The 113,037-nt window shown below is 63.5% G+C and carries 103 protein-coding genes, 2 tRNA genes and 1 other RNA gene (1 of these 106 only partly in view); 57 read left to right on the top strand and 49 right to left on the bottom strand.

Annotation, left to right across the window (positions count from 1 at the left end; translation table 11 throughout):
* The 3 genes from CDPAHKCJ_RS05970 to CDPAHKCJ_RS05960 form a co-directional block, all read right to left on the bottom strand.
* Positions 1-543, bottom strand: partial view of an aminotransferase class I/II-fold pyridoxal phosphate-dependent enzyme gene (locus tag CDPAHKCJ_RS05970; RefSeq protein WP_166019068.1) — the beginning only. Its footprint begins 609 nt before the window's first position; only the first 543 of its 1,152 coding nucleotides appear in the window; the start codon lies at positions 541-543; its stop codon lies beyond the left edge, outside the window.
* Between the two features lie 85 nt (positions 544-628).
* Positions 629-1,156: a hypothetical protein gene (locus CDPAHKCJ_RS05965; protein ID WP_166019067.1), complete on the bottom strand. Its 528-nt coding sequence runs from the start codon at positions 1,154-1,156 to the stop codon at positions 629-631.
* Positions 1,153-2,091, bottom strand: a complete 939-nt coding sequence (locus CDPAHKCJ_RS05960; protein WP_240916685.1) for an alpha/beta hydrolase — start codon at positions 2,089-2,091, stop codon at positions 1,153-1,155. The genes CDPAHKCJ_RS05965 and CDPAHKCJ_RS05960 overlap by 4 nt, the downstream gene beginning before the upstream one ends.
* Before the next feature lie 462 nt (positions 2,092-2,553).
* On the opposite strand from CDPAHKCJ_RS05960, the gene CDPAHKCJ_RS05955 reads away from it, so the two are divergent.
* Both CDPAHKCJ_RS05955 and CDPAHKCJ_RS05950 read left to right on the top strand, forming a co-directional pair.
* Complete coding sequence (locus tag CDPAHKCJ_RS05955; protein WP_166019065.1) at positions 2,554-4,734, top strand: malate synthase G; 2,181 nt, start codon at positions 2,554-2,556, stop codon at positions 4,732-4,734.
* Positions 4,735-4,931: 197 nt separating this feature from the next.
* Positions 4,932-5,348 carry a PaaI family thioesterase gene (locus CDPAHKCJ_RS05950; protein ID WP_166019064.1) on the top strand — a complete coding sequence of 139 codons (417 nt, stop codon included), beginning with the start codon at positions 4,932-4,934 and terminating at the stop codon, positions 5,346-5,348.
* Between the two features lie 26 nt (positions 5,349-5,374).
* Here the strand turns inward: CDPAHKCJ_RS05950 and CDPAHKCJ_RS05945 are convergent, their stop codons facing one another.
* Positions 5,375-5,794, bottom strand: a complete 420-nt coding sequence (locus tag CDPAHKCJ_RS05945; protein WP_166019063.1) for a DUF423 domain-containing protein — start codon at positions 5,792-5,794, stop codon at positions 5,375-5,377.
* Between the two features lie 99 nt (positions 5,795-5,893).
* Here CDPAHKCJ_RS05945 and thiS point away from each other — a divergent pair, with 99 nt between their 5' ends.
* The 4 genes from thiS to CDPAHKCJ_RS05925 all read left to right on the top strand — a co-directional run bounded on the left by thiS (position 5,894) and on the right by CDPAHKCJ_RS05925 (position 8,944).
* Positions 5,894-6,094, top strand: coding sequence for a sulfur carrier protein ThiS (gene thiS, locus CDPAHKCJ_RS05940; protein WP_043336981.1), 201 nt, complete (start codon positions 5,894-5,896; stop codon positions 6,092-6,094).
* Between the two features lie 79 nt (positions 6,095-6,173).
* Positions 6,174-7,007: a thiazole synthase gene (locus CDPAHKCJ_RS05935; RefSeq protein ID WP_166019062.1), complete on the top strand. Its 834-nt coding sequence runs from the start codon at positions 6,174-6,176 to the stop codon at positions 7,005-7,007.
* 60 nt (positions 7,008-7,067) lie between these two features.
* On the top strand, positions 7,068-7,907 hold the full coding sequence (gene trmB, locus CDPAHKCJ_RS05930; RefSeq protein ID WP_166019061.1) for a tRNA (guanosine(46)-N7)-methyltransferase TrmB: 840 nt from the start codon (positions 7,068-7,070) through the stop codon (positions 7,905-7,907).
* Between the two features lie 128 nt (positions 7,908-8,035).
* Positions 8,036-8,944: a putative RNA methyltransferase gene (locus tag CDPAHKCJ_RS05925; protein WP_240916680.1), complete on the top strand. Its 909-nt coding sequence runs from the start codon at positions 8,036-8,038 to the stop codon at positions 8,942-8,944.
* A gap of 284 nt (positions 8,945-9,228) precedes the next feature.
* On the opposite strand, the gene CDPAHKCJ_RS05920 is transcribed toward CDPAHKCJ_RS05925, so the two are convergent.
* Positions 9,229-10,158, bottom strand: coding sequence for an AEC family transporter (locus CDPAHKCJ_RS05920; RefSeq protein ID WP_166019060.1), 930 nt, complete (start codon positions 10,156-10,158; stop codon positions 9,229-9,231).
* Positions 10,159-10,425: 267 nt separating this feature from the next.
* Here CDPAHKCJ_RS05920 and CDPAHKCJ_RS05915 point away from each other — a divergent pair, with 267 nt between their 5' ends.
* Positions 10,426-11,019: a hypothetical protein gene (locus CDPAHKCJ_RS05915; protein WP_200018388.1), complete on the top strand. Its 594-nt coding sequence runs from the start codon at positions 10,426-10,428 to the stop codon at positions 11,017-11,019.
* A 64-nt stretch (positions 11,020-11,083) separates the two neighbouring features.
* Entirely contained in the window at positions 11,084-11,797 is a 714-nt protein-coding gene (locus CDPAHKCJ_RS05910) for an SCO family protein (RefSeq protein ID WP_166019059.1), read from the top strand.
* Positions 11,798-12,336: 539 nt separating this feature from the next.
* Here the strand turns inward: CDPAHKCJ_RS05910 and CDPAHKCJ_RS05905 are convergent.
* Positions 12,337-13,044 (bottom strand): FKBP-type peptidyl-prolyl cis-trans isomerase, encoded by a 708-nt coding sequence (locus CDPAHKCJ_RS05905; RefSeq protein ID WP_166019058.1) that lies wholly within the window; start codon positions 13,042-13,044, stop codon positions 12,337-12,339.
* A gap of 139 nt (positions 13,045-13,183) precedes the next feature.
* Positions 13,184-13,789: a TIGR02444 family protein gene (locus CDPAHKCJ_RS05900; protein WP_166019057.1), complete on the bottom strand. Its 606-nt coding sequence runs from the start codon at positions 13,787-13,789 to the stop codon at positions 13,184-13,186.
* A gap of 159 nt (positions 13,790-13,948) precedes the next feature.
* Between CDPAHKCJ_RS05900 and CDPAHKCJ_RS05895 the strand changes: the two genes are divergently transcribed.
* Complete coding sequence (locus CDPAHKCJ_RS05895) at positions 13,949-15,883, top strand: ATP-binding cassette domain-containing protein (protein ID WP_166019056.1); 1,935 nt, start codon at positions 13,949-13,951, stop codon at positions 15,881-15,883.
* A 3-nt stretch (positions 15,884-15,886) separates the two neighbouring features.
* Positions 15,887-16,651, top strand: coding sequence for a pseudouridine synthase (locus tag CDPAHKCJ_RS05890; RefSeq protein WP_166019055.1), 765 nt, complete (start codon positions 15,887-15,889; stop codon positions 16,649-16,651).
* A gap of 121 nt (positions 16,652-16,772) precedes the next feature.
* Here the strand turns inward: CDPAHKCJ_RS05890 and CDPAHKCJ_RS05885 are convergent, their stop codons facing one another.
* Both CDPAHKCJ_RS05885 and CDPAHKCJ_RS05880 read right to left on the bottom strand, forming a co-directional pair.
* Positions 16,773-18,005, bottom strand: a complete 1,233-nt coding sequence (locus CDPAHKCJ_RS05885; protein WP_166019054.1) for a patatin-like phospholipase family protein — start codon at positions 18,003-18,005, stop codon at positions 16,773-16,775.
* Positions 18,006-18,327: 322 nt separating this feature from the next.
* The gene (locus CDPAHKCJ_RS05880; RefSeq protein ID WP_166019091.1) at positions 18,328-18,759 is read right to left on the bottom strand and encodes a YqaA family protein; all 432 of its coding nucleotides are present in this window, start codon (positions 18,757-18,759) and stop codon (positions 18,328-18,330) included.
* A gap of 143 nt (positions 18,760-18,902) precedes the next feature.
* Here CDPAHKCJ_RS05880 and thiD point away from each other — a divergent pair, with 143 nt between their 5' ends.
* Both thiD and CDPAHKCJ_RS05870 read left to right on the top strand, forming a co-directional pair.
* Entirely contained in the window at positions 18,903-19,703 is an 801-nt protein-coding gene (gene thiD / locus CDPAHKCJ_RS05875; protein ID WP_166019053.1) for a bifunctional hydroxymethylpyrimidine kinase/phosphomethylpyrimidine kinase, read from the top strand.
* A gap of 139 nt (positions 19,704-19,842) precedes the next feature.
* Entirely contained in the window at positions 19,843-20,517 is a 675-nt protein-coding gene (locus CDPAHKCJ_RS05870) for a chalcone isomerase family protein (protein WP_166019052.1), read from the top strand.
* 251 nt (positions 20,518-20,768) lie between these two features.
* On the opposite strand, the gene dctP is transcribed toward CDPAHKCJ_RS05870, so the two are convergent.
* Positions 20,769-21,860, bottom strand: a complete 1,092-nt coding sequence (gene dctP / locus CDPAHKCJ_RS05865) for a TRAP transporter substrate-binding protein DctP (RefSeq protein WP_233593379.1) — start codon at positions 21,858-21,860, stop codon at positions 20,769-20,771.
* A 470-nt stretch (positions 21,861-22,330) separates the two neighbouring features.
* Here dctP and CDPAHKCJ_RS05860 point away from each other — a divergent pair, with 470 nt between their 5' ends.
* From CDPAHKCJ_RS05860 to dtd, 3 genes are all read left to right on the top strand, one after another.
* Positions 22,331-22,993, top strand: a complete 663-nt coding sequence (locus tag CDPAHKCJ_RS05860; protein ID WP_166019051.1) for a TRAP transporter small permease — start codon at positions 22,331-22,333, stop codon at positions 22,991-22,993.
* Positions 22,994-23,071: 78 nt separating this feature from the next.
* On the top strand, positions 23,072-24,346 hold the full coding sequence (locus CDPAHKCJ_RS05855; RefSeq protein WP_166019050.1) for a TRAP transporter large permease: 1,275 nt from the start codon (positions 23,072-23,074) through the stop codon (positions 24,344-24,346).
* Between the two features lie 124 nt (positions 24,347-24,470).
* Entirely contained in the window at positions 24,471-24,920 is a 450-nt protein-coding gene (dtd, locus tag CDPAHKCJ_RS05850) for a D-aminoacyl-tRNA deacylase (RefSeq protein ID WP_166019049.1), read from the top strand.
* Positions 24,921-25,019: 99 nt separating this feature from the next.
* On the opposite strand, the gene CDPAHKCJ_RS05845 is transcribed toward dtd, so the two are convergent.
* The 6 genes from CDPAHKCJ_RS05845 to CDPAHKCJ_RS05820 form a co-directional block, all read right to left on the bottom strand.
* Positions 25,020-26,066, bottom strand: a complete 1,047-nt coding sequence (locus tag CDPAHKCJ_RS05845; protein ID WP_233593617.1) for a TRAP transporter substrate-binding protein — start codon at positions 26,064-26,066, stop codon at positions 25,020-25,022.
* Positions 26,067-26,328: 262 nt separating this feature from the next.
* Positions 26,329-27,735 (bottom strand): TRAP transporter large permease subunit, encoded by a 1,407-nt coding sequence (locus CDPAHKCJ_RS05840; RefSeq protein WP_166019047.1) that lies wholly within the window; start codon positions 27,733-27,735, stop codon positions 26,329-26,331.
* A complete protein-coding gene (locus tag CDPAHKCJ_RS05835) occupies positions 27,735-28,304 on the bottom strand; it encodes a TRAP transporter small permease subunit (protein ID WP_166019046.1) in 570 nt (189 codons plus the stop codon). Before CDPAHKCJ_RS05835 ends, CDPAHKCJ_RS05840 begins: the two co-directional genes overlap by 1 nt.
* 573 nt (positions 28,305-28,877) lie before the next feature.
* A complete protein-coding gene (locus CDPAHKCJ_RS05830) occupies positions 28,878-29,615 on the bottom strand; it encodes an endonuclease/exonuclease/phosphatase family protein (RefSeq protein ID WP_225996620.1) in 738 nt (245 codons plus the stop codon).
* Positions 29,616-29,707: 92 nt separating this feature from the next.
* Entirely contained in the window at positions 29,708-30,352 is a 645-nt protein-coding gene (locus CDPAHKCJ_RS05825) for a thiol:disulfide interchange protein DsbA/DsbL (RefSeq protein ID WP_043333328.1), read from the bottom strand.
* 250 nt (positions 30,353-30,602) lie between these two features.
* Complete coding sequence (locus CDPAHKCJ_RS05820) at positions 30,603-31,229, bottom strand: c-type cytochrome (protein ID WP_346773898.1); 627 nt, start codon at positions 31,227-31,229, stop codon at positions 30,603-30,605.
* Between the two features lie 430 nt (positions 31,230-31,659).
* On the opposite strand from CDPAHKCJ_RS05820, the gene yihA reads away from it, so the two are divergent.
* On the top strand, positions 31,660-32,349 hold the full coding sequence (gene yihA / locus CDPAHKCJ_RS05815; protein ID WP_166019044.1) for a ribosome biogenesis GTP-binding protein YihA/YsxC: 690 nt from the start codon (positions 31,660-31,662) through the stop codon (positions 32,347-32,349).
* 138 nt (positions 32,350-32,487) lie between these two features.
* Here yihA and CDPAHKCJ_RS05810 read toward each other — a convergent pair whose 3' ends face one another.
* The 8 genes from CDPAHKCJ_RS05810 to argH all read right to left on the bottom strand — a co-directional run bounded on the left by CDPAHKCJ_RS05810 (position 32,488) and on the right by argH (position 39,659).
* Complete coding sequence (locus CDPAHKCJ_RS05810; protein ID WP_166019043.1) at positions 32,488-32,898, bottom strand: hypothetical protein; 411 nt, start codon at positions 32,896-32,898, stop codon at positions 32,488-32,490.
* A 220-nt stretch (positions 32,899-33,118) separates the two neighbouring features.
* Positions 33,119-33,838: an HAD family hydrolase gene (locus CDPAHKCJ_RS05805; protein WP_166019042.1), complete on the bottom strand. Its 720-nt coding sequence runs from the start codon at positions 33,836-33,838 to the stop codon at positions 33,119-33,121.
* Complete coding sequence (locus CDPAHKCJ_RS05800) at positions 33,835-34,929, bottom strand: tyrosine recombinase XerC (protein ID WP_166019041.1); 1,095 nt, start codon at positions 34,927-34,929, stop codon at positions 33,835-33,837. The genes CDPAHKCJ_RS05805 and CDPAHKCJ_RS05800 overlap by 4 nt, the downstream gene beginning before the upstream one ends.
* A complete protein-coding gene (locus CDPAHKCJ_RS05795) occupies positions 34,926-35,717 on the bottom strand; it encodes a DUF484 family protein (RefSeq protein ID WP_166019040.1) in 792 nt (263 codons plus the stop codon). The genes CDPAHKCJ_RS05800 and CDPAHKCJ_RS05795 overlap by 4 nt, the downstream gene beginning before the upstream one ends.
* Positions 35,718-35,797: 80 nt before the next feature.
* On the bottom strand, positions 35,798-36,628 hold the full coding sequence (gene dapF / locus CDPAHKCJ_RS05790; RefSeq protein ID WP_166019039.1) for a diaminopimelate epimerase: 831 nt from the start codon (positions 36,626-36,628) through the stop codon (positions 35,798-35,800).
* A complete protein-coding gene (gene lysA, locus CDPAHKCJ_RS05785; protein WP_166019038.1) occupies positions 36,628-37,899 on the bottom strand; it encodes a diaminopimelate decarboxylase in 1,272 nt (423 codons plus the stop codon). The genes dapF and lysA overlap by 1 nt, the downstream gene beginning before the upstream one ends.
* A 60-nt stretch (positions 37,900-37,959) precedes the next feature.
* Entirely contained in the window at positions 37,960-38,184 is a 225-nt protein-coding gene (locus tag CDPAHKCJ_RS05780) for a lipoprotein (protein ID WP_233593380.1), read from the bottom strand.
* An 80-nt stretch (positions 38,185-38,264) separates the two neighbouring features.
* Entirely contained in the window at positions 38,265-39,659 is a 1,395-nt protein-coding gene (argH, locus tag CDPAHKCJ_RS05775; protein ID WP_166019037.1) for an argininosuccinate lyase, read from the bottom strand.
* A 274-nt stretch (positions 39,660-39,933) separates the two neighbouring features.
* Between argH and hemC the strand changes: the two genes are divergently transcribed.
* The 5 genes from hemC (at position 39,934) to CDPAHKCJ_RS05750 (ending at position 45,683) form a co-directional block, all read left to right on the top strand.
* Positions 39,934-40,881 (top strand): hydroxymethylbilane synthase, encoded by a 948-nt coding sequence (gene hemC, locus CDPAHKCJ_RS05770; RefSeq protein WP_043333340.1) that lies wholly within the window; start codon positions 39,934-39,936, stop codon positions 40,879-40,881.
* Positions 40,874-41,776: a uroporphyrinogen-III synthase gene (locus CDPAHKCJ_RS05765; RefSeq protein ID WP_346773897.1), complete on the top strand. Its 903-nt coding sequence runs from the start codon at positions 40,874-40,876 to the stop codon at positions 41,774-41,776. Before hemC ends, CDPAHKCJ_RS05765 begins: the two co-directional genes overlap by 8 nt.
* Positions 41,777-43,363, top strand: a complete 1,587-nt coding sequence (locus CDPAHKCJ_RS05760; protein WP_240916679.1) for a uroporphyrinogen-III C-methyltransferase — start codon at positions 41,777-41,779, stop codon at positions 43,361-43,363. It abuts the gene before it with no gap.
* Positions 43,360-44,583, top strand: a complete 1,224-nt coding sequence (locus CDPAHKCJ_RS05755; protein ID WP_043333341.1) for a heme biosynthesis HemY N-terminal domain-containing protein — start codon at positions 43,360-43,362, stop codon at positions 44,581-44,583. Before CDPAHKCJ_RS05760 ends, CDPAHKCJ_RS05755 begins: the two co-directional genes overlap by 4 nt.
* A 515-nt stretch (positions 44,584-45,098) precedes the next feature.
* The gene (locus CDPAHKCJ_RS05750; protein ID WP_166019036.1) at positions 45,099-45,683 is read left to right on the top strand and encodes a DUF2780 domain-containing protein; all 585 of its coding nucleotides are present in this window, start codon (positions 45,099-45,101) and stop codon (positions 45,681-45,683) included.
* A 139-nt stretch (positions 45,684-45,822) separates the two neighbouring features.
* Here the strand turns inward: CDPAHKCJ_RS05750 and ybiO are convergent, their stop codons facing one another.
* Positions 45,823-48,288: a mechanosensitive channel protein gene (gene ybiO, locus CDPAHKCJ_RS05745; protein ID WP_166019035.1), complete on the bottom strand. Its 2,466-nt coding sequence runs from the start codon at positions 48,286-48,288 to the stop codon at positions 45,823-45,825.
* A gap of 512 nt (positions 48,289-48,800) precedes the next feature.
* Between ybiO and CDPAHKCJ_RS05740 the strand changes: the two genes are divergently transcribed.
* The 4 genes from CDPAHKCJ_RS05740 (at position 48,801) to CDPAHKCJ_RS05725 (ending at position 53,119) form a co-directional block, all read left to right on the top strand.
* On the top strand, positions 48,801-49,766 hold the full coding sequence (locus CDPAHKCJ_RS05740) for an ABC transporter substrate-binding protein (protein ID WP_240916678.1): 966 nt from the start codon (positions 48,801-48,803) through the stop codon (positions 49,764-49,766).
* A gap of 176 nt (positions 49,767-49,942) precedes the next feature.
* Positions 49,943-50,911, top strand: a complete 969-nt coding sequence (locus CDPAHKCJ_RS05735) for an iron ABC transporter permease (protein ID WP_240916681.1) — start codon at positions 49,943-49,945, stop codon at positions 50,909-50,911.
* Between the two features lie 138 nt (positions 50,912-51,049).
* Positions 51,050-52,108, top strand: coding sequence for an iron ABC transporter permease (locus CDPAHKCJ_RS05730; protein WP_166019034.1), 1,059 nt, complete (start codon positions 51,050-51,052; stop codon positions 52,106-52,108).
* Positions 52,109-52,261: 153 nt separating this feature from the next.
* Positions 52,262-53,119 (top strand): ABC transporter ATP-binding protein, encoded by an 858-nt coding sequence (locus tag CDPAHKCJ_RS05725; protein ID WP_166019082.1) that lies wholly within the window; start codon positions 52,262-52,264, stop codon positions 53,117-53,119.
* 243 nt (positions 53,120-53,362) lie between these two features.
* Here the strand turns inward: CDPAHKCJ_RS05725 and ssrA are convergent.
* Together ssrA and smpB are read right to left on the bottom strand one after the other, a co-directional pair.
* Positions 53,363-53,717: a transfer-messenger RNA gene (gene ssrA / locus CDPAHKCJ_RS05720) on the bottom strand.
* A gap of 135 nt (positions 53,718-53,852) precedes the next feature.
* A complete protein-coding gene (gene smpB, locus CDPAHKCJ_RS05715) occupies positions 53,853-54,329 on the bottom strand; it encodes an SsrA-binding protein SmpB (protein WP_043333345.1) in 477 nt (158 codons plus the stop codon).
* A 162-nt stretch (positions 54,330-54,491) separates the two neighbouring features.
* On the opposite strand from smpB, the gene CDPAHKCJ_RS05710 reads away from it, so the two are divergent.
* Both CDPAHKCJ_RS05710 and CDPAHKCJ_RS05705 read left to right on the top strand, forming a co-directional pair.
* Positions 54,492-54,929, top strand: a complete 438-nt coding sequence (locus CDPAHKCJ_RS05710) for a type II toxin-antitoxin system RatA family toxin (RefSeq protein ID WP_043333347.1) — start codon at positions 54,492-54,494, stop codon at positions 54,927-54,929.
* Positions 54,930-54,998: 69 nt separating this feature from the next.
* Complete coding sequence (locus tag CDPAHKCJ_RS05705; RefSeq protein WP_166019033.1) at positions 54,999-55,310, top strand: RnfH family protein; 312 nt, start codon at positions 54,999-55,001, stop codon at positions 55,308-55,310.
* Between the two features lie 92 nt (positions 55,311-55,402).
* Here the strand turns inward: CDPAHKCJ_RS05705 and bamE are convergent, their stop codons facing one another.
* On the bottom strand, positions 55,403-55,831 hold the full coding sequence (bamE, locus tag CDPAHKCJ_RS05700) for an outer membrane protein assembly factor BamE (RefSeq protein WP_166019032.1): 429 nt from the start codon (positions 55,829-55,831) through the stop codon (positions 55,403-55,405).
* Between the two features lie 78 nt (positions 55,832-55,909).
* Here bamE and fur point away from each other — a divergent pair, with 78 nt between their 5' ends.
* Entirely contained in the window at positions 55,910-56,332 is a 423-nt protein-coding gene (fur, locus tag CDPAHKCJ_RS05695; RefSeq protein WP_043333352.1) for a ferric iron uptake transcriptional regulator, read from the top strand.
* A gap of 144 nt (positions 56,333-56,476) precedes the next feature.
* On the opposite strand, the gene recN is transcribed toward fur, so the two are convergent.
* Positions 56,477-58,147, bottom strand: a complete 1,671-nt coding sequence (gene recN / locus CDPAHKCJ_RS05690) for a DNA repair protein RecN (protein ID WP_166019031.1) — start codon at positions 58,145-58,147, stop codon at positions 56,477-56,479.
* 377 nt (positions 58,148-58,524) lie between these two features.
* Between recN and grpE the strand changes: the two genes are divergently transcribed.
* From grpE to dnaJ, 3 genes are all read left to right on the top strand, one after another.
* Positions 58,525-59,148: a nucleotide exchange factor GrpE gene (grpE, locus tag CDPAHKCJ_RS05685; protein ID WP_166019030.1), complete on the top strand. Its 624-nt coding sequence runs from the start codon at positions 58,525-58,527 to the stop codon at positions 59,146-59,148.
* A 204-nt stretch (positions 59,149-59,352) separates the two neighbouring features.
* Complete coding sequence (dnaK, locus tag CDPAHKCJ_RS05680) at positions 59,353-61,275, top strand: molecular chaperone DnaK (RefSeq protein ID WP_166019029.1); 1,923 nt, start codon at positions 59,353-59,355, stop codon at positions 61,273-61,275.
* A gap of 169 nt (positions 61,276-61,444) precedes the next feature.
* Positions 61,445-62,596, top strand: coding sequence for a molecular chaperone DnaJ (gene dnaJ / locus CDPAHKCJ_RS05675; protein WP_166019028.1), 1,152 nt, complete (start codon positions 61,445-61,447; stop codon positions 62,594-62,596).
* A 122-nt stretch (positions 62,597-62,718) separates the two neighbouring features.
* Here the strand turns inward: dnaJ and CDPAHKCJ_RS05670 are convergent, their stop codons facing one another.
* The gene (locus CDPAHKCJ_RS05670; protein WP_166019027.1) at positions 62,719-63,747 is read right to left on the bottom strand and encodes an esterase-like activity of phytase family protein; all 1,029 of its coding nucleotides are present in this window, start codon (positions 63,745-63,747) and stop codon (positions 62,719-62,721) included.
* Positions 63,748-63,958: 211 nt separating this feature from the next.
* Here CDPAHKCJ_RS05670 and dapB point away from each other — a divergent pair, with 211 nt between their 5' ends.
* From dapB to CDPAHKCJ_RS05645, 5 genes are all read left to right on the top strand, one after another.
* Positions 63,959-64,765 (top strand): 4-hydroxy-tetrahydrodipicolinate reductase, encoded by an 807-nt coding sequence (gene dapB / locus CDPAHKCJ_RS05665; RefSeq protein WP_166019026.1) that lies wholly within the window; start codon positions 63,959-63,961, stop codon positions 64,763-64,765.
* Between the two features lie 613 nt (positions 64,766-65,378).
* Entirely contained in the window at positions 65,379-66,524 is a 1,146-nt protein-coding gene (gene carA, locus CDPAHKCJ_RS05660) for a glutamine-hydrolyzing carbamoyl-phosphate synthase small subunit (RefSeq protein WP_200018429.1), read from the top strand.
* A gap of 67 nt (positions 66,525-66,591) precedes the next feature.
* On the top strand, positions 66,592-69,822 hold the full coding sequence (carB, locus tag CDPAHKCJ_RS05655; protein ID WP_166019024.1) for a carbamoyl-phosphate synthase large subunit: 3,231 nt from the start codon (positions 66,592-66,594) through the stop codon (positions 69,820-69,822).
* The gene (gene greA / locus CDPAHKCJ_RS05650) at positions 69,819-70,295 is read left to right on the top strand and encodes a transcription elongation factor GreA (RefSeq protein ID WP_043333374.1); all 477 of its coding nucleotides are present in this window, start codon (positions 69,819-69,821) and stop codon (positions 70,293-70,295) included. The genes carB and greA overlap by 4 nt, the downstream gene beginning before the upstream one ends.
* Before the next feature lie 125 nt (positions 70,296-70,420).
* Positions 70,421-70,873: a hypothetical protein gene (locus CDPAHKCJ_RS05645; RefSeq protein WP_166019023.1), complete on the top strand. Its 453-nt coding sequence runs from the start codon at positions 70,421-70,423 to the stop codon at positions 70,871-70,873.
* A gap of 106 nt (positions 70,874-70,979) precedes the next feature.
* Here the strand turns inward: CDPAHKCJ_RS05645 and yhbY are convergent, their stop codons facing one another.
* A complete protein-coding gene (yhbY, locus tag CDPAHKCJ_RS05640; protein ID WP_043333380.1) occupies positions 70,980-71,294 on the bottom strand; it encodes a ribosome assembly RNA-binding protein YhbY in 315 nt (104 codons plus the stop codon).
* Positions 71,295-71,573: 279 nt separating this feature from the next.
* On the opposite strand from yhbY, the gene rlmE reads away from it, so the two are divergent.
* From rlmE to pnp, 15 genes are all read left to right on the top strand, one after another.
* The gene (gene rlmE, locus CDPAHKCJ_RS05635) at positions 71,574-72,197 is read left to right on the top strand and encodes a 23S rRNA (uridine(2552)-2'-O)-methyltransferase RlmE (protein WP_346773896.1); all 624 of its coding nucleotides are present in this window, start codon (positions 71,574-71,576) and stop codon (positions 72,195-72,197) included.
* A 482-nt stretch (positions 72,198-72,679) separates the two neighbouring features.
* The gene (gene ftsH / locus CDPAHKCJ_RS05630; RefSeq protein ID WP_166019022.1) at positions 72,680-74,680 is read left to right on the top strand and encodes an ATP-dependent zinc metalloprotease FtsH; all 2,001 of its coding nucleotides are present in this window, start codon (positions 72,680-72,682) and stop codon (positions 74,678-74,680) included.
* Between the two features lie 479 nt (positions 74,681-75,159).
* On the top strand, positions 75,160-76,002 hold the full coding sequence (gene folP, locus CDPAHKCJ_RS05625; RefSeq protein ID WP_240916677.1) for a dihydropteroate synthase: 843 nt from the start codon (positions 75,160-75,162) through the stop codon (positions 76,000-76,002).
* Positions 75,999-77,348, top strand: a complete 1,350-nt coding sequence (glmM, locus tag CDPAHKCJ_RS05620; RefSeq protein ID WP_043333386.1) for a phosphoglucosamine mutase — start codon at positions 75,999-76,001, stop codon at positions 77,346-77,348. Before folP ends, glmM begins: the two co-directional genes overlap by 4 nt.
* A 215-nt stretch (positions 77,349-77,563) precedes the next feature.
* Positions 77,564-78,310 carry a triose-phosphate isomerase gene (gene tpiA / locus CDPAHKCJ_RS05615; RefSeq protein WP_166019021.1) on the top strand — a complete coding sequence of 249 codons (747 nt, stop codon included), beginning with the start codon at positions 77,564-77,566 and terminating at the stop codon, positions 78,308-78,310.
* A gap of 5 nt (positions 78,311-78,315) precedes the next feature.
* Positions 78,316-78,702: a preprotein translocase subunit SecG gene (gene secG, locus CDPAHKCJ_RS05610; RefSeq protein WP_043333391.1), complete on the top strand. Its 387-nt coding sequence runs from the start codon at positions 78,316-78,318 to the stop codon at positions 78,700-78,702.
* Between the two features lie 62 nt (positions 78,703-78,764).
* Positions 78,765-78,851, top strand: a tRNA-Leu gene (locus CDPAHKCJ_RS05605).
* Between the two features lie 103 nt (positions 78,852-78,954).
* Positions 78,955-79,031 (top strand) — tRNA-Met (locus CDPAHKCJ_RS05600).
* A 123-nt stretch (positions 79,032-79,154) separates the two neighbouring features.
* Positions 79,155-79,613, top strand: a complete 459-nt coding sequence (gene rimP, locus CDPAHKCJ_RS05595; RefSeq protein WP_043333393.1) for a ribosome maturation factor RimP — start codon at positions 79,155-79,157, stop codon at positions 79,611-79,613.
* Positions 79,614-79,689: 76 nt separating this feature from the next.
* Positions 79,690-81,183: a transcription termination factor NusA gene (gene nusA, locus CDPAHKCJ_RS05590; RefSeq protein WP_054556444.1), complete on the top strand. Its 1,494-nt coding sequence runs from the start codon at positions 79,690-79,692 to the stop codon at positions 81,181-81,183.
* Between the two features lie 28 nt (positions 81,184-81,211).
* The gene (infB, locus tag CDPAHKCJ_RS05585) at positions 81,212-83,656 is read left to right on the top strand and encodes a translation initiation factor IF-2 (RefSeq protein ID WP_166019020.1); all 2,445 of its coding nucleotides are present in this window, start codon (positions 81,212-81,214) and stop codon (positions 83,654-83,656) included.
* A gap of 27 nt (positions 83,657-83,683) precedes the next feature.
* Positions 83,684-84,109, top strand: coding sequence for a 30S ribosome-binding factor RbfA (gene rbfA / locus CDPAHKCJ_RS05580; protein WP_065392581.1), 426 nt, complete (start codon positions 83,684-83,686; stop codon positions 84,107-84,109).
* Positions 84,109-85,038 carry a tRNA pseudouridine(55) synthase TruB gene (truB, locus tag CDPAHKCJ_RS05575; RefSeq protein ID WP_166019019.1) on the top strand — a complete coding sequence of 310 codons (930 nt, stop codon included), beginning with the start codon at positions 84,109-84,111 and terminating at the stop codon, positions 85,036-85,038. Before rbfA ends, truB begins: the two co-directional genes overlap by 1 nt.
* A gap of 98 nt (positions 85,039-85,136) precedes the next feature.
* Positions 85,137-85,406, top strand: coding sequence for a 30S ribosomal protein S15 (gene rpsO, locus CDPAHKCJ_RS05570; RefSeq protein ID WP_024952154.1), 270 nt, complete (start codon positions 85,137-85,139; stop codon positions 85,404-85,406).
* Positions 85,407-85,654: 248 nt separating this feature from the next.
* Positions 85,655-87,796 (top strand): polyribonucleotide nucleotidyltransferase, encoded by a 2,142-nt coding sequence (gene pnp, locus CDPAHKCJ_RS05565; protein ID WP_166019018.1) that lies wholly within the window; start codon positions 85,655-85,657, stop codon positions 87,794-87,796.
* A 167-nt stretch (positions 87,797-87,963) separates the two neighbouring features.
* Here pnp and CDPAHKCJ_RS05560 read toward each other — a convergent pair whose 3' ends face one another.
* From CDPAHKCJ_RS05560 to dksA, 10 genes are all read right to left on the bottom strand, one after another.
* Positions 87,964-89,145 (bottom strand): acetyl-CoA C-acetyltransferase, encoded by a 1,182-nt coding sequence (locus tag CDPAHKCJ_RS05560; RefSeq protein WP_166019017.1) that lies wholly within the window; start codon positions 89,143-89,145, stop codon positions 87,964-87,966.
* A gap of 306 nt (positions 89,146-89,451) precedes the next feature.
* A complete protein-coding gene (panD, locus tag CDPAHKCJ_RS05555) occupies positions 89,452-89,832 on the bottom strand; it encodes an aspartate 1-decarboxylase (protein WP_043333409.1) in 381 nt (126 codons plus the stop codon).
* Positions 89,833-89,954: 122 nt separating this feature from the next.
* Positions 89,955-90,809, bottom strand: coding sequence for a pantoate--beta-alanine ligase (gene panC / locus CDPAHKCJ_RS05550; protein WP_153635065.1), 855 nt, complete (start codon positions 90,807-90,809; stop codon positions 89,955-89,957).
* The gene (panB, locus tag CDPAHKCJ_RS05545; RefSeq protein WP_166019016.1) at positions 90,809-91,600 is read right to left on the bottom strand and encodes a 3-methyl-2-oxobutanoate hydroxymethyltransferase; all 792 of its coding nucleotides are present in this window, start codon (positions 91,598-91,600) and stop codon (positions 90,809-90,811) included. Before panB ends, panC begins: the two co-directional genes overlap by 1 nt.
* Before the next feature lie 169 nt (positions 91,601-91,769).
* Positions 91,770-92,267 carry a 2-amino-4-hydroxy-6-hydroxymethyldihydropteridine diphosphokinase gene (gene folK, locus CDPAHKCJ_RS05540; RefSeq protein ID WP_166019015.1) on the bottom strand — a complete coding sequence of 166 codons (498 nt, stop codon included), beginning with the start codon at positions 92,265-92,267 and terminating at the stop codon, positions 91,770-91,772.
* Between the two features lie 46 nt (positions 92,268-92,313).
* Complete coding sequence (gene pcnB / locus CDPAHKCJ_RS05535) at positions 92,314-93,714, bottom strand: polynucleotide adenylyltransferase PcnB (protein ID WP_166019014.1); 1,401 nt, start codon at positions 93,712-93,714, stop codon at positions 92,314-92,316.
* A 129-nt stretch (positions 93,715-93,843) separates the two neighbouring features.
* Positions 93,844-94,350 (bottom strand): hypothetical protein, encoded by a 507-nt coding sequence (locus CDPAHKCJ_RS05530; protein ID WP_152965404.1) that lies wholly within the window; start codon positions 94,348-94,350, stop codon positions 93,844-93,846.
* 446 nt (positions 94,351-94,796) lie between these two features.
* Positions 94,797-96,404 (bottom strand): sigma-54 dependent transcriptional regulator, encoded by a 1,608-nt coding sequence (locus tag CDPAHKCJ_RS05520; protein ID WP_240916676.1) that lies wholly within the window; start codon positions 96,402-96,404, stop codon positions 94,797-94,799.
* 152 nt (positions 96,405-96,556) lie between these two features.
* Complete coding sequence (gluQRS, locus tag CDPAHKCJ_RS05515; protein ID WP_166019013.1) at positions 96,557-97,492, bottom strand: tRNA glutamyl-Q(34) synthetase GluQRS; 936 nt, start codon at positions 97,490-97,492, stop codon at positions 96,557-96,559.
* A 134-nt stretch (positions 97,493-97,626) separates the two neighbouring features.
* Positions 97,627-98,064, bottom strand: a complete 438-nt coding sequence (gene dksA / locus CDPAHKCJ_RS05510; protein WP_166019012.1) for an RNA polymerase-binding protein DksA — start codon at positions 98,062-98,064, stop codon at positions 97,627-97,629.
* Between the two features lie 275 nt (positions 98,065-98,339).
* Between dksA and CDPAHKCJ_RS05505 the strand changes: the two genes are divergently transcribed.
* Positions 98,340-99,524, top strand: coding sequence for an aminotransferase class I/II-fold pyridoxal phosphate-dependent enzyme (locus CDPAHKCJ_RS05505; RefSeq protein WP_166019011.1), 1,185 nt, complete (start codon positions 98,340-98,342; stop codon positions 99,522-99,524).
* The gene (gene sfsA / locus CDPAHKCJ_RS05500) at positions 99,524-100,366 is read left to right on the top strand and encodes a DNA/RNA nuclease SfsA (protein ID WP_166019079.1); all 843 of its coding nucleotides are present in this window, start codon (positions 99,524-99,526) and stop codon (positions 100,364-100,366) included. The genes CDPAHKCJ_RS05505 and sfsA overlap by 1 nt, the downstream gene beginning before the upstream one ends.
* Before the next feature lie 58 nt (positions 100,367-100,424).
* On the opposite strand, the gene CDPAHKCJ_RS05495 is transcribed toward sfsA, so the two are convergent.
* Positions 100,425-100,796, bottom strand: a complete 372-nt coding sequence (locus CDPAHKCJ_RS05495) for a Rieske (2Fe-2S) protein (protein WP_166019010.1) — start codon at positions 100,794-100,796, stop codon at positions 100,425-100,427.
* A 146-nt stretch (positions 100,797-100,942) separates the two neighbouring features.
* Here CDPAHKCJ_RS05495 and CDPAHKCJ_RS05490 point away from each other — a divergent pair, with 146 nt between their 5' ends.
* Positions 100,943-102,025 (top strand): ChaN family lipoprotein, encoded by a 1,083-nt coding sequence (locus CDPAHKCJ_RS05490; RefSeq protein ID WP_166019009.1) that lies wholly within the window; start codon positions 100,943-100,945, stop codon positions 102,023-102,025.
* 114 nt (positions 102,026-102,139) lie between these two features.
* Here the strand turns inward: CDPAHKCJ_RS05490 and CDPAHKCJ_RS05485 are convergent, their stop codons facing one another.
* The 6 genes from CDPAHKCJ_RS05485 to CDPAHKCJ_RS05460 all read right to left on the bottom strand — a co-directional run bounded on the left by CDPAHKCJ_RS05485 (position 102,140) and on the right by CDPAHKCJ_RS05460 (position 107,404).
* The gene (locus tag CDPAHKCJ_RS05485; protein ID WP_166019008.1) at positions 102,140-102,655 is read right to left on the bottom strand and encodes a hotdog domain-containing protein; all 516 of its coding nucleotides are present in this window, start codon (positions 102,653-102,655) and stop codon (positions 102,140-102,142) included.
* A 237-nt stretch (positions 102,656-102,892) separates the two neighbouring features.
* Positions 102,893-103,507, bottom strand: coding sequence for a methionine biosynthesis protein MetW (gene metW / locus CDPAHKCJ_RS05480; RefSeq protein ID WP_166019007.1), 615 nt, complete (start codon positions 103,505-103,507; stop codon positions 102,893-102,895).
* The gene (locus CDPAHKCJ_RS05475; RefSeq protein ID WP_166019006.1) at positions 103,500-104,693 is read right to left on the bottom strand and encodes a homoserine O-acetyltransferase; all 1,194 of its coding nucleotides are present in this window, start codon (positions 104,691-104,693) and stop codon (positions 103,500-103,502) included. Before CDPAHKCJ_RS05475 ends, metW begins: the two co-directional genes overlap by 8 nt.
* 297 nt (positions 104,694-104,990) lie before the next feature.
* Positions 104,991-105,572: a YggT family protein gene (locus CDPAHKCJ_RS05470; protein WP_043333437.1), complete on the bottom strand. Its 582-nt coding sequence runs from the start codon at positions 105,570-105,572 to the stop codon at positions 104,991-104,993.
* A 149-nt stretch (positions 105,573-105,721) separates the two neighbouring features.
* Positions 105,722-106,564 carry a pyrroline-5-carboxylate reductase gene (proC, locus tag CDPAHKCJ_RS05465; protein ID WP_166019005.1) on the bottom strand — a complete coding sequence of 281 codons (843 nt, stop codon included), beginning with the start codon at positions 106,562-106,564 and terminating at the stop codon, positions 105,722-105,724.
* Between the two features lie 87 nt (positions 106,565-106,651).
* Positions 106,652-107,404 (bottom strand): YggS family pyridoxal phosphate-dependent enzyme, encoded by a 753-nt coding sequence (locus CDPAHKCJ_RS05460; protein WP_166019004.1) that lies wholly within the window; start codon positions 107,402-107,404, stop codon positions 106,652-106,654.
* A 195-nt stretch (positions 107,405-107,599) separates the two neighbouring features.
* On the opposite strand from CDPAHKCJ_RS05460, the gene CDPAHKCJ_RS05455 reads away from it, so the two are divergent.
* Positions 107,600-108,631 (top strand): type IV pilus twitching motility protein PilT, encoded by a 1,032-nt coding sequence (locus CDPAHKCJ_RS05455; protein WP_166019003.1) that lies wholly within the window; start codon positions 107,600-107,602, stop codon positions 108,629-108,631.
* Positions 108,632-108,770: 139 nt separating this feature from the next.
* Complete coding sequence (locus CDPAHKCJ_RS05450; protein WP_166019002.1) at positions 108,771-109,925, top strand: PilT/PilU family type 4a pilus ATPase; 1,155 nt, start codon at positions 108,771-108,773, stop codon at positions 109,923-109,925.
* 106 nt (positions 109,926-110,031) lie between these two features.
* Here CDPAHKCJ_RS05450 and CDPAHKCJ_RS05445 read toward each other — a convergent pair whose 3' ends face one another.
* Positions 110,032-111,180 carry an anhydro-N-acetylmuramic acid kinase gene (locus CDPAHKCJ_RS05445; protein WP_166019001.1) on the bottom strand — a complete coding sequence of 383 codons (1,149 nt, stop codon included), beginning with the start codon at positions 111,178-111,180 and terminating at the stop codon, positions 110,032-110,034.
* A 155-nt stretch (positions 111,181-111,335) separates the two neighbouring features.
* Between CDPAHKCJ_RS05445 and tyrS the strand changes: the two genes are divergently transcribed.
* Complete coding sequence (tyrS, locus tag CDPAHKCJ_RS05440) at positions 111,336-112,544, top strand: tyrosine--tRNA ligase (protein WP_166019000.1); 1,209 nt, start codon at positions 111,336-111,338, stop codon at positions 112,542-112,544.
* Positions 112,545-113,037: the final 493 nt, after the last annotated feature.

Here is a 113,037-nt window from a genome sequence, read left to right as displayed (position 1 = left end):
GTCAGGGTTGGCGAGATAGACGACGCGGGCATCGTGTTGCCTTGCCGCAGCGAGCAGCGCCGCGAGGTCCGGTGCCAGTCGCGACGATGAGGTGTCATCAGCCGTGGCGAAGCTCTCGTCGTAGGGCACCTCGATGACCTCGGCACCCAGCCCGCGGGCAAAGTACGCCAGGGTCGGATAGGTGCCGGCGCTGGTGATCACGCACTCGCCCGCACAGACGGTGGCGCGCATCACCAGTGCCAGCAGGCTGTCGGCACCGGCGTCGACCAGCAGGTTCTCGTACGCGACTCCCAGACGCTCAGCCAGTTGCTGGCGCAGTTGCCAGGCATCGGCGTCGGCATAGCTGCGACTCAGGTCGGCCAGCGCAGTGCCCAGCGCGCCACCCAGCGTATGATGCGGCATGTCGAGCCCTTCGTTGGAGCCATACTGATATGGCAGCGCGTGTCCCAGTCTGCGTTCCAGCGCCTTGATGCCGGGGAACGGGTTCTGCGGCCCATCCTGATAGAGGTGGGCAAGAAAGCGACGGGGACTGGCGGTGGTCATGTTGGCTCCGGAAAAGCAGAAAACGATAAAGGGCGCATCAAGAATGGCGAGTGGCTCCGGCGCAGCAGGGCTCAGGGCTTGAAGCTCAGGGCTCAGGAGGATTGCGCGCCAGTGACTCGAGGGCTGCCTGGTCGAAGGCGCCGCTCAGTGTGAAGGTGCGCGTCTCATTGCGCTCGGCGCTGGCGCTGCGGACCAGCGTCAGCTGCAGCTGATACGGTTGCAGGGTGCGGTCTGACAAGGTCAGTGCGACGCCGCTGGCCTCGAGGGTGGTTTCGAGACGCCACTGGCGGCTATCGACGGCGGGGCGGTCAGTGCTCCAGTTGAGCACCTGAGGCCCGTTCTTGAGCGCCAGCAGTGCGCGGGTCAGCGCCTCGTTCAGCGCCCCCGGGTTGGCCTGCAGCGTGGCATCCACCTCGGGCGGCGCGAGCAGCAATACCTGTTGCTCGAGCGGGGGAGTCCAACGCTGCTCGGCGATCAGGCGCGCCGCGCTCTGGCCGAGACCATAGATGGGATCGCGTTCGGCACGTGGCACCTGGTCCAGGCTCATGCAGCCCGCCAGCGTGGAGAGTAGCAGGGCCGCGGCCAGCATGGGCAGGCGATGCATGGCCATCATGCCGTGCGCCCCTGCTGCGGCAGGTCTGACGGGCGCTGCGACAGGGCATCGAGGAAGGCGTCCAGCTCGGCGAACAGCTCCTGGCGTATCGGCTCGGCTTCATTGACCAGATGGTGCTGGGCCTCGGGATGGCGGTAGATGCGCGCATTGGGGAACTTGCTGGCCAGTACGCCGAGATTCCATTGCCAATCGACGGTGGTGTCCTGCTCGCCCTGCAGGATCAAGGTCGGCAGAGAGCAGGGTGGCAGGGCGCGCAGACGGGGAATCCATTCCCGCATCGCCGTCACCCACTTCACCGCGAGGCGATCAGCCTGCAGCGGATCATTGGTGCTGAGAAACTCGTAGAAGTCCACATCGTTGGTGTTCGCGCGGTACTTGCGCGGAATGGAATCGATGAAGGGGCGCGCCATGCTGTGCAACCAGCGTGACTGCGACCAGCCCCACGGCCGTACCAGCGGTGCGAGCAGGGCGATTCCCTGCCAACGCGATTCATCGCCGCGCATCAGGGCGTCGGTGGCCAGCACCGAACCGCCGGTGCTCTGGCCGATGCCGAACCACGGGTACGGCGCCAGGCTGTGGTCTTCCAGGTAATCCTGGAAGGCCTGCAGGCAGCCGACATAGTCGCCGAAGTCATCGATGGAGGCGGGCTCGCCGGATGACAGGCCGTGCCCCGGCAGGTCCCACAAGGCGACCTGCCAGCCGTTGCGCAGCAGGTGCGCCAGCAGATGACGATAGAGGGCGAGGTGATCGAAGTAGCCGTGGACCACGAAGACGGTGCCGCGCGGCTTGCGCGGTGTCCACAGCTGGGCCCACAGGCGAAAGCCCCCGGCCTCCAGGTGGCCGGCATGCACGGCGATGTCCTCGCTGCGCAGCGCATCGAGACCGTAATGGCCCAGGTAACGCTCCAGTGGACTGGACGTCTGGCCCGGCAGCATGTCAGGCAGGCGGATAAAGGGGCCGTGGTCGAGAAGTTCACTGAAATCGGGCATGGTCATCTCCATAATGCTGCCATGCTAGCGGCTGGCGCGGCTGCGAGCTACACAAAGAACAGTGTTTCTTCACTGTTTTCCCCGCCTGTCGCCGAGCAACAACAGCGACGCGGAATCAACGCTGGGCGGGTAATCGGGCTCCATGAGCTTGTTCATTGGTCATAGCAGTCCTTTCGCCGGCCTCGCCATCGGGTATGGTGATGGGATTCGTCCCCGCTCGGCAGGTATCAGCGTTTTCCTGCCCGGCGCCTCGATGGCTCACGCTTGTCTGGCAGTTGCGCGTCAGCAGTCGCGTCAAACGCCGCGCCAGTGAGTGCCATCTGGCGAAAATCCTTTTGAACACCACTGCTTGCAGTGTTGTCAGCCGTTGAGGGTTTCCAGCGATTCGTTTTCAGGGAGAGCAAACGCATGACCGACCGTATTCAACTTCAGCGCCTGGCCATCGACGCCAGCCTGCACCGCTTCATCGAGCAGGAAGCGCTGCCGGGCACAGGGATCGCGCCGGAGACCTTCTGGGCGGGTGTCGATTCACTGCTGCACGAACTGGCACCGCGCAACCGCGAACTGCTGGCGACCCGCGATCAGCTGCAGAGCGAGATCGATGCCTGGCACCGCGAGCATCCGGGCAAGGTAGACCTCGAGGCCTACAAGGCGTTTCTGCACAAGATCGGCTATCTGCTGCCGGAGCCGAACACGGTCGAAGCCAGCACCGCCTTCGTGGATAGCGAGATCTGCCAGCAGGCCGGGCCGCAGCTGGTGGTACCGGTGATGAATGCCCGCTACGCCCTGAATGCCGCCAACGCACGCTGGGGGTCTCTCTACGACGCGCTATACGGCACCGACGCGATCAGCGAGGAAGATGGCGCCGAGCGCGGCAAGGACTACAACCCGGCGCGTGGAGCCAAGGTCGTCGCCTATGCGCGCCAGGTACTGGATACCATCGCGCCGCTGGCTGGCGGCAGTCACCACGACAGCGAAGGCTACACGATTCGCGATGGCCATCTGCTGGTGCGTGCCGGAGGACGTGATCTCAGCCTCAAGTCGCCGGAACGCTTCCTCGGCTATCGCGGCGACGAAAGCGCGCCGAGCGCGATCATCTTCGCCCACAACGGCCTGCACGCCGAGCTGGTGATCGATGCCGAGCACCCCATCGGCAAGACCGATCCCGCCAACGTCAGTGACCTGATCATGGAGGCCGCGCTCTCCACCATCATGGACTGCGAGGACTCGGTGGCCGCCGTCGATGCCGAAGACAAGGTGACGGTCTATCGCAACTGGCTGGGCCTGATGAAGGGCGACCTGACCGAGACGCTGGAGAAGAATGGCCGCAGCATGACGCGCAAGCTGAATGCGGACCGCGAATACACCGGCGCCGATGGCACCACGCGCGTGCTGCATGGTCGCTCGCTGATGCTGATTCGCAACGTCGGCCATCTGATGACCAACCCGGCCATCCTGCTCGAGGACGGCAGCGAAGCACCGGAAGGCATCATGGATGCCATCTTCACCAGCCTGATCGCGCTGCACGACCTGAAGGGCGACAAGCAGGACCGCGGCGGCATCTGCAACTCGCGTACCGGCTCCGTCTACATCGTCAAGCCCAAGATGCATGGCCCGGAGGAAGTCGCCTTCGCCGATGAGCTGTTCGCGCGGGTCGAGCAGCTGCTGGGGCTGCCGGACTCCACGCTCAAGATGGGCATCATGGATGAGGAACGCCGCACCACTGTCAACCTCAAGGCCTGCATCGCGGCCGCCAGTTCCCGCGTGGCCTTCATCAACACCGGCTTCCTGGACCGCACCGGTGACGAGATGCACACCTCGATGGAAGCTGGCCCGATGCTGCGCAAGGGCGACATGAAGGGCGCCGCCTGGATTCAGGCCTACGAGAAATGGAACGTGGATGTCGGCCTGGAATGTGGCCTGCGGGGTCGTGCCCAGATCGGCAAGGGCATGTGGGCCATGCCCGACCTGATGGCCGCGATGCTGGAACAGAAGATCGGCCATCCGCGCGCCGGCGCCAATACTGCCTGGGTGCCGTCACCGACCGCCGCCGTGCTGCATGCGCTGCACTATCACCAGGTCTCGGTGAAGGATGTGCAGCATGATCTGCTCAGCCGCCCGCGTGCCAGCCTCGATGACCTGCTGACCATCCCGCTGGAGCTCGATCCCCAGTGGAGTGCCGAGGAGATCCAGGCCGAGCTGGACAACAATGCCCAGGGGATTCTCGGCTATGTGGTGCGCTGGATCGATCACGGCACCGGCTGCTCCAAGGTGCCGGACATCCACGATGTCGGCCTGATGGAAGACCGCGCCACGCTGCGCATCTCCAGCCAGCACATCGCCAACTGGCTGCATCACGGCATCGTCGACAGTGCCCAGGTGCAGGACACGCTGGAGCGCATGGCCGGCGTGGTGGACCGCCAGAATGCCGCGGACCCCAGCTATCAGGCGATGACGGATGACCTCGAGGGCTCCATCGCCTTCCAGGCCGCCTGCGAGCTGGTCTTCCAGGGTCGCGTGCAGCCGAGCGGCTACACCGAGCCGGTCCTGCATCGCCGTCGTCTCGAGAAAAAGCAGCAGGCGCGCTGATCACAGGGCGGCTGACAGCAGGAAACACTGAAGACAACAACGGCGACCCTGGGTCGCCGTTGTTGTCTGTCGCCGAGCAGGAATTGCCCAGCCACTATTTTGCCAGACGCATGTTTCCCGAGACCTCATTTGCCGCTAGCCTTGCCCCAGAAACCGCGTAACCGCGCGATCGGACCCAGTGTGTCGAGGAGAATGTCATGCCCGTGATGAGCGCCGCCGCCATCGAGGATTTCCTCGATGAAGTCTTCCCCCAGCGTCTGGGCACCATCGAGGCCGTCGGCGATCGCTGGGCGACTATGGGGTTGGCCATCGAGGATGAGCACCTGCGTCCCGGCAGCTGCGTGTCCGGACCGACGATGATGGCGCTGGCGGATGTCTGCCTGTATGTCGCGATTCTCGGCGAGATCGGCCCGGAGCCGATGGCCGTCACCAGTGATCTCAGCATCCACTTTCTGCGTCGCGCGCGCGGCGACCGCGACCTGATGGCCACCGCGCGTATTCGCAAGCTGGGCCGGCGGCTGGCTGTCGGCGAGATCGAGCTTTACAGCCACGGTGACACCGACCCGGTCGCCATCGTGACCGCGACCTATACCTTGCCGGACAGCGATGACTGACCTCGGCAGCGTCACGGGAAGGCGCGCTACAGCTTGTTGATGTCCTTCTCCTCGCTGCCGCGCTGACGCCAGCCGGTGACGGCCAGGCTCAGCCAGCCGGCGATCAGCAGCAGGCCGCCGATGGGCGTGATGATGCCCAGCTGGGTGCGCGCCGTGGTCGCCAGGGCATACAGCGACCCCGAGAACATCAGGATGCCGGCGGCCCACAGCCCCAGCGTCAGCATCTGGCCGCGCAGCGGCTGCACCGAGCGCCAGGCGAGTACCCCGACCGCCGCCAGCACGTGCCACATCTGATAGCGGACGCCGGTCTCGAACACGCGCATCATGTCCGCGCTCAGGGTGCCGCGCAGGCCATGGCTGGCGAAGGCACCCAGCGCGACGGTGGACATGCCGGCCAGTCCCATGGCCAGCCACCAGTGGCGGGAGTGGGAGTCGTTGTGACGCATAGACATTAATTCCTTGAGGGCAGATGGCGCGGCACGATGTGCCTACGCCTGCACACGTAAAGCCGCTACAATAGCGGCCTCTTTTCGCGGGAGGACAGCATGCAGATACAGCTCAACGGTGAAGACCACGTGGTGACGGACGACACGACGATTGCCGCTCTGGTCGAGAGTCTCGGTCTCCAGGGCCGCCGACTGGCAGTGGAACGCAATGAAGACATCGTGCCACGTAGCGCGCACGCCGACACCCGTCTGCATGCCGGTGACCGCATCGAGATCGTCCATGCCATCGGTGGTGGCTGATCCGTCCTGTTTCCAGGATTGACACTTTTCACTACTCGCTCGCGCTCAGCGCGTTCACGTCCAGCTCGATGAGGTCATCATGACAGACAGTTCTGCCCCGACATTGAACAACCCCGTCACCCAGGTCGCCGGCGACAGCCCGTTGATCGTCGCCGGTCGCGAGTTCTCCTCGCGCCTGCTGGTCGGTACCGGCAAGTACAAGGACATGGACGAGACACGTTCCGCCATCGAGACGTCTGGTGCGGAAGTGGTCACCTTTGCGGTTCGCCGTACCAACCTGGGCCAGAACGCTGACGAGCCGAACCTGCTCGACGTGCTGTCACCGAATCGCTACACCTTCCTGCCCAACACCGCCGGCTGCTACAACGCGCGTGACGCGGTGCGTACCTGCAAGCTGGCCCGTGAACTGCTGGATGGCCACAACCTGGTCAAGCTGGAAGTGCTGGGCGATCAGGACACCCTGTATCCCAATATCGTCGAGACGCTCAAGGCCGCTGAAGCGCTGGTCGCCGATGGCTTCGACGTGATGGTGTATACCTCCGACGACCCCATCGTCGCGCGCCAGCTCGAGGAAATCGGCTGCTGCGCCATCATGCCGCTGGGCTCGCTGATCGGTTCCGGCCTCGGCATTCTCAACCCGCACACCCTATCGCTGATCATCGAGCGCGCCAATGTGCCGGTGCTGGTCGATGCCGGTCTGGGTACGGCGTCAGAAGCCGCCTTCGCCATGGAACTGGGCTGTGATGGCGTGCTGATGAACAGCGCCATCGCCCACGCGCGCCAGCCGCTGTTGATGGCAGATGCCATGCGTCAGGCCGTGATTTCCGGCCGTGGTGCCTTCCTGGCCGGCCGCATGCCGACTCGCCTGACGGCACGTGCTTCTTCACCGGGCGCTGGCCTGATTACCGGCTGAGCCCTGAAACATTCGAATCCGATGCTCGCGCATCGTTCATGCAAAGACCAAGACGACCCCATGACTGACGAGACTTCCAAGCCGCAGGACGACACGTCCACTTCTGCTCCCGCTGACGACGCGCAGCAAGAGAGTGTGCAGAACGAGCGCGCGCAGCCCGAGAGCGTGCAGACCGAAAGCGCGCCAGCGACCCCTTCCGTTGCCGATGAAGCCGTCGCCCGCAAGCGTGGCATCAAGAGCTACGTGATTCGTGGTGGCCGTATGACCCAGGCCCAGACCCGTGGGCTGGAAGAGGTCTTCCCGCGCCTTGGCCTGCGTCACGAGCAGGGCGAGCTGGATCTCGAGGCGCTGTTCGGGCGTCGTGCGCCGCTGGTGATCGAAGTCGGCTTCGGCATGGGCAAGTCACTGTGTGAACAGGCACAGGCCAACCCGGACACCGACTTCATCGGCATCGAAGTGCACGCGCCGGGCGTCGGCAAGCTGCTGGATGATGCCGACAAGCTGGGCCTGACCAACCTGCGCGTCTATCGCCACGACGCGCTGGAAGTGCTGGCGGATTGCGTGCCGGCCGGTTGTGCCGACACTTTCCAGCTGTTCTTCCCGGACCCGTGGCCGAAGAAGAAGCACCACAAGCGTCGTATCGTTCAGCCGGCCTTCGTCGAGCTGGTGCGTCGTGTGCTCAAGCCGGGCGGCCACTTCCACATGGCCACCGACTGGGCCAATTACGCCGAAGCGATGGCGGAAGAAATGGCTGAAGCGCCGGGCTTTGCCAACACCGCTCCGGCGGAAAGTGCGCCCTACGTGCCGCGTCCGGACTTCCGTCCGCTGACCAAGTTCGAGCAGCGCGGCGAGCGTCTCGGCCACGGTGTGTGGGACCTGATCTTCGTCAAGCAGGACTGATCAGCGCCTCGTGCGCAGTGGCGGCGTCTTCATGACGCTGCATCGCGGCCGCCTTCGGGTGGCCGCTTGCGTGTGAGGCCCGCCGCTTTTGCCTTTCTCTTCCCACCTCATCCCGAGAGTTGCTGACCATGACGACGCCTACCGCTGACTCGGCTGATCGCCCGACCATGACCCCGCTGACGGCCCTGACCTGTCCGCTGGATGCCCAGCCGCTGGTACGTGATGGCCAGAGCTGGTGCTGTGCCGACGGGCATCGCTTCGATATCGCACGCCAGGGGCATGTCAATCTGCTGCCGGTGCAGCGCAAGCGCAGCCTGGACCCCGGCGACAGCAAGGCGATGGTGAGCGCCCGCCAGCGATTGTTCGCGCTGGGCGGCTATCAGCCCCTTGCATCAGCCTTGGCCGATTGTGTGCTGGCACTGATGGATCAGGAGGCGCCGCTGGCCGTGCTGGATGCCGGCTGCGGCGAAGGTTTCTATCTGCGTCAGCTGGCATGCGCTGCCGGTGAGCAGAATCTCTCGCTGACGGCGGCGGGGCTGGATATCTCGAAGCACGCGGTGCTGGCCGCGGCGAAGCAGTCACGTGATGCCGCCTGGCTGGTGGGCACCAACGCCGCTCTGCCGCTGGAGGATGCCTGTGTGGATGTCGTCATTTGCGCCTTCGGCTTCCCTGTCTGGCAGGAGTTCGCGCGTGTCCTCAAGCCCGGTGGCCACGTCGTGCTGCTGGAAGCGGGCGCCGATCACCTGCTGGCGTTGCGCAGGATTCTCTACCGCGAGCTGAAGCCCGCGCGTGGTGAAGCCGGATTGAGCGCTGCCGAGTCCGCTGGCTTCGCCATCAGTGGCGAGGTCGAGCATCTGCATGCGGGGCTGTCATTGACCAGCAATGAGCAGATTCGGGACCTGCTGACCATGACGCCGCACCTGTATCGTGCTGAGCGTGATGGCCTGGCACGTGCGGAAGCCATGACAGCGTTGGAGGTCGAATTGCATGCGGAGTTGAGGGTGTTCTCGCTCGAGGGTGTACAAGATAAATCTTAAATAGAAATTTTTCGCATTTGGCTTGCAAAAGCAAATGAGAATGATTATCTTGTCTGTGCGGTGTCCGGGCAGACATCGCAGGGCGCAAGCCCAGCCGTAGCGGCGGAGTCAGGCCCCCGCTACGGTGTTTCTCCTCATCAAGCTAGTCACGGTCTTGGGCATCCTCATCTGGGGATGCCCTTTTTCTTGTGCGCTGCGCACACTGCGAGCTCTCACGTCGCGTGGTCGTCAGATCGACAAGTCGACTAGAGGTCAGGTCGGCAAGAGCTCAGGTCGACAGGAGCTCAGTTCGCCAGCCACAGGGGCAGGGTCAGCATCGCCAGCAGCGTCTGGGCGGTGATCAACGCCGCCATCAGCTCGGCATTGCCACCCAGCTGGCGAGCCAGGATATAGGCGGAGGTCGCGGTGGGCAGTGCCGCGAACAGGATCGCCACATCGCGCGCCACTCCCTCAAGGCCGAACCACTGGCAGAGCACGACGACCAGTGCCGGCATCGCCAGCAGCTTCAGCAGGCTTGCCAGCCACGCCACGCTGCCACTGCTCACCAGCACACGCGGGCGCAGCGCCACGCCCACTGCGACCAGGCCGAGCGGCAAGGCGGCGCGTCCCAGCAGGCTGATGGCGTCACCACTCCAGCCCGGCAAGCCGATGCCGCTCAGGTTGAGGGCCGTGCCGGCCAGACACGCCAGCACCAGCGGATTGCGGGTCAGCGCCTTGAGCGAGCGCAGCAGGCCGCCTTCTCCCAGGGTGCCAGCGCCGATGAAGGCCATCACGCACAGCAGGTTGGCGGCAGGCACCATCAGCGCCAGCGCCACGGCCGCGACGGTCGCCCCGGCACTGCCATGCAGCGCTGCTGCTCCGGCCACGCCGACGTAGCTGTTGAAGCGGATGCTGCCCTGGAAGAGCGAGGTAAAGGAGGCGGCGTCGCCCATATGACGGCTCAGCCAGTCCGGCGCGTGGCGCCAGCTCAGCCATAGCGCGGCGGCGAACAGCAGCATCGCGCCCAGCATCACGCTGGCCAGCGCCACGACCGGCACGCTGGCCATGTCGGCGCGCGCCAGTGTGGACACCAGCATGGCAGGGAACAGCACGTAATAGATCAGGCGTTCCAGTTCGCTCCAGAAGCCTTCGCCGGGGAAGCGCTTCCACCCGAGCAGCGCCCCGGCGAGGATCAACAGGAAGAGGGGGCCGAGCGCCTGCTGTACACTTGCCATGCTGACTCCTTGTCGGGGCTGAGTGCGAATGCCTTGAGAGCGATGTGGTGTGCGCGTGACATGATGTCTCGCCTGCTGCCACGGCGAGGTGGGCTGGTAAGCTTGTCATGACTCGCTCAGCGCTGCACTTGGACTCAGGTCTTGTTCGCCGGTCGCGCGCTGTCATCATGCCGTGGCTGAGCGCAGACCATTCCCATCACGTCACTTTCTTTCCCATTCGGGGCGCCTTGCCTGTCGATGCGCTGCCGGACCGTTGCCGGAACTGCCATGTATCGCGTAGAAGAAGACAATGCCCGCCCGCGGCTGCTCAATCTGCTGATCATCGTCACGCTGATCACCATCGTGGTCTCGCTGTATTACCTGATCGACTATTACCTGGTACGCGACGGCAGCAACGGCAAGGTGACCTGGTTTGCGCCCAATCAGTCCTGCGAGCTCAATCATGCCCCCTGTACTGCCGAGCTGGGCCGCTTCGGGCGTATTACCCTGGCGCTGGACGGTGATATCAGTCCGCTGACACCGCTGGGCATTCGCGTGATGACGGAAGGCGTCGCGCCGGAGGGGGTCGAGGTGGACTTCATCGGCCGCCACATGGACATGGGCGTGAAGCGCAGCGTGCTGAGCACCACCGATGCCCAGAGCCTCGAGCGCCAGCATTGGCAGGGGGAAGGCCAGCTGGGGTTCTGCAGCAGCGCGACCATGGCGTGGCGTGCGCAGGTGATCGTGACCACCGAGCGTGGCCGGCTGGGCAGCTGGTTCGATTTCGATAGCCATCCTCAGGCCACCACGGCGGAGCAGCTCGAAAGCTCGGTCGATCAATTGTTTCGCAGTGATACCCGCCCGACGCATCAGGGCAGCTAGCCGTTGGCGCTGAGCCCGGCCGGCAGGGACGTCGTTTCAGGCATGAGGACACCGGGAGGCAGGGATGGGCGCAGAGCGAAAGTCACAGGACGAGCAGGCAGGCACTAGCCGACAAGAGAGCCATCAGCTGGACAAGGGCGTCAGACGCTGGTGGCTGCTGGGCGCCGTCGGCCTGGCGGCCGTGATCGGTGCCGGTGTCGCCTGGCAGCAGGCGCAGCAGGATCTGGCACCGGTCGCTGGCATGCAGGCCTGGGCCAGTCTGGGCGGCCCCATCCAGCTCGAATCGCAGCAGGGTGACTTCACGCTCGCGGAGGTGTCGATGGGCGAGGCCGCAGACGCGCAGGCCACGCCGGTCATCGCGCTCTATTTCGGCTATACCCAGTGTCCGGATGTCTGCCCGATGACGCTGGCGGCGCTGCGTCAGGTGATGTCTGAACTGCCACCGCAGGCGGCGGCGCGCGTGGTGCCGGTCATGGTCTCGCTGGACCCCGAGCGCGACACCCCTGCCCGGCTGGCCGAATACACCGGTCACTTCGGGCCGCGCTTTCAGGGCATCACCGGCAGTCAGGCGGCACTCACCGATGTGGCGCGGCGCTATGGCGTCAGCTATCGACGTGTCGAGGCACAGGACTCCGCGCTGGGTTACACCATCGATCATGGCGCCGCGCTCTATCTCGTCTCTGCCCAGGGGCGCATCTACGATCGCATTCCATTCACGCCGGGGCCGGCCGGTGTTCGCGCTGGCGTGACGCGTGTCCTGAGCGCGACCGCTGATTGAGCCTTGCGCGGCACTCGCTGAATGCGCCGCGTCTTGAGGCCTTTCTCGGGAGTGAAATACACATTGTCCACAAGTTGGCAAGCGCTCAAGGAAGATTTTGTGGATAATCATGACGCCTCGAACACGCAACGCAGGGCCGTCAAGAGCCGTTTTATAAAGTCTAGCAAAAACAATCTGTTACGCGATATCGACTAAAAATATCAAGTCAGTGGTTGCTTTGCGTTCAACCAGCATCACTGCCGCGACAGGCACCAGAAAGACTGGTTGTCAACCTGTGGTCAATAGCTTCCCCACAGATTTATCCACAGGCTGGCGGCGTCCGCACCGGGCCTTCTGGAGAGGAGAATCAGCGGACATCAGCCATTGCTGTAGTGATGGCATGCATCGTTGTCCTGTGCGCAGCTGACGTCTGGATGAGCTTGCCACTGGCCTTCATCCAGCCTTGCCAGAAACGCAAAGAGCCGCCCATCGGGCGGCTCTTTGCGTTTCTGCCGGCAGCAGTGCTCGCCGGTTACCAGCAGGGGAGGCTCACACCGCCATTACTGCTTGGCGTCGGCCTTGGTCACGTCGAGCAGCTCGACCTTGAAGGTCAGCGTCTCGTTCGGGCCGATCGGGCCGCCGGTGCCAGCCTTGCCATACGCAAGATCAGCCGGGACGTAGAGCATCCAGGTGTCGCCGACGCTCATTTCCTGCAGCGCTTCCTGCCAGCCCTTGATGACCTGGTTGACCTTGAAGCTGACCGGCTCGCCACGCTGATAGGAGCTGTCGAAGACGGTGCCGTCCAGCAGCTTGCCTTCGTAGTTTACCTTGACGGTATCTTCAGCGGACGGAGTCGCACCGTCACCGGATTCCAGCACCTTGTATTGCAGGCCGGAATCCAGTGTCTTCACACCGTCCTTCTTGGCGTTGTCGGCGAGGAACTTGTCACCTTCTGCCTTGTTGTCAGTCGCTTCCTGCTCGACCATCTTCTTCTGCTCTTCCATCTTCTTCTGCTGGAAGCGGGAAAGCGAATCCGCGATTTCCTGGTCGCTCATCTTCATGTCGCCCTTGGCGTAGACATCACGCACGGCTTGAGTGAAGGCGTCGAGATCCAGATCGGTGATGTCCTGGGAGAGGCTCTTGCCCAGAGTTGCACCGATGCCATAGCTGAGCTGTGCCTGCTCGTCGGCGAGGCTGTCATCGGCGGCAAAGCTGAACGGGGTGACCAGGAGGGCGCCGAGCGCGACGGCACTGACCAGCTGTTTCATGAAAACTCCTTCAGGATGGAATGGGCCTGAGACGGGCCCGAAACACGCAATTGGCACCGAGGCGGCATGGCCTGCCTCGGGCACTAGTGTTACTCCGACTCTACCAGCCGCGTACAAGTTCCGCATCTCGCTGGCGTTGTCAGGCGTCGGCGGGCACGCGGGCCAGTGCCAGCCGACGCAGGGCGCGAGCCGACGGGTGATCCCCCACGGTGAGCGTCATCGTGCCGCTCAACAGAACCAGGGATTGCTGAAAGGCCTGCAGCGGGTCCGCGACATGCGCGAAGGGCGCCCGCAGGCCGGTCGCGCCTTCGGCTGCCGACAGCGCAGGGCTCAGCTCTTCCAGCTGGGCGAGGGTCTCCTGCTCGGCGGATAGCTCGCAGGCCTTGAGCTGCTGATAGAGGCGTTCCAGGCGTTGCACCGCTGCCGGGTCCTGGGTCGCGGGCAGCGTCATCAGCTCCTGCCTCAACTGGCGGCGGCGCTCGCGCAGCATGCCGGTCATCCAGCCCTGCCAGTCGCGCACGTCTTCCAGCAGGCGAGTGGGTGAGGCGGCGAGGGCGATGCCGTGGGCGGACAGCCAGTGAATCCACAGCAGCTCGCAGACATCTAGGCCCGCCTCGTCCTGCAGCAGCAGGCAGGTGCTCATCATGTCCGGAACTGGCTGAGAGTTGCCCGCAGAGCCGACCTCGCCGGGCAGGGCATACAGAGACAGCGCGTAGTCCCACAATCCGATAGAATATGCGCCCATCAAGTCGGCCTCTTCGTGTGTCACGGATGATGTCTCTTCGTATATCACCGATGATGTCTCTTCACGTGTCGCGCTCAGCAGCTTGCTGCGTCGTAGCGTTCGTGTCGGTGGCGGTGAACGGGAGTCCGACGCCCCCCGTATTTTCTGATCGAGGTTGTCATGATTGCACTGCGCCAGCTCGCCCTGCAACGCGGCGGAGCACCGCTGATCGACGAAGCGGACCTGACGCTGCATGCCGGTCACAAGGCCGGTATCGTCGGCCCCAATGGCGCCGGCAAGTCGAGCCTGTTCGGCCTGATTCTCGGCGAGCTGACGCCCGACAGCGGCACGGTATCGCTGGCCGGTGGCGTGCGTGTCGCGCACATGGCGCAGGAAATCGATGCGCTGGAGCGCCCGATCGTCGACTACGTCATGGACGGGGACCACGCGCTGCGCGAGACCGAGCGCGCCCTGGCGGCCGCCGAAGAAAGCGGCGAGCACCAGCGTCAGGCCGAGTTGCACGCCCACTTCGACACTCTCGATGGCTATACCGCACGGGCACGTGCCGAGCAGCTGCTGGTCGGCCTCGGCTTCAGCCAGGCGCAGCTCGGTCAGCCGCTGGCGGCCTTCTCGGGTGGCTGGCGCATGCGGGCCAATCTGGCGCGCACCCTGTTCACGCCGTCCGACCTGCTGTTGCTGGATGAGCCGACCAACCACCTGGATCTCGATGCGCTGCTGTGGCTGGAGCAATGGCTGGCGCGTTATCCCGGCGCACTGCTGCTGATCTCCCACGACCGCGACTTCCTCGATGCGGTGTGTGATCACATCATCCACTTCGATCGCCGCAAGCTGGTGGTCTACAAGGGCAACTACAGCCGCTTCGAGCGCACGCGTTCCGAGCGGCTGGTGCGCGAGCAGGTCGAGCACGAGAAGACCATGGCGCGGCGCGCCGAGATCGAGGATTTCGTGCGTCGCTTCAAGGCCAAGGCTACCAAGGCACGTCAGGCCCAGAGTCGCATGAAGATGCTGGAGCGCATGGAGGAGACGGCGGCAGTGAAAGCCGACTCCCCGTTCCACTTCACCATCCCGTGCTCCGACAAGATCTCGCATCCGCTGCTGGGGCTGGACCGCGCGGTGATCGGCTATCCCGGTCAGCCGCCGCAGCTCTCGGGCGTGCGTTTCTCGCTGTTGCCCGGTCAGCGTATCGGTCTGCTCGGCCCCAACGGCGCGGGCAAGTCGACGTTGATCAAGGCACTCACCGGCGAGCTTGCGCTGGTCGAGGGCCAGCGGACCGCCGGTGAGCATCTGGCCATCGGCTACTTCGCCCAGCATCAGGTGGACGGGCTCGACCTGTCCTCGACGCCCTTCAATCATGTGCTGCGCCTGTCACCGTCGGCGGGCGAGCTGGAGATCCGCACCTTCCTCGGCAGCTTCGGCTTCCACGGCGATGAGGTCTACGCCACGGTGGAGTCGTTCTCCGGTGGCGAGAAGGCACGTCTGGCGCTGTCGCTGATCGCGTGGCAGAAGCCCAATCTGCTGCTGCTGGATGAGCCGACCAACCACCTGGACCTCGACATGCGCGAGGCGCTCACCGATGCGCTGGCGACCTTCGAGGGCACCGTGATTCTGGTCTCCCACGACCGCCACCTGCTGCGTGCCTGCGTCGACGAATTCTGGTGCATCGCCGATGGCCGCGTGACGCCCTTCGATGGCGATCTGGATGACTATCGTGCCTGGCTCAAGGCGCGGGTCGAGGGTGAGCGGCGTGAAGCGCGTGCTCAGAAGGATGCCGATGCCGGCACTGACAGCACGCGTACGCCGGACCGCAAGGAGGCGCGCCGTCAGGCGGCTGAACTGCGCGAGAAGCTGCGTCCGCTCAAGAAGGTCAGCGACAAGGCCGAGCAGAAGATGAGCAAGGCGCAGGGCGAGCTGGACAAGATCGAGGAAGCGCTGGGCGACGCCACGCTCTACGAGGCGGACCGCAAGGCGGAACTGACCAAATTGCTGGCCAGCCAGGGCGAGATCAAGAGTCGCCTCGATGAGGCCGAAGCCGAATGGTTCGATGCTCAGGAAGCGCTGGAAGAGATGGAAGCCCAGCTCAAGGCGGCGGACTAGGTCATGCGGCTGGACCGCTGGCTGACACGTCAGCCACAGCTCAACCGTCGTCATGCGCTCTCGGCGCTGGCGGCGGGACGCGTGCGGGTCAACGGCGCGACGATCAGCGACCCGCTGCATGAGGTCGGCCCCTTCGATGACATCCACCTGTCAGCGCCTGACACGACCGTCTGCCTGCAGGTCGCGCGGCGTCCGCGTCATATCCTGCTCAACAAGCCCGCCGGGGTCGTGACGGCCTGTCATGACCCCGAACACCTCACCGTGATCGATGTGCTGCGTGACTCTCTTGAGGCGCGCGGCGAGGACAGCGGCTGGCTGGCCGAGATTCACCACGTCGGGCGTCTCGACCGTGCGACGACCGGCGCCCTGCTGCTGACCAACGATGGCGAAGTCTCGGCGCGCATCAGCGATGCCGGGCTCGAGGGGCCCGCCAAGCGCTATCGCATGGGGCTGGAGCGTCCCCTGACGGAGGCCGAACAGGAAAGCGCCATCGCACAGGTTCGCCAGGGGGTGCTGCTCGAACATGATCCGCGCCCGACACTGCCGGCACAGCTTGCGTTTCTCACCGCAGACCAGGCGCGCCTGACGCTGCACGAGGGCCGCCATCATCACGTCAAGCGACTGTGGCGTAGCCTGGGCAATCGCGTGGTGTGGCTGCACCGTGAGTCGGTGGCAGGCTTGAGTCTCGAGGGGCTGGCGCCGGGGGAGTGGCGCGAGCTTACCCGCGAGGAGTGTTCACGGCTGGGGGCCGCGCAGCCTCGCGGGTGAGGCCATCCGGCGGATGGCGGCTTGCCGACACCGGGTCATCCACACCCGCCTGGCGCGCCGCCAGTGCGTGACGGCTGCGATGGGGTGTGGATGGATCGTTCTGGATCGTCGTCAGCGCTGCTCAGCTGCCGGTCGCCTGACTGGGCAGGTCCTCTGCCGTGATGCTCGCCTCGTCATCGTCGCTTGAGCTTGCCTCAGGCGTCGACAGGCTGACCAGCTCGCCCTCGGCGTTGCGCGTGAAGTTGCGCACGATGACCCCGATATCTTCCGGCAGCGGCGCAAACTGGCTGCAACGGCTCAGCACTTCCTGCATGTCCTGATAGCCACTGTCGCGACGCGAGTCGATGGTAGCGCGCGAGAAGTCGATATCCTTCAGTGAGGTCTCGCCCGGGCGCGCCGAGGCCAGCAGACGCACCACGTTGATCGAGGGCTGCTGGGTCATGGCGAGGATGCGCTGGATCTTCGGCGACTGACGCAGCTCCTCCGGCAGATAGTCGGCGAGATTCTCGATTCCCATGCGCAGCGCCTGATTCTCTTCCAGCAGGTTGAGGTGCTCGCCGGCACGACTGGAATACTGGATATCCTTCTCGCGCAGCTGCGCTTCCTGCAGGGTCTCCGGCACCTTGCCATCGGCACTCCACAGGTCGATCACGTAGCAGTTGACCACCGTCTCGCCATGCGGACGCTCCGACAGCACCCAGCTGACGGGCGTATTGGAGTACAGGCCGCCATCCCAATAGGCTTCGCCATCGACCCATACCGGCGGGAAGGCCGGTGGCAGGGCTCCGCTGGCCAGGATATGGCGATGGTCCAGCGCTTCATGCGAGGAGTCGAAGTAGCGCAGCGCGCCGCTGCCGATATTCACCGCTCCGACCGACAGGCGAACGTTCTCCGGGTGGCGGGCATCGAGACGCTCGAAGTCCACCAGCCGATTGAGCGTGTCGCCCAGTGGCTCGGTGTCGTAGAGGCTGGGCGGCTCGCCGAAGAAGCTCTGCCAGATCGGCACCGTCCACAGTGGGCGCGGGCGGAAGAAGCCCGGGATGCCCCACAGCATGGCGGAGGTACGCGCGACGCTGCGCTCCCACGGATGAAAGGCGGGGCCCATGCTGGCTGCGGGTTGGGCGATGCCATACCAGAATGACTCGAGGGCCTTGAGGCGCTCGCCCTCCGGATTGCCGGCGATCAGGGCACCATTGATGGCGCCGACCGAGGTGCCGACCACCCAGTCGGGCTGGATGCCGGCTTCGGCCAGCGCCTCGAAGATGCCGATCTGGTAGGCGCCGAGCGCGCCACCGCCTTGCAGCACCAGAATGTTGAGCGCATCGGCGCAGAAGTCGCAGGATGTATCACGCATGAAACCTTCTCCTCTCTAGCAGTGCAGCACTCCGCCGGGGAATGCCCGAGGTCAGGGGGACCGTCGCGAGCGTGACGCCAAGTGATGGGGGAGGCGTGGGCTCGTGGAGGCGGCGAAAGGGTGACGAGGTGCATATCAGGGGAATGAAGCACCTGATCAAGGCAATGCGGCACTGGTTCAAGGCACTGGAAGTGCTGTTATTGTGCAGTGCAGCATGGCGCCTGTCAGCATAGCACGCATCCTTGCCTTGCGTGGCTGCGATCTCATTCAAGCGACTGACTGAGGCGGCGGGGTTAGGACAGGAGCAGGAGTCTTGCAGCGGTCATTGGCACCAGGGCGTCAGCCACAGGTCGGCTGCCAGCAGCAACAGGGCATAGCGTCCGCCCTTGGCGATCATGATCAGGACGATGCTTTTCCACCACGCCAGCCGGAAGATGCCCGCCAGTACCGTCAGCGGGTCGCCGATCAGCGGGGCCCAGCTCAGCAGCAGGCTCCAGGCGCCGAAACGGCGATACCACAGGGTGCCGCGTGCCAATGCGCGCCGCGAGACCGGAAACCAGCGCCGTGTGTGCAAACGACGGGCGCCACGCCCCAGAGCGACGTTGATCAGGCTGCCGAGCGTGTTGCCCAGCGTCGCGGCAAGCCACAGCGCCCAGGGCGCGTGCCCCTGGCACCACAGCCCTGTGAAGGCCGCTTCCGATCCGCCGGGCAGCAGGGTGGCGCTGGCCAGCGAGATCACGGCGAGCGAGGTCAATCCCGGCAATGACAGTACGGCCACTTCATCCATATCACTTTCTTCTGTTTTTCACGGTGGCAGGGCGCTGGGGGTGGCTTTCTTCCCTCCTCAGCTCGGGTATGCTGTTGGCACGTCAAAGCCATATTTCGGGAGCTTCCTGCATGCATATTCCGTGCGTCCTGACGATAGCGGGCTCAGACCCCTCCGGGGGAGCCGGCATTCAGGCGGACCTCAAGACATTCTCTGCGCTGGGCGCCTACGGGGCCAGCGTGATCACGGCGCTGACGGCGCAGAATACCTGCGGCGTGCGCAGCGTGGAGGCGGTCTCGCGGGAATTCATCGCCGCACAGCTGGACGCCGTGCTGGATGATCTCGATATCCGTGCCGCCAAGATCGGCATGGTGGCCGATCCGCTGGTGGTGGAAATGCTCGCCGACCGCCTTCAGCAGCGCCGCCCGCGCTGGGTCGTGCTCGACCCGGTGCTGGTCGCCAAGAGTGGTGATGCGCTGGTCAATGATGCTGCCATCCAGTCGGTGGCCGAGCACCTGGTGCCGTTGGCCGACATCATCACGCCCAACCTGCATGAAGCCGCGGTCCTGCTGGGCGAGCGGCGCCTGATCGGGCGCTCTGACATGCCTGCGGTCGCCCGCGAGCTGCGTGCCAGAGGCGCGAAGGCGGTGTTGATCAAGGGCGGGGCGCTTGAGGGGCAGGCCTGCGATGATCTGCTGGTCAGCGATGCCGGCGAGCAATGGCTGTGTGCACCGCGCATCGAGACCGACAACCTGCACGGCACCGGCTGCTCGATGTCTTCCGCCATCACGGCGCGGCTGGCGAACGGTCTGCCGTTGCCGCAGGCGGTGGTCGAAGCGCGCGAATGGCTGCTGGGCGCGCTGCGCGCCTCCGACCAGCTCAACGTCGGCAAGGGCCGTGGGCCGGTGCACCATTTCCACGCCCTGTGGTGAGTCAGCGAGAGTCAGGCCCGTGAGAGCAAGCCACTGATAGCCGATTCCACAAGGGTGATGATCCTGCAGGAGCGATGACCTGCAGGAGAAAGGCCTCCGTGAGTTCCCCTCGATCCCTGCCAGCCAACGAGTAGATGCCATGCCTATATCGCTGTACCGCTTGCCCGTATCAGCTATCCGTGGCGCCGTTTGCTGCCTGAGCGCCGCCTGTCGTGCCATCAGCCTGCCGGTGGCGAGTGCGCCGCGCTGGCTGTCCGCGGGCGTGATGGGGGCGCTGCTGGCCACCACCAGCCCAGCGGCGCTCGCCGTCGAGATCAAGGGGGTGACATTCGCGGATCAGGTGACCACGCAGTCCGGCCAGCCGCTGACGCTGATCGGCAGTGGGCTTTTCACCTACTTGCTGTGGGACGCCTATGTCGGTGCCTATTACCAGGATGCGCGTCGTCCGCGCCCGGCACCGCTCAAGGATGTCTCGCGTCGCCTGGTGCTGGAGTATTTCCATGCCATCGATGCCGAGGACTTCGCCAAGGCAACCACCAAGGGCGTACGCAAGAACCTGTCCGCGACGGATCTTGCGACGATCGAGTCTGAACTGACGCGCTTCAATCGTGCCTATCGGGATGTCGTGCCGGGGGATCGCTATGCGTTGCAATGGCTGCCCGCCGGTGGGGGCAGAGGTACGCTGTCGCTGGTGCTGAACGAACAGGTCATCTTTGAAAGCGATTCACTGGCACTGGCCAATGCTCTGTTCGCGATCTGGCTTGGCGATGAACCGGCCCAGCAGGATTTCCGTACCCAGCTGCTGGGGCAGTAGCGCGCTTTCCATCTGGCCCCTCTAGCCCCTCTCTAGTCTATCTGGCGTATCTGTAGCGGTATCGCTATCGTCTTGCGCCTCTATCGCGCCTCAAGCGAGACACCACGAAAAACGCCCCTGCCGGGAGACCCGGCAGGGGCGTTTTTCATGCTCGTCTTTCTATCTTTTATCTTTCTATCTTTCTATCTTTCTATCAGCCTCTCCACCTATCTCCGCAATCTGTCTAGCGGGTCTGATGCACTTGCTCGGGCTTACTTGCCCTCGGCAGCCTTGATGTCGGCCTGCAGCGTGTCGAGGATCTTGCTGCCGCGCTCACCGGATTGTTCACGATAGACTTCCCAGCCTTTCTCGCCGACCGGGCGGAAGGCTTCGCGCTGCTCATCGGTCAGTGTGATGATCTCGATGTCGCTGTCTTGCTTGATCTTCTCCAGGCGGTCGGCGTTGTACTCCTCCTGCTTCTCGAAGATGTACGGGCGCATCTCGTTGGTGACCTTGTCGAGCATCTGCTGCTGCTCATCATCCAGACCGGAATAGAAGTCACTGGAGGCCACCAGCGTGGTGATGAACTGCGCCTGCTTGGCCTGGATCATGTAGTCCTGAACTTCGTAGAAGCTCATCTCCTGGATGGCGAACACCGGGTTCACCTGGCCGTCGATCTGGCCCAGCTGCAGGCCGGAGTAGACCTCGGAATAGGGCATCGGCGTCGGGTTGGCACCGTAGCCGCGATAGCTCTCGACCAGAATCGGCGAGGTCATGGTGCGGATCTTGAAGCCTTCCATGTCCTCGGGCGTCTTGATGGCACGGTTGCCGGTCCACACCATCCAGCCTTCCGGAATCACGCCCAGCAGCTGGAGGTTCTGCTCGGTATAGGCCTCGGACAGCATGTCGATGGCCTTGGAGCTGCCGAGCACCTCTTCATTGACGGCGTTGTCATCGGAGAACAGGAAGTGCAGCGTGAAGACGCCCGACTCAGGGATCACCGAGGCCAGGTGACCCGGTGAGGCAAAGGTCAGCTGGATGGCATCGCTCTGCACCAGTTCGGTGAGCTGCGAGGAGGTACCCAGTGCGCCGTAGGGGTAGATCTCGACATCGATGTCACCGCCGGAAGCCTCTTCGATACGCTTCTTGAATTCCTGGGCGTAGGCATCCTGCACGCTGCCAGAGACTTCCTCCAGCGCAAAGCGCCAGGTGTCAGCCTGCACACCCGCGGAGGCCAGTGCCGCCATACCCAGGCCGGCCGTCAGGGCGCCTCCCTTGATGAGCGCGGCAAGACGAGAAAGGGGAACAGGAGTCCTGGACGTCTCGCGATTCTGCTCGGGTGACGGGTTCCATTGCATCGTCATCTTGTTCTCCTTGTGTGATTTCCATCAGCGTCGGGCGGCTATGGGCGTACCCGGCGTGCAACTTGCATCATTTAGATAATATTGCCATTCTTAATATAATAAAAAAATCACCAAAATGGATAGTGTGATTAGAATTTATTATGAATAAGCTGAGCCTGTGCGCATGAGGCTCTGGTACTCGAGCTCTGGTATTCGAAGAACTGTCCTTCGCTCGCCAGAACTTCGCGCTCGGTCTTCACAATCGGCCTCCATGCACCAGACCGACATGCCGCACAGCGGCTGGATACTGATTTCAAGCACCGCTAATAAAGCTAGAACAAGAGTAGCCAAAGTGAAAATCACGGCGGCGCCGCGGAAAATTTCAATGGATCGTACCGGCAAATGCAGGATATCTGGCGCAAACCACTGCGCTCATGACATCTGGTAGAAGGCCTATCTGGCAGGATGCCACATCAACAGGAAGCCGCTTCATGAACTCGCCCCCCTCCAAGTCTCCCTCCGCTGACGAGACCCGCCCCGCCCCGGCCGAGACGAATGGCGCTCAGGCCCCCCTCGCACATCTGCCTGCGCCGCTGCGCCGTCTGGCCGCCTGGTTCGAACGTGGTGACCAGGGCCTGGCGCATCTCGAGCGCTGGTTGATCGCCCTGTGCGTGCTGGGCATGGCGACGGCCAGCATCGCCAACGTCATCGGGCGCAACGTCTTCAATTACAGCCTGCCGTTCACCGAAGAGCTGATGCAGATCCTGCAGCTGTGGCTGACCTTCCTCGGTATCAGTTACGGCGCGCGCGCCGGGCGCCACATCCGCGTGACGGCGCTGCTGGACTTCATGCCGCCGTGGTTGCGCAAGGTGCTGCTGATCGCCGGGCAGGTCATCACCTGTGCCTTGCTGGCCTACCTCGCCTGGCTGGCGGTGGATTATCTGCAGAGCCTGGCCAGGTCCGGGCGTGTCACGCCGTCGCTGCGCTGGTCACTGGCGGCGCTCTATGCCGTGGTCCCGCTGGGGCTGGCGCTCGGGGCTCTCCAGTATCTGATGGCGATTCTGCGCAATCTGCTGGCGCAGGGCGCCTGGTTGTCATGGCGTACGGCGGAGATGGACGAGAACGAGGAAGTCGACGGCAGCGGCGCGCTCTAGCCACTGCGCCTGGCATGTCTTCTCGATGCCGCGATAGACGATTGATCACACTTCATTGACCCAGGGACGGAAGCTGCGATGTGGATTCTGCTCGTGATGGTGGGGCTGCTGTTGCTTGGGGTACCCATGATGGTGCCATTGAGCGTCGGCACCTTTTTCTTGTTGTTCAGCGATTTTCCTTTCCTCAAGCCGGAGCTGGTGATCCAGCAGATGATCGGTGGCCTGCAGCCGGTGGTGCTGACGGCGGTGCCGATGTTCATTCTGGCGGCCGATATCATGCTCAAGGGCTCCACTGCCCAGCGCCTGCTGGATGTGGTCGAGCGCTTCGTCGGCCACTGGCGCGGCGGCCTGCCGGTGACCACCGCATTGGGCTGCACCCTGTTCGGCGCGGTGTCCGGCTCCACTCAGGCCACGGTGGTGGCGATGGGGCGCCCGCTGCGCCCACGGCTGCTGGAAGCCGGTTACAGTGACAAGTTCACCATCGCGTTGATCATCAATGCCTCCGATATCGCGCTGCTGATTCCGCCCTCGATCGGCATGATCATCTACGGCGTCGCGACCGGTACCTCGGTGGGTGACCTGTTCATCGCCGGTATCGGGCCGGGGCTGATGATCCTGGTGCTGTTCTCGCTCTACTGCATGTGGAAGTCTTGGAAGCTGGGCATCGCGCCGCAGCCCAAGGCGGACTGGCCCGCACGCCTCAAGGCCTTGAAGCGCGCCAGCCTGCCGGCGGGCTTCCCGGTGATCATCATCGGCGGCATCTACTCGGGCATGTTCTCGCCGACGGAGGCTGCCACGGTCTCGGTGATCTACGCGCTGATTCTCGAGATGCTGATCTATCGTGGCGTGACCCTGAAGGACCTGCCCAGTGTGGCCTTCTCCACGGGGCTGATCACCGCGGTGGTGTTCATCCTGGTGGCGGCGGGCGCGGGCTTCTCGTGGATGATCTCCTTCGCCAAGATTCCGGATGCCATTCTCGGCGGCTATATCCCCTACCTGTCGGAGCATGCGCTGGCGCTCTTGGCAGTGATCGCGGCGGCCTACTTCGTCGGCTGCATGTTCGTGGACCCCATCGTGGTGATCCTGATTCTGGCGCCGGTGTTCGCGCCGGCAGTCGATGCCGCCGGGCTGGACCCGGTGCTGGTCGGCACCCTGGTCACCCTGCAGGCGGCGATAGGCTCGGCGACTCCGCCCTTCGGCTGCGACATCTTCACTGCGGTGGCGGTATTTAGAAAACCGTACATGGAGGTCATCCGGGGGACGCCGCCCTTCATTGCCCTGCTGTTGCTGGCGACGGTGCTGTTGATGCTGTTCCCGCAGATCGCTCTGTTCCTGCCCAGCCTCGCCAACTAGCAGCTCCTCCCACATCCTCAAGTAACACTTGTCGCGCCCCGCAGGCTCAGACTGCGGGGCGTTCGCGTCTGGTATGCTCCCGAACACGAAATGTCATCATTCATCTCTTGAAGGAGCAAGCGGCATGCGAGCATTGATCCAGCGCGTCACACGGGCGGAAGTCGTGGTCGAGGACGAGAGCGTCGGCGCCATCGAGGGCGGTCTGCTGGTACTGGTGGGCGTCGAGAAGGGCGATGACGAAGCGCGTGCCGAAAAGCTGCTGCACAAGTTGCTGCATTACCGCGTCTTCGGTGACGAGAACGACAAGATGAATCTCAATGTCCAGCAGGTGGGCGGCAGTCTGCTGCTGGTCTCGCAGTTCACGCTGGCGGCGGACACCGGCAGCGGCATGCGCCCCAGTTTCTCCTCGGCGGCGCCACCGGCGGAGGGCGAACGACTGTTCTCCTATCTGGTCGACAAGGCGCGTGAGCGCGGGCGGGAACTCGGGGTGGGAATCGAGACCGGGCGCTTCGGCGCCAACATGCAGGTCTCGCTGCTCAATGACGGGCCGGTGACCTTCCTGCTCGAGAGCTGATCGCGTAGCCCCAAAAAAACCGCCCCCGAGGGGGCGGCTGCAAGCATTGGATGACAGGACTGTGCCGCCTCGCGGGAGCTCGGCACAGGTAGCGCAGTCTTACTCCACGCCTTCCGGATTGCGTGCGTTCAGGAAGGCCTGTTCGGAGACTTCGTGCCACTTCTCGACCTTGCCTTCGAAGGTGGTGTAGGACTCGTAGATGCGGCCGGCCAGCTCATTGGAGTCACCAAGCTTCTTGACCACTTCGCCGGACAGCTCACGTGCCTTGTCGAGCACGTCCTGCGGGTAGCGGCGCAGCTCGACCTTGTGCTCGTTGAGCAGTGTCTCGAGGGCATCGTTGTTGCGCGCGGTGTACTCGTCGAGCATGTCCTGGTTCACGTCACGTACCGCGGAACGCAGGATGGCCTGCAGGTCCTTGGGCAGCTCGGCCATGGCGTCGTCATTGACGATGGCTTCGAAGGTGACGGTCGGCTCGTGCCAGCCCGGATAGTAGTAGTACTTGGCGGCCTGATAGAGACCGAAGGCCAGGTCGTTGTACGGCCCGATCCACTCGGTGGCATCGATGGCTCCGGACTGCAGCGAGGTGAAGATCTCGCCGCCCGGCATGCTGACCGTCGCCACGCCCATCTGCTGCATGACATCGCCACCCAGACCCGGGATACGCATCTTCAGACCATCGAGATCGGCGACCGAGTTGATCTCCTTGTTGAACCAGCCGCCCATCTGCACGCCCGAGGCGCCACCGGCCATGACTTCGACGCCGAACTTGTCATAGACCTCGTTCCACAGTTCCAGGCCGCCACCGTAATGCAGCCAGGCGTTCATTTCCTGTGCGGTCATGCCGAAGGGTACGGCGGCGAAGAACTGGGCTTCCGGCGCCTTGCCTTTCCAGTAGTAGGAGGCCGAGTGACCGATCTGCGCGGTACCGGAAGAGACGGTATCGAGCACCTCGAAGCCCGGCACCAGCTGGCCCGCCCCGTACACCTTGATCTTGAGGCGACCATCGGACATCTCATCGACCAGGCGCGCGAGGCGTTCCGGCCCCTGGCCCACCCCCGGGAAGTTCTTCGGCCACGAGGTGACCATCTTCCAGGTGTAGGTATCGGCGGCATTGGCGACGGCCGGCAGGGTGCCCATGGCGGTCATGGTACCGACGGCGATGCCGAAGGCGAGTTTGTTGAGTTGCATGGCATGCTCCTTGAAGTGCCCGATTGTTGTTGTGCACCGGTCAGAGACCGGCGCTGGGCAAGAGGTGGGCCGCGAACGGCTCCCGTGCATCTGCATGAGCCGACTGGCGGCTCTCCCATCAGCTGGCGGGGCAGGCCCCGCCAATTCAGTTGCTGCTCTGTATTTATGCTTTCCGTGCACTATCCGTGTTCTGTTCTTGTTCTGTCTCGTCAGTGTTGGCCTAGAACTGCGCCGGCAGCCAGGTGGCCAGGCCCGGGAATGCAGCCAGGGCCCCCAGCATGCACAGCTGGATCAGGATGAACGGCACGACACCCTTGTAGATCTGCTTGGTGCTGACTTCCTTGGGTGCCACGCCGCGCAGGTAGAACAGCGCGAACCCGAAGGGTGGCGTCAGGAAGGAGGTCTGCAGGTTGATGGCGATCATGATGCCCAGCCAGATCGGGTCGAGGCCCATGGCCAGCAGCACCGGGCCGACGATCGGCACCACCACGAAGGTGATCTCGATGAAGTCGAGGATGAAGCCGAGCAGGAAGATCACCAGCATCACCACCAGGGTGGCACCGATGACGCCGCCGGGCATGTTCTCGAAGATCTCGGTGACGACCTCTTCGCCGCCGAAGCCGCGGAACACCAGCGAGAACAGTGCCGCACCGATCAGGATCAGGAACACCATCGAGGTGACGTTGGTGGTGGAGCGCACCACCTCGGTGAGGGTCTTCAGGCTCAGCTTGCGGTTGGCGAGGGCCAGCATCAGCGCGCCGAAGGCACCCACGGCCGAGGCTTCGGTCGGGGTCGCGAGACCGCCGAGAATCGAGCCGAGCACGCAGACGATCAGCACGATCGGTGGCACCAGGCCCTTCAGCAGTAGCCAGAAGACGCTGCCGGTATGGCCCAGCTCTTCCATCAGCGCATCACGATCGACGGCTGGCGCCTTCTCCGGCTTCAGCCAGGCGACGATGGCGATGTAGACGATATAGGCGAGCACCAGAATCAGGCCTGGAATCAGCGCGCCGATGAACAGGTCACCCACCGAGACGGTCTTCGGGCTCCAGATGCCCATCGACAGCTGGGCCTGTTGATAGGCGGAAGACAGCACGTCGCCCAGCAGAACCAGCGCGATGGATGGCGGGATGATCTGCCCCAGGGTGCCGGTGGCACAGATGGCGCCAGTGGCGAGTGACGGGTCATAGCCACGCTTGAGCATGGTCGGCAGTGACAGCAGGCCCATGGTGACGACGGTCGCGCCGACGATGCCGGTGGAGGCGGCCAGCAGCATGCCGACGATGGTGACGGAAATCCCCAGCCCGCCACGCAGCGAGCCGAACATCAACGCCATGGCGTCGAGCAGCGTCTCGGCGACCTTGGATTTCTCCAGCAGCACGCCCATCAACACGAACAGTGGCACGGCCAGCAATGTCTGGTTGGTCATGGTGCCGTAGAGGCGGTTGGGCATCGCGGACAGGAAGCTGGCATCGAATACGCCCTGGGTAATGCCCAGCGCATCCAGCCCCATGCCGAGTCCGGCAAAGGCAAGCGCGGTACCGGCCAGTGACAACGCCACCGGATAGCCCAGCATCAGGACAATACAGATACACACGAACAGCAGCAGTGGCATGATCTCGAGCATTACACCAGCTCCTCATCGTGGTCAGGGGTGTCATCGCTCGCATGCGGAGAGGGCAGGCGGCCCATCAGGAACAGCAGGTGGCGGCCGGCTTCCGCGACGCCTTGCAGCATCATCAGGATGGCGATGGCCGGAACCAGGGTCTTGAGCAGGTAGACGCCTGGCAGGCCGCCGGATTCGGGGGAGGCTTCCTTGATGCCCCAGGAATCGCCCACGTAACCGAGGCTGGAGAGCAGGATGAAGATCATTACCGGGAACAGCAGGAACAGGGTGCCGCCGAGATCGACCCACGACTTCCCGCGGTGCGACATGCGCTGATAGAAGATATCCACTCGCACATGGCCGTCGTGCTTGAGCGTGTAGCTGGCGGCGAGCAGGAAGACGGCCGCGTGCATGTACATCACGGATTCCTGCATTGGGATGCTGTTGATGTTGAAGGCGTAGCGCAGCATCACGATGGTGAATTCGACCAGCATCATGATGACGACCAGCCAGGACACGCAGCGTCCCAGCCCCTCGGTCATGCGGTCGAGCCCTGTGAGCCAGCCGGGGGTAGAGGCATTGGCAGACATGGAGTCCCCTTGGCCTGCGGGTAGCAGGTGATGATTGTTGGTGTTGTTGTTGCTTTGCCGACAGCGTCTGCTGTGTCTTTGCCAAGCGCTTGTGTTGCAAGCGATTGCTGGCAAGTTCGCCAATTCAGATGTTGCTCATGTTGTGGTCAGTCGCGGTGTGCAGCAAGCCGTGATGGCATCGCTTTGAACAACGCTATTCCACGCTTCATCCCTGTAAGTGACATCGCTCGGATGCGGCATGCCATCAGTCATCGCTAAGTCAACGATTAATCCACGTCATTGGCAGACAAAGAGTAGCGAGCGGCGCCGCAACAACAAATGGATCATTGGTCTGACAGGATATTTTTGCCTTTGCTTACAGTGAGATAGGCGAAGAAATGCCGGCAGTGATACATGAGAACGCTCAAGGAAGGACGCGGAAGGGTCGCTTTATGCGCATCAAGCCGAAGCTGGCGGAAGCGTGAGTCGGGAGAGCCAGACGGGAGAGCCAGTCGGTAGAGGGGGCGACATTCGGGGGAGCGATGTCAGAGTGTCAGGCATCAGAGATGCATGACTGAGAGAGGCGCCGGAAAGTCAGGCGAGCCCGATCGCCTTGCGGCATGCGGCTGGCAGATGGACTTCTACCGCAAGCGGCAGATGGTCGGAGAACAGGTGCGACAGCGTGGTCGGGTGGCTCAGACGCAGCGTCGAGGAGACCAGAATATGGTCGAGTCCACGGCGTGGTTGCCAGGCCGGGTAGCTGTTGATGGCCTTGCTGGGGCGGGAGTCGAGTGCCTCGCTGAACGCCTTGTGCTGACGAAGCTGGGCCAGCGTGCAATTGAGGTCGCCCATCACGATGACATGCTTGAGGGGCGCGATCAGCTCGCCGAGGTACTGCAGTTGACGATGCTGGATACGGGCACCGAGTGCCAGGTGAGTCACGAAGACATGCAGAGCGTGTTCGCCCTCGCCGAAGCGGGCATGGATGGCCCCGCGTCCCGGCAGGGTGCCGGGCAGGCTGTGCTCTTCGAGATGGCTGATAGGCAGGCGCGACAGCAGGCCGTTGCTGTGCTGAGCTAGGCGGCCCAGGTTGCGGTTGAGCTGCTGATAGCGATGCGGGAATTCGGCCGTCTCGGCCAGTGAATCGACCTGATTGACGTTGCCGGAGCGGAAACTGCCACCATCCACCTCCTGCAGCCCGACGATATCGTAGGGCGTGATGGCGGCGGCGATCAGCTCCAGCCGCTTGCGGCGCATCGGGTGTGGCAGCACATGCTGCCAACCGCGGGTGACATAGTGATGCCACGCCGCGGTATGGATACCGACCTGCATGTTGAAGGTCAGCAGACGCAGGGGAGGTGCCGTCTCGTCGAGTCCGGCACCTTCCGCGGCGCTGGCGGCCACTGGGTCAGCAGCCGCTACCATCAAGCGGCATCCTTGCTGCCGGCTTTCTCTTCACGCACCTGCTCGACCAGCTCGTCGGTGATCTTGAGCATGTTCTGCAGTGAGCCTGCCGTGCTCGGCGAGATGACATAGCGGCCATCGACGATCAGTGCCGGGACACCCATGATCTTGTAGGCGCGCATCTGGGCGTGAGCCTGGTTGACCTGGCTCTTCACGCCGAAGGAGGTCAGCGACTTCTTGGCGTCTTCTTCACTGACGCCGTAGTCGCTGTAGAACTTGGCGATATCATCCGGATCGGTCAGGCGCTGGTGGTCCTGATGGATGGCATCGAAGAAGGCCTTGTGGGTCTCGTCGAGGATGCCCAGGTCCTTGGCGGCATAGAAGGCATAGGCGTGCTTGACCCAGTCCTGCCCCATGGTGGCCGGCAGACGGTTGAAGGTCACGTCACTCGGCAGTTCGTCGACCCACGGCTCGAGGCTGGATTCCAGCTTGTAGCAGTGCGGGCAGCCGTACCAGAACGCTTCGACCACTTCGACATTGCCCGCCGGCGCGTCGGTCTTCACCGGCTCGTCGAGTACCTGATAGTCCTTGCCAGCTTCAGCGGCGAAAACGCTTGCTGACAGGCCAAGGCCCGCCACCAGAGTCAGTAGGGGTTTCCACTTCATGGAACATCTCCATCGGGTTGAGGCATGCCCGGGCATGATCCCCGGCAACATTAGTGATGCATCGAGTATGCGTGTCAGCCACCACTGCTGTCGAGACTGCCGGGCGGGACACGGCGGATCACTGTCGGGCCAGCCTAGCGTGACAAGGTTGACCGCTGGATGAACGCCGTTCGATCACGCCACCTGGGCGGCGTGCTGGTGCCGGTCGTCATCAAGTCAGTCATACGCGACACCCGGCTGATCAGATGCCTCAGCGCAGGCCGTGGAGATATTCGGCCACTTGCTGCATGTCGCTGTCACTCATGCGCGCGGCAATGCTGCTCATGATGGCGTTCGGGTCGTTGTCGCGGGTGCCGTCGCGGAAGGCCTTGAGCGCCGTCACGGTATAGGCGGGGTACTGCCCGGCCAGTGCCGGATAGCCTGCCGAGTCGATGCCTTCACCGCGCGGGCCATGACAGGCCGTGCAGGCCGCGATGCCGCGCTCCAGCGAGCCGGCGCGATACAGTACCTCGCCTGCACGGGCGGCTTCTGGCTCGGCCTGTCCGCGATTGGCAGGCTGCGCGGCGTAATGGGCCGCGATATCGGCGATGTCCTGATCGCTCAGGTTGTCGGCGATACCGGCCATCTGCGGCACCGAGCGGCGCCCATCCCGGATGTCGGCCGTCTGCTTGCGCAGGTAGTGGGCCTGCTGGCCAGCAAGATGGGGGAAGGCCGGCGTCGGCGAGATGCCCTGGGCGCCATGACAGGCAGCACAGACGGCAGCCTTGGCCTTGCCTGCCGCGGCATCGCCGACCAGTGACTCGGCGGCGGCCCCCGTCGGCAAGGTGGCGGCCAACGTCGTGGCAGCAAGTGCCAGCAGCAGACGCACGGGGCGCACGGGGCTCTGCCTTGGTCTCATCAGCTCATCCATTTCACTGGTCCCTGTTTCACGAAGAGGCCCGTTCGGGGCTTGTATCATCCGGCGTGGATGGTGACCTCTGTCATTTCCCCGGTGCCCGCGCCGTACTGCGCGCGGTGAGAAGTACACCCCACTCTCGCAGCCCGTGAGAGCAGGGTGGTACACTAGGCCTCATGATCGCCATGCTGACCTTGCAGGCAGTATAGCGAATCCCCTCAGGGCGCGTGAGCGTGCCTGTCGCCAGTCGTGTCATCGCAGCAATCCAGTGCATCTTCCCGCTGTCGTCGGCAAGGTGCAGCGCCGATGGCAGGGCATGCGGCACTCTTTTCGTTACACCGGTCGTTTCTTCTGCTCTCTCGTGATGTCGCGCGGGCGAGACGTCCGCCTTCAACAGGTATTCAGAACTCCCATGGCCGAATCATCTCCTTCGACCCCCAAGCTCCATTATCGTCAGGCGCGCTTCCTGATCAGTGCCGCGACTCTGGCCCAGTGCCCGACGGACGTGGGTGCCGAAGTGGCCTTCGCGGGTCGCTCCAATGCCGGCAAGTCCAGCGCCATCAATGCGTTGACCTCGCAGAAGGCGTTGGCCCGTACCTCCAAGACTCCCGGCCGCACCCAGCTGATCAACTATTTCACCATCGGTGAAACGGGCCGCCATCTGGTCGACCTGCCCGGCTATGGTTATGCCAAGGTGCCGGACAAGGTGAAGCGCGAGTGGCAGTCACATCTGTCCAACTACCTGCGCAACCGCCAGTCGCTGCGGGGTCTGGTGCTGCTGATGGATGTGCGCCATCCGCTGTCCGAATTCGACCAGATGATGCTGGGCTGGGCCGACGAGGCCAGGATGCCGGTGCATATCCTGCTGACCAAGGCGGACAAGCTGAAGCGCGGGCCTGCTGCGGCAAGCCTGCAGAAGGTACGTCACGCGCTCAAGGAGTGGGAAGACCTGGTCACCGTGCAGCTGTTCTCGTCGCTGAAGTATTCCGGTGTGGAGCAGGTGCATGCCAAGCTCGACGAGTGGCTGGCGGACCCGTCGGTGATGGACGGCGTGGAAGAGATGGCGGGCGATGAGGCACCGCAGGATCCCTTCGACGACTGAAGAGGCAAGGCGGTTTGGGCGAAGCCTCGAACTGCACCACCTTGCATGACGAAACGGCCACCCCTCGGGGTGGCCGTTTGCGTTACGACAGGCGCGCTGTCACTCACAGCTGCGCGTTTGCGCTTCCCCAGAGCCCACTCACATGAACAGGCTGCGCGGCGCGGTGGAAATGGGGTCAAGGCGGGTCAGAGAGCTCGTCTCCCTGGGCGTCGAGAGAATATGCGGGACCTTTGCCGCGGGCTCGACGACTTCCGGCATCGTCACGGCCTCGCCGGGGACGAGCAGGCTGCGCATGGCCTCCTGTGGGGAGACTGCCGGCGCCTCCTGCACGTCGGTTTGCAACGTCGAGAGGCTGGCACGTCCACCGTAGACCGCCACGATGACCAGCAGCGCCGATGCCAGCACGATGGCGACGCCTTTCAGCAGGGCGCGGCTGGTCTGCCGCGAGGGTGTCATGATCGGCGCGCGCTGCTCGCCTTCACCATGCAGGGGCGGCCTCCGGAGAGAGGAAGATGACACACGGTAGCGCGGGAGTGAGTGGGTGCTCATGCTGGCCTCTCCTGTTGACGTCGAGGTGGCAGGCATCTCCCAGCGCAGACTCAGTAACCCCAGACAGGGTTCAATGTCGACGGCGCTGGAAAACTTGTACATGAAATATGGTTGATGCGTCATTTTTGTACAAGTTTTAATTCACTCAGCCATCGGGCACACCAGATGCATCAGCCGCGCCACACCTTGAGCCTCAGCCGTGGGTCACTCACTCAGTCATTCAGTCATTCAGGCGTGCAATCAGCGCCGGCAGTTCGCGGACATGCGAGATGACATGTACGCCTGCCGGGACGGGGCCCGGGGCTCCCTGACCCTTGACGTCGATCCAGGCGGCCTGCATGCCCAGTCGCGCGGCAGGCAAGGCATCTTCCTTCCAGGAGTCACCGACATGCAGGGTGGTGGAGGGGCGGCTGCCCAGGCGTGCCATGGCGGCGAGGAAGGGGCGCGCATCCGGTTTGGGCGCCAGCCATTCGCCGGCGGCGATGCTGAACTCGAAATGATGGTCCAGCGCGAGGCGAGCCAGATCGACATTGCCGTTGGTGATGGCACCAAGGCGGTAATTGCGGGCGAGGGAGTCGAGCAGCTCGCTGGCTTCCGGGAAGGGCGTCAATTCGTGACGCAGCGCCAGGAAGCGCTCGATGGCGGCGCGCGACCAGTGGCCCGCCTGCTCATCATCATGCCCGGCATCGCGCAGCATGGCGTGCATGGCCTCGCGGCGCAGCCAGGTGAAGTCACCGCGGCGCAGCGGGTGCTCCAGCCCCAGCGCCATGCGGCGGCGGGTATATTCCTCGAGGGGGAAATCATTGGCATGCCCGATCTCGCCATCCAGCCAGGCGTAATGCTCGGCCTCGGCGCGCTCCATCACCGCGCGATTGGCCCAGAGGGTGTCATCGAGATCGAAGGTCAAGGCCGTCAGGCGAGGCGCATTGGCAGGCGTCACAGGGTGTCATCCTTGAGTGGAGCATCAATAGGGGAGGCAACGTCGGTGTCTGACGTTGGCGTCTCTGACCCGCGCTGGCGGCGGGCGCGAGGGTGGGCCTGATCATAGGCGCTGGCCAGTTGCTGCCAGTCGAGGCGCGTGTAGACCTGGGTGGTCGAGAGGTGGGCATGCCCCAGCAGCTCCTGCACGGCGCGCAGGTCGCCGCTGGATTCGAGCAGATGACTGGCGAAGGAGTGGCGCAGGCGGTGCGGATGCAGATGCTCGGGCAGGCCGCGTTCTTTCGCCTGCGTCACCAGCCTGAGTTGGACGCCACGCTGGCCGAGGCGCCGCCCCTGCTGGCCGACGAACAGTGCCGGCTCGTCCCGGGCGGCGAGCTGGCCACGCACCACCAGCCAGGCATCCAGCGCCTGGCGAGCGCGTGAGCCGATCGGCAGCTGGCGGGGCTTGTCGCCCTTGCCGCGCACGCGCAGGCGGCGGGTTTCCAGCATGTCGAGGTCGAGACTGACCAGCTCCGAGAGACGCAAGCCTGCGCCGTAGAGCAGTTCCAGCATTGCCTGATCGCGGATCGCCAGCGGTGTGCCGTCATGCGGGCAGTCGAGAAAGCGCGCCAGACTGTCGATATCCACCGGGCGTGGCAAGTGGTCGGGCAGGCGCGGGGTCTGCACCAGACCCGCCGGGTTGTGTGGCAGCACATCCTGCTCGACCAACCAGCTACAGAAACGGCTGATCGCCGCGCGCCGCCGCGCCAATGAGCGTGGCGCGAGGCCACGACTGCGCTCGGCACCCAGAAAACGCCTGAGCGTCGGTACGTCCAGCGTCTGCCAATCCTGCGGCAGGGGCGGCGCGTCCTTTGCATGAGCGGCACTGCTGTCCGCAGCGGGGCGCAGCATGAAGGCGGTCAACGCCTGCAGATCGCGCGCGTAGGCGCTGACGGTCGCGTGGCTGCTGTCGAGGGCAAGCTCGGCCAGAAATTCCCGGCAGGTCGCGGACAGCGCCTGCTCGGCGGCAACACGCTCGGCGCTCCTCGCTGCGGTGCCATCGGTGGATGTATCGATGACCGAGGTGCCGTGGACCGACTCGAGGCGGCTCATCGGCTGGCCTGGTCGTCACGGCTCGAGGAGCGCAGTGGCGCCGGGCCCGAGGCATCACGCCCCAGGCAGCGGGCCAGCACGTCACCGAGGTACTCGGGAAACAGGGTGTCGAGTCCGGCACGGAACTGCTCGGCGTCGGCACTCGCCACCACCAGATAGCCCAGGCACTCGCCACGGGTCAGGCGCACGATGACGGCGGAGCCGCGCGTGGCATCGGCCTGACTTGCATCGACGAGGTCTGCGCATTCGGCGCCGAGTGGCCATTGATGGTCGGGCAGCAGGGCTTCCCAGCGCGTGCGCGGCATGGCCAGGCAGCGGCTGGCGCGTCCCTCGAGCAGCCGCTCGAACTGCTCGCCGCGCGCATCATCGAGCGCCTGGCGCGGCGGCTGTGCCGAAGCACCGGCATCGCGCTGCCACAGACAGACGGCCGCGATATCGAACAGCTCGCTGAGACGCGTGGCCAGCGTTTCGGCCAGCGCATCATCGGACTCGGCATCGAGCAGATCCAGCACCAGCTGACGCAGACGCTGATAACGGCTCTCGTTGTCGCGTGCGGCGGTCAACAGCTCCTCGAGGCGCTCTTCTGCCTGATCGGTCCGCCCACGCAGATCATGCACCAGCCGCTCCAGCAACGAGATGCTGCCGCCGCGCGCTTCCGGGTGTGGCACCCGCATGCGTTGCAGCAACCCTTCACGCCCCTCGAAGAAATCGGGATGCGTGGCCAGCCATTCGGCCACCCGATCCGGGTCCAGCGTGCGCGGGCGACGTGACGCGGGTGACTCGGCCATGTGGGACTCCTTGCGGACGGTTGGCAGCGGGACGCTGTCGGCCATGTTTCCGGCAGCGTCACTCGGCTGGGGCTGGCGATCTACAGGATGATGCGGCCTTCGAAGACGGTCTCGGCGGGGCCGGTCATGAATACCGGCTGGCCGTCGCCACCCCATTCGATGCTCAGGGTGCCGCCGGGCAGCGTGACGTTGACCGGGCTTGCCAGCAGGCCACGGCGAATGCCGGAAGCGACCGCTGCACAGGCGCCGGTGCCACAGGCCAGCGTCTCGCCGACGCCGCGCTCGAAGACACGCAGGCGCGCTTCATGGGGCGTGACGACCTCGAGGAAGCCGGCATTGACGCGCTTGGCGAAGCGCGGATGCGCCTCGATCAGTGGGCCCAGCGTCAGCACAGGGGCCTGTTCGACACTCTCGACCAGCAGCACCGCGTGGGGGTTGCCCATCGAGACGACGCCGATTTCCAGCGTCTCGCCCTCGACATCCAGGGTGTGCACCGGCAGGTCAGCCTCGGCCTCGAAGGGCAGCGCGGCGGGGGCGAAGCGCGGCGCGCCCATGTCGACGCGCACACGACCATCTTCGGCCACGACCAGGGTCAGCGGGCCGCCGGCCGTCTCGACGCGAATCTCGCGCTTGGTGGTCAGGCGCTGTTCACGCACGAAGCGCGCGAAGCAGCGCGCCCCGTTGCCGCAGTTCTCGACTTCACTGCCATCGGCATTGTAGATGCGATAGCGGAAGTCCATGTCCGGGTCGCGGGGCGGCTCGACCACCAGCAGCTGGTCGAAGCCGATGCCGAAGTTGCGGTCCGCCAGACGGCGGATATCGGCATCGCGCAGGCGACTGCGTTGCGAGATCAGGTCAATGACCATGAAGTCATTGCCCAGTCCGTGCATCTTGGTGAAGTTCACCAGCATCAGGCATCACCTTCCGGCAGCAGTTGCTCACCGGTCCACAGTTCTTCGAGGCGCTCGCGACGACGCACCAGGTGCATCTTGGTGCCATCGACCATCACCTCGGCAGGACGGCAGCGGCTGTTGTAGCTCGAGGCCATCACGAAGCCGTAGGCACCGGAAGAGCGCACGGCGAGCAGATCGCCCGGCGCGATGGCCAGTTCGCGGTCCTTGCCGAGGAAGTCACCGGTCTCACAGACCGGGCCGACCACATCGTAGCTGGCGGACTTGCGAGCCTCGCGCGTATCGACGGTGACGATGTTCTGCCACGCCTGGTACAGCGACGGGCGGATCAGGTCATTCATGCCGGCATCGATGATGGCGAAGTTCTTCTCTTCACCGGGCTTGAGGTATTCGACACGGGTCAGCAGCACGCCGGCGTTGGCGGCGATGGAGCGGCCCGGTTCGAACAGCAGCGTCATCTCGCTGCCGTGCTCATAGCGGGCCAGACGCTCCAGCAGGGCGCTGGCGTAGGCGAAGGGCTCCGGCGGAGTCTCGTTCTGGTAGGGCACGCCGAGGCCGCCGCCGAGGTCGAGGTGCTCGATGACGATGCCGCGTTCCCGCAGGCGATCCAGCAGGACCAGCAGGCGTTCGAGGGAATCGAGGAAGGGCGCCAGCTCGGTCAGCTGGGAGCCGATATGGCAGTCGGCGCCGACCACCTGCACGTGCTCCATGGCGTTGGCGATCTCGTAGACCTCCAGCGCCTGTTCGACCGGAATGCCGAACTTGTTGGCCTTGAGGCCAGTGGAGATGTACGGGTGAGTGCCGGCATCGACGTCGGGATTGATGCGCAGCGACACCGGCGCGACGCGTCCGAGACGGCCTGCGACGGCGTTGAGGCGCTCAAGCTCCGGCAGCGACTCGACGTTGAAGCACTTGATGCCCAGCTCCAGCGCACGCTCCATCTCGCCTGCCTGCTTGGCGACGCCGGAGAACACTACCTTGGCGGGGTCGCCGCCGGCCTTGATGATACGCTCCAGCTCACCGGCGGAGACGATGTCAAAGCCAGCGCCCAGACGTGCCAGCACGTTGAGCACCGCCAGGTTGGAATTGGCCTTCACGGCATAGCAGATGAGATGCGGGTGGTCGCCCAGCGCATCCTGATAGGCCTTGAAGTGGCGCTCGAGCGTGGCACGGCTGTAGACGTAGCACGGCGTACCGAACTGCTCGGCGAGCGTGACGAGCGAGACGTCTTCGGCGTGCAGCACGCCATCCTGATAAACGAAGTGATCCATGATCCGGCCTGCAAGATGTCGCGCCGGCGGGCATCACCCGCCGGAGATGAATAAGGGGGCTCAGGCGTCGCTGTCGGAAGTCTCGGCAGCGGCGGTGCTCTCTGTCCCGGAGGCGTCGTCAGGTGCCGGCGCGGGAGCTTCGGCACGCTGGCCACCGGCATCGGCGTCCGCCGGCAGATAGAGCGGGCCTTTCTGGCCGCAGCCGGCCAGCAGGCCAGCACCCAGCAGCAGCGCCGCGAGGGTGCGAAGGGTATGACGGGCGGACTGGCTCATCAGATGACGCATCGGGCGGCCTCCTGGCAGCAAGCGATAGAGCGATGCGGGCCCGGTAGCCATGGGTGGCGACCAGGCCCGAAAGAGGATGATCAGGCGCGCGAGGCCAGGGCGTCACGCGCACGCTGCACGGCAGCGCGGACCTGGTTCGGCGCGGTACCACCGATGTGATTGCGCGCCGCGACGGAGCCTTCCAGCGTCAGCACGTCGAAGACGTCCTGCTCGATGGTGTCGGAGAACTGCTGGAGCTCTTCCAGGGTCATCTCGGACAGGTCACGCTGCTGCTCGATACCGAAGGCGACGGACTTGCCGACGATCTCGTGGGCATCACGGAAGGCGACGCCCTTGCGCACCAGGTAGTCCGCCAGGTCGGTCGCGGTGGCGAAGCCCTTGCTGGCCGAGGCGTACATGTTGTCGGACTTGGCGCGGATCGCCGGGATCATGTCGGCGAAGGCACGCAGGCTGCCGCGCACGGTATCGATGGTATCGAACAGCGGCTCCTTGTCTTCCTGATTGTCCTTGTTGTACGCCAGCGGCTGGGACTTCATCAGGGTCAAAAGGCTCATCAGATGGCCATAGACACGGCCGGTCTTGCCGCGCACCAGCTCCGGCACGTCCGGGTTCTTCTTCTGCGGCATGATGGAGGAGCCGGTGCAGAAGCGGTCCGGCAGGTCGATGAAGTCGAACTGGGCGCTGGTCCACAGCACCAGCTCTTCGCTCATGCGTGACAGGTGCATCATCAGCAGGCTGGCGAAGCTGGTGAATTCGATGGCGAAGTCACGATCGCTGACGGAATCGAGGCTGTTCTCGGTCGGACGGTCGAAGCCGAGCAGTTCGCTGGTGACGTGCCGGTCGATGGGGAAGGTGGTGCCGGCCAGGGCCGCGGCGCCCAGCGGCAGCACGTTCATGCGTACGCGGCAGTCACGCAGGCGGTCCTGGTCGCGGGCGACCATTTCCTGCCACGCCAGCAGGTGATGACCGAAGGTGACCGGCTGGGCGCTCTGCAGGTGAGTGAAGCCCGGCATGATGGTGTCGGCTTCCTGCTCGGCCAGTCCCAGCATGCCTTCGCGCAGACGCGTCAGTTCGGCGTCGATGGCATCGATCTCGTCACGCAGATAGAGGCGGATGTCGGTGGCGACCTGGTCGTTGCGTGAACGGCCGGTGTGCAGCTTCTTGCCGGTGATGCCGATCTTGGCGGTCAGGCGTGCCTCGATGTTCATGTGCACGTCTTCCAGTGCCACGGACCACTCGAATTCGCCCCGCGCGATCTCTTCACTGATTTCCTTCAGTCCCGCGATGATGACGTCGCGTTCTTCTTCGCTCAGCACGCCGACACCGGCCAGCATGGTGGCGTGGGCGATGGAGCCCTGGATGTCGTGCTGCGCCATGCGCTGATCAAAATCGACGGAGGCGGTGAAACGTGCCACGAAGGCATCGGTCGGCTCGCTGAAGCGGCCGCCCCAGGACTGATTGGTAGATTCGCTCATCGGGATCTCGAATTGTGGTGACGTGTCCAGAGTTCGGCGTCCGGTGCACGGTCGCGCAGCCGGTATCGTTGACCTTGGAGTGTACCAGACTCCTGCGCGTGGGCGAGGGGCCGCGGCCAGTCCGGCGGATCGCGGAAAGCGTGCCACGGATTTTCCCCCTGAGGTGACTGGCTTTATGATAAGTGTCATCAGAGGGCAGCGCTGTTCGTCAGTCATGTTTGCTCAACAAATTTGAATCAGATGGCGTGCGTTGCGCGCCAGCAAGGAGAATGCCGTGCCCCGCCGTGAGATTCTGCGTATCGCGACCCGCAAGAGCCTGCTCGCCCTGTGGCAGGCCGAACACGTCAAGGCGCGTCTCGAGGCCCTGCATCCTGGCTTGAGCGTCGAGCTGGTGCCGATGTCGACGCGTGGTGACAAGATTCTCGACACCCCGCTGGCCAAGATCGGCGGCAAGGGGCTGTTCGTGAAGGAGCTGGAAGAGGCGATGCTCGACGGTCGCGCCGATATCGCCGTGCACTCCATGAAGGACGTGCCGATGCACTTCCCGGAGTCGCTGGGTCTGGCGGTGATTCTCGAGCGTCACGCCCCGACCGACGCCTTCGTGTCCAACACCTGTGCCAACTTCGATGCTCTACCGCAGGGCGCGCGTCTGGGGACCTCCAGTCTGCGCCGTGGTCTGCAGGCCAAGGCGGCACGCCCGGACCTGGAAGTGCTGAGCCTGCGCGGCAATGTCCAGACGCGTCTCGGCAAGCTGGATGCCGGCGAGTTCGACGCCATCATCCTGGCCACTTCCGGCCTGCAGCGCCTCGAGCTGGATGCGCGCATCACCGCCGAGATGGACGCCGAGACCTGCCTGCCGGCCTGTGGTCAGGGTGCGCTCGGCATCGAGTGCAACCTGCAGGACGAGGAGATTCTTGCGCTGCTCGAGCCGCTGGCCCATGAAGACTCCAGCCGTTGCGTGCTGGCCGAGCGCGCCATGAATACGCATCTGGAAGGAGGCTGTCAGGTGCCGATCGGCGGCTATGCCGTGCTCGAGGAAGGTGGTAGCCAGCTGTGGCTGCGCGCCCTGGTCGGCAACCCCGACGGGACGGTCATCCTGCGCGCTGAAGCGCGTGGTCCGTCCGACGCTCCGGAAGCGCTGGGCGTCGCCGTGGCCGAAGATCTGCTCTCCCAGGGTGCCGGCGAGATTCTGGCGGCGGTCTACGGCGATGCTCGTGGCTGAGGTATCAGCGATGGCGAAGGCGTCGCGTCTTGAGGTGTTGACAACGCGGCCGGGCTCGCGCGGAGCGGTTCTCGATGCGATGCTGAGCGAGGCCGGCTGCGCGGTGGAGTGCCTCAAGCTGATGGCGCTCGAGGCCTTGCCGCTGGAACCCGCCGCGCGCCAGGCGATCATCGACGTCGATCTGTATCGCGGCGTGATCGTGATCTCGCCCCAGGCCGCCGGCTATCTGGCCGATTGGCTGGAGGAGTGGTGGCCACAGCTGCCCGAAGGCGTCAGCTTCTATGCCGTCGGCGCGGCTACGGCCGAAGTGCTGCATTCGCGGCTGGGCGTGCCGGTGCGTGTTCCGCCGCGCGCCACGCGTGGTGAGCATGCCGAGCGTGATGCGCCGGTCGGTACCACCAGCGAAGCCCTGCTGTCGCTGCCGTCGCTAAGGGCGCTTGCGGGGCAGCGCTGGTTGCTGGTGGCCGGTGAAGGCGGGCGTCCGCTGCTGGAAGAGACGCTGGTGGCACGGGGTGCCCAGGTCACGCGGCTGGCACTTTATCGACGCCTTCCGTTGGCTTTGTCGCCGCAACAGGCTGGCCGTCTGGCGGCGGGCGCGTATGATGCAATGGTGGTGACCAGCAATGAACTGCTCGAGACGGTGATGGCGTCGGTGACGCCGCAGGCCTTGCACCAACCGCTAATCGTGTCGAGCCACCGTTTGGCTACACTGGCACACGCTCATGGTTTCGAGCGCGTGACGGTCGCCGAGGACGCTTCACCCGGGGCCCTGACGCAGGCAGTACTTCGCGCCTGCGCCCCCTTCAGCAAGACTCGCCATGCAGTGACCGGCGCCACTGCGCCTGGTCCGCGTGAGGCCATCGATTCCCAAGAATCCGGAAAAGGGCAAGCGTAGATGAGCAACCGAGAACACGATCAGGAAGATAACGGCTCTGCCGGCATGACGCCCGGCAAGTCGGGCGACAAGGATGCTGCCGCTCGCGCATCAGATGCTTCTTCCGCTCCCGGCGTTTCCGCCGATGACACTGCCTCTGGCCGCCCTGGCGCCGAGGCCTCCCGTTCGTCCTCTTCCTCGTCATCCGACACGGCTGATGCCCCGCGCGAGCGCCGCTCGCGAGGTGGGCGCAATCGTCGTGGGCGTGGCAAGGGGCAGGGCAGCTCCTCCTCTTCAACCTCATCCTCCACTGCCAGTGAGTCCACGCCCGTGAGCCAGACTTCAGACGACAACGCATCGACGCCTTCCGGCGCTAAATCGCCGCTTGCGGAGCGTAGCGAATCCGCAAAAGAGGCGTCTGCCGCCAAGCCGAGTGCTGGCAAGGCCTCTTCCAGCAAGGCGTCTCCCGGCAAGCCCTCCACGCCGGCTGGCAAGACGGCCAGCGCCGGTGGTGCAGGCCTGGGTGGCGCGACGGCGCCCGGCGCGGCGGCGCCCGGCACGCCGCCGCCCGGCGAGCCGCAGGGCAAGAAGAGCAAGGCCGGCAGCATCGCGCTGGTTCTCGTCATCGTGCTGGCCATCGTGGTCGCGGTGCTGGCGTGGCTCGGCTGGCAGCGTCTGAATGCGCTACCGGATGCCCAGGGCCTCGACAAGCAGGTCAACGAGAGCGTGACTCAGCAGGTCGGGCAGGTCTCCAGCAAGGTCGATGGCCTGTCGAGCACGCTCGAGAAGAATGAATCCCGCGTCAGCGAGCTCGACAAGCGCCTGTCCAGCGAAAGCCAGGACACCGAGCAGGCCCTCAACAAGGTGCTCGAGGAGCTCAGCAAGTCCCAGCAGACGGACGCGCGTGACTGGCACTACGCGGAAGCCGAGTACCTGCTGCGCCTCGCCAACCAGCGTCTGCAACTGGAGCGCGACGTGAACGGTGCCGATGCGCTGCTCGAGAACGCCGATGCGCGCATCGCGGCGGCCAACAACCCGGCGCTGCTGCCGGTACGCAAGGCCATCCAGTCCGAACTGGCCAGCCTGGACAGCGTGCCGCGCGTGGATCGCAGCGGTATCTATCTGGCGCTGCTCGCCGAGCAGGAACAGCTGGCGCGTCTGCCGCTCAAGCAGGACGTGGCCGAGATCGCCGCCAAGGTCGAGAACGACGCAGCGCCGACAGGCGGTTGGCAGCAGCAGCTGGCCCGTTTCGGCAACGAGCTGAAGGACCTGGTCACCGTGCGTCGTCATGACGAGGCCCTGGAAGCCCTGATCACGCCGGAGCAGGAATCCTACCTGCGCCAGAACGTGCGCCTGGTGCTGGAGCAGGCGCAGCTGGCGCTGCTCAAGGAAGAGCCGAAGCTCTACCAGGCCGCCATCGACAAGGCCATCACCTTGGTCAATGGCTACTACGACACCAAGACCGATGGCGTGCAGAATGCCATCGCCAAGCTGGAAGAGCTCAAGAGCAAGACCATCCGTCCGGAGCTGCCTGACATCTCCGCCTCTCTGAGCAAGCTGCGTGAGCTGATCGAGCGCCGCGCCCAGCAAGGGGGTGGCAACGCATGAGAGTCCTGATACTGCTGATCATCATCGGGCTGGCCATCGGTGCCCTGTTCGGGCAACTGATGCAGGCCTTCCCGGGCTACTGGCTGATTCGCGTCGGCGATACCTCGGTCCAGACCTCCTTCTGGTTCGGCTTGATCCTGCTGTTCGCGGGCTTCGTGGTGCTGCACTTCGGTCTGCGCCTGCTGTCGCGCTTCGCGCATCCGTTCTCCCGCCTCAAGGTGTGGAACAGCCGTACCCGTCATCGCAATGCCACGCGCAAGACCGTGCGGGGGCTGGTGGCGCTGGCCGAAGGCCGCTGGAAGCGGGCCGAGAAGTCGCTGACCCACTCGGCGGAAGATTCCAGCACGCCGCTGGTCAACTACCTCTCCGCTGCCCTGGCCGCGCACTATCAGGGACGCTTCGAGCAGGCGGACACGCTGCTCAAGCGGGCGCATGAGTCCACCCAGGGCTCCGAGAGTGCCGTGGGTCTGGTGCAGGCACAGCTGATGCTGGACCGCCAGCAGCATGAACAGGCGCTGGCGACCCTGACGCGTCTCGACAAGCAGCTGGGCGAGCACCCGCAGGTGCTCAAGCTGCTCAAGCAGGCCTATCTGGCGGTCAATGACTGGGATGGTCTGCGTCGTCTGATGCCGCGTCTCGACAAGCAGGACCTCATCTCCCCCGAGGAGAAGAAGGAGCTGGAACAGCGTGCCTATGTGGCGCTGATCCAGCAGGCCGCGCGCAATCCGGAAGACATCGAGCGCGTGCGCAACCTATGGGCCGACATGCCGGATCACCTGCGTACCGACGTGAATCTGGTCGCGCTCTACGCCGAAGCGCTGATCGCCGGTGGCCAGGAGGGTCTGGCCGAGCGTCTGCTGCGTCACTCCCTCAAGGAGTGCTGGGATTCGCGTCTGGTGCTGCGCTACGGCCTGCTGGACGTGGATGCACCGCGTCAGCTGGTGTATGCCGAGAAGTGGCTGCAGGAGCGTCCGAATGATCCGGACCTGCTGCTGTCGCTGGGCCGTCTGGCACTGCGCAACGCCAGCTGGGGCAAGGCTCAGGAGTACTTCGAGGCTAGCCAGCGCCAGCGTCCGAGCGGTACGGTGTGTGCTGAACTCGCGCGTCTGTTCGCCAACCTTGGCGAGCACAACAAGAGTCAGCTCTACTACCGTCAGAGCGTCGAGCTGCTGGATCGCTCACTGCCGGCCCTGCCGCAGCCGAGCAAGGACAACGCCTGAGGAGCGGCCGCCGAGTGCCAACCGTCGAGTGCCAGCCAGTCAGTGCCAACCAAGGCATGACAGGCGTCATGAGGGCGGGCGGACAAGGCACTCGGCGGCTTGCACGATATTTCCTTGTTTGATGAAAGGTATTGCCCAATTGCACCGGTCGCGCTGTCGGCCGGTGATGCAGGTTTCTCTCCGGGGTATCCAGGTTCACACGCTGTGTGACGGGATGCCCTTCTTTTTGCCCGTATGACGGGCGCTGTGGGCATTCTCTCCCAGGCTTTCGTCCTGTCAGCATGCCGCCGTGAGGTGTCGGCGGGTGCATGTTGGCGTGGGCATGGCCAGTGCCGGATTTCTCGTTGCTGATCCGGCAACGATGCGTCCGGGCCTGCATGGCCAGAGCGTGATCGTATGGCGCTGGCTGGAAGCGATTCCTCCGTGCGATGATTCTGCGTGTCGGATGCACCCATGCACGTGGTGCATCTACGGGCCGAGTCCGGTCCGTTTCCCCAAGCGATGATGGAGTCTGCATGTTGCATAAGTCCCTGGCCCTGATGGGCGCCTCTGTACTGGCCGTATCACTGGCCGGTTGTGCCGCTACCGGTAACAGCTCTTCCAGCAACGCCGCCAGCTCCTCCAGCTCGTCCAGCTCCATGATGAGCCTCGCCAGCAGCATGCTGAGCAGCCAGACAGGTCAGTCCCTGCCGGCAGCCGACCTGATGTCCAGCCTGACCTCCCAGCTGGGTGTGTCCTCCACTCAGGCGCTGGGTGGCTCTGCTGCCATGCTGGCCCTGGCCCAGTCCCAGCTTGGCACCAGCGCGACCTCCGAGCTGTCCACCGAAGTGCCGCAGCTGTCCAGCCTGACCAGCAGCAGCTCGCTGTCCACGCTCTCCAGCCTGGCGAGCCTGAGCGGCAACGACAATGCCAAGGCTTTGGCCAGCACCGTCGGCAATGTCGATGACAGCGCGTCTCTGGACAGCGCCTTCTCCGCGCTGGGCATGGACAGCAGCATGGTCTCCCAGTTCGCGCCGGTGCTGCTCAGCTACATGGGCGGCGAAGGCGTCAGCTCGACGCTGCTGAGCTCGCTGTCCAGCATGTGGGGCACCGGCTCCTGAGCCAGCCTCGCGCATGAGGTGTGAGGCAGCGTTTTATGCCCGCACATGAAAACGCCCCCGAGCCACTGGCTCGGGGGCGTTTTCGTTTCAGGACGGCTGCCTTCGCAGACAGCCGTGCCGGAATACCGCTTACGCTTGATCAGTCGCCGTCGGCATCCGGTTGGGTGGTCTGACGGATGCGCTGTTCCTCGGCATCCACGACTTCGCCATCCTTGGTGGCATGGCGGGTCAGCGGGTTCTCCTCGCGACGCTTGGCGACCTTGGCGGCGGCCTCGCGCTGCTCGGGGGTCTTCGGCTGACCGGCGGCGGAGCCATCGATCACGAACGGCGCCTGCATGGTGCGTACGTTGGCCGGCGGCGCGCCACCGTCCTTGTCCTGACCGAAGTACATGGTCATGTGCGGGAACGGGATCTCGATGCCGGCTGCATCGAAGTGCTGCTTCACGAGCTTGTTGTACTCGCGGCCGATGGCCCACTGGTTGCCCGGGCTGGTCTTGATCATCACGCGGATGTTGACCGAGCTGTCGGCCAGGGCCGAGACGCCGGCGATGGTGACCGGCTCGAGAATCTCCGGACCATAGCTGCCTTCCTGCAGCTCATCGAAGGCCGCACGCAGGTGCACGATGGCGTGGTCGACATTCTCGCGATAGGAGATACCGTATTCGCCGACATGGTAGGCGAAGTCACGCATGTAGTTGGAGACGGTATCCACCGACGAGAACGGCACGATATGGAAGGTGCCGGACAGGTCGCGGATACCCACCGAGCGGATGGTCAGGCGTTCCGCGGTACCGGTCACGCCGCCGGCGGTGACCACGTCACCCGTGTTGATAGCGTTCTCCAGCTGGATGAACACGCCGGTGATGATGTCCTGCACCATTTTCTGGGCGCCGAAACCGATCGCCAGACCCAGCACACCGGCACCGGCCAGCAGCGGCGCGATGTCGATGCCGATCTCCGACAGCACGATCATCGCGGTGAAGACGATCATCGCGATGGCGATGGCATTGCGGAACAGTGCCAGCAGGGTTTCCACGCGTGAGGACGGCTTGCCCTTGCCGGTATCGGGATTGAGCTTGTGCTCGATCATGCTGGCGATGCCGACCCAGATCACGACCGCGAAGGCGAGAATGAACAGCACATGGAAGATACGTGACAGCAGCAGGGCACCGGCATCCGTCGCCAGCCACTCACCCAGTGCCACGATGTGCCAGGCATTCAGCACCATGCCGATTACCACGATGACGATGATGGCGCGCATGATGCGCAGCGCGGTCGGGATGTAGGAGTTGAGGCGCTTCTCGAGCATCGGCAGCTGACCGCGCAGCTTGTCGGAGACCTGGATGCGCTTGCCGATCAACTGGGTAAGCACCTGGGAGAGCAGGTAGCCGCCCCCGATGGCGCACAGTGTCTTGAGCGTCGCCCCCATCATGAAGGGCAGGGCAGTTTCCGGTGTGGTCTGCGAGATCACGAACAGCGTGATGAAGTAGGCCAGTGCGAAGAGATGCCAGGTGCTGGCCAGGATACGCAGGGCTATCGCGACCAGGCTGTTGCGGGTTTCCTGTGCCTGATTCAGAAGACGGTCACGCAGGATGATGCGATTGCGCGTGATGACGACGATGGCCCAGACAAGTGTCACGGCCATGATCAGCAGGTTGACGAAGCTGCCCACGGCTGGCGCCAGGTTGTTGTTGACCATCGGAACCACGACGAGAATGCCATAGCCGATGAAGCCGGCCAGCATCGCCAGCGAGCGATTCCAGTAGCGTGCGACCTCATCACGCATCGGGAACAGGCGCAGGCCCTTGAAGTCCGAGGAGAACAGCATGCGCATCAAGGCCTTGACCAGCTCGATCACCAGGTAGGCGTTGAGGAACATCGACTCTCGCTGACCGATCACGCCCTGTTCGCCATAGGCGAAGATGGCGAGCAGATAGCCGCCGAGGAAGGCGAGACCGATGACCGCGATGTCCACCACTGCCGCGATGAGCACCGCCAGCAGGGTGCGCAGCAGCGGACTGCGATGCTGGCCATCCAGTGACCACTGGCTGACGCGCCCGAAGAGCGGACGGGCCAGCCGGCGCAGGATCAGGAACAGCCCGATGGTCGAGATGACCACCAGTCCCAGACTGATGGCTTCGGTCGTGAAGTGCTCCCAGTCGATACTGCTGGCGTCTTCGCTCCCGATGCCGCTGAGTGTCTCCATCATCCGGTCCAGCGTGGCGGACAGCTCCGCGACCAGGTCCTGGCTGATCTCGGCAAGCTGGCGCGAGAGTGACGGCGAGTCCTCGCTCAGGGTGACGTCTTCCCCCGCCACCTCGACGGCTTGCTCACTTGCCTTGCTGTCCAGCTGTCGCAGGCCTTCGATCAGGGCCTCGCGTTGACTGGGGTCTTCCAGCAGCGTGGCCAGGCTCTCATAGGAAGATGTCGCGCCATCGCCGCTGCCATCGTCGGTCGGGGCGGCATGGGACAGGCTGCTGAACCCGAGGCTCAACACCATCAACAGCATCATCATGCCGGACATCAGCCAGGCAGGTAGCCATGAGTCCGGTTGGCGTGAGGCAGCAAGGGCGGGAGGGGAGTGCGGGGGTGTCGGAATCGCCACAGATGGCTTCTCCATGTCGGTGAGTGTGTGAGGCGTCGGGGTAGAAAGCGAGAGCAGGCTCCGGATATGCATCAGAGGCTCGCAAGCGTCCCATCGATAACGCGAGGATCTGTCAGGTAGATGTTGAAGGGGCGTCACGCGCGTCCTGCGCGCACGCCGAGCGAGAGTCCATCCCTCAGTTATCGGGGCACTTGGTACTATCCCAACCCCTGCGGGGACTCCGCCAGAGACATTCTTGCGCACAGCCTGCGGCAGGCGCCGCCATCCTTCAAGGTCTTCTGGCGCTGGTCGGGGGAGAACCGGGACCTGCTGCCACGCAGGATGTTGCAATGTCGCGTTGCATGAACTGGTGTGGTGAGTTGCAGGATGAGTCGGTATTGTTGCGATTGATTATTATTCGTTGTTCAGGTGTGATAGTCATGCGCACAGAGGGTCTTGCGGTATCGTCCTGCGCAGGGCCACGTCTGCCTTCGCTTGAGTGCGAGATCATTTCCTTCATTTCGGAGTACTGCATGACCGTCTCGTCGACTGCTTTTACTGCTCGTGGCATGACCCGGCCTGCATGGTTCAAACAGGGCCTGATGGCGACCTTGGCGGTAGCGCTGATGGGGGCTTCCCTGTCTGCCGAGGCACGCAGTGTCGAGACGGCCTACGGTGAGCTGGATATCGAAGGCACGCCGCAGCGTGTCGTCACCCTGTACGAAGGCGCGCTGGATGTGGCTGTCGCCAGTCAGGTGACGCCGCTGGGTGCCGTGACCACGCGTGGCGGTGATGGCGTGGCGAGCTATATCCAGTCGCAGGTGCCGGACATCAAGATCATCGGTACGCCACGTGAATTCAATCTCGAGGCGATCGTCGCGCTCAAGCCGGACCTGATCCTGGCGCCGCCGGGCCTCGACAAGACCCAGTATCAGCTGATGTCGCGTCTGGCACCGACTGTCGTGCCGAGCGCATCGGCGCTGAGCCAGCATGGCTGGAAGGAGCAGAGTCGTGTCTATGCCGAGGCGCTGGGCGAGACGGCCGAAGCGGAACTCGAGACACGTCTGGCCGCCATCGACGCGCACGCCGCGCGTCTGAAGGCCGAGATGACCACCCCGCAAACCGCCAGCCTGGTGCGTCGCATGCCGGGTGGCCTGATGGCGATGTCCGACCAGCTGTTCGCGACCGGCCTGATAGCGGCCAGCGGCTATGAGCTGGTTGGCGGTGATCTGGTCAAGCCGGGACGCCCGCATTCCGATCCGCTCAGCGACGAGAACATGGCGCGCATCGATGCGCAGACCATCTTCCTCGCCACCATGGACGATTCCTCTGATGCGGCGGTCGAGGCCCTGGCGGCAGAACCGGCCTTCCAGCGACTCGAGACAGCGGATCGCGACAGTCTGGTCGGCGTGAATGGCCAGCTGTGGACCAGCGCCAGCGGCCCGCTGGCCGCGGAAGCACTGCTGAAGGACATCGATCGGGCGCGCGATGATGGCTAGTCGCAGTCATGTCGGTGCACGACGTTTGACCCCTGCGCAGGCAGGGGACCTCTCGCAACCGCGACGCGGGAGGTGGTATGCAGGCTGAAGAGACCTCTCCCCAGGTCCGCAGGCCACGCGCACATGCCGCCCGGATGACCCACAAGGTCTCCGGGCGTCTTGCGTTGCGTCAGGTGATGCCACTGGCCTGCCTGAGCGCCCTGCTGACCTGTCTGGCCAGCCTGCTGTGGGGGGCTGGCGATGTCGGCCCCTGGCAGGCGCTGCAGGTGCTGGCCGGACAGGGCAGTGATCAGGCGCGCTTCGTGGTGCTCGAGCTGCGCGCACCGCGTACCCTGATCGGCATGGTGGTCGGCATGATGCTCGCCTGTGGCGGTGCCCTGATGCAGGTAGTGGCACGCAATCCGCTGGCGGAGCCGGGCTTGCTGGGCGTGAGTGCTGGGGCCTCCTTTGCCGTTGCCGTGGCCTTGTTGTTGGGGATGGAAGCGACCGGCATGCACGTGATGGTGGCGCAGAGTGGTGCGCTGCTGGGTTGCCTGTTCGTGATGAGCACCGTGCGGATGAGCGGCGCACGTCAGGACCCGGTGCGACTGGTGCTGGCCGGGGCGGCATTGTCGAGCCTGCTGGTGGCGCTGACGTCTCTGGCCTTGCTGATCGACCAGCGCGCGGCCGACGAGATCCGCTTCTGGGTGATCGGCAGTCTGGCCGGACGCTCGCTGGAGGCGCTGTACAGCAGCCTGCCCAGCATCCTGCTCGCGATCCTGCTGACGCTGTGGCTGGCTCGGCCACTCTCCGCGATGGTGCTGGGTGAGCAGGTCGCCAGTGGTCTGGGCCATCATCCCAAGCGCGTGCGCAAGGTCGCGATCCTGGTGGTGGCGCTGCTGGTCGGTGCCTCGACGGCCTTGGCAGGGCCGGTGGCCTTCGTCGGTCTCGCCGTGCCCTATGTGGCGCGAGCGCTGTGCGGCGCCGATGTGCGGCGCACGCTGTGGCTGTGCCTGCCGCTGGGGGTGACCATGCTGCTGAGCGCCGATGTAGTCTCGCGGCTGGTCGTGCCGCCTTCGGAGCTGCCGCTGGGGGTGCTGACGACCCTGATGGGCGCGCCCGTGCTGATTGCCGTGGTGCGTGCCCGCCGTCTGCCCACCCTGTAGCGATTGATGCCTCTGGCGCTTGCGGCGTGAACGATGATGGAGGCCAGGTTGGCGCGTATGCCGGCGCCATCGCCTCATTGCTTGAATCGACCGGCCCTGTCAGGCGTTGTCCTGACAGGGCCTTGTTTGGAATCGATGATGTCTAGACCTTCACCGCTTGATCCCCTTCGCTCGGCCCCCACCGGCACGCTCTGGTGGCGACATGGCAAGCTGTCCCTGCTGCTGTTGCGTGCGCCGTTGCTGGCGGCCGGAATACTGCTGCTGGCGCTGCTGATGGCCAGTGTCGCCTCGCTGATGCTGGGCAGTGCCGGCCTTGGGCCGTGGGATGCCTTCAAGGCGGCCTTCGGGCACGGCGAGTTCGCCACCGTCTTCGTGGTGCAGGAACTACGTCTGCCGCGCTTGCTGGCTGGTATCGCCACGGGCGCTGCCTTCTCGCTGGCGGGCTGTCTGATGCAGACCCTGGCCGGCAACCGTCTGGCGACGCCCGGCATCATCGGCATCGACAACGGTGCGACCGCCTTCGCGGTGGCCTCCGTAGTGGGGATGGGCATCTCGCTGGCGCCGCCGGTGATGGCGTTGAGCGGCGCCGTGATCGCCACTGCGCTGGCCTTCGGGCTCTCCGGTGGCATCGGCACGCGCGGTTATCGCTTCCTGGTGGCCGGTATCGGGGTCGGAGCGCTGTTCGGTGCCGGGACACAGCTGATGCTGGCAAGAGTCTCCATCGATGTCGCCAACAGTGCCTACCCGTGGACGGTCGGCAGCCTCAACGCGCGTGACGCCGATTCGCTCACCTGGCTGGGGCTGGCGCTGCTGATCGGCGTGCCGATCGCGCTGTGGCTGGGGCGCGGGCTGAATACGCTGCGTTTCACTGACCGCGTGGCGACGGGGCTGGGACAGCCGGTCTCGCGAGTGCGCCTGATCACGCTGTGGCTGTCGGTCGTGTTGACGGCGGCGGCCGTTGCAGTGGCCGGGCCGGTAGGCATGGTGGCACTGGTGGGTCCCGAGATCGCACGCTATCTGTCGCGCCACAAGGGCGTGCCGCTGCTGGCTTCGGCGCTGGCCGGCGCGCTGGTGATGGTGCTGGCAGACCTCGCCGGTCGCACCCTGCTGTCGCCGCTGGAAATCCCGGTGGGTATCGTGATGGCCGTTGTCGGCAGCCCTTATCTGCTGTGGATACTGCTGCGCAGCCCACGCTAGGCGTTGCCCCTTTTTTCCTGCTGAGCGGCCCGGGGCCAACCCTTGCCGCTCAGCGTCGCATGACAAGTTTCAGCGGCTGATGATGTTGTAGCGGCCGATGATGTATCAGGAGAGTGCGCCATGAGCGCTGAGACGATGCTTGATCCGCGAGCGATGAATTCCCCGGCCGATCGCCACGCCGCGGTTACCACCGATACCCTGCGAGCGAAAGAGCTGTCGCTGGGCTACGGGGCGCGCCAGCGCCATGTCACCGTGATCAATTCGCTGACCCTGGGGCTGCCCGACGGCAAGGTGACCGCGATCGTCGGCCCCAACGGCTGTGGCAAGTCGACACTGCTGGCAGGGCTGGCTCGCCTGCAATTGCCTGAGTCAGGCGCGGTGCTGCTGGAGGGCAAGGACATTCATGCCTACAAGCGACGCGAAGTGGCACAGCGTATCGCCCTGCTGCCCCAAGAGACGCACTCGCCCGAGGGGGTGACGGTGCATGAGCTGGTGCGCTTCGGCCGCCAGCCCTACCAGGGGGCGCTGAGTCAGTGGTCTGAGGAGGATCAGCGCCTGGTGGCCGAGGCGATGGCCGCCGCCGATATCGAGCGCCTGGCGGACCGTGAGCTGGCCTCGATGTCCGGTGGGCAGCGTCAGCGCGCCTGGATCGCCATGGCGCTGGCACAGCAGACACCCTTGCTGCTGCTGGATGAGCCGACCTCGGCGCTGGATCTCGGTCACCAGATCGAGGTCTTCGAGCTGATCCAGCGTCTGGCCCATGAAGAGGGCAAGACCATCGTGATGGTGGTGCATGATCTGGCCAGCGCCTGCCGCTATGCCGACCACATCGTGGCCATGCACGCCGGCCACGTGATTGCCGAGGGCGCGCCCGCCGAGGTGGTGACGCCGGAGCTGGTGCGCAAGCTCTATGGCGTCGAGTGTCGCTTGATCCCCGATCCGGACACAGGCACGCCGCTGCTGATCGGCGTACGCCGCACCAGCGAGCGTCTGAGTGGCAGTGCGACCTGATGAGCCCGAGGCGGTGGCTATGGCAGGCGCCGTGACGCCTGCGTAGCCGCTGCCTGGCCTTGAGCAGGCCTGAGAGAGGGGCTTGAGAAGGTCTGATGAGAGAGGGGCTTGAGAAGGCCTGACGAGAGAGGGACTTGATAGGGCAGCTTGAGAGAGCGGTCTGTCTGGCAGAATAGGCCAGCCGGAATAGAACGCCCAGAAACAGAAAGGCCTCCCCGAAGGGAGGCCTTTCTGTCACGGATATGGTGGAGGCGACGGGAGTCGAACCCGTGTCCGCCGGCACTCCGCCTTCGGCTCTACATGCTTAGTTTCATTATTTGATTTAACACCACTGCCGCCAATGAACAGGCTACAGCAATGCGATTCTCTGAGTTTTAATCTCGACCTTAGAGACGTCGGCCAAGACGATCCTGTTTATACGGGCTCGTTCTCAATCCACCTTGAACAGGCGCAACGGTATCATGAGCAGCTTATGCAGCTAGAGCGTAGTTGTCGTCGTTTGCGACTATATATTTGCAACGTTTTATTTACGAGATACGTTACGATCTCGGCATGCACCTCAGGGTTTGCCACCAGCGTCGAATGCCAGAACGCCCCCATAACAGTGTTACCACTTTACTGCGTTGCTACGTCTTCATCATAACAGGTGGGGACTGTGCTACGCCAGTTCAAGCGTTCAGGAAAATTTCTGACCTGACAGTAGCTTGCTGGCGTGAGCCTCCTCACGCTGTCCTCAGCGGTCGCGCAGGATACGGGCTTTCTGACGGTTCCAGTCACGGTCTTTCTCGGTGGCGCGCTTGTCGTGCAGCTTCTTGCCTTCCACCAGCGCGATCTCGCACTTCACGATCGCATTCTTCCAGTACAGCTTGACCGGCACACAGGTGTGGCCCTTGTCCTGGGTGCGCGAGAAGATGCGTGCGATCTGCTTCTTGTGCAACAGCAGCTTGCGCGTGCGCTGCGGGTCCGCCACCGCGTGGGTGTTGGCGGTTTCCAGCGGGTGGATGTGGCAGCCCAGCAGCCAGGCTTCGGCGTTCTTGATCACGATATAGGTATCGGTCAGCTGGCCCTTGCCTGCGCGCAGTGCCTTCACTTCCCAGCCTGCCAGTACCAGACCCGCTTCGAAGGTTTCCTCGATGTGGTACTCGTGGCGTGCCTTCTTGTTCTGGGCGATCAGATTGCCGCCCTGTTCGGGTTTCTTTTTCTTGCCCATGTTGCCTCATTTGTCGTGTGCGCCTGCCGTCATCCAGTGTGGATATGGCACATCCTTCTGGATGGGGGGAGGCGTGTTACCATTCAAGGCCAGACGGCACTTCATGCGCCGGCCCATTGTTCATGATACGCATGCTGCGTATCCAAGTCAGCGGAGAGCTAGATGCCTACGGTCAACCGGTCTGCCCTGGTGCGGCATTCGGCCCGGGCAATGTTCGATCTGGTCAATGATTTCGAGCGTTATCCCGAATTCCTGTCCGGCTGCAGCAACGCGGAATTGCTGGAACGTGATGAGGACCATCTCAAGGGCAGGCTCACTCTGTCCAAGGCAGGCATGCAGCAGAGCTTCGTCACGCGCAATGACCTGTATGCCCCCGAGCGGATTGAGCTGAACCTGGTCGATGGCCCCTTCAAGCGTCTGCAGGGGACCTGGCTGTTCACGCCGCTGGGCGAAGATGCCTGCAAGGTCTCGCTGGAGATGGACTTCGAGTTCAGCAATCGCCTGCTGGGCATGGCGTTCGGCAAGCTGTTCAGTCAGGTCGCCGCTCAGATGGTCGAAGCCTTCACGCGCCGCGCTGACCAGATCTACACCCAGCGCTGACACATGGCCGTTGGCCAGGGTGGAGCGCCGCGCAGGTGATATAAAGGTGGCGAGAGCACAGGAGCAGACATGACAGACAGAATCACGGTCGAGGTGGCCTATGCGCTGCCCGACAAGCAGAAGATCGTCTCGCTGGCGGTCGCCCCCGGCACCACGGCACGCGAGGCCGTGCGCATGGCGCGCCTGGAGCAGCACTTTCCGACGATTGCCGCCGAGGTGTTTCTCGAGGCGGACCTGGGCATCTTCGGCAAGGCGCTGCGCAAGCCCGATGAGCATGTGCTGGACGCCGGGGATCGAGTCGAGGTCTATCGCGCCTTGATCACCGACCCCAAGCTTGCGCGCAAGCGGCGCGCCGACAAGGCTGCTCGCGCCGGTCAATGAGACGAGGCGCAGGTGAGCATCAAAAACAGCGGGGCACCTTGAGAGGTGCCCCGCTGTTTTTCTGGCTTGTCACTGAGTGAAGAGGACAGTGATCAACGCTCTTCAGGCAGGTCGGCTGCGCCTGCCTTGGATTCAGCACGGTTAGGCTGTGCCGCGCGAGGGTCGATGTCCAGGTCCGGCACGATGACGGTTTCCTGGTCGATGTCGCCACTCTTGTCGATGTTGGAGAGTGAGTCGCCTGCGAAGGTCAACGTCACGCGCTTGTTGATGATTTCGCCATCCGCTTTCTTGAGGCGATAGACGTAATCCCAGCTATCCTCACTGAAGGGGGCGGTCAGCAGCGGTGAGCCCATCACGTAGATGACCTGTTCGCGGCTCATGCCCGGCTTCAATTGCTCGACCATTTCCGGCTTGATCAGGTTGCCCTGAGGAAGGTCGCGCTTGTAGACGCTGAAGTAGCTGCACCCGGTGAGCAGCGACAGGGCGCTGCAAAAGGCGACTGTTTTGATCAAGTTTTGCATTTGCCCTGAAGATTCCCTATCGTTTTGCCTTGGCCGATCATACCTGATACATCAAGCGACTGCGAAGAGTACCCCAGCATGGCCGATCAGAACCATGAACTGCGCAAGGCGGGACTCAAGGTAACCCTACCGCGAGTCAAGATCCTGCAGATCCTCGAGAAATCGACGGATCGACACCTGAGTGCCGAGGACGTGTACAAGGCGTTGCTTGAGGCTGGCGAAGATGTCGGTCTGGCGACGGTTTATCGTGTGCTCACCCAGTTTGAAACAGCGGGACTGGTGATGCGTCACAACTTCGATGGCGGTCACGCCGTCTTCGAACTGTCCCAGGAAGAACACCATGACCACATGGTATGTCTGGACAGCGGCGAGATCATAGAGTTCTGTGATCCCGAGATCGAGCGCCGTCAGCGCGAGATCGTCGAGGAGCACGGCTATGAGCTGGTCGAACATGCGCTAGTGCTCTACGTGCGCCCCAAGGGTGACAAGAGCGATAGCTGACGCGGGTTGCGTCAGGGATGACGTGGCCGGCGAGCCTTCTCCGGCCAGATACACGCACGGCCGCCCCTGAGGGCGGCCGTGCGTGTATCTGGCGTTCGTCTTGTTGAGGAGCGTCATTGGACGAATGGACGTCGACGGCAGCGCTCAGTGGCGGCTGTCGGCAGCGCCGAGCATCTCGCGGGCATGGGCGAGGGTCTGCTCGGAGAGGTGGATGCCGCCCAGCATGCGTGCCAGCTCGCGCACGCGGCCGCTTTCATCCAGCAGCGCCATATGGGTGCGGGTCGTGTCCTTCTCGGCCTGCTTCTCTATATGCAGGTGCTGATGCGCCTGTGCGGCGACCTGCGGCAGGTGCGTGACGGTCAGCACCTGGCCCTTGTCGCCCAGTCGACGCAGCAGCTGACCGACGATCTCGGCGGTGGCACCGGAAATGCCGACATCGACTTCATCGAAGACCAGGCTGGGGATGGTCGAGCGGCTGGCGGCCACGACCTGGATGGCGAGCGACACACGCGACAGCTCGCCGCCGGAGGCGACCTTGGCCAGCGCACGTGGCGGCTGGCCCGGGTTGGCGCTGATGCGGAAGTGGATACGCTCCATGCCTTCCGGCTGCGGGCGCTCCCGCGCCTCGATGGCGACCTCGAAAGTGGCCTTGCCCATGCCGAGAAAGGCCAGCTGGTCCTGGATGTCGCTGGCCAGCTGCGGGGCGGCGGTGGCGCGTCTGGCGCTCACTTCATTCGCCAGCCCCTTCCAGGCCTCACGACGCTGAGCCACTTCTTCGCGCAAGGCTTCAATGGCTTCCTCATCGCCCCCCAGGCCGTCGAGTTCTTCGCTCAGGCGCTGATGAAGGCCATGCAGCTCGTCCGGCATCACATGATGCTTGCGCGCGATCTGATGAATGCGGCTCAGGCGCTCATCGACGAAGGCGAGGCGCTCTGGGTCGAGTTCGGTGACTTCCACGAAGCGGTGCAGCTCACGCGCCGCTTCTTCTATCTGGATGCGCGCTTCCTCGAGCATGCCCAGCGCACTGGCCAGTGAGCCGTGCTCGTTGCCCGGCAGATGCGCCAGGCGGGCCAGGGCCTGATTGAGGCGTGACAGCGCACCTTCTTCGTCGTGATCACAGCATTCGGCGGCGGACTGCGCCTCGGCCAGAATCTGCTCGGCATTGGCCAGCGTTTCCTGCTCCTGCTCCAGGGCTTCCAGTTCCCCTTCGCACAGCGCCAGTTCATCGAGCTCCTCGACCTGGTAGCGCAGCAGCTGGCGACGTGCACGCACCTCATCGCCATCATTGCTCATGCGCTTGAGGCGCCGGTGCGCCTCCTGCCAGTGGCGGAAGTCTTCGCGCAACTGGGCAGCCTGAGTCTCCAGACCCGCATATTCGTCGAGCTGACGCAGATGCGTCTCTTCCTTGAGCAAGGAGTGATGGGCGTGCTGGGAGTGGATGTCGATCAGATGCTCGCCCAGCTCGCGCAGGTCGGCGATGGTACAGGGCGTACCGTTGATCCAGGCCTTGGAGCGGCCGCTGGCGGTGATGACGCGACGTAGCAGGCAGTCGTCGCTGCCCAGTTCGCGCTCATCCAGCCACTGACGGGCGTCGCCAAGGTCACTGATATCGAAACGCGCGATGAGGTCGGCGCGGTCGGCGCCATGCCGCACGCTGCCGGCATCGGCGCGCTCGCCCAGACACAGGCCGAGAGCGCCGAGCAGGATGGACTTGCCGGCACCGGTCTCGCCGGTGATGGCGGTCATGCCACGGCGGAAATCGAGTTCCAGCGTTTCGACGATGGCAAAATCTTGGATGGCGAGTTGCAGCAGCATGACTACCTCCGAGGGGGCTTTGACGTACGCCGTGCTGGGAGAACATCAGCGGACCCGGACTCGATGGGCGGGCTACGGTGTCGCCATACAGTATGTTTATACAGTGAGCATGGCTTTTTATACAGCACGTTCGGGTGGCCTTCAATCCATGCCGGACTCAGTGGTGAGAAAAGCCCGCGGCAAGGCTTGAGAAGCGATGTGCTGTCCCCATATAGAGGCACTGACACTTTCAGTCGGCAGCAATGGCCTGGCCTTGCTGCCTCTCAAGGCAACTCATGGTCTGTCTGTCAGCCCAGTGCGCGTGATGCTTCGCGACAGGCTCAGCAGACCACGAATCAGGGCAATGGCGCACAGACGTCGGCCCGCAGGAGATCAGCATGGCTCAGGACCCGCAGACCCCGATGGATGAAGAGCTTCAGCGTGCCGCTCGCGATGCCGAGCCGCAGCCGGAAACGCCGGAAGGTGAAGTGATCGACAACGTACTGGATGCCGATGATACCGGCGCCGAAGGCACTCTGGTGGACAACCCGGAGGCCGAGATGCTGGCCGCTCAGGTCGAAGAGCTTGAGCAGGCCGTCAAGGAAGCCAAGGACCAGGCGCTGCGTGCGGCTGCCGATGCGCAGAACGCGCGCCGTCGTGCCGAGCAGGACGCCGAGAAGGCGCGCAAGTTCGCGCTGGAGAAGTTCGTCAAGGAAATGCTGCCGGTGGTGGATTCCCTCGAGAAGGCGCTGGAATCCATGTCCGATGACGAAGCGGCCAAGACCCACGTCGAAGGCATCGAGATGACCTTGAAAATGCAGCTGGATGCCCTGAACAAGTCAGGCGTCGAGCAGCTGGATCCGCACGGCGAGCCCTTCGATCCGGAATACCATCAGGCTGTCGCCATGGTGCCGTCCCCGGACGCGGAGCCGAACAGCGTCATCGACGTGATGCAGAAGGGTTACACCCTCAATGGCCGCCTGGTGCGTCCGGCGATGGTGGCAGTCAGCAAGGCCTCCTGAGGCCTGCGCGCTCTCGACGCCCGATAGGCGTTGGATCGCGCCCTGTGGGGGGCTCAGGGCGATCCGGCCCGGGAAAATTTGCCCGGCCGGGTCTTGAAACCCTGACACGCGACCCCATCTAGAGAAACAAGTTCAGGCACCGACACAAGGTGCCGATATCCAGACTTATCTTTCAGGCTAGCAACAGATTCGAGGTATACGATTATGGGACGCATCATCGGTATTGACTTGGGTACTACCAACTCCTGTGTGGCAGTGCTCGACGGCGAGAAAACCAAGGTCATCGAAAACGCTGAAGGCGGTCGCACCACACCGTCCATCATCGCTTACACCGACGACAACGAGATTCTGGTCGGCCAGTCGGCCAAGCGTCAGGCAGTGACCAACCCGGAGAACACTCTCTTCGCGGTCAAGCGCCTGATCGGTCGCAAGTTCAAGGATGATGTGGTTCAGAAAGACATCAAGATGGTGCCGTACAAGATTGTCGAAGCCGACAACGGCGACGCCTGGGTGCAGGTGAAAGACAAGAAGATGGCACCGCCGCAGATCAGTGCGGAAATCCTCAAGAAGATGAAGAAGACCGCGGAAGACTACCTCGGTGAAGAAGTCACCGAAGCCGTCATCACCGTACCGGCCTACTTCAACGACTCCCAGCGTCAGGCGACCAAGGACGCCGGCCGCATCGCGGGTCTCGACGTCAAGCGCATCATCAACGAGCCGACTGCCGCAGCCCTCGCCTACGGCATGGACAAGTCTCGTGGTGACAAGACTATCGCGGTCTACGACCTGGGCGGCGGTACCTTCGATATCTCCATCATCGAAGTCGCCGACGTCGACGGTGAGACCCAGTTCGAAGTGCTCGCCACCAACGGCGACACCTTCCTGGGTGGTGAAGATTTCGACATGCACCTGATCAACTACCTGGTTGACCAGTTCAAGGCAGACAGCGGTATCGATCTGTCCGGCGACAACCTCGCCATGCAGCGTCTAAAGGAAGCCGCCGAGAAGGCCAAGATCGAGCTGTCCAGCGCTCAGCAGACCGACGTGAACCTGCCGTACATCACGGCTGACAACACCGGTCCGAAGCACCTGAACGTCAAGGTGACCCGTTCCAAGCTCGAGTCTCTGGTCGACGACCTGGTCGCACGCTCTCTGAAGCCGTGCCAGACCGCACTGTCCGACGCTGGCCTGTCCGCCTCCGAGATCGACGACGTCATCCTGGTCGGTGGTCAGACCCGCATGCCGCTGGTGCAGTCCAAGGTGGCCGAGTTCTTCGGCAAGGAGGCGCGCAAGGACGTCAACCCGGATGAAGCGGTCGCCGTCGGTGCCGGTATCCAGGGCGGCGTGCTGGGTGGCGACGTCAAGGACGTGCTGCTGCTGGACGTGACGCCGCTGACCCTCGGTATCGAGACCATGGGTGGCGTGCTGACGCCGCTGATCGAGAAGAACACCACCATCCCGACCAAGAAGTCTCAGGTGTTCTCCACCGCTGACGACAACCAGGGCGCGGTGACCATCCACGTCCTGCAGGGTGAGCGCAAGCAGGCCGCACAGAACAAGTCTCTGGGTCGCTTCGACCTGGCCGACATTCCGCCGGCACCGCGCGGCGTGCCGCAGATCGAAGTCGCCTTCGACCTGGATGCCAACGGTATCCTGAACGTGTCCGCCAAGGACAAGGCGACCGGCAAGGAACAGTCCATCGTCATCAAGTCTTCCGGCGGCCTGTCCGACGAAGAGATCGAACAGATGGTGCGCGACGCGGAAGCCAACGCCGACGAAGACAAGAAGTTCGAGGAAATGGTCCAGCTGCGCAATCAGGCCGACGGCATGATCCACGCGACCAAGAAGACCCTGACCGAAGCCGGTGACAAGGCCGAAGCCAGCGAGAAGGAAGCCATCGAGACGGCGATCTCCGAGCTGGAAGAAGCCCTGAAAGGCGACGACAAGGATGCGATCCAGGCCAAGCTGGATGCACTGACCGAAGCGTCCGGCAACCTGGCGCAGAAGCTGTATGCCGAGCAGGGCGCCCAGGGTGAGCAGGCTGCCGAAGGTCAGGCTGGCAAGAAGCAGGACGACGACGTGGTTGACGCCGAGTACGAGGAAGTCAACGACGACAAGAAGTCCTGAGGGATTTCTTGAACGACGTCTGATGACAGCGCGGGAGCCTTGTGAAGGTGTCCCGCGTTGTCGTTTGCATCGGTGGCGCCTTGCGCTGGCCGCAGGCCACCGGTGACAACCGGCATTCCAGAACAGACCGGCAGCCTCAGGCTGCCAGCAATCCAGGCGGACCTGATCCATGTCCAAGCGTGATTATTACGAAGTGCTTGGTGTCGAGCGTGGCGCCGACACCAAGGACATCAAGAAGGCGTACCGACGCCTGGCCCAGAAGCATCACCCGGACCGCAACCCGGATGATGAAACTTCGGCCGAGAAGTTCCGTGAAGTCTCTGAAGCCTACGAAGTGCTGTCCGATGCTGACAAGCGCGCCGCCTATGACCAGTTCGGTCATGCCGGTGTCGATGGTCAGGGCGGCGGTGGCTTCGGTGGCGGCGGCTTTGGCGGTGGTGGTGCCGGCGGCTTCGGCGATGTGTTCGGCGATGTCTTCGGTGACATCTTCGGTGGCGGCGGTGGTCGTCGCAACCCGAACGCTCCGCAGCGCGGCAGCGACCTGCGTTACAACCTGGATCTCGATCTGGAATCGGCGGTTGCCGGTACCACGGTCGATATCCGTGTGCCGCGTCTGGCCGCCTGTGGCCACTGCGATGGTGACGGCGCCGAGCCGGGGTCCAGCAAGGAAACCTGCCCGACCTGCAACGGCATGGGCAAGGTGCGCATGCAGCAGGGCTTCTTCGCGGTCGAGCAGGCGTGTCCGACCTGCCACGGTCGTGGCGAGAAGATCAGCGTGCCATGCCGCAAGTGTCACGGCGAAGGTCGCGTGCAGGAATCCAAGACCCTCTCGGTCAAGATTCCGCCGGGTGTCGACACCGGCGATCGTATCCGTCTGAACGGCGAAGGCGAGGGCGGCGTCAACGGCGGGCCGTCAGGTGATCTGTATGTGCAGGTCAACCTGCGCGAGCACGATATCTTCAAGCGCGATGGTCGTCACCTGCAGTGTGAAGTGCCGATCAGCTTCGTCGATGCGGCGCTGGGCGGCGAGCTCAACGTGCCTACTCTCGACGGACGTGTCGTGCTGAAGATTCCGGCCGAGACCCAGACCGGCAAGCTGTTCCGTCTGCGCGGCAAGGGTGTCAAGCCGGTGCGCGGCGGCCCCGCCGGGGACCTGTTGTGCAAGGTGGTCATCGAGACCCCGGTCAGCCTGAATGAAGAGCAGAAGGAGCTGCTGCGTCAGTTCCAGCAGAGCCTCGGTGATACCGGCAAGAGCCATTCACCGAAGGAGAACAGCTTCTTCGATGGCGTGAAGAAGTTCTTCGAAGACATGAAGCCATAGGCATTCGCCTTGCCGTCCGCGGGCCAGTCCCGTGGATGGCCTTCATGCAAGAGAGCCCCGCACTCGATTCATCGAGTGCGGGGCTCTCGCGTTTCAGGCTGGCCGCTCAGTCCGGGGTATGACTATTTCGGCGTCGCTTCAGCCGTGAAGGCCTCGGGTTCGATGACGGCAAAGCAGCTCAGCAGCGTGGTCTGGAAGCTGCTGAAATTGTCATCCGAGATCATCAGGAAGCGATTGCCTTCCAGGTGCGTCAGTCCTTCGAAGTTGTCCAGCGACCAGCCATCGCCACTCGACAGGCGTGCCAGGGTGCGCACCTCGGCCTGGGTGCCGGGTTCGCCGAGATGCGCGCGGCGCAGACTGATCACCAGCGGGAAGGGCGGTGAGAAGGCGCGCTCCAGCATCAGCATGTCACCGTCGGGCAGCATCTCCATGGCGGTCAGGCTCGAGCCGGTATCGCTGGCCAGCGGGTAGCTCCACTCGTGCTTGTCATCGAGGCTGAAGATGCGCGTCATGCCCTCGCTCATGCCCTCCGGCGTGGCTTCCAGCCCGGCGAGCAGACCGTATTTCGGATGCAGGGTCAGGGCTTCCATGCCGTTGTTGGGTGCCGCACCACGCGCGCCCATCGGGGTGAAGGGCTCATTGACGGCAAGGCCGCTGGGCAGGAAGTGTTCGACGCGTGGCTGCTGCTCGAAGCTGATCACCAGGCGGGAGTCGCCGCGGCGGTCATTGTTCGCGCGTAGCAGCTGCAGGCCCTCGGCGTCACTGAGGGCGCCGCGCAGCGAGACATCGGTCTCGTCGCGCAGGGTGTAGGTATTGAGCGCCTTGGCCCCGACCAACTCACCATGGCGGAAGGCGAGGCGCAGACGATGCAGCCAGCCGCGGTCCGACACGGCATACAGCAGTGACTCGTCCTGATCCCAGCCGATGTCCGACAGGCCACCGACGGGAGTGTCATCCAACCACTTGCCCGGCAACCTGAGCGTGCCGCACCACTGGATTTCCGGGAACTCGCTCTTCTGTTCCGGCGATGCCAGCGTATAGGGGCGCGGGTGAACGCCGCAGGCGCTCAACAGGCCGGCAAGCGCCGTGGTGGCAGCGATGGTCTGAAGCATGCGCCAGCGGCGCGAGGCGATGGATTGGCGTGCAGGCATGCTGACTCCGGAGACTGAGCGGTGATGAGAAAAATGACGATCAACAGGAGACAACCTGGTACGAGGCTACTCTAGCGCGTAACCGGCACAAATACATGACGTCAGCCAACGCTGCAGGCGGCTGATATACTCGTGGGCACAGTACCGGTGGCACGCTCGGGGCATTCTCGCGGGCTGTCACCCTCAAGACCCACAACAGGCAGGAGTCAGCATGACCCGTATCGCAATCATGGGCGTCGCCGGACGCATGGGACGCACGTTGGTCGAGGCCGTCGGTGCAGTGGAAGGTCTGTCGCTGGCGGCGGGCATCGTCGAATCCGGCAGCTCCCTGGCGGGCGTCGACATCGGTGAGCTGGCGGGTCAGGGTCGTCTGGGCGTGGTCGCCAGCGACAGTCTGGCTGCCGTGGTGGATGACTTTGACGTGGTGATCGACTTCACCGCACCGCAGGTGACGCTGGCCAATCTGGCGCTGTGTGCCGAGCACGGCAAGCGCATGGTGATCGGCACGACCGGTTTCACGCCGGAGCAGCTCGAGCAGCTGGATGGCTACCGTGACAGCGTGCCCTTCGTGTTCGCGGCCAACATGAGCTCCGGGGTCAACCTGACCCTCAAGCTGCTGGAGACCGCCGCGCGTGCCCTCGGCGATGCCGGTTATGACATCGAGATCATCGAGGCGCACCACCGTCACAAGGTCGATGCCCCCTCCGGCACGGCGCTGGCGATGGGCGAAGCCGTGGCACATTCCATCGGGCGTGATCTTGCCACCCACGGTGTCTTCGCGCGTGAAGGTCAGTGCGGCCCGCGTACCGACAAGGAAATCGGCTTCGCCACCGTGCGTGCCGGTGACATCGTTGGTGAGCACACCGTGATGTTCGCCACCGAAGGCGAGCGCATCGAGATCACCCACAAGGCGTCCAGCCGCATGACGTTCGCCAAGGGCGCGGCACGTGCAGCCGAATGGTTGTCAGGGCGTGAAGTCGGCCGTTATGACATGCAGGATGTGCTGGGACTCAAGTGAGCGAATTGGAGAGCAACGTGGGAAGCGAAATGGAGAGCGGAATGAAGAGCCAAGCGCTGAGATGACAGTCTGGCGACATTCAGGAGAATTTCTTGAAAGCTGTCTCGGTGGGCAGGATGCGGCGCAAGTGAGAGCCATCAGGGCCGCCTTGTGCCGCTGGACTGCGTCGCTTTACAAGCGGTGTGCAGTGTCCCGGCTCGGCCAAGGGTTTCGTCAAGCTGACCGCAGCGACGAAACGACCGTATCGTGGGCCTTGTCGCCTGTTGGCGGGGCATGCGCGGGGTGGTCAGCACTCAAGGATTCCGGTAATCTCTACCCAATTTGGCCACGTTCTTGGCCGCCCTATTGGTTGCCGTTTTGGCAGCGCTCGGGCCAGCAGCATTCCGAAGAATGATAACAAGCGGGATGAAACCTGATTTTTCGGTTTCGTCCCGCTTTTTTGCAACCTGAATTTGCCGCCTCTGGCGCGCGTCTGTCCAGTGACAGACTCTCGGCATAAGTCGGCAGCGGGACACAGGCTCGGCGAATGCCGAGCACGATAATCAAGCAGCATGTCCGGTGTTCGACCGCGGATTCCGGGCAGGAAAGTGGACACTATGGGGAGGACGTTGCGTTGATCAAACCCGCGATACTGGCCTTGGAAGACGGCAGTGTATTTCACGGCAGCGCCATCGGTGCTGATGGGCAGACCAGCGGCGAGGTGGTGTTCAACACTGCCATGACCGGCTACCAGGAAATCCTGACCGATCCCTCCTACACCCGACAGATCGTCACTCTGACGTATCCGCACATCGGCAATACCGGCATCAACGACGAGGACACCGAGTCCGATCATGTCGCAGCCGCCGGCCTGGTCATCCGCGACCTCCCGCTGCTGGCCAGCAACTTCCGTTCCACTCGCTCCCTCGATCAGTACCTGCGCGACGAGAATGTCGTCGGCATCGCTGACATCGACACGCGTCGCCTGACGCGCATCCTGCGCGAGAAGGGCTCCCTGAACGGTGCCATCCTCGCCGGTGAAGATGCCCAGGGTGATGATGCCGTCGAACGCGCGCTGGAAGCGGCACGCGCCTTCCCGGGTCTGAAGGGCATGGACCTGGCCAAGGAAGCCTCCTGCAGCGAGCAGTTCGAGTGGCACGAAGGCGAATGGACACTGGGTGAAGGCTACGCTGATACCCGTGAGTCCGAGCGTCCCTTCCACGTGGTCGCCTACGACTACGGCGTCAAGCACAACATCCTACGCATGCTGGCATCCCGCGGCTGCCGCCTGACCGTCGTGCCGGCACAGACGCCTGCCGCTGAGGTGCTGGCGCTCAACCCGGATGGCGTCTTCCTGTCCAACGGCCCGGGCGACCCCGAGCCCTGCGACTACGCCATCACCGCGATTCGTGAAGTGCTCGAGACCGACACGCCGGTCTTCGGTATCTGCCTGGGTCACCAGCTGCTGGCACTGGCCTCCGGCGCGACCACGGTCAAGATGGGCCACGGTCATCACGGTGCCAACCACCCGGTACAGGACCTCGACAGCGGTGTGGTGATGATCACCAGCCAGAACCACGGCTTCGCAGTGGATGAAGCGGGCATGCCGAGCAGCCTGCGCGCGACGCACAAGTCGCTGTTTGACGGTAGCCTGCAGGGCATCGAGCGCACCGACCGCCCGGCCTTCAGCTTCCAGGGTCACCCGGAAGCCAGTCCCGGCCCGCAGGACGTCGCCCCGCTGTTCGATCGTTTCATCGAGATGATGCGCGCGCGACGCTGAGCCGAGCGCAGGCTCGAGGGCCTGATCCATCGTTGAGTTCAGTCACCAGATCATTGCGGGAAGAGACATGCCGAAACGTACAGACCTAAACAGCATCCTGATCATCGGCGCCGGCCCCATCGTCATCGGCCAGGCGTGCGAGTTCGACTATTCCGGCGCACAGGCCTGCAAGGCCCTGCGTGAAGAGGGTTACCGGGTCATCCTGGTCAACTCCAACCCGGCAACCATCATGACCGACCCGGTGATGGCCGATGCGACCTACATCGAGCCGATCACCTGGGAGACCGTGGCGCGCATCATCGAGAAGGAGCGCCCGGACGCCATCCTGCCGACCATGGGCGGCCAGACTGCGCTGAACTGTGCGCTGGCGCTCGAGCGCGAAGGCGTGCTCGAGCAGTACGGTGTCGAGATGATCGGTGCCAACGCCGACACCATCGACAAGGCCGAAGACCGTGATCGCTTCGACAAGGCGATGAAGAAGATCGGTCTGGCCTGCCCGAAGGCCAAGGTCGCGCACTCCATGGAAGAGGCCTGGGAAATCCAGGCCGAGCTGGGCTTCCCGTCCATCATCCGTCCCAGCTTCACCATGGGCGGTTCCGGCGGCGGCGTGGCGTACAACCGTGAAGAATTCGAAGAGATCTGCCATCGCGGCTTCGAGCTGTCGCCGACCCGCGAGCTGTTGATCGACGAATCGCTGCTGGGCTGGAAGGAATACGAGATGGAGGTCGTTCGTGACAAGAACGACAACTGCATCATCGTCTGCGCCATCGAGAACTTCGATCCGATGGGCGTGCACACCGGCGACTCCATCACTGTCGCCCCGGCCCAGACCCTGACCGACAAGGAATACCAGCTGATGCGTGATGCATCGCTGGCCGTTCTGCGTGAGATCGGCGTCGAGACCGGCGGTTCCAACGTCCAGTTCGGCATCTGCCCGGACACTGGCCGCATGGTCGTGATCGAGATGAACCCGCGCGTGTCGCGTTCCTCGGCGCTGGCTTCCAAGGCGACCGGTTTCCCGATCGCCAAGATCGCCGCCAAGCTGGCAGTCGGCTACACCCTGGACGAGCTGCAGAACGATATCACCGGTGGCAAGACGCCGGCGTCCTTCGAGCCGTCCATCGATTACGTCGTCACCAAGATTCCGCGCTTCACCTTCGAGAAGTTCCCGCAGGCCAATGACCGCCTGACCACGCAGATGAAGTCGGTCGGCGAAGTCATGGCCATCGGCCGTACCTTCCAGGAATCCCTGCAGAAGGCCCTGCGTGGCATGGAGACCGGCGTTGATGGTCTCGATCCGATCGTCGAGAACTTCAGCGACGAGAACATGGCGCGTATCAAGGGCGAGCTGCAGGCTGCCGGTGCCGAGCGTATCTTCTACATCGCCGATGCCATGCGTGCCGGTCTCGATATCGAAGAGATCTTCCGCCTCACCAACATCGACCGCTGGTACCTGGTGCAGCTGGCCGACCTGATCGCTCAGGAAGGCGCAGTGGCCGCAAGCTCGCTGGGCGAGATGGACGCCGATCGTCTGTTCCGTCTCAAGCGCAAGGGCTTCAGCGATGCGCGCCTGGCGCGTCTGATGGGCGTGTCCGAGAAGGCGTTCCGCAAGCACCGTCAGAAGCAGGGCATCCGTCCGGTCTACAAGCGCGTCGACACCTGTGCCGCCGAATTCGCGTCCGACACTGCCTACATGTACTCCACCTACGAGGAAGAGTGCGAGGCGGAAGTCAGCGACAAGAAGAAGATCATGGTGCTGGGTGGCGGGCCGAACCGTATCGGCCAGGGCATCGAGTTCGACTATTGCTGTGTCCACGCCTCCCTCGCCATGCGCGCGGACGGCTACGAGACCATCATGGTCAACTGCAATCCGGAAACGGTCTCGACCGACTACGACACTTCCGATCGCCTCTACTTCGAGCCTGTCACCCTGGAAGACGTGCTGGAGATCGCCGACAAGGAACAGCCGGTCGGTGTCATCGTCCAGTTCGGTGGTCAGACGCCGCTGAAGCTGGCGCGTGAGCTCGAAGCCGCCGGTGTGCCGATCATCGGTACCACGCCGGACGCCATCGACCGCGCCGAAGACCGCGAGCGTTTCCAGCAGATGATCGAGAAGCTCGGTCTCATCCAGCCGGAAAATGCCACCGCGCGCAGCTTCGAGGAAGCCTTCGTCAAGGCCGAGGTCATCGGTTATCCGCTGGTGGTGCGCCCGAGCTACGTGCTGGGCGGCCGCGCGATGGAAATCGTCTACTCCGCCGCCGAGCTCGAGAACTACATGACCCACGCGGTCAAGGTCTCCAATGACTCGCCGGTGCTGCTGGACCACTTCCTGAACGCGGCCATCGAGGTCGACATCGACGCGGTGTCCGACGGCAAGCAGGTCGTGATCGGCGCCATCATGCAGCACATCGAGCAGGCCGGTATCCACTCCGGTGACTCCGCGTGTGCACTGCCGCCGTACTCGCTGCCGGCAGACGTCCAGGAAGAGATGCGCGAGCAGGTCAAGCGCATGGCGCTGGAGCTCAACGTCGTCGGCCTGATGAACGTGCAGCTGGCCTGGCAGGATGGCGTGATCTACGTCATCGAGGTAAACCCGCGCGCTTCACGTACCGTGCCGTTCGTCTCCAAGTGCATCGGCCAGTCGCTGGCGCAGATCGCCGCGCGCTGCATGGCCGGCCAGACCCTGGAAGAGATCGGTTTCACCCAGGAAATCGTGCCGACCTTCTACAGTGTGAAGGAGGCGGTACTGCCGTTCGCCAAGTTCCCGGGGGTCGACCCGATCCTGTCGCCGGAAATGAAGTCCACCGGCGAAGTGATGGGCTCCGGCGATACCTTCGCGGAAGCCTTCTACAAGGCGCAGCTGGGTGCCGGTGAAGCCATCCCGGCCCTGACTGGCGATCGCAAGGCTTTCCTGTCCGTGCGTGAGTTCGACAAGGCGGGCGTTATCGAGGTGGCCCGCTCTCTGGTAACATTAGGCTTTACGCTTTGTGCTACCCGTGGCACGGCAGAGGTGATCGCCGCTGCCGGCCTCGAGGTTGAACCCGTCAACAAGGTGTTCGAAGGGCGGCCGCATATCGTCGACATGATCAAGAACGGCGAGATCGCCTATATCGTCAACACCACAGAGGGACGTCAGGCCATCAATGACTCGTCCGTGATCCGTCGCACGGCGCTGGCGCACAAGGTGCCCTACGCCACGACGCTGGCGGGTGCCAATGCCGTGTGCATGGCGCTTGCCTACGGCAACGACGTCAAGGTCCGTCGTCTCCAGGATATGCATGCAGGAGTCATGATATGAGTAGAAGTCCGATGACCGTCGAGGGCGAAGATCGCCTTCGCAAGGAGCTCGAGCACCTAAAGGGCACTGAGCGTCCCCGGGTCATCGCTGACATCGCGGAAGCCCGTGAGCACGGCGATCTCAAGGAGAATGCCGAGTACCACGCCGCGCGTGAACAGCAGGGTTTCATCGAGGGGCGTATCCAGGAGATCGAATCCAAGCTCTCCATGTCTCAGGTGATCGATGTCACCAAGTTGCCGAAGACCGGCAAGGTGATCTTCGGCACCACGGTCGACCTGATGAACCTCGATGATGATAGCGAAGTGCGCTATCGCATCGTTGGCGAAGATGAAGCCAGCATCAAGGACGGCAAGATCTCCGTCACCTCTCCGATCGCGCGTGCGCTGATCGGCAAGGAAGAAGGGGATGTCGTGGTCGTGCGTACCCCGGGTGGCGATGTGGAGTATGAAATCTCCGAAGTGCATCACATCTGAAGCACGTCACATCTGAAGTGCATCGCCTCTGATTCGTCAGATCCTGATGTCGTGACAGCCCTGCCGGTCATCCCGGCAGGGCTGTTTTCTTGCCTGCGGGCACGAAATCCTTCAGGGAGGGAGTAATGGAAATACAGGGAAGTCAGCCGGAAAAGCGCATCATGGCAACCTCCATGGTGGCCATCTTCATGGTGCTCGGGTTCATGCTGTTCGGGGTGGCATATGTGGTCTCCCAGTCGTTTGCCTATCGGTACACCGGGGACTCGGCGCTGTTGACGCCGTCATTGGTCCTGGGGAGTGCCCTGTTGGCGAGGGGAGTTTTCCACCTGGTGGTGCCGCTGGCGCACTTCGGCAATCAGTCGCTTTATCTGCGGCCGACACCAATCATAGGGTGTCGCAAGATCGATTATGAGCTGATCGAGGATTTCACCTTCGACAAGAAGACGCTGGGCATCAAGTATCGCGATGCCGGCAACGGTGAGGGGGAGTCCAGACAGACGACACTCAAGCGTCATCAGGTCACCCAGCGGGCGCTGGACGACATCACCTTCGAGCTGAATCAGCGCGTCAGGTCGTGATTGTCAGCAACAGAAAACGGAAACGCCGCCCTCGATGAGGGCGGCGTTTCTGTCTGCGGCAGACGTGGCGTGCGAGGTGAGCCTCGTCAGGCCTGGGCCCGGCGGCTTACTTTTCGCTGAAGCGTTGTACGTTCGACAGCTTCGGCTTGGCCTGCGGGTTGCGGCGATACAGCAGGGCGATCTTGCCGATGCTCTGGATCAGGGTCGCACCGGTTTCGCTGCACAGGTGGCGAGCCACCTCGCCGCGGGCTTCGCGATCGTTGATCGCCAGCTTCAGCTTGATCAGTTCGTGATCGTGCAGTGCGCGCTCCAGTTCGGTCACGACGCCTTCGGAAAGGCCGTTCTCCGAGACGGTGACGATCGGGTCAAGATGGTGCCCGATGCTGCGAAATGCTTTCTTTTGTGACTGTGACAAGCTCATGGTATCGTAAAGTTTCCCTGTTGGCGTCCGATGGGAGCGGGGAGCGTAGCGAAAGACAGGGTCGACTCCAGGGCTTGAAATCCAGGGGTGTGAACCCGTCTGTTGCGCAGGCAATGTCTGTGCCCGCGGGCGGAACCGCGCGCAGGACCCGCCATTCTACTCCATGACGACGCTCATGACACGACCCGTGCGCAAGCTGCCACGCCTTTCGTGTCGTCGTTATTCCCCGCGCGATCTCCCGCCAGTATTCGATTTTTCCCCGACATTCCAGGTGACAACGTGGCTCACCCCAGCAAGAGCAGTGCTGGCTGGATGAAGGAACACTTTGATGACGCCTATGTCCAGCGCAGCTGGGCCGATGGTTATCGTTCCCGTGCCAGCTACAAATTGATTGAAATCGATGACAAGGACCGCCTGCTCAAGCCGGGTGCCACCGTCATCGACCTCGGCGCAGCCCCCGGTGGCTGGAGCCAGATCGCCGCTGACCGCGTCGGCATGGACGGCGTGGTCATCGCCTCCGACATTCTCGAGATGGACGCTCTGGCCGGTGTCGACTTCATTCAGGGCGACTTCACCGAAGAGGCCGTGTTGAACCAGATTCTGGCGACCCTCGGTGACCGCCCGGTAGACCTCGTCATCTCCGACATGGCGCCCAACATGAGCGGCATGAGCGCAATCGATCAACCTGCCGGCATGTATCTGGTCGAGCTGGCGCTGGATCTGGCGCGTCAGACCCTCAAGCCGGGCGGCAATTTCCTGGTCAAGGTCTTCCAGGGCGAGGGCTTCGATGCCTATCTGAAGGACATGCGTGGCAGCTTCAAGAAGGTCGTGACCCGCAAGCCGGAAGCGTCGCGTGCACGCTCACGCGAAGTCTATCTGCTGGGGCAGGGTTTCAAGGGCTGACGGCCAGTGTTCTTGCATGCCGCTGCGCGCGGCAGGCACTGGCTCGCAGTGGCGAGATTTCCACGTTGCGGGTCGCATGCTTCATCGCGGGTTAAGGCGAGCCATGCGATGCTCTCTCAGACTGGCGCCAGTGTGTCCGGGCGAGTCGCAGGCGCTGGCCGATGCAGGCTGTCTATCGGCGCAATAGTCCATTGTCGGGCTTTAAGCAATGGTTGCCAGCCCCCATCTGGTGTAGTGTCGATATCATTGGGTCTTGAGTACGATGGGCCGGTGACAGTTCGGTGGGTTTCAATGCCTTACCGATACTGGCAGGCAAGTAGCACAATGCACGGCAAGCTTTGAGTGACTCGGTAGGCGAAGTGGCGCGTTGCGCTGACTTGATACCCCGCAGGCACGATCAGATAGCATGGCAGGCCACCACAAGACGGCAGTCGGAGTATTCACGGCATGCCAAGACAGATTCATGCAATGAGGGTGTCCCCTTGAACGACATGGCGAAGAACCTGATTCTCTGGTTGATCATCGCAGCAGTGCTGTTGACGGTGTTCAACAACTTCAGCGTCGATACCTCGCCGCAGGCGATGAACTATTCACAGTTCGTCCAGCAGGTGCAGAACGACCGGATCAAGAGTGTGACCATCGATGGTTACACCATTGAGGGTGAGCGGGCCGATGGCTCCAGCTTCACCACCATCCGGCCGGCGGCGTCCGATCCCAAGCTGATGGATGACCTGCTTGCCAACAAGGTGGAGGTCATCGGCAAGAAGCCTGAGCAGCAGTCGCTGTGGACACGCCTGTTGATTGCCAGCTTCCCGATTCTGATCATTCTGGCCATCTTCATGTTCTTCATGCGCCAGATGCAGGGCGGCGGTGCCGGCAAGGGTGGCCCGATGAGCTTCGGCAAGTCCAAGGCCAAGCTGTTGAGCCAGGACCAGATCAAGACCACCTTCAGCGACGTCGCGGGCTGTGACGAAGCGAAGGAAGAAGTCGAGGAACTGGTCGACTTCCTCAAGGACCCCAGCAAGTTCCAGCGTCTTGGCGGTCAGATTCCGCGCGGTGTCCTGATGGTGGGCCCGCCGGGTACCGGCAAGACCCTGCTCGCCAAGGCGATCGCCGGCGAAGCCAAGGTGCCGTTCTTCAGCATCTCCGGTTCTGACTTCGTCGAGATGTTCGTCGGTGTCGGTGCGTCCCGTGTGCGTGACATGTTCGAGCAGGCCAAGAAGCAGGCGCCGTGCATCATCTTCATCGATGAGATCGACGCCGTCGGTCGTCATCGTGGTTCCGGCATGGGCGGTGGTCACGATGAACGTGAGCAGACACTGAACCAGCTGCTGGTCGAGATGGATGGCTTCGAGGCGAATGACGGCATCATCGTCATCGCCGCGACCAACCGTCCTGACGTGCTTGACCCCGCACTGCTGCGTCCTGGTCGCTTCGACCGTCAGGTCATGGTGGGTCTGCCGGATATCCGTGGTCGCGAACACATCCTTGGCGTTCACCTGCGCAAGGTACCGATGGGCGACGACGTCGTGCCGGTCAACATTGCACGTGGTACGCCGGGCTTCTCCGGTGCAGATCTCGCCAACCTGGTCAATGAAGCCGCCCTGTTTGCCGCGCGTCGCAACAAGCGTCTGGTCGGCATGGAAGAGCTCGAGCTGGCCAAGGACAAGATCATGATGGGCGCCGAGCGCAAATCGATGGTCATGTCCGAGAAGGAGAAGCGCAACACGGCCTATCACGAGTCTGGCCACGCCATCATCGGCCTGGTGATGCCCGAGCATGATCCGGTCTACAAGGTATCGATCATTCCGCGCGGTCGCGCGTTGGGTGTGACGATGTTCCTGCCGGAAGAGGATCGCTACAGCTACTCTCGTCAGCAGATCATCAGTCAGATCTGCTCGCTGTTCGGCGGTCGTATCGCTGAAGAGATGACGCTGGGGCCGAACGGTGTCACCACCGGCGCCTCCAATGACATCAAGCGTGCTACCGAACTTGCCCACAACATGGTCGCCAAGTGGGGGCTCTCAAGCGAGATGGGCCCGATCATGTACGATGAGGACGAGTCCCATCAGTTCCTCGGTGGCCCGGGTCAGGGTGGCGGCAAGCTGAAGTCCGGTGACACCACCTCGCGTCTCGACAAGGAAGTGCGTCGTATCATCGACGAGTGCTACGCCAAGGCGCAGCAGATCCTGGAAGAGAATCGCGACAAGCTGGATGCGATGACCGAAGCGCTGATGACCTATGAGACCATCGATGCCGAGCAGCTGGCGGACATCATGGCTGGCCGTACGCCGCGTCCGCCGAAGGACTGGGGTGGCCCGGCAAGCGGTGGTGACGGTGGCCTGGTGGCCCCGGTTGCCGACACTCCGAAGGCGGAAGCGCCGGAAGCTCCCAAGGCCGATGATGACGCTGATGGCAGTGAAGACGACGACAGCAATCGCCGTCGCCCGTCTGACCCGCTGGGTGGTCCGAGCGGTCATTGATGTACGCCTGATCTAGGCCTGAACTAGGCCCAATGTAGGCATAAGGGGCGCCCGATATCGCATGCGATGTCTGAGCCTCTGAAAGGAAAAACGCCCGACTGGCTTGCCAGTCGGGCGTTTTCTTGTCTGCAGCAATGGTGGTTTGAACCGCTGCAGCAATGACGTTGGTAAAGTTAAGGTGCTGCTGATGAGTGGCCTACGCCGTGGCGTGGCGGCGTTGACTCATGTCTCTGAACGGGCATTGTCAGCGCCATGATGAGTGCGGGGTGAAAGGCCTGAGCCAATGGCGTTGCCATCTGCTGACGCCCCGTGTGGCGGCCATTCCACGCCTTGCGCGCCATGGGCTGGCTCTTTAAAGTGGTGCGCAATCATTTCTGACCGGGCTGCGAAGACACCTTCGTACCCCCCTCTCGCCTGCATGGTATGCCATGACGAATTCTGCCTTGAGTACGCCTCTCGAGCCTCGAGTGGGCCATCTGATGTCATTGGAGTGCGCCGGACACCTTCTCGATCTCTCGCGTCCGCGGGTGATGGGGATTCTCAACGTGACGCCGGACTCCTTCTCGGATGGCGGTCGCAGCGCGACCCTGGACGCCGCGCTGCGCAATGCCGAGCAGATGATGGCCGATGGTGCCGCGATGATCGATGTCGGCGGTGAGTCGACAAGACCCGGGGCGACGCCGGTCAGTACCCAAGAAGAGCTTGAGCGGGTCTGCCCGGTGGTGGAGCGGCTGGTAAGCGAGCTGGGCGCGTTGGTGAGCATCGATACCAGCAACCCGCATGTCATGCGCGAAACCGCACGGCTGGGGGCAGGCATGATCAATGACGTGCGTGCGCTGAATCGAGACGGCGCGCTCGAGGCTGCCGCTGACACCGGGCTGCCTGTCTGTCTGATGCACATGCGCGGCGAGCCGGACACCATGCAGCAGGATACGCATTACGCTCAGTCCATCGAGCAGGAAGTCCGGACGTTTCTGGCAGGGCGCATCGCGGCCTGTGGGGCGGCGGGCATCGCGCGTGAGCGACTGCTGCTGGACCCCGGCTTCGGCTTCGGCAAGTCACTGCAAGACAATCTGCGCCTGTATCACCGCATGGCGCAGTTACATGAATTCAACCTCCCGCTGCTGATCGGCACGTCACGCAAGAGCATGATCGGCAATGCCCTCGGGCGCGCGGTAGAGGATCGCTTGGCTGGTAACCTGGCACTGACGGCCCTGGCCGTTCGTGACGGGGCCAGGCTGTTTCGCGTTCACGACGTGGCCCCGACTGTCGACGCTGTCGACATGGCATGGGCCGTGCTACAGGAAGGCACGATACGATGAGTCGACGTTATTTTGGTACGGATGGCATTCGCGGCACGGTGGGGGAATTTCCTATCACGCCAGACTTCATGCTCAAGCTGGGCTGGGCGGCGGGACGGGTATTTGCCCGTCACGGCCGCGGCAAGGTATTGATCGGCAAGGACACGCGCATCTCGGGCTACATGTTCGAATCCGCGCTCGAGTCCGGCCTTTCGGCAGCGGGCGTCGATGTTTCCCTGCTCGGCCCGATGCCGACGCCGGGGATCGCCTATCTGACGCGCACCTTCCGCGCCGATGCCGGCATCGTCATCTCGGCCTCTCACAACGCCTATCCGGACAACGGCATCAAGTTCTTCTCCGCTGCCGGCACCAAGCTGGATGATGCGCTGGAAGCCGAGATCGAAGCCGAGCTGGACCGCGACATCGTGATCGTCGGCCCGGACAGCCTGGGCAAGGCGTCACGCATCCAGGATGCGGCCGGCCGCTATATCGAATTCTGCAAGTCCACGCTGCCGGGTCGCCTGGGCCTGCACGGCATGAAGGTGGTGCTGGATTGCGCGCATGGTGCGACCTATCACATCGCGCCGAACGTCTTCCGTGAGCTGGGTGCCAAGGTCAGCGTCATCGGGGGCGAGCCGGATGGCCTCAACATCAATCAGGGTGTCGGCTCCACGCACCCGCAGGCGCTGCGCGCGGCCGTCATCGAGCAGGGCGCCGATCTCGGTGTGGCCTTCGATGGTGATGGTGACCGCCTGATCCTGGTCGATGCCGATGGCCGCGTCATCGATGGCGATGACATCCTCTACATGATCGCGCGTGATCGTCACGAGCGCGGTGTGCTGGGTGGTGGTGTCGTCGGCACCCTGATGTCCAACTTCGGTCTGGCAGCTGCGTTGGAAGGCCTGGGAATTCCCTTCGAACGCGCCAAGGTCGGTGACCGCTATGTCATCGAGCGTCTGGAGGCCAATGGCTGGCAGTTGGGTGGCGAATCCTCCGGTCACATCGTCTGCAGCCATATCCAGAGCACCGGTGATGGCATCGTCTCGGCGCTGCAGGTGCTGGCGATCATGGCGCGCGAAGAATGCTCACTCAGCGAATTGCTGGTCGGCTTCGAAAAGGCCCCTCAGGCGCTGATCAATGTGCGTCTGGCGCCGGGCTGCGACAACAAGGCGCTGATGGCGGCGGATGCCGTGCAGGCTGCGGTGGTCGAAGTGGAGCAGACGCTGGGCAACGAAGGTCGCGTGTTGCTGCGTCCCAGTGGCACGGAACCGCTGATTCGCGTCATGGTCGAAGGGCGTCCGCACTTCGATGTCGATGCGCTGGCGGGTCAGATCGCCGCGACGGTCGAATCCAGCATGTCGGCGTGATGCGCTGACAGGACAGCTCGCCGGGGCGACGGTTAACGTCGCCGAGTGGTCGGGTTGCACAGAACGACAACAGGCGCCGAGTGCGCCTGTTGTCGTTCATGGCAGTTGCCCCGAGCCTGATCGTGCCGGATCACGGGGCTTGACAGGGGTCGCGAAGGTTGTCAGTCAAGGGCGGCTCCATTACCATCCTCGCACTGCTCACAAGGGAGAAGCACATGCGTACACCGCTGATTGCCGGAAACTGGAAGATGAATGGTGATCTTGCCCTGGTCGATGAGTTTGCCCGGGGCCTGCAGGCGGCTTCGCTGCCGCAGGGCATTCAGGTGGCGCTGGCAGTGCCTTTCCCTTATCTGAGCGCCGCTCGCGCGAGCATGCCTGTGAGCGTGGCGCTGGCGGGGCAGACGCTGAACCCGGCGAGCGAGGGTGCCTTTACCGGCGAAGTGGCGGGTCAGATGCTCAAGGATGTCGGTGCCGCGATGGTGCTGGTCGGCCACTCGGAGCGTCGAAGCCTGTATGCTGAAGACGATGCGGCGGTACTGGCACGTGTCGAGGCAGCGCTTGCTGCAGGCCTCACACCGGTGCTGTGCGTCGGTGAGACGCTCGAAGAGCGTGAAGCCGGTGACACGGAGCGCGTCGTGCTGGGACAGCTGGAGGCGGTGTTCTCCTCGCTCTCCGCCGATGCGCGCACGCGTCTGGTTGTCGCCTATGAGCCTGTCTGGGCCATCGGTACCGGGCGCACCGCTTCGCCACAGCAGGCGCAGGAGGTCCATGCGGCCATTCGCGCGCGCCTGGCCGAGTGGTCTGCCTCGCTCGCCGAGGCAATGCAATTGTTGTACGGCGGTAGCATGAAAGCTGCCAATGCCGCCGAGCTGCTTGCGCAGCCGGATATCGACGGCGGTCTCGTGGGCGGTGCCTCGCTCCAGATCGACGAATTCCTAGCCATTTGCCAGTCTGCAGGTTGAATCTCATGCAAGTAGCCGTTCTGATGGTCCATGTGGTACTCGCGGTCGCGCTGATCGTGCTCGTCCTTCTCCAGCAGGGCAAGGGTGCCGAAGCTGGCGCTGCCTTTGGTGGCGGTGGTGCTTCCCAGACCGTTTTCGGGTCCAGCGGCAGCGGCAACTTCCTCGCGCGCTTCACGGGTGTTCTGGCCGCGGGCTTCTTCGCGACCTCTCTGACACTGGCCTGGTTCGCGTCCAACGCCAATCAGCCGTCAGTCGAAGCGGGCATTCCGAATGCCAGCGTGATCGAGCAGCAGAAAAATTCACTGCCATCACTTGACGACTCCGAGGAAAGTGTGGAGAATACGTCGCCAGTGCTCGAGGAAAGCGGCAACGCAGACCAGCCAGCACTCTAAGGAATTCAAGGCGTTAACTTTGAATTCTTCCGGGTAACGTCTCAGGCGATACCCGCCCCCGTGCCGAAGTGGTGGAATTGGTAGACACGCTATCTTGAGGGGGTAGTGACCTTATGGTCGTGGGGGTTCAAGTCCCCCCTTCGGCACCATCTTGTTAGATCGATTGGCAGTCTGGACGCAACTCTGCCACCTTGGAAAGACGTCATTCCTTGACCTCCTTTTTCGGTGACATTACCATCGTCCGACTATTGTTGCGGGGTGGAGCAGTCTGGTAGCTCGTCGGGCTCATAACCCGAAGGTCATCGGTTCAAATCCGGTCCCCGCTACCAAGTTTCTTGAAAGGCCCCTTCCTATGAAGGGGCTTTTTGTTAGCACCAGTGCCAATCAGCCACCTAGCTCTCTTCTCTACTCCCGGTCAGGTGCCTGATGCAACTGCTGTAGGAGCCTCGTCTGTGTCAACCAAGGACGCTGCGCTTAACGCGCTTATCGATCCAGTCGTCTCTGCTCTGGGCTTCGAGCTCTGGGGTATCGACTATCTCTCCCAAGGCAAGCAGTCCCGTCTGGTGATCTATATCGACCATCCCGATGGCATTACCGTGGACAACTGCGCAAACGTCAGTCGTCAGGTGGGTGCCGTACTGGATGTCGAAGACCCCATTACCGGTCAGTTCCAGCTTGAAGTCTCGTCTCCAGGCATGGATCGTCCGTTGTTCACGCTTGACCAGTACGAGCGCTACATCGGTCACGTGGTGGCACTGCGACTTCGCCAGGCTTTCGATGGCCAGCGCAAGTTCCAGGGGCTGGTGACTGGCACCGAAGACGGTGATGTCGTGATCCGGGTCGATGAAGAAGAATACTGCTTTCCCATTGAAAGCATCGACCAGGCACGCATTGTGCCGCAGTTCAAATAACTGACGTTGTCGGCACACCGCTCGCGTTGCGAGCCCGGGTCGATGCGCAAGGACAGGTTTCTGGCGAGGCAAAGTCATGAGCAAAGAGATTCTGCTGGTCGTTGACGCCATCTCCAACGAGAAAGGCGTGCCGCGGGATGTGATTTTCGAAGCCGTCGAAGCGGCATTGGCTTCGGCGTCACGCAAGCGTTTCGATCAGGAAGAGGCGGATATCCGCGTCAAGATCGATCGTGTCACCGGTGATTACGCGACCTACCGTCGCTGGACCGTCGTCGAAGACGACGAGTTCGAGACGCCGGACTACGAGATCAAGGCCAGCATCGCCGAACAGCGCGAAGAGCCGCTGGCGCTGGGTGCCGTGGTCGAGAAGCAGATCGAATCCGAAGCGTTCGGTCGTATCGCTGCACAGACCGCCAAGCAGGTCATCGTGCAGAAGGTGCGCGAGGCCGAGCGTGCGGAAGTGGTGCGCCTTTACGCCGAGCGTGAAGGTGAGCTGGTCGCGGGTATCGTCAAGAAGACGACACGTGATGGCCTCATCATCGATCTGGGCGACAACGCCGAAGGCTTCCTGCCGCGCGGTGAGATGATTCACGGCGAGCGCTACCGCTTGAACGAGCGGGTGCGTGCCCTGCTGTGGAAAGTCGACGCGGATGCTCGTGGTTCTCAGCTGATCCTGTCGCGTACGCGTCCTGAGCTGATCATCGAGTTGTTCAAGATCGAAGTCCCGGAAATCGCCGAGCAGCTGATCGAGATCAAGGGTGCTGCCCGTGATCCGGGCTCGCGCGCCAAGATCGCGGTCAAGAGCAACGACAAGCGCATCGATCCGATCGGTGCCTGCGTCGGCATGCGTGGTTCACGCGTGCAGGCCGTGTCCAATGAACTGCGTAACGAACGCGTGGATATCATCCTGTGGGATGACAATCCTGCCCAGCTCGTCATCAACGCCATGGCGCCGGCAGATGTCGGTTCCATTCTGGTCGACGAAGACACCCATTCCATGGATGTCGCTGTCGCTGCGGACAACCTGGCTCAGGCCATCGGTCGCAGCGGTCAGAACGTTCGTCTGGCCAGTGAGCTGACCGGTTGGCAGCTCAACGTCATGACCGAGGCGGAAGCCGAGGGCAAGCGCGAGCAGGAAATCGACAGTTTTGTCGAATATTTCATCACTCATCTCGAGATCGAAGAGGATCTAGCCCGTGTCCTGGTGGACGAGGGCTTCACCTCACTCGAGGAAATCGCCTATGTCCCGCTCGAGGAAATGCTCGAGGTCGAGGGCTTTGACCAGGATCTGGTCGAGGAGCTGCGCGCTCGGGCCAAGGATGAACTGCTGAATCTCGCCATCGCCACTGAAGAGCAACTGGACGGCGCACAGCCGGCCGAAGACCTGCTCAACATGGAAGGCATGGAGAGTCATCTGGCATACATCCTGGCCAGCAAGGGTATCGTCACCATGGAAGACCTTGCCGAGCAGGCCATCGATGATCTGAAAGACATCGAAGGCGTCGACGAAGAGCGAGCAGCGGCGTTGATCATGACCGCCCGCGCGCCCTGGTTCGCAAGCGAACAGTAACTAGGTCACGGGCTCAGGAGGGTCGTACATGTCAGAAATGACAGTCAAAGAATTCGCCAAGAAGGTGGGCCGCGAGTCAGCCCGCCTACTGGAACAGATGCATGAAGCGGGTCTGAAGCACAAGTCAGAGAACGACGCCGTCTCTGAGGTCGACAAGCAGAAGCTGCTTGATCACCTCACCAAGAGCCACGGTGGTGGCGCCGCTCCGGCAGCGCCCAAGAACCGCATTACCCTGACCCGCAAGACCAAGTCTCGCATCAACACGGGTAGCGGTCGCGGCAAGTCCATCGAGGTGCAGGTGCGCAAGAAGCGTACCTACGTCAAAGAGGGCGAAGAGCAGGCTGCAGAAGCACCGGCTGCTGCTGCACCGGCAGCTGCCGTTGCGGACAAGCCGGCTGCGGCACCGCAGCGCGAAGAGCGTCGTGGCAATGACAACCGTCGCGAAGAGCGTCCGCGTCAGAGTGCACCGGCTGCTGCCGCTGCACCGTCCGCCGACGCTGCGCCGGAAGTCAATGCGCCGCCGAAGGAGCCGCGTGGTGATGCACCGCGTCGCGCCAAGGCTGCGCCGCGTGATGAATCACGTGATCGTCGCGAAGCCCGTGAAGACCGTAGCGAACGCAAGCGTGGCGGGGCCAAGAAGGTCAAGCGCGCCGAGCGTCGCGGTGGTCGTCGCGGTGGTCGTGATGCCAACCGTCAGCCGCCGAAGCCGGTCCAGACCTTCGTCCGTGAAGTCTCCATCCCTGAGTCCATCTCAGTGGCAGACCTCGCCGACAAGATGGCCGTCAAGGCGTCTGAAGTGATCAAGACCATGTTCAACATGGGTGCTGCGGTCACCATCAACCAGACGATCGATCAGGAAACCGCGACCATCGTGGTCGAGGAAATGGGCCACACGCCCAAGCTGATCAAGGATGACGCACTCGAGACAGCCGTTCTCGAAGGCATCTCCTACGAAGGTGAGCAGATCACCCGCGCGCCGGTCGTTACCGTCATGGGTCACGTTGACCACGGCAAGACCTCGCTGCTGGATTACATCCGCCGCACCAAGGTCGCCACAGGTGAAGCGGGTGGTATCACCCAGCACATCGGTGCCTACCACGTCGAACACGACAACGGCGACATCACCTTCCTGGATACCCCGGGCCACGCGGCGTTCACCGCCATGCGTGCTCGTGGTGCCAAGGCGACCGACGTCGTCATCCTGGTGGTGGCTGCCGATGATGGCGTGATGCCGCAGACCATCGAGGCTGTCGAGCACTCCAAGGCCGCGGGTGTCCCGATGGTCGTGGCAGTGAACAAGATCGACAAGCCGGGTGCTGATCCGGACCGCGTCAAGAATGAGCTGTCCCAGCACGGTGTCATCTCCGAGGAATGGGGTGGTGATACCCAGTTCGTCCACGTTTCCGCCAAGACCGGCGAGAACATCGACGCGCTGCTCGAAGGTGTCCTGCTGGTCTCCGAAGTTCTCGAACTTCAGGCCGTGCCGTCCGCGCCGGGTAAAGGCGTCGTGGTCGAGTCCCGTCTCGACAAGGGCCGTGGTCCGGTCGCGACCGTGCTGGTCCAGAACGGTACGCTGAAGAAGGGCGATATCGTCCTCGCCGGTCTGCATTACGGCCGTGTGCGTGCACTGATCAACGAACTCGGCAAGCAGGTCGATTCCGCGGGTCCGGCCATGCCGGTCGAGATCCAGGGTCTGGGTGGTACGCCGGACGCCGGTGAAGAGTTCACCGTGGTCCCGGATGAGAAGAAGGCACGTGAAGTCGCCAACTTCCGTCAGGGCAAGTACCGCGAAGTGCGTCTGGCGCGTCAGCAGAAGGCCAAGCTGGAGAACATGTTCTCCCAGATGGGTCAGGACGAAGTCGCCAAGGTCAACGTCGTCCTCAAGGCCGACGTGCAGGGTTCTCTGGAAGCCATCCGTGGCGCGCTGGAAGAACTCTCCACCGAAGAAGTCAAGGTGGCCGTGGTCTCTTCCGGTGTCGGTGGTATCACCGGTACCGATGCCAACCTGGCACTCGCTTCCGAAGCGATCCTGGTCGGCTTCAACGTCCGTGCTGACGCCTCCGCGCGTGAGATCGTCGAGCGTGAAGGTCTGGATCTGCGCTACTACAGCGTCATCTACCAGCTGATCGACGAGGTCAAGCTGGCCATGACTGGCATGCTGGCACCGGAATTCCGCGAGCAGATCGTCGGTGTTGCCGAAGTGCGCGATGTCTTCAAGGCACCGAAGATCGGCGCGATCGCCGGTTGTATGGTCGTCGAAGGCAACATGTACCGCTCCAAGCGCATCCGCGTGCTGCGTGACAACGTGGTCATCTATGAAGGCGAGCTGGAATCCCTGCGTCGCTTCAAGGATGACGTCAACGAAGTCCGCAACGGCATGGAATGTGGTATCGGCGTCAAGAACTACAACGACGTGCAGGTTGGCGACAAGATCGAGGTGTTCGACCAGATCCAGGTCGAGCGCACGCTCTGATAGCGCCCCTGCAAGGAGAGATCACGGATGCGTGAATACAGCCGTACTGACCGCGTGGCGGACCAGATCCAGCAAGAGCTCGCGCTGTTGATTCAGCGCGAGGTCAAGGACCCGCGCCTTGGCATGCTGACGGTCAGCGCCGCCAAGGTCAGCCGCGACCTGTCCTACTCCGATGTCTACGTGACCCTGCTGGGTGACGACAGCCCGGAACGCATCAAGGAAAACCTCGCCGTGCTCAAGCGCGCGGCAGGTTTCCTGCGCTCCCAGCTGGCGCGCACCATTCAGCTGCGCCACGTGCCGGAATTGCGCTTTCATTACGATGAGAGCGTCGTTCGTGGCCATCACCTGTCTTCACTGATCAATACGGCGGTCGCCGACGACCGCAAGCGCAGTGCAGAACGTGGTGATGACGACAGCGAAGATGGTGCCCCGGGCACCACGCCGGACGCCTGATGGCGCGTCGTCGTCGCGGCTTGCCGATCGATGGCGTTCTGTTGCTGGACAAGCCCAAGGGCATGTCCAGCAACTATGCGCTTCAGAAGGCTCGCCGCCTCTACCAGGCGCAGAAGGCCGGTCATACCGGCACGCTCGACCCGATGGCGACCGGCTTGTTGCCGGTCTGCTTCGGGGAAGCGACCAAGTTCTCCTCGCATCTTCTCGAGGCAGACAAGGTCTATCGGGCACGGATCAAGTTTGGCCAGGTCACCGATACCGGTGATGCGGAAGGCACGGTGATTCGCGAGCGGGAGATTCCCGAGCTTGCGCAGGCCGAGTTGGACGAGGTGCTGGACAGGTTCCGTGGCGAGATAGATCAGGTACCGCCGATGTACTCCGCGCTCAAGCACCAGGGACGTCCGCTCTATGAGCTGGCGCGCCAAGGGATTGAAATCGAGCGTGCAGTCCGTCGCGTTACCATCTACAATATGGCGCTTCTTGCGCGGCACTCCGATGGCATCGAGATCGAAGTGGCGGTCAGCAAGGGTACCTACATACGCAGTCTGGCCGAGGATATCGGCGAGGCGCTGGGCTGTGGAGCCCACCTCACGGCACTGCGTCGTCTCAAGACAGGCCCGTTCACGGGTGATGCCATGCTGGATTTCGAGCGCCTCGAGGCGCTGGCTGACCAGCAGGCACGTGAAGGCGTTCTGTTACCTGTCGACATCCTGCTCGATCATCTCCCGCGTCTCGACATCACTGCCGAGATGGCGCGGATGATATTGCGTGGTCAACAGGCTGAAACGACGACAGGGTCGCTGGATGTGGACTCCCTGGCTCGTGTGTATCAGGACCAGCAGTTGCTCGGGCTGGTCCGGATTGCGGCGGAGGGCGTCATCGCTCCTCGCCGACTGCTCAGTTCTGCCGTCGAGGCGGCGGCTGGGTGAGCTGATTGCGGCCTCGCCGCAAGCCGCATGAAGACTGCAAATATGCGTGGTCTTCGACATTTCTAATCTATCAAGCATATTGCTTACTGGAGAGACAGATGGCACTTACCGCTGAGAAGAAGGCTGAGATCGTTACCGAATTCGGCCGTGGCGAGAACGACACCGGTTCCCCGGAAGTTCAGGTTGCTCTGCTGAGCGCCAACATTGATGGCCTGCAGGGTCACTTCAAGGCCAACAAGCAGGATCACCACTCCCGTCGTGGTCTGATCCGCATGGTCAACCAGCGCCGCAAGCTGCTTGACTACCTCAAGCGCAAGGACTTCGAGCGTTACACCGCTCTGATCCAGCGTCTGGGTCTGCGTCGCTGATCAGCGATGTTGCCGCCATGCACTTCGGTGCATGGCGGGCCCCCGGTGGGCACAGGAAAACCGACACTGCCTGCGGGCGGTGTCGGTTTTTTTGTGCCTGATACCGAGGTGATCCGGGCTTCAGATCAGAGGCTCCACTCGCGCTGCAGCCCGCTTGTCGCGTGGGATCAACCCGCTTTTCATTGCCTATGGTGCGCTTTACCATGAGCGCCTGGCATCGATGACTATCAGATTAAAGGACATGCGCCGTGAACCCGGTAACGCACAGCTTCCAGTACGGTAATGACACCATCACCCTCGAGACCGGCCGCATCGCGCGTCAGGCGACCGGTAGCGTGATGGTGACCATGGGCAATACCTCGGTGTTGTGCACCGTGGTGGCCAAGGCGTCGCCGAAACCCGGCCAGTCCTTCTTTCCGTTGTCGGTCCACTATCAGGAGAAGGCCTACGCGGCGGGGCGTATCCCCGGCGGCTTCCTCAAGCGCGAAGGGCGTCCCACCGAAAAGGAAACCCTGACCTCACGCTTGATCGACCGCCCGATGCGCCCGCTGTTTCCCGAAGGCTTCATGAACGAGGTGCAGGTGGTCTGCACGGTGATGTCGGCGGAGCGCAATGTCGACCCTGACATCGCGGCATTGCTCGGCACCTCTGCAGCGCTTTGCATCTCCGGGGTGCCTTTTGCTGGCCCCGTTGGCGCGGCGCGCGTCGGCTTCAGCGAGCAGCGCGGCTACTTCCTGAATCCCGGCTACAGCGAACTGGCGCATTCCGAGCTGGACATGGTGGTGGCGGGTACCGAGAAGGCCGTGTTGATGGTCGAGTCCGAAGCGCAGGAGCTGCTGGAAGACGAGATGCTCGGCGCCGTGCTCTATGGCCATCACGAGATGCAGAAGGCCATCACGGGGATCGAGACGTTCGCCGCCAAGGTCAATCGTCCCAAGTGGGCGTGGGTGCCGCAGAAGCTCGACCGCGTGCTGGTCGAGGCGCTGGAGCAGAGCTTCGCCACCCAGATCGGTGATGCCTATCGCCTGAGTGACAAGATGGCGCGTCAGGACAGCCTGTCGGCGCTCAAGGCGCAGGCCATCGACCTGCTGGGCGCCGAGGATGATGCGCGCTTCAGTGTCGAGGCCGTCGCCACGGCCTTCGCGGCGCTCGAGAAGCGTATCGTGCGTCAGCGTGTGATCGCTGGTGAGCCGCGTATCGACGGTCGTGATACGCGCACCGTGCGACCGCTGGACATGGCGGTGGGCGTGTTGCCCAAGGCACATGGCTCGGCACTGTTCACCCGCGGCGAGACCCAGGCGATCGCCACTGCCACCCTGGGGACCACGCGCGACTCACAGCTGATCGAAGGGCTGTCCGGCGAGAAGCAGGACCGCTTCATGCTGCACTACAACTTCCCGCCTTACTGCGTCGGCGAGACGGGCTTCATCGGCGCGCCCAAACGGCGTGAGATCGGTCATGGGCGTCTGGCGCGTCGGGGCATCGAATCCATGCTGCCGTCGCTGCAGGCCTTCCCCTACGCGATCCGCGTCGTCTCCGAGATCATCGAATCCAATGGCTCGAGCTCGATGGCATCCGTGTGTGGGGCTTCGCTTGCGCTGATGGACGCCGGTGTGCCGCTCAAGGCACCGGTGGCGGGTATCGCCATGGGGCTGGTCAAGGACGCCAATGGCGTCGCGATACTGACCGATATCCTCGGCGATGAGGATCACCTCGGCGACATGGACTTCAAGGTCGCGGGTACCGCGGAAGGCGTCACCGCGCTGCAGATGGACATCAAGATCGAAGGGATCGACGAGGAGATTCTTGAGCAGGCGCTGGAGCAGGCCTTCGAGGCACGTCTGACCATTCTCGCGCAGATGAATGAGGTGCTGGCCGCCAGCCGCCAGGAAGTCTCGGACAATGCCCCGGCGATGCTGTCGCTGAAGATCGCACCCAACAAGGTACGTGACGTGATCGGCAAGGGCGGCTCCACCATCCGCAAGATCTGTGAAGAGACCGGCGCCAATGTCGATCTCGACGACGATGGCAGCGTGCGCATCTATGCCGAGCACAAGGCGCAGGCGCAGGCGGCTGCCAAATATGTCGAGGGCATCATTGCCGAGGCCGAGATCGGCAAGCTCTACGCCGGCAAGGTGGCGCGCATCGCCGACTTCGGTGCCTTCATCACCTTCATGCCGGGCACCGATGGTCTGCTGCATATCTCGCAGATCGTCGAGGAGCGGGTCAATGACGTACGCGACTACCTCAACGAAGGCGATGAGGTGGTGGTCAAGGTGCTCGACATCGACAACCGCAATCGCGTCAAGCTGTCGTTGAAAGAGATCAGCGAAGAAGAAAAGGCGGCCTTTGCCGCTGCTCAGACTGAAGAGGCCGCCGCCCAGGACTGACCGATCATCGCGGATAGTCCCCGCCCCGGTCTTGCCTGCTCTGCATGAGAGGTGAGCCCTTTGGGCAAGAAAAAGCCCCGCCAGTTCACTGGCGGGGCTTTTTCGTGTCTCCCTGCTCGGGAGTGCGCGAGCAGGGAGGGTTCAGGCGGGGGTTCAGGTGTGAACGATCAGCTGCGCTCGATGGCCAGCGCGACGCCCTGACCGCCACCGATGCACAGGGTCGCCAGACCCTTCTTGGCATCACGCTCGATCATCTCGTGCACCAGCGAGACCAGCACACGGCAGCCGGAGGCACCGATCGGGTGGCCGAGGGCAATGGCGCCGCCATTGACGTTGACCTTGTCGACATCCCAGCCCAGCTCCTTGTTGACCGACAGGGCCTGGGCGGCAAAGGCTTCGTTGGCTTCGATCAGGTCGAGGTCTTCCAGGCTCCAGCCAGCCTTCTTGAGGCACAGGCGAGTCGCCGGCGCCGGCCCGATGCCCATGATCTTCGGATCAACACCCGCGTTGGAGTAGGCCTTGATGGTCGCCAGCGGCGTCAGGCCCAGCTCGCGTGCCTTGTCGGCGGAGCACAGCATGACCACGGCAGCGCCGTCGTTGAGCGCCGAGGCGTTGCCGGCGGTGACGGTGCCGTCCTTCTTGAAGGCCGGGCGCATGCCCGCGAGTTTTTCGGCCGTGGTGCCGGCACGCGGATTCTCGTCGGTATCGAAGATGATCGGATCGCCCTTGCGCTGCGGGATCTCGACCGGAACGATCTGGCCCTTGAAGCGGCCAGCTTCGATGGCTGCGCAGGCCTTCTGCTGAGAAGCGGCCGCGAAGGCGTCCTGGGCTTCACGGGTGATCTCGTATTTCTCGGCCAGATTCTCGGCGGTGATGCCCATGTGGATGTCATTGAAGGCATCCCACAGACCGTCGTGGACCATGGAGTCGATGGCCTTCCAGTCGCCCATGCGCTTGCCATCACGCGAGTTGGGCAGCACGTGCGGAGACAGGGACATGTTTTCCTGCCCACCGGCCAGAATCAGCTCGGCATCGCCACAGCGGATAGCCTGGGTGGCCAGGTGCAGCGCCTTGAGGCCAGAGCCGCAGACCTTGTTGATGGTCATGGCGGGTACGCCTTCCGGCAAGCCTGCCTTGATGACCGCCTGACGTGCCGGGTTCTGACCGCATCCTGCTGTCAGCACCTGACCCAGAAGCACTTCATCGACCTGATCGCCACTGACACCCGTGCTGGCGAGGATATCCTTGATGACATATGCGCCGAGATCCGCGGCGGAAATGCCAGCCAGGCTGCCACCGAAGGCGCCTACGGCGGTACGACGGGCTGCTACGATCACCACATCCTGCATCTGAACGCTCCTGTTCTCTTGCGAGACTGTCTGAGTCAATTGGCTGCGACTATGGCCATGCCATCAAGCGGGCGAGGCGCAGTCCTGCTGAGGTGAGATTCCAGCATAAGGCAGTATTGTGCGGTGCGGCAATCGCCAAAGGGCATCTCCAGTGTCAGCCTTTAGCCATACGTATCGCCTGTCCAGACGGCACGACGCCAGCGCTCTGGCAGGCAGGGGCTGGCGTCGTGTTGGAGCGTTCGCGGAAGGCTCGATACCTGAAAGCTCAAGCCTTCAGGACGTGGAGCAACCGGCAGCAAGGGATGCTCAGGCCATCTGGACCGGGATGGCGTTGGCCGTATGGCTGACTTCGTTGCCTTCCATCAGATAGACCATGGAGGGCTTGTGCGCGTCCAGTTCGCTCTCGGCGTAATGGGCGAAGGCGCAGATGATCACGCGGTCGCCGACGTCGGCCTGGTGGGCTGCGGCACCGTTCACCGAAATGATCTTCGAGCCTTCTTCGCCGCGAATGGCATAGGTGGTGAAGCGCTTGCCGTTGTCCACGTTGTAGATCTGGATCTGTTCGTACTCACGAATGCCTGCCATGTCGAGCAGGTCGCCATCGATGGCGCAGGAGCCCTCGTAGTTGAGGACGGCGTGAGTCACGCGGGCCATGTGCAGCTTGGCCTTGAGCATGATGGCTTGCATCAGGATGTCTCCAGTTGAGCGCCGCCGGGCGCAGATCAAGGCCCTGGGACCAGGGCCCTGGCGCGTATGGCGTGGCGGACAGTGCCACGCCAGGGTGCAAGGCGGCGCAGTCTAATCAGGCATCAGGCCACCGGCAAGGCGACCTTCAGGTTATCGAGCAGGCGCGTACGGCCCAGGTGCGCGGCGACCAGAATCACCGCCTCGCGCGTGTCATCCTCGACCGCCCCCAGATCAGCCGCGCGGCGCAGCTCGAGGTAGTCCGGCTTGAAGCCGCTCTCGCTGATGGCGGCCAGTGCCTCGCGCAGCGCCACATCACGCGCCACGCCCTGCTCAAGGCGAGCCTTCAGGGCATCGAGGCACTGCTTGAGACGCGGCGCGATGGCGCGCTCCTGCTCACTCAGGTAGCCGTTGCGTGATGACAGCGCCAGCCCATCCTCGGCACGCACGATGGGCACGCCGATGATCTCGATGCCGAAGTGCAGGTCGCGGTTGAGCTTGCGGATCACGGCCAGCTGCTGGAAGTCCTTCTCGCCGAAACAGGCGACTTCAGGGCGTACCAGATTGAACAGGATGCTGACGACGGTGGCGACGCCATCGAAGTGACCCGGACGATTGCCGCCGCACAGGCCTTCGGAAACACCCGGCACCTGCACGTTGCACAGCCCGTCGCGGCCGGCGGGGTAGAGTTCTGCCGTCGAAGGGGCGAACAGCAGGTCACATCCTTCTGCGGCCAGCGCATTCTGGTCGGCTTCGAGGGTGCGCGGATAGCTGTCGAGGTCTTCGCCGGGGCCGAACTGCAGCGGATTGACGAAGATGCTCGCGACGACCATGTCGGCATGGCGACGCGCTTCACGGACCAGTGACAGGTGTCCGGCATGCAGGTTGCCCATGGTCGGCACCAGCGCGATACGCAGGCCATCGCGGCGTGCCTGGGCGAGTTGCTCGCGCAGGACGTTGATCTGGGAGACGGTTTTCATCAGAAGCCGTGCTCCGGCGCCGGGAAGCTGCGGGTCTTGACCGCCTGGTGGTAGGCCGCGAAGGCCTCCTGCACGCTGCCGGCATCACTCATGAAATTCTTGACGAAGCGCGGCTTGCGGCCGGGCGTCAGGTCGAGCATGTCGTGCATGACCAGAATCTGGCCATCGACGTCCACGCCGGCACCGATGCCGATCACCGGCACCTCGACGGCATCACGAATGCGCGCGGCCAGATCGGACGGCACGCATTCGAGCAGGATGATCGCGGCACCCGCGGCTTCCAGCGTGCGCGCATCGGCGATGATCTGCTCGGCACGTGCCTCGTCGCGACCCTGTACCTTGTAGCCGCCGAAGGCATGCACGTGCTGTGGTGTGAGGCCCATATGCACGCAGACCGGCACGCCACGCTGGACGAGCGCGGTGACGGCATCGGCCAGCCAGGCTTCGCCTTCGACCTTGACCATCTCGGCACCGGCCCGCATCAGACGCGCCGCATGATCGAGCAGGATGTCAGTGCTGGCATTGCTCATGAAGGGCAGGTCGGCCATCAGCAGGCTGCCTTGCTTGCCACGTGCCACGGCGGCGGTGTGGTAGCAGATGTCATCGATGGTGACGGGCAGGGTGCTGGTATGGCCCTGCAGGACCATGCCGAGAGAGTCGCCGACCAGCAGCACTTCAATACCGGCATCGCTGGCAAGATGAGCAAAGGTGGCATCGTAGGCGGTGAGGCAACTGAACGTCTCACCATCGGCCTTGAGGCGGCGCAGGGTGCTCAGGGTGACGTTTTTCATCGGGACGCTTACTCGTTGCGGCGCGTATGACGCGGCTGCCCGTGGCGTCGAGCAGCCGCGATCGCGAGAAGGCCGCCGAGGGCGGACTGCGGGCGACGCGGGCCGGTGTTACCAGAAAGTGTTACCGCATAGGCCAAAGTGGGCAAGACGGTAACAAGATGGCGAAACTCTACTCCTGAGGTCCGAGGGGGAGCAAGTCATCGCCCTCAACTCGAGACGCCAGTGTTTCGAGATTTTCCTCTCCCAGCACGTTGAGGCGCTGCGGGCCCAGCAGGTCAGCCAACGGACGCATCACGAAACCACGTTTGAGCATTTCGCGATGGGGCACGACGAGACGCGGTGTCGAGATCCTGCTGTCATTGAAGAGCAGCAGGTCCAGATCCAGCGTGCGGGGACCCCAGTGACGCAGCCGCACGCGGCGATGCTGCTGTTCGAGGGCTTGCAGTTGATCAAGCAGGGCGAGGGGAGACAGGCGGGTCGTCAGCTCGGCGACGGCGTTGACGAAGTCGGGCTGGTCCTGCGGGCCGACCGGCTTGCTGGCATACAGGCGAGAATGTCGCGTGCAGCGGGTCAGCGGCAGCCGGTCGAGAGCCTCAAGCGCGCGCTCCAGTTGAGCGCGCGGATCGTCAAGATTGGCACCGAGGCCAATCAAGGCTGTCGAAATCATGCACAGTTCCTGCGTGGAGACGGCAGTGGCTCAGGCGAGCCACTGCTTAGCCCTGGCCGCGGCCATTGCGCCGACGCTTGCCGCGACGCTTGGTGCCGACCGGCTTGCTGCCGGCGGGGCCTTCATCGGAGACGCCTTCGATCATCGTGACCTGGGTGCGAGCATCGACTTCCTGGAAGTCGGTCCACCACTTGCCCAGCCCCGGCTTCACTTCGCCGGCGAATTCGCGCAGCAGCAGGAAGTCGTAGGCGGCGCGGAAGCGCGGATGCTCACGGGTCTGGAAGGCGCGTTTGCCACGGCGACGCGGCAACTTGGCCTGCATGTCCCAGATCTCGCGCATCGGAATGCTGAAGCGCTTCGGGATCGAGGTATGGTTGAGCTGGCGAGCGATCGCCTGCTGGGCTGCCTGGTGGGCTGCCGGAATGTCGGGCATGCCACTGGCGATCAGCTGGTCGGTACGCGCCTTGACGCCCGGCCACAGCAGGGCGGCATACAGGAAGGCCGGTGTGACCGGCTTGTCTTCGCGGATGCGGTCGTCAGTGTTGGCCAGCGCCTTCTCGATCAGCGGCATGGACCAGTGATAATGCGCGAAGCTCTCTTCCGTCTCGGGGAACAGCATCTGGAACAGACCAAACTCACGCAGGAGATGGAAGGTTTCCAGTGCATAGCCGGACATGAACAGCTTGAGCACTTCCTCGAACATGCGCGCCGGCGGAATCTGCAGCAGCAGCGGGGCCAGTTCGTACATCGGTTCGGCCGTGGCCTCCTCGATGTCGAAGTCCAGCTTGCCGGCGAAGCGGACGGCACGCAGCATGCGCACCGGATCTTCGCGATAGCGTGTTTCCGGATCACCGATCAGGCGAATCATGCGCGCTTCGATGTCGCGTACGCCATTGGCCCAGTCGTGGATCGTGAAGTCGGACACGTCGTAATAGAGGGCATTGATCGTGAAGTCGCGGCGCAGCGCGTCCTCCTCGATGGAGCCGAAGACGTTGTCGCGCAGCAGCATGCCGTCTTCCGACTGCTGGGTATGCTGGCTTGGCGTGCTATCGGCCGGCTTGCCGCGGAAGGTGGTGACCTCGATCACCTCACGACCGAAGCGCACGTGCACGATACGGAAACGACGGCCGATGATGCGGGCATTGCGGAACAGCTCGCGGACCTGTTCCGGCGTGGCGTTGGTGGCCACGTCGAAGTCCTTGGGGCGTTGTCCGAGCAGGGCATCACGGATACAGCCACCGACCAGATAGGCCTGATATCCACCGCTTTGCAGGCGATAGAGTACCTTCAGCGCATTCTCGCTGAGCTGGCGGCGGGACACGGGATGCTCATCCCGCGGTATCACACGCAGGCTGGGCAATGGGGCCGCGGGCGCGTCAGTTGCATTGAAAAGCGTCTTCAAGCGGTCACCGGGGCGTTGTAGAAAGCGGGTAAATCCTTTGAGCATGCAGCGATTCGACTCGTGCGTGGCAGGCCGCCCAGTGTAGCCGAGGGCAGATACCTTGGCAAAGCGCCGGTCTGCCATCCAGGGGCCGACTCTGCACTTCAAGGCGTCTGACGAGGCGAAAATCACCTCTCAGACAAGGAAAAAGGGAGACCGATCACTCGGTCTCCCTTGCAGGTAGGGTACACGCATCCTTGAGCGGATGTTCTTTTTCGTGATGGCGCATCGCCCTGAATACGCACCACAGTCACAAATCAATGCAGACAGATCCTTCGTGTTGCAGATCATGTTGTTGTTGTCTGGCTGTCTGTTCGGTGACCATCTCGTATTCAAAACAATCTTCCATTCACCGACGGCTGAGTAGCCTCCCCCCGCGAGTTGTTGTTGTTTCGGGGGTGATCCGGGGTCGAGCCTGTTGTTCTTGTTGGTGCTCGAGGCCGGATTCGTCGCGTCCTGGTCAGTAGATTCCGGACTGCCGATATCTTGTTGTTGTTGGATCGGCGGATGATGAACTGCGGCCGTTTGTTCTTGTTTTGGCTCCTGCCTGTCACCACTCATGTAGTGAGGCATGCGGTTCATCATCAATGTCACGCGCTCGACGGGTATTGTTCTTGTTGGTGTCGAGGGTTTTCGAAGCATTGCGCGTTCTTGTTGTTGTTGGGCGCGCTTCGTATTTCCGGTTGTTCTTTTTCTTGACCGTGTTATTGCATCGGATGTGCCACAGCTTAAAAAAAACCAGCAATTCAGTCATTTAGACATAGGTCGCTGAGACGTGAGGTGTAGAGAGGTGCGAGGTGTTACCTGACGTGCCCATTGGTGCGCTGGTTGGGGTCATGATTTGGGGTCGATGGTAACAATTGGTGCGAAGGTCTAACGAAGTGCCTTGCAAGCTAATGATTGAGCTGGGTTTTTTGCAGGCCTTTCGACACTAAAGTCTAGCGATGCCCGCGATGATGCGTGGATCCGTGGCAGGCAAGGTGGCGGCGCAGGCGGGTTGCCCGCTCGGGATGGCACCCGCATGGTGCAGGGTCTTGAGTGCAGTGACTTCCGTGCTCCAGCGCCCCTCCAGCTTCAGTACGCCAGCGTCAGCTTGCGGGAGAGCTGCGGCGGCCCTTGCGACGTGGAATGCCCAGGCGCTGGCGTCGCTCCCAGAGGTTCTTGCGACTGATGCCGAGGCGGCGTGCGAGCTCGGTCTCGCTCATGTGGTCCTGATGCTCGAGCACGAAGTGCTGGAAGTAATCTTCCAGCGAAAGGTCTTCCTCCTCGCTGGCATCGCCGACCACCGAGAGGCCGCTGCGTGGGGTGGCCGCAGGCGGTGGCTGGCCCGTGTCTTGTTGACTGGTCGCGGGCTGACCTGTGACAGGCGCTGAGGCCGTCTCGGGACTTGCGTCCCTGGCGGCGCCTTTCACTGTGCCGTTCATCGACCCTTGCATTGCTCCTTTCGCCGCCCCTCTGCCTGCTGTCTTCGGGGCCGGAGCCGTGGGCGGGGCCATTGGGGCTGCCGTTGCGGCGGGCGCTGTCTGAAGCGGCTGCCCTGCGGGCGTGCGCAGGCCGAGGTCCTCTGGGGCGATGATGCGGCGCTCCGCCAGGATGACGCCCCGCTCGAGGGCGTTTTCCAGCTCACGGACATTGCCGGGCCAGGCGTAATGATGGATTTCCTGACGCGCCCGCTGAGAGAGTCGCATGCCATCACGACCATGCTTGCGTGCGATGCCAGCCAGCAGATGCTCGGCCAGCTCCAGCACGTCATCGCCGCGCTCACGCAGAGGCGGCAGGTCGATCTCCATCACGTTCAGGCGGTAGTAGAGGTCGAGGCGGAACTCGCCGCTGGCCGATAGCTGATGCAGGTTGCGGTGGGTCGCGGCGATGAGGCGGGTGTCGACATAGCGTGTCTCGATGGCCCCTACGCGGCGAATCTCGCCTTCCTGCAGTACTCGCAACAGTCTCGCCTGGGCATCCAGCGGTAGTTCGCCGATCTCATCCAGAAACAGTGTGCCACCGTCGGCGGCTTCGATCAGACCGGTGCGCGAGCTGGTGGCGCCGGTGAAGGCACCTTTTTCATGGCCGAACAGTTCGGACTCGATCAGCGTTTCGGGAATGGCGGCGCAGTTGACGCAGATCAGTGGTGCCTGATGGCGTTCGCTCTGGCGGTGAATGGCGCGCGCGACCAGCTCCTTGCCGGTGCCGGATTCACCGAGCACCAGCACGGTGACATCGGCGGGCGCAACCTTGCGGATGCGGGTGTAGACCTGTTGCATGGCGCGACAATGGCCAATCATCTCCACCGGCTTGGCCGTACCAGCATGCGCCTGGGGCGGAGTAGGCGCGGTACTCGGCACCCCCTGGCGTGGCAGCGACAGCGCATCTCGCACGCTGCGCGCGAAGGCCTGCTGATCGAACGGCTTGGGCAGATAGTCGGCTGCCCCCGCCTTCAGGCAGCCGATGGCGGCGTGCAGGCTGGGGTTGTCGGCCAGCAGCAGCACGGGAGTTGGCCGGCTGGCGCGCAGGATCGGGTCGGCGTGCTCTCCGGCCAGTTCGCTGTCACAGATCACCAGCGCGAAGTCGGCGGGGTGCTGCAGCCGGGCATCCTCCAGGCCGCTGGCCTGCACCACGTCGTGACCCTCGCGCTCCAGCAGATGCTGCAGCGTGTTGCGCGAAGCACCTTCCTTTTCGACGATCAGAATCCGGGCCATGGGTTGATGTCGCTCGCCTGAGGGTGTGCATGAGGGAATGACTGTCGTTCGAGTCTGTCCTGTTCGCACAGGGGAGGCAATCCGACAATCGTGGCTGTTGTCAGGTGTCCCGAGTGCATGTCATCTCGGCTCTCGGCGGCTCTCAGCGGCTCTCAGCGGCTCTCGGCAACCCTTGGCATTGGATCCGTGGCCGCACTGAGTGACGGCGCGGTACCGACTGCCGTGAGTGACCAGCGAGGAATGGCGTGGGCGAGTTGCTCCGCGGGGCTGGCGGTCGCCAGTTCGGAGGGCGGCGCCTGGCCGAGCAGCGTCAGGGTGTGGTGCAGCAGCGTTCGAATCGCGCTGGCGTCTTCTGGCAGGGCCGGCGCCAGATTCTGTTTGGAGAGCTTCTGGCCATTGTCGGCCGTGATCAGCGGCAGATGTGTCAGGCGGGGCATCGGCAGGTCGAGCGATGCCTGCAGCAGACGTTGCCAGGGGCTGTTGTCGAGCAGATCGAGCCCGCGCACGACATCGGTGATGCCCTGCTCGGCATCATCCACCACCACGGCCAGCTGATAGGCCCACAGGCCATCGCGACGCTTGAGCACCACATCGCCGAGCGCGGCGAGATCCAGCTGGACCGCGCCTTGCAGGCGGTCCTGCCAGCCAGCGATGGCCCGGGGGCCGCCGAAGCGCTCTGCGGCACGCACATCCAGCCGCCAGGCATGCTCGCCCGTGGGAGGTTCAGCTCGCTCGCGGCACCAGCCGGGGTAGATGGCGTGCTCGCGCCACTGCTTGCGCGAGCAGTCACACGGGTAGGCGATGCCACTGGCCTTCAGTCGCTCCAGTGCCTCGGCGTAGGCGGCGTGACGCTGACTCTGATGGCGGAGTTCGCCATCGCGCTGCAGGCCGAAGGCATCCAGCTGGCGCAGAATGGTATCGGCGCTCCCGGCGGGGCAGCGCGGCGGGTCGATATCCTCGATGCGCACCAGCCACTCGCCGCCGTGATGGCGGGCATCGAGGTAGCTTGCGACGGCGGCCAGCAGAGAGCCCGCATGCAGCGGGCCGGAAGGGGTGGGGGCAAAGCGGCCACGGTAGGCGGTAGGCATGTGGGCTCCGTCATCCTTCGTGGTGGGAAATTCGCAGACAGCAGGGCCTGAACGCATACGGGCACCGCTCCGAGGAGGGTGCCCGTATGGGGGGATGAGGCGACGGCCTGACGTCGCTTCATCGACAGCAGGGCTTAGCGGCCCAGCTGCTTTTCCTTCAACTCGGCCAGCGTCTTGCAGTCGACACACTGGGTCGCGGTCGGACGTGCTTCCAGGCGGCGGATCCCGATCTCGATGCCACAGGACTCGCAGAAGCCGTAGTCGTCTTCATCGATGTTATCGATGGTTTCGTTGATCTTCTTCAGCAGCTTGCGCTCGCGATCACGCGTTCTCAGTTCGAGGCTGAAGCCTTCTTCCTGAGTGGCACGGTCTGCAGGGTCTGCATAGTTGTTGGCATCTTCCTGCAGGTGACGCACGGTGCGATCGACCTCTTCCATCAGCTCCTGTTTCCACTCCATCAGGATCTGGCGGAAGTGCGCTAGCTGCTTCTCGTTCATGTACTCTTCACCCGCAGCCGGCTCATACGGGGTGAATTTCTTAAGCGCTTCTGGCTTGGTTTCAGCTAAGGGCATGGGACCGCCTCATTCCGCAAGGTGACTTGGGCCGTCGACAGCCTGATGCACTGCCTCCTTGGCCACGGCGAGGGGGCTGTCCTGACTGCTGCCCTCGCGAGAAGATCAGCTTATTTAGCGTAAAAATGACAAGTTTGCAACCGATCTCCGACGATAGTTTGTAGCGGGCAGTGGTCAGGTGCGTATCGGAAAACACCGATTTTCCTGCACGAAGGGGCTGGGAATGGGCCTTGGCAGGCGCCTAGAATGAAGCTCCCATCCTGAGGAGTGTTGTCATGCCGTTTGCCCGCCGCCTTGAATCCGTCGCCGCCTTTCGCGTGATGACGCTGCTGGAAGCTGCCCAGGCACGCGAGACCGCTGGCCATGACGTCATCCATCTGGAAGTGGGGGAGCCTGACTTTCCGACCCCTGCGCCGGTGATCGCCGCCGGGCAGGCAGCACTGGCGGCCGGTCAGACGCGCTACACCCCTGCCTGCGGCCTGCCGGCCCTGCGTGACGCCATCGCGGCAGACTATCAGCGTCGCCACGGCGTCACGGTCTCTCCCTCCCGTATCATCATCACGCCCGGCGCCTCCGGTGCCTTGCTGCTGGCCACGCTGCTGTGCGCCGAGCGTGGCGATAGCGTCCTGATGGCCGACCCGACCTACCCCTGCAATCGCCACTTCATGGGTCTCGTGGATGCCCAGCTGGATGTGGTGCCCGTCAATGCCGAGAGTGGCTGGCAGCTGACTGCCGAACTTGCCGATGATTTCTGGCGCGAGAACACGCGGGCAGTGATGGTTGCATCGCCCTCCAATCCCACCGGACACGTGCTGTCGCCCGAGGAATTGAAGGCGCTGGGCGAGCTGTGCCAGTCGCGAGATACACACCTGCTGGTGGATGAGATCTATCAGGGATTGACCTATGGCGTGCCTGCGCACACCGCACTGGCAGAGTGCCCCGATGCCTTCGTCATCAACAGCTTCTCGAAATACTTCGGCATGACAGGCTGGCGGTTGGGCTGGCTGGTGGCGCCGGAAGCCGCGGTCGAGCCATTGTCACGCCTGGCGCAGAATGTCTTCCTGGCCGCGTCGACACCTGCCCAGCATGCGGCGCTGGCGGCCTTCACGCCGGAATGCGAAGCAGAGCTCGAGCGTCGTCGGCAGGTGCTGGAAGCCCGTCGTGGCGTGCTGCTGGCCGGGCTCGAACGCCTGGGGCTGGCGCCGTCGGTGCCGCCGCAGGGCGCCTTCTACGTCTGGCTGGATATCTCGCACCTGAGTGATGACAGCGAGGCCTTCTGTCGCGCACTGCTGGAAGAAGAGAATGTCGCCATCACGCCGGGCACGGACTTCGCGCTGGCCGAAGGGCGTCGCCATGTGCGTATCGCCTTCACCGCCGATGAGGCACGTCTGTGCGAGGCATTGGCCCGCATGGAGCGCTTCCTTGAGCGGCGTGCCAGCCGGGCGGGAGTGTCGGCTTGATGGAGCTTGAGGGGCTGTATCGTGGTCGCCTGATCCGTCGCTACAAGCGCTTCTTCGCCGAGGTGGAGCTGCTCGAGGGTGAGCGGGCTGGTGAAGTGGTGACGGCGCATTGCCCGAATACCGGCTCGATGCGCGCGGTGTGCGTGGAAGGTTGTGAGGTATGGCTGTCGCCGTCCGACAACCCCAGGCGCAAGCTCGCCTGGACCTGGGAGCTGATTCGCCTGCCCATGGCCCCACCCGGTGCTGACGGTCGGCGTGAGGCCTTGGTCGCGGTGCATACCGGGCGTGCCAATGCCCATGTCGAGGCGGCGCTGCAGCAGGCCAGCGTCAGCGTGCTGCATGACATGGGGCTCGCCGACTTTGCGCGCCTCAAGCGCGAGTCGCGTGTCGAGGTCCTGCTGCCGGGCAATGACACGCCGGAGCGCTCACGGCTCGACTTCCAGATGTGGCCGAAGGAGGAGGGCGCGGCCTCGATCTATCTGGAGGTCAAGCAACTGACGCTGCGTGAAGCCGACGGTCACGGCTATTTCCCGGACTCGGTGAGCACGCGTGCCCAGCGTCATCTGGCCAGCCTCGCGGCGCTGGTCGCAGCAGGCCACCGCTGCGTGCTGGTGTTCTGCGTCGCCCATGACGGGATCGAGGATGTCGCACCGGCGGCGCATCTCGACCCGGCCTATGCACAGGCCTTTGCCCAGGCGCAGGCCGCCGGTGTCGAGGTGCTGGCGCTGGGCATGCAGATCACGCTCGAGGAGTCTCTCTCGGACGCGGGCCAGCCGCTGTGGCGAGCAAGACTGGGCCTGACGCGCGCGCTGCCACTGCATGACGCGTGCTTTGCTGGCTGATCAGATCGCTGGCGCTCAGCCTGTCAGTCAGCGCTCACCTCTCTCTATCATCTCTTCGTCATTTCTCCCTCGTTTCTCCACCGCTGCCTGCGGCCTCCCACAGCAGCAACAGTGCTGGCGAGGCATCGTTGTGCACCAGCTCGATGTCCAGCGCGGTCAAGCGTTGGCCGACGCAGGGGCCGCTGATGCAGGTGCCGTGATGCGGTTCGAAACAGGCCTGATGGCGGTGGCAGAGGATCAGGCCACCGGTCGCGTCCATGTAGGGATCGCCAGTCTCGTCCTCGGTCAGCATTCGACTGCCCTGGTGCGGGCAGCGGTCGAGGAAGGCGCGCAGGCCGTCGGGCTGCATCACCAGCAGGGCCGGACGGCCATCATCGAGTGTCAGTGCCATGCTGCGGCCGATGGGCAGTGATGGCAGCGGCAGTCTCAAGCACAGTCTGGATGAAGGCCCTTGCGGTAGTGTTGGTGGCCTTTCGGACATGAGGGGGCTCGCATCGGGTATCATGGCAGCGTTGGCACGCTCTCTTGTGGTCTTTTACCGTGTCTTGCCGCTTCCTTCCATGCCGGGTCATCTTCATGTCGCTATTCCGCCGCTCGCTCAAATCCAGCTTCCGCTCCAGCAACGAATCCGAGACGCCTGAGCGCACGGCCGGGGTGAGCCGTCGCCAGTTGCTGGCCGGCATGGTCGCCTCGGCGGGCGGGCTTTCCGTGCTGGGCACGGCACTGAGCAGCCCGCTCGCACAGGCCGCTCAGCCGGCCAACGGGCCCTTGCCCCCGCTGCCAGCCTGGCATGACCCCAAGGCATCCCACCCGTTGCTGGGCAGCATTCTGGTCGCGGAGGGCAATCGTCGTCTGTCGCCAGCGGCGCTGGTCGATTGGAGTCAGGCGCACTCGATGGTGCTGCTGGGTGAGCATCACGACAATCCGGACCATCACCAGCTGGAACGCTGGTTGATCGATGCGCTGGTCGCGCGGCGTCAGTTGGGCGGTGTAGCGCTGGAGATGCTGGACACGACCCAGGATGCCGCCTTGTCGCTGGCCAACCGCACCTCGCTTGCGGTCGCGGGGCTGCCGGATGACGAGCTTCAGCAGCTGCTGGCCTGGAATGCGCGTTGGCCTTTCACCGATTACGCCCCCCTGCTGCGCGGAGCGCTGGACAGTGGTGCGCCACTGGCGTCTGCCAGCCTGTCGGCGGCACAGCTGGAGGCCAGCATGGTAGCAGGACAGCCGCCGCTGGCGCTGCCGGAAGCGGTACTGCGCCTGCAGCGTGAGGCACTGGATGAAGGCCATTGCGGCCTGCTGGGTGCAGAGCGCCTGGATGCGATGCTGCGTGCGCAGCTGGCGCGTGATCAGCAGATGGCAGAACGACTGGAGGGCCTGGCGGCCGACGGTGCCACCAGCTTGCTGGTGTGTGGCTCCGGTCATGCCCGTCGTGATATCGGCGTGCCGCGTTGGCTGGATGGCAGCACGCTGTCCGTGGCGCTGATGCCGGTGGCCTGGGATGACGCGGGTCAACCGCTGACACATCTCACCGACTATCTGCCGGAGAGTGCCGGTGCGGCGCCGGCCTATGATCTGGTGTGGTTCACGCCGGCGACGGCGCCAGTCGCGGATGCCTGTGAAGGCCTGCGGGAAACGATGCAGACGACCGTCAGCTAGCGGCCAGTCAGCGACACAACAGCGGGCTGAATGCCCGGCATAAAAAAAGGCACCTCTCGGAGGTGCCTTTTTCGTTGGCGCGACCTGCGTGGCCCGACCTGAACAGTGACGCGATCAGGCGTTCTTGAGGTCCGACGCGCTCTCGGCACGACGACGCGGTGCCTTCTGCGGCGTTTCGTCTTTGTGACTGTCGTTGTGACTGTCATTGTGACTGTCGTTATGGCTATCGTTGCTGCCGGCCTGCTCACGGAAGCGGTCTTCGATATAGGTGATGCGCGTGCGGCCGTGGGGCACCGGCTTGAAGTCGGCATCGACACTGACCAGCACGATGCGGTCGATGGTCAGGATGCGCTCGCGGGTGATCTTGTTGCGGATCTCGACGCACAGCGAGATCGAGGTGCGACCGAAGGCGCTGGCGGTGATGCCCAGTTCGATGATGTCGCCCTGACGCGCGCTGGAGACGAAGTTGATCTCCGACATGAACTTGGTGACCACGCGTGAGGTGCCCAGCTGGACGATGGCGTAGATGGCCGCTTCTTCATCGATCCAGGCCAGCAGACGTCCACCGAACAGGGTGCCGTTGGGGTTGAGGTCTTCGGGCTTGACCCATTTGCGGGTATGGAAGTTCATGCACTCTCTCCTCGGGATGCCGGCGCACCTCACCGGAAGTGCGTGCCGTGATCCTCAGCTGCGTTTACCTCGAAAGTATATAGACTTTAGTTGCGACTGTCTGTGCATGGCCCGGATAGCGCAGCACTATCGCGGCGCGGAATAATTGGTGGTGTCATGACGCGAAACGGCCGACAGGAGTGTCCTGTCGGCCGTTTTCTTGCGGTGCCTGGCGCGACTGCTGTAGGGCGCCTGAACTCAGCGGTGATCGGGCGGACAGTTGTCGCGGCAGACGCGGAAGATGGCCACCTCTCCGAACAGATTCGGCCACCAGGTCGCCGCAGGGTGCGGCTCGTGATCGCCATTGCCGACCGCGCGATCGATGATCTTGAGGCCCTGGGCGCGACACAGGCGCTCGAAGTCCGCGAAGGTCGACAGGTGGATGTTGGGGGTGTCGTACCAGGCGTGCGGCAGTGACTTGGAGACCGGCATGCGCCCCTTGAGCCCCAGGTGCAGGCGGTGACGCCAGTAGGCGAAGTTGGGGAAGGTGATGATGGCTTCACGTGAGACGCGCATCATCTCTTCCAGCGCACGGTCCGGGCGGCGCAGTACCTGCAGGGCCTGGGACATCACCACGCGATCAAAGGTGTCATCGGCGAAATTGGCCAGGCCGTCATCGACGTTCTGCTCGATGACGTTCACGCCGCGCGCCACGCAGGCGCTGATGTTGTCGGGATCGATCTCCAGTCCGTAGCCGAACACCCCCTTGGTCTCCTTGAGCGAGGCCAGCAGGGTGCCATCCCCACAGGCGAGATCCAGCACGCGGCCACCTTCGGGAATCCAGTCGTGGATCTGGGCGAGGTCGTTACGCATGGCTGGCCTCCTGGGGAGCGGTGTGCAGGGGAGAGGCTGCGTTGCAGGCCTTGTCGTATGCGCGGGTCAGGAAGTTGCCCAGCACTGCCTGATAGCGCTCTCCCGGCAGCAGGAAGGCGTCATGGCCGTGAGGAGAATCGATGTTGGCATAACTGACGTTCTTGCCGGCATGGATCATGGCGTTGACCAGCTCGCGCGAGCGTGACGGCGCGAAGCGCCAGTCGGTGGTGAAGCTGACGACGAGCACCGGGCAGCTGATCGGTGCCATGGCCGCGGCCAGATCATCGCCGGCCGTGGCGGCGGGATCGAAGTAATCGAGTGCCTTGGTCATCAGCAGGTAGGTGTTGGCGTCGAAGGCGGTGGAGAAGGTGTCGCCCTGATGGCGCAGATAGCTCTCGACCTGGAAGTCGACGTCGTAACCGAAGTTGAGGCGGTCCTGGCGCAGGTCACGCCCGAACTTGGTCCCCATCGAGTGCTCGGAAAGATAGGTGATGTGACCGACCATGCGGGCCAGCTTGAGGCCGCGCTTGGGCACGGCATCGACACGCGAGTACCAGCCGTCATGGAATTCCGGGTCAGAGCGAATCGCCTGACGCGCGACTTCATTGAAGGCGATGTTCTGCGCCGAGAGTTTCGGCGTACAGGCGATGATGGCGACGTGACCGACGCGGTCAGGGTGGTCCATCACCCACTGCAGCGCCTGCATGCCACCCAGCGAGCCGCCGACCACCGCCGCGAAGCGGGTGATGCCGAGAGACTCGGCGAGGCGCTTCTGGCTCTCGACCCAGTCCGGCACGGTCACCAATGGGAAGTCAGGCCCCCATTGCTCGCCCGTCTCCGGGTTGATCGAGGTCGGGCCGGTACTGCCGTGGCAGCCGCCGATGTTGTTCAGCGCGATGACGAAGAAGCGCGAGGTATCAATGGGCTTGCCGGGGCCGATGTAGTCGTCCCACCAGCCAGGCTTGCGGTCGCTCATGGCGTGATAGCCAGCCGCATGATGGTGGCCGGTGAGGGCGTGACAGATCAGGATGGCGTTGCTGGCGTCCGCGTTCAGCTCGCCGTAGGTCTCGTAGACCAGCGAGTACTGCTCGAGGCGTCTGCCGCAGGCCAGCTCCAGCGGGGTATCGAAGTGGGCAGTCTGAGGCGTGACGAGACCGACCGAATCCGGGGGCAGGGAATCAGGCATCGTGGTGAAGGTTTCCAGCATCATGTCCAGCAGAGTGTTCGGGGCAAGGCCCGTGTCCGGGGCGCGAAGCCGCGGTGATGCGCCTTGTGGGCGTCTCGTGCACCGTGGTTCTGGCTTCGGCCGAGGGCTCACTCTAGCACAGCGTGCGCACGCGTGATCCAGTGACACACGATGCAAGAGCGCCCGCTACGGGAGCCCGTGGCGGGCGCTGATCTCGTCGGCCTGCGCCTTGGGCGCGTGCCCTTGGGCGCGTGCCCTTGGGCGCGTGCGAGCCATCCTGGCTGGCGGAGCGCCGGCTTAACTGAAGGCGCTGCGCAGCATGCCCAGTGACGGCAGGGTCTGGTTGATCAGGCTGCCGACCAGATTGAGCGCGATGAACACGAAGATCGGCGACAGATCGAGCATGCCGATCGACGGAATCACCTTGCGCACCGGCTTCATGATCGGATCGACCAGCTGGTGGACCAGGATGGCGCCCGGGTGGTTGGCCTGCGGTGCGACCCACGACAGGATGATCATCGCGATCAGGGCGAAGAAGTAGATGTTGATGATGCTGTCGAGAATGGTGCCCAGCGCCGTCAGCGCGATGAAACCAACCGGCAGCATGCCGCCACCGAACAGGGCGCCGATCGCGACCAGCACCAGGCTGACGACGATGAAGGCCGCGGCCAGGGTGGCGATGTCGAAGCGACCCAGCGGACGCAGGATGCCCTGCAACGGGGCCACCAGCGGGTTGGTCGCCTTGACCACTGACTGGGTGACCGGGTTGTAGAAGTCCGCGCGGGACAGCTGCAGCAGGAAGCGCAGCATCAGAATGTAGACAAACAGTTGCAGCAGGATGGTGACCAGCTGAAGTCCGATATTACCCATAGCACCCATGGGGCTTTCCTTAAGACGGTGAGAAGTGGGCGCGCGATAGTGCACGCGTCATGCCGCTAGCATGCCAACAACACATGAACAGCGCATGATGGCCTGTTGTGACTCGGGCTGCCAGCGACCTGCAGGAGATGTCAGTGGGGCAGAGGCTGTCAGCGATCCAGCTCGCGGGCAAGCTCGGCGGCGCGCACGCTGGAGGCCTTGGCGGCACGCTCGACGATATCGCGCAGCCCATCCTTCTCGAAGCTGTTGATGGCGCGCTCCGTGGTGCCATTCGGCGAGCACACGCGACGGCGCAGCTCGGCAGGCTCATGCTCGCTGGAGAAGGCCATCTCGGCGGCACCGCGGGCGGTCTGGATCGCCAGGCGGCGCGCGGTCTCGGCTTTCAGTCCCAGCTCGATGCCTGCCGCTTCGAGTGACTCGATGAACAGGAAGAAGTAGGCCGGGCCGGAGCCGGAAATGCCGGTGACGGCTTCCAGCAGACCTTCTTCCTCGACCCACTCGACGATACCGACCGCAGTCAGCATCTCATCCATCAAGCCGCGTTGCTCCTCCGTCACCTGGGCGGTGGCATAGAGACCGCTGGCACCGACACCGACCAGTGACGGCGTGTTGGGCATGCAGCGGATGATGGCGAGGTCGCCGCCCAACCAGCGCTCGAGGCTGTCGCAGGTGATGCCGGCCGCGACCGAGACGATCAGCGGCTTGCGGTTCTGCACCGCAGGGGTCAGTGCCTGGCAGACGTCATGCATCATCTGCGGCTTGACGCCCAGCACCACCACATCGGCTTGCGAGACGGCGTAGGCGTTGTCCTGGGTCGTGCTCACGCCATAGCGCTGCTCGAGGGCATCCAGTGTCTCGCGCGAGCGAGCCGTGGCGATGATGCGGTCCGCGGGATAGCCGGCATCGACCATGCCGCCGAAGATGGCACTGGCCATGTTGCCGGCGCCGATGAAGGCGATGGTGCGCGGTGTAGCGGTGCTCTGGTGCGTCATGCGGTGCTCCTGATCATTCAGTGGGAGGGCTGGCGGCAAGCTCGAGAGCCTTGCGTGAGCGTTGGCTTGCATCAGCGAGCGTAGGACTCAGTGGACGTGGGAATAGTCACGTGCGCCGAAGATGGCAGTGCCGAGGCGTACCAGTGTCGCACCTTCGGCGACGGCGGCCTCAAGATCCGCGCTCATGCCCATCGAGAGCGTATCGAGCCGGGCCTGCGGGTAGCTGGCGGCGGGGAAGCGTGTCTGCAGTCGCTCCAGCAGCTCGCGCAGCTGGCGGAAGGGCGCGCGGCGCTCGGCCTCACTGGCATCGGCGGCGCAGGGAGCTGGAATCGCCATCAGGCCGCGCAGGCGCAACCCGGGCAGCGCGATCACCGTCTCGGCCAGCGCCAGCAATTCCTGCGGTGCCACGCCAGCCTTGGAGGCTTCGCCGGAGATATTGACCTGCAGGCAGACATCGAGCGCGCCAAGCTCATCGGGGCGCTGCTCGCTCAGGCGACGTGCGATCTTCTCGCGTTCCACGGTATGCACCCAGGCGAAGTGCTCGGCAATGGCGCGCGTCTTGTTGGACTGGATGGGGCCGATGAAATGCCATTCGATATCGGTGAGGTCCGACAGCGCCTGCTGCTTGTCCAGCGCTTCCTGCAGGTAGTTCTCGCCGAAGGCCCGCTGGCCGGATTGCCAGGCTGCGCGCACCAGCGTGGCGGGTTTGGTCTTGCTGACGGCCAGCACTTGCGCCGAATCAGCGTTGCGTTTACTTGTCTGCAATGCCTTTTCCAGCCGCGCGCGGGCCTCTAGGATACACTGGGTAACACAAGCTTCGTCGTCGGGGACTGCGGTCATGCGGCTCGGCTCCAGAATTTGCGGAACAACCTGGCGATGGCTGGCACGGTATCAGGCGTGTCATCAATAGCATGAGCGTGACAGGCCTGGTGACATGGTGCCCATCGCACTATCTACTGAAGAGCCACTTCACACTTTCACCAGAGTACACAAGACTCGTTGGTACAAGAGCTTCGGTCTTCGCGAGGGAACTGCATGGATATTACCGAACTGCTGGCTTTTTCGGCAAAACAGAACGCGTCGGATCTTCACCTGTCCGCAGGTTTGCCACCGATGATTCGTGTCGACGGTGATGTGCGGCGCATCAATGTGCCGTCAATGGATGACAAGCAGGTGCGCGCGCTGATCTACGAGATCATGAACGACAAGCAGCGCCGTGACTTCGAGGAGTTCCTCGAGACCGATTTCTCCTTCGAGGTGCCGGGCGTCTCGCGCTTTCGTGTCAACGCCTTCCATCAGGGGCGTGGCGCGGGGGCCGTCTTCCGTACCATCCCCTCGGAAGTGCTGACGATGGAGGATCTGGGGCTCGGTGAAGCCTTCCGCAAGATGTGCATGCTGCCGCGTGGCCTGATCCTTGTCACCGGGCCGACTGGCTCCGGTAAATCCACCACGCTGGCGGCGATGGTCGATTACATCAATGAGAACAAGTACGACCACATCCTCACCATCGAGGACCCGGTGGAATTCGTGCACCAGTCCAAGCGCTGTCTGGTCAATCAGCGTGAAGTGCACCGTGACACCCACGGCTTCGCGCCCGCGCTGCGTTCGGCGCTGCGTGAAGACCCGGATGTCATTCTGGTCGGCGAGCTGCGAGATCTCGAGACCATCCGCCTGGCACTGACCGCGGCCGAGACGGGCCACCTGGTGTTCGGCACCCTGCACACCACCTCCGCGACCAAGACCGTCGACCGTATCATCGATGTCTTCCCCGGCGAGGAGAAGTCGATGGTGCGCTCGATGCTGTCCGAGTCCTTGCAGGGTGTCATCGCCCAGACACTGCTCAAGAAAGTTGGCGGTGGCAGGGTGGCGGCTCACGAGATCATGATCGCGACGCCTGCCATCCGTAACCTGATCCGCGAGGACAAGGTGGCGCAGATGTATTCCTCCATCCAGACCGGTGGCGCCCTGGGCATGCAGACATTGGATGCAGCGCTGACGCGTCTGCTGGCGGAAGGGCTGGTGACCAATGAAGATGCTCAGGCGAAAGCCAAGGGCTTGTTGAGCTGAATTCGCCAAGAGGGCCGACAATCACGTTGCAGGTAGGTGGGGCAGGGGCCGGAACACGTCAACTTTTCAGGTTCATGGGACGGCATTTCAGCGCGAGGCCTTGGGCGCGACTCTCAAGGCGCATATCGGGATACAACTCATGACTCCTCATGAATGGCTGCATGAACTTCTGCAGTTGATGGTCAGCAAGGGCAGCTCGGACCTGTTCATCTCCACCGGCACGCCGCCGCAGATGAAGGTCAATGGCCGCATGGTGGCGCTGGGTGACAAGAAGCTGGGTGTCGATCAGGTGAGAGAGCTGGTGCTCGCGCCGATGAGTGACATGCAGCGTGAGCGCTTCGAGGAAGAGCGCGAGGCCAACTTCGCGCATAGTCTGCCGGGAGTCGGGCGCTTCAGGATCAGCGCCTTCTACCAGCGTAGCCAGATGGGCATGGTGATTCGCCGTATCCAGCTGTCAATTCCCAGCCTGGAAGAGTTGCGGCTACCGGAGATCATCAAGGGGCTTTCCGAGACCAAGCGTGGTCTGGTGATCTTCGTCGGCGGTACCGGCGCCGGCAAGTCGACCTCGCTGGCAGCGATGATCCAGCACCGCAACCAGACCTCGAGCGGGCATATCATCTGCATCGAAGACCCGATCGAGTATATCCATCCTCACCAGCGCTCCATCGTGACGCAGCGTGAAGTGGGGATCGATACCGAGTCCTTCGAGGTGGCACTGCGCAATACGCTGCGTCAGGCGCCGGACGTGATCATGATCGGCGAGATCCGCTCGCGTGAGACCATGGAGCACGCGCTGACCTTCGCCGAGACAGGCCACCTGTGTCTTGCGACGTTGCATGCCAACAATGCCAACCAGGCCCTGGACCGCATCATCCACTTCTTCCCAGAGGAGCGTCATGAGCAGGTGTGGATGGATCTGTCGCTGAACCTCAAGGGCATCGTGGCCCAGCAGCTGTTGCCTCACAGGAGTGGCAATACCACCCAGCGCGTGCCGGCCATTGAGGTGATGCTGCGTTCGCCGCTGATCGTCGACCTGATCCGCAAGGGCGCGGTGGTCGAGATCAAGGACGTCATGAAGCGCTCGCAGCAGCAGGGCATGATGACATTTGATCAATCGTTGTATGCCTTGCATCAGCAGGGCTTGATCACTGAGGAGGTGGCATTGGCGCATGCCGATTCCGCCAATGACCTGCGCCTGATGATCAAGTTCGGCGATTCCGATAGCGCCCAGGAAGCCCAGCTGGATGTCCTGAATGCCGCCAGTCGCTTCTCGCTGCAGGGGGATGACGACTGAGGCGTGTCGGTCATGCCAGCTGTCGGTGATGTCAGCATGGTGATTGGCCAATCTAAAGCCGCCCTTCTTATGTTGAAGAGGGCGGCTTTTTCGTATCCGATGAGGGTCAGCGAGCGTAGAGGCCGCCCAATACTCTCGGGCCGCTTGCACCGGTGACGCTGGGCAGGTTGCCGGGGCGTTCCAGTACTCTGCGCGCCGCCAGCCAGGCAAAGGCGCTGGCTTCGAGCAGGTCTGCGTTCCAGCCCATGTCAGTGCAGGACACGAGGGGAGTCGCCTGCTTGCTTTGCGCCAGGCGCTGCTCCAGCTGCGTGAGCAGGGTGCCATTGCGTGCCCCGCCACCGCAGGGAGTCAGTGCGGCCAGTGATACGCCGGTCTGCTCCAGTGACTGCGCGATGCTCTCGACGGTCAGGCTCAGAAGTGTGGCCTGCACGTCGGCCGGTGACTCGTCGCCGGTCAGGTGCTGTGCCAGCCAGTCGAGATGGAAGTCTTCGCGGCCAGTGCTCTTGGGGAGCGGTCGGCGGAAGTAATCGGCCGACAGCAATCGCTCGAGCAAGTCAGGAATCACCCTGCCGCTGGCGGCCCATTGACCATCCTGATCCACCGCGGTACCACGATGACGGGCATGCCAGGCGTCCAGCAGGCAGTTTGCTGGGCCGGTATCGAAGCCGATGACGTCAGCCGTGGAGTCCTGAGGGGGAAGTAGCGTCAGGTTTGCGATGCCGCCCAGGTTGAGCAGCCCATGCCATTGGTCTGGCTGGCTGAACAGGGCAGCGTGGAAGGCGGGTGCCAGTGGGGCAGCCTGACCGCCGGCGGCCAGATCACGGCGCCGGAAGTCAGCAACGACAGGGATGCCGCACAGCTCGGCCAGCAGGCTGGGGTTGTCGAGCTGCAGGGTGTAGGGCGTGTGGCATGGCTGATCGCTGAAGCCATAGGGACGATGCTCGATGGTCTGGCCATGGCTGCCAATGGCTACGACATCCTCTGCAGTCAGTTGCTGGCGTGTCAGCAAGCGCGTCACCGCGCTGGCGGCCAGTTCGGCCAACGCCTTCTCGGCGGCGGCGAGATCCGCGAAGCATGCCTCATCGCAATGCATCAGCTGCCAGAGGCGAGTCCGCAGTGTCTCGGGCAGCGGCAGATCGAGCCCATCAATGAAGCGAATCCGTTCGTGGTCTGGCGAGGAGGGGGCGATATCGAGCAAGGCGATATCGAGTCCGTCCAGGCTGGTGCCGGTCATCAAGCCAAGGTAGAGCGCCATTGGGGGTCTCCCGATCATTGGGGGCGTGCAACAGGGGGGTGAAGCTCATGAGCACACCGCCCTGCAGCAGGGGGTGCATGCCATGCTCGTCATGCTAACATTCTCGGCCAACATGCCCCGTTACGAGGGGAGCAGCAACGGTCAGAGAGGGCAGGATGAGCGACAAGTCAGTAGTGGAAGCGCTGGAGATCATCAAGCGCGGTACCGATGAGGTACTGGTCGAGGAAGAGCTGATCAAGAAGCTCGAGTCCGGGCGCAAGCTCAAGGTCAAGGCGGGCTTTGATCCGACGGCGCCGGACCTGCACCTCGGTCATACGGTGCTGATCAACAAGCTGCGCCAGCTGCAGGACCTGGGTCACGAGATCATCTTCCTGATCGGTGATTTCACCGGCCGTATCGGCGACCCCACCGGCAAGAGCGTGACGCGCAAGCCGCTGACCGAAGAGGACGTGAAGGCCAATGCCCTGACGTATCAGGAGCAGGTCTTCAAGATTCTCGACAAGGACAAGACGCGCATCGCCTTCAACTCCGAATGGATCAGCAAGCTCTCCGCGGGAGACATGATCGAGCTGGCGGCCTCCAGCACGGTCGCGCGGATGCTCGAGCGTGACGATTTCGACAAGCGCTACACCGGCAATCAGCCGATCTCCATCCACGAGTTCCTCTATCCGCTGATCCAGGGGTATGACTCCGTGGCGCTGGAAGCGGACATCGAGCTTGGCGGCACCGATCAGAAGTTCAATCTGCTGATGGGGCGTGAGCTGCAGCGCCAGCGTGGCCAGGAGCCGCAGGTCGTGATCACCATGCCGATTCTCGAAGGTCTGGATGGCGTGCAGAAGATGTCCAAGTCGCTGGGCAACTACATCGGCATCAACGACCGCCCGGGTGAGATGTTCAACAAGATCGTCTCCATGCCGGATTCGCTGATGTGGCGTTACTTCGAGCTGTTGTCGCTGCGCCCCCTCGATGAGGTCAAGGCGCTGATGGCCAGCATCGACAACGGCGCCAACCCGCGTGATATCAAGATGGAGCTGGCGCGCGAGCTGGTGGCACGCTTCCACGATGAAGACGCGGCGGCGACGGCACACCTTTCCAGCGGCAATCAGCTGGCCGACGGCGAGCTGCCGGCGGACATGCCGGATGTCACCGTCAACCTGGAGGGCGCCGAGGTGGCGCCGATCGCGGCGGTCATCAATCGCGCGGGCCTGGCCAACAACAGTGCCCAGGCCAAGGACATGCTCAAGAATGGTCGCGTGAAAGTGGATGGCGAAGTGGTCGAGCCTTCCTATATGGCTCCTTTCGATACTGCCATCGTCATCCAGGCCGGCAAGAAGCGCTACGCACGTGTGACCGTGACGCGCTGAGAAATTGAGAGGTACTGAGAAGACGCTGGCGTATGTCGACTCCCGTTCGGCCCCACCATATCAGGTGGGGCCGAACGCGTTGTGAGCGCCTGATATCATTGCGGTGAGATTCTCTCAAGAAAGCCCTTGCCCTCACGTCGGTTCGTGCGTAAAGTACGCATCCGCTGCCGGGGACGCATGGCGTTACCAGCGGTGAAAGAGGTTTGCAGGTGGTTGTTTTGTTTGATGTTTTTGAAGTCCGCTTCCAAATCATCGATTGACAATCCCGGGCGATTCGCTAGAATACGCCGCACTCCTTACGGAACAGGTGATCGAGCAACGCTCCTCACCGCTTGCTGATGCTTAGAGGCAGTCGATTGACTCATCATCAAGTGCTTGACTTCTCAAGCGTTCCGGGTAGAATATGTCTCCTCGCTTAACAGCGACGCTCTTTAAAAATTTGATCAGGTAATTCGTGTGAGCGCTTGCCGATGAGTGGTGACAAGGTCACCAA

This window comes from Cobetia sp. MB87 (assembly GCF_011319755.1).
Classification (GTDB): Bacteria; Pseudomonadota; Gammaproteobacteria; order Pseudomonadales; family Halomonadaceae; genus Cobetia.
The sequence above is the reverse complement of the archived record's forward strand: the minus strand, read 5'-3'. Positions and strand labels throughout refer to the sequence as shown.

Bases quoted from the DNA above. Each gene is read 5' to 3' on its own strand.
- CDPAHKCJ_RS05965 (WP_166019067.1), bottom strand. From the start codon at position 1,156: ATGATGGCCATGCATCGCCTGCCCATGCTGGCCGCGGCCCTGCTACTC.
- CDPAHKCJ_RS05960 (WP_240916685.1), bottom strand. From the start codon at position 2,091: ATGCTGCCGGGCCAGACGTCCAGTCCACTGGAGCGTTACCTGGGCCAT.
- CDPAHKCJ_RS05955 (WP_166019065.1), top strand. From the start codon at position 2,554: ATGACCGACCGTATTCAACTTCAGCGCCTGGCCATCGACGCCAGCCTG.
- CDPAHKCJ_RS05950 (WP_166019064.1), top strand. From the start codon at position 4,932: ATGCCCGTGATGAGCGCCGCCGCCATCGAGGATTTCCTCGATGAAGTC.
- CDPAHKCJ_RS05945 (WP_166019063.1), bottom strand. From the start codon at position 5,794: ATGCGTCACAACGACTCCCACTCCCGCCACTGGTGGCTGGCCATGGGA.
- thiS (WP_043336981.1), top strand. From the start codon at position 5,894: ATGCAGATACAGCTCAACGGTGAAGACCACGTGGTGACGGACGACACG.
- CDPAHKCJ_RS05935 (WP_166019062.1), top strand. From the start codon at position 6,174: ATGACAGACAGTTCTGCCCCGACATTGAACAACCCCGTCACCCAGGTC.
- trmB (WP_166019061.1), top strand. From the start codon at position 7,068: ATGACTGACGAGACTTCCAAGCCGCAGGACGACACGTCCACTTCTGCT.
- CDPAHKCJ_RS05925 (WP_240916680.1), top strand. From the start codon at position 8,036: ATGACGACGCCTACCGCTGACTCGGCTGATCGCCCGACCATGACCCCG.
- CDPAHKCJ_RS05920 (WP_166019060.1), bottom strand. From the start codon at position 10,158: ATGGCAAGTGTACAGCAGGCGCTCGGCCCCCTCTTCCTGTTGATCCTC.
- CDPAHKCJ_RS05915 (WP_200018388.1), top strand. From the start codon at position 10,426: ATGTATCGCGTAGAAGAAGACAATGCCCGCCCGCGGCTGCTCAATCTG.
- CDPAHKCJ_RS05910 (WP_166019059.1), top strand. From the start codon at position 11,084: ATGGGCGCAGAGCGAAAGTCACAGGACGAGCAGGCAGGCACTAGCCGA.
- CDPAHKCJ_RS05905 (WP_166019058.1), bottom strand. From the start codon at position 13,044: ATGAAACAGCTGGTCAGTGCCGTCGCGCTCGGCGCCCTCCTGGTCACC.
- CDPAHKCJ_RS05900 (WP_166019057.1), bottom strand. From the start codon at position 13,789: ATGGGCGCATATTCTATCGGATTGTGGGACTACGCGCTGTCTCTGTAT.
- CDPAHKCJ_RS05895 (WP_166019056.1), top strand. From the start codon at position 13,949: ATGATTGCACTGCGCCAGCTCGCCCTGCAACGCGGCGGAGCACCGCTG.
- CDPAHKCJ_RS05890 (WP_166019055.1), top strand. From the start codon at position 15,887: ATGCGGCTGGACCGCTGGCTGACACGTCAGCCACAGCTCAACCGTCGT.
- CDPAHKCJ_RS05885 (WP_166019054.1), bottom strand. From the start codon at position 18,005: ATGCGTGATACATCCTGCGACTTCTGCGCCGATGCGCTCAACATTCTG.
- thiD (WP_166019053.1), top strand. From the start codon at position 18,903: ATGCATATTCCGTGCGTCCTGACGATAGCGGGCTCAGACCCCTCCGGG.
- CDPAHKCJ_RS05870 (WP_166019052.1), top strand. From the start codon at position 19,843: ATGCCTATATCGCTGTACCGCTTGCCCGTATCAGCTATCCGTGGCGCC.
- dctP (WP_233593379.1), bottom strand. From the start codon at position 21,860: ATGACGATGCAATGGAACCCGTCACCCGAGCAGAATCGCGAGACGTCC.
- CDPAHKCJ_RS05860 (WP_166019051.1), top strand. From the start codon at position 22,331: ATGAACTCGCCCCCCTCCAAGTCTCCCTCCGCTGACGAGACCCGCCCC.
- CDPAHKCJ_RS05855 (WP_166019050.1), top strand. From the start codon at position 23,072: ATGTGGATTCTGCTCGTGATGGTGGGGCTGCTGTTGCTTGGGGTACCC.
- dtd (WP_166019049.1), top strand. From the start codon at position 24,471: ATGCGAGCATTGATCCAGCGCGTCACACGGGCGGAAGTCGTGGTCGAG.
- CDPAHKCJ_RS05845 (WP_233593617.1), bottom strand. From the start codon at position 26,066: ATGACCGCCATGGGCACCCTGCCGGCCGTCGCCAATGCCGCCGATACC.
- CDPAHKCJ_RS05840 (WP_166019047.1), bottom strand. From the start codon at position 27,735: ATGCTCGAGATCATGCCACTGCTGCTGTTCGTGTGTATCTGTATTGTC.
- CDPAHKCJ_RS05835 (WP_166019046.1), bottom strand. From the start codon at position 28,304: ATGTCTGCCAATGCCTCTACCCCCGGCTGGCTCACAGGGCTCGACCGC.
- CDPAHKCJ_RS05830 (WP_225996620.1), bottom strand. From the start codon at position 29,615: ATGCAGGTCGGTATCCATACCGCGGCGTGGCATCACTATGTCACCCGC.
- CDPAHKCJ_RS05825 (WP_043333328.1), bottom strand. From the start codon at position 30,352: ATGAAGTGGAAACCCCTACTGACTCTGGTGGCGGGCCTTGGCCTGTCA.
- yihA (WP_166019044.1), top strand. From the start codon at position 31,660: ATGGCCGAATCATCTCCTTCGACCCCCAAGCTCCATTATCGTCAGGCG.
- CDPAHKCJ_RS05810 (WP_166019043.1), bottom strand. From the start codon at position 32,898: ATGAGCACCCACTCACTCCCGCGCTACCGTGTGTCATCTTCCTCTCTC.
- CDPAHKCJ_RS05800 (WP_166019041.1), bottom strand. From the start codon at position 34,929: ATGAGCCGCCTCGAGTCGGTCCACGGCACCTCGGTCATCGATACATCC.
- CDPAHKCJ_RS05795 (WP_166019040.1), bottom strand. From the start codon at position 35,717: ATGGCCGAGTCACCCGCGTCACGTCGCCCGCGCACGCTGGACCCGGAT.
- dapF (WP_166019039.1), bottom strand. From the start codon at position 36,628: ATGCTGGTGAACTTCACCAAGATGCACGGACTGGGCAATGACTTCATG.
- lysA (WP_166019038.1), bottom strand. From the start codon at position 37,899: ATGGATCACTTCGTTTATCAGGATGGCGTGCTGCACGCCGAAGACGTC.
- CDPAHKCJ_RS05780 (WP_233593380.1), bottom strand. From the start codon at position 38,184: ATGCGTCATCTGATGAGCCAGTCCGCCCGTCATACCCTTCGCACCCTC.
- argH (WP_166019037.1), bottom strand. From the start codon at position 39,659: ATGAGCGAATCTACCAATCAGTCCTGGGGCGGCCGCTTCAGCGAGCCG.
- CDPAHKCJ_RS05760 (WP_240916679.1), top strand. From the start codon at position 41,777: ATGAGCAACCGAGAACACGATCAGGAAGATAACGGCTCTGCCGGCATG.
- CDPAHKCJ_RS05755 (WP_043333341.1), top strand. From the start codon at position 43,360: ATGAGAGTCCTGATACTGCTGATCATCATCGGGCTGGCCATCGGTGCC.
- CDPAHKCJ_RS05750 (WP_166019036.1), top strand. From the start codon at position 45,099: ATGTTGCATAAGTCCCTGGCCCTGATGGGCGCCTCTGTACTGGCCGTA.
- CDPAHKCJ_RS05740 (WP_240916678.1), top strand. From the start codon at position 48,801: ATGACCGTCTCGTCGACTGCTTTTACTGCTCGTGGCATGACCCGGCCT.
- CDPAHKCJ_RS05735 (WP_240916681.1), top strand. From the start codon at position 49,943: ATGCCACTGGCCTGCCTGAGCGCCCTGCTGACCTGTCTGGCCAGCCTG.
- CDPAHKCJ_RS05730 (WP_166019034.1), top strand. From the start codon at position 51,050: ATGTCTAGACCTTCACCGCTTGATCCCCTTCGCTCGGCCCCCACCGGC.
- CDPAHKCJ_RS05725 (WP_166019082.1), top strand. From the start codon at position 52,262: ATGAATTCCCCGGCCGATCGCCACGCCGCGGTTACCACCGATACCCTG.
- smpB (WP_043333345.1), bottom strand. From the start codon at position 54,329: ATGGGCAAGAAAAAGAAACCCGAACAGGGCGGCAATCTGATCGCCCAG.
- CDPAHKCJ_RS05710 (WP_043333347.1), top strand. From the start codon at position 54,492: ATGCCTACGGTCAACCGGTCTGCCCTGGTGCGGCATTCGGCCCGGGCA.
- CDPAHKCJ_RS05705 (WP_166019033.1), top strand. From the start codon at position 54,999: ATGACAGACAGAATCACGGTCGAGGTGGCCTATGCGCTGCCCGACAAG.
- bamE (WP_166019032.1), bottom strand. From the start codon at position 55,831: ATGCAAAACTTGATCAAAACAGTCGCCTTTTGCAGCGCCCTGTCGCTG.
- fur (WP_043333352.1), top strand. From the start codon at position 55,910: ATGGCCGATCAGAACCATGAACTGCGCAAGGCGGGACTCAAGGTAACC.
- recN (WP_166019031.1), bottom strand. From the start codon at position 58,147: ATGCTGCTGCAACTCGCCATCCAAGATTTTGCCATCGTCGAAACGCTG.
- grpE (WP_166019030.1), top strand. From the start codon at position 58,525: ATGGCTCAGGACCCGCAGACCCCGATGGATGAAGAGCTTCAGCGTGCC.
- dnaK (WP_166019029.1), top strand. From the start codon at position 59,353: ATGGGACGCATCATCGGTATTGACTTGGGTACTACCAACTCCTGTGTG.
- dnaJ (WP_166019028.1), top strand. From the start codon at position 61,445: ATGTCCAAGCGTGATTATTACGAAGTGCTTGGTGTCGAGCGTGGCGCC.
- CDPAHKCJ_RS05670 (WP_166019027.1), bottom strand. From the start codon at position 63,747: ATGCCTGCACGCCAATCCATCGCCTCGCGCCGCTGGCGCATGCTTCAG.
- dapB (WP_166019026.1), top strand. From the start codon at position 63,959: ATGACCCGTATCGCAATCATGGGCGTCGCCGGACGCATGGGACGCACG.
- carB (WP_166019024.1), top strand. From the start codon at position 66,592: ATGCCGAAACGTACAGACCTAAACAGCATCCTGATCATCGGCGCCGGC.
- greA (WP_043333374.1), top strand. From the start codon at position 69,819: ATGAGTAGAAGTCCGATGACCGTCGAGGGCGAAGATCGCCTTCGCAAG.
- CDPAHKCJ_RS05645 (WP_166019023.1), top strand. From the start codon at position 70,421: ATGGAAATACAGGGAAGTCAGCCGGAAAAGCGCATCATGGCAACCTCC.
- yhbY (WP_043333380.1), bottom strand. From the start codon at position 71,294: ATGAGCTTGTCACAGTCACAAAAGAAAGCATTTCGCAGCATCGGGCAC.
- folP (WP_240916677.1), top strand. From the start codon at position 75,160: ATGTCATTGGAGTGCGCCGGACACCTTCTCGATCTCTCGCGTCCGCGG.
- glmM (WP_043333386.1), top strand. From the start codon at position 75,999: ATGAGTCGACGTTATTTTGGTACGGATGGCATTCGCGGCACGGTGGGG.
- tpiA (WP_166019021.1), top strand. From the start codon at position 77,564: ATGCGTACACCGCTGATTGCCGGAAACTGGAAGATGAATGGTGATCTT.
- secG (WP_043333391.1), top strand. From the start codon at position 78,316: ATGCAAGTAGCCGTTCTGATGGTCCATGTGGTACTCGCGGTCGCGCTG.
- nusA (WP_054556444.1), top strand. From the start codon at position 79,690: ATGAGCAAAGAGATTCTGCTGGTCGTTGACGCCATCTCCAACGAGAAA.
- infB (WP_166019020.1), top strand. From the start codon at position 81,212: ATGTCAGAAATGACAGTCAAAGAATTCGCCAAGAAGGTGGGCCGCGAG.
- rbfA (WP_065392581.1), top strand. From the start codon at position 83,684: ATGCGTGAATACAGCCGTACTGACCGCGTGGCGGACCAGATCCAGCAA.
- truB (WP_166019019.1), top strand. From the start codon at position 84,109: ATGGCGCGTCGTCGTCGCGGCTTGCCGATCGATGGCGTTCTGTTGCTG.
- rpsO (WP_024952154.1), top strand. From the start codon at position 85,137: ATGGCACTTACCGCTGAGAAGAAGGCTGAGATCGTTACCGAATTCGGC.
- CDPAHKCJ_RS05560 (WP_166019017.1), bottom strand. From the start codon at position 89,145: ATGCAGGATGTGGTGATCGTAGCAGCCCGTCGTACCGCCGTAGGCGCC.
- panD (WP_043333409.1), bottom strand. From the start codon at position 89,832: ATGCAAGCCATCATGCTCAAGGCCAAGCTGCACATGGCCCGCGTGACT.
- panC (WP_153635065.1), bottom strand. From the start codon at position 90,809: ATGAAAACCGTCTCCCAGATCAACGTCCTGCGCGAGCAACTCGCCCAG.
- panB (WP_166019016.1), bottom strand. From the start codon at position 91,600: ATGAAAAACGTCACCCTGAGCACCCTGCGCCGCCTCAAGGCCGATGGT.
- folK (WP_166019015.1), bottom strand. From the start codon at position 92,267: ATGATTTCGACAGCCTTGATTGGCCTCGGTGCCAATCTTGACGATCCG.
- pcnB (WP_166019014.1), bottom strand. From the start codon at position 93,714: ATGCTCAAAGGATTTACCCGCTTTCTACAACGCCCCGGTGACCGCTTG.
- CDPAHKCJ_RS05530 (WP_152965404.1), bottom strand. From the start codon at position 94,350: ATGCTTCGAAAACCCTCGACACCAACAAGAACAATACCCGTCGAGCGC.
- CDPAHKCJ_RS05520 (WP_240916676.1), bottom strand. From the start codon at position 96,404: ATGGCCCGGATTCTGATCGTCGAAAAGGAAGGTGCTTCGCGCAACACG.
- gluQRS (WP_166019013.1), bottom strand. From the start codon at position 97,492: ATGCCTACCGCCTACCGTGGCCGCTTTGCCCCCACCCCTTCCGGCCCG.
- dksA (WP_166019012.1), bottom strand. From the start codon at position 98,064: ATGCCCTTAGCTGAAACCAAGCCAGAAGCGCTTAAGAAATTCACCCCG.
- CDPAHKCJ_RS05505 (WP_166019011.1), top strand. From the start codon at position 98,340: ATGCCGTTTGCCCGCCGCCTTGAATCCGTCGCCGCCTTTCGCGTGATG.
- sfsA (WP_166019079.1), top strand. From the start codon at position 99,524: ATGGAGCTTGAGGGGCTGTATCGTGGTCGCCTGATCCGTCGCTACAAG.
- CDPAHKCJ_RS05490 (WP_166019009.1), top strand. From the start codon at position 100,943: ATGTCGCTATTCCGCCGCTCGCTCAAATCCAGCTTCCGCTCCAGCAAC.
- CDPAHKCJ_RS05485 (WP_166019008.1), bottom strand. From the start codon at position 102,655: ATGAACTTCCATACCCGCAAATGGGTCAAGCCCGAAGACCTCAACCCC.
- metW (WP_166019007.1), bottom strand. From the start codon at position 103,507: ATGCGTAACGACCTCGCCCAGATCCACGACTGGATTCCCGAAGGTGGC.
- CDPAHKCJ_RS05475 (WP_166019006.1), bottom strand. From the start codon at position 104,693: ATGCCTGATTCCCTGCCCCCGGATTCGGTCGGTCTCGTCACGCCTCAG.
- CDPAHKCJ_RS05470 (WP_043333437.1), bottom strand. From the start codon at position 105,572: ATGGGTGCTATGGGTAATATCGGACTTCAGCTGGTCACCATCCTGCTG.
- proC (WP_166019005.1), bottom strand. From the start codon at position 106,564: ATGACGCACCAGAGCACCGCTACACCGCGCACCATCGCCTTCATCGGC.
- CDPAHKCJ_RS05460 (WP_166019004.1), bottom strand. From the start codon at position 107,404: ATGACCGCAGTCCCCGACGACGAAGCTTGTGTTACCCAGTGTATCCTA.
- CDPAHKCJ_RS05455 (WP_166019003.1), top strand. From the start codon at position 107,600: ATGGATATTACCGAACTGCTGGCTTTTTCGGCAAAACAGAACGCGTCG.
- CDPAHKCJ_RS05450 (WP_166019002.1), top strand. From the start codon at position 108,771: ATGACTCCTCATGAATGGCTGCATGAACTTCTGCAGTTGATGGTCAGC.
- CDPAHKCJ_RS05445 (WP_166019001.1), bottom strand. From the start codon at position 111,180: ATGGCGCTCTACCTTGGCTTGATGACCGGCACCAGCCTGGACGGACTC.
- tyrS (WP_166019000.1), top strand. From the start codon at position 111,336: ATGAGCGACAAGTCAGTAGTGGAAGCGCTGGAGATCATCAAGCGCGGT.